105 protein-coding genes and 1 tRNA gene (2 of these 106 running past the window's edge) are annotated in these 111,953 nt (G+C 68.7%); 49 read left to right on the top strand and 57 right to left on the bottom strand.

What is annotated here, in order from left to right; all coding sequences use genetic code 11:
• The 8 genes from CK951_RS12485 to CK951_RS12450 all read left to right on the top strand — a co-directional run.
• A protein-coding gene (locus CK951_RS12485) for an aminotransferase class V-fold PLP-dependent enzyme (protein WP_096786460.1) crosses the window boundary here: on the top strand, window positions 1–809 show its 3' portion. It extends 421 nt beyond the left edge of the window; 809 of the gene's 1,230 nt are visible here — the last part of the coding sequence; its start codon lies off the left edge, out of view; its stop codon occupies window positions 807–809.
• 231 nt (window positions 810–1,040) lie between these two features.
• Entirely contained in the window at window positions 1,041–2,453 is a 1,413-nt protein-coding gene (locus tag CK951_RS12480) for a deoxyribodipyrimidine photo-lyase (RefSeq protein WP_096786459.1), read from the top strand.
• Between the two features lie 25 nt (window positions 2,454–2,478).
• Window positions 2,479–3,690 (top strand): cyclopropane-fatty-acyl-phospholipid synthase family protein, encoded by a 1,212-nt coding sequence (locus CK951_RS12475; RefSeq protein ID WP_096786458.1) that lies wholly within the window; start codon window positions 2,479–2,481, stop codon window positions 3,688–3,690.
• Between the two features lie 25 nt (window positions 3,691–3,715).
• Entirely contained in the window at window positions 3,716–4,156 is a 441-nt protein-coding gene (locus CK951_RS12470) for a TrgA family protein (protein ID WP_096786457.1), read from the top strand.
• Entirely contained in the window at window positions 4,132–5,253 is a 1,122-nt protein-coding gene (locus tag CK951_RS12465; protein ID WP_096786456.1) for an NUDIX domain-containing protein, read from the top strand. Before CK951_RS12470 ends, CK951_RS12465 begins: the two co-directional genes overlap by 25 nt.
• An 81-nt stretch (window positions 5,254–5,334) precedes the next feature.
• Window positions 5,335–6,369, top strand: a complete 1,035-nt coding sequence (locus CK951_RS12460; protein WP_096786455.1) for a cysteine synthase A — start codon at window positions 5,335–5,337, stop codon at window positions 6,367–6,369.
• A gap of 4 nt (window positions 6,370–6,373) precedes the next feature.
• Window positions 6,374–8,890, top strand: a complete 2,517-nt coding sequence (locus CK951_RS12455) for a DUF3772 domain-containing protein (RefSeq protein ID WP_096786454.1) — start codon at window positions 6,374–6,376, stop codon at window positions 8,888–8,890.
• Window positions 8,890–9,612, top strand: coding sequence for an alanyl-tRNA editing protein (locus CK951_RS12450; RefSeq protein ID WP_096786453.1), 723 nt, complete (start codon window positions 8,890–8,892; stop codon window positions 9,610–9,612). Before CK951_RS12455 ends, CK951_RS12450 begins: the two co-directional genes overlap by 1 nt.
• Here CK951_RS12450 and CK951_RS12445 read toward each other — a convergent pair.
• The 12 genes from CK951_RS12445 to CK951_RS12390 form a co-directional block, all read right to left on the bottom strand.
• Complete coding sequence (locus CK951_RS12445; RefSeq protein ID WP_096786452.1) at window positions 9,587–10,342, bottom strand: glycosyltransferase; 756 nt, start codon at window positions 10,340–10,342, stop codon at window positions 9,587–9,589. The genes CK951_RS12450 and CK951_RS12445 overlap by 26 nt on opposite strands.
• On the bottom strand, window positions 10,339–10,893 hold the full coding sequence (locus tag CK951_RS12440; protein WP_096786451.1) for a DedA family protein: 555 nt from the start codon (window positions 10,891–10,893) through the stop codon (window positions 10,339–10,341). The genes CK951_RS12445 and CK951_RS12440 overlap by 4 nt, the downstream gene beginning before the upstream one ends.
• Complete coding sequence (locus tag CK951_RS12435) at window positions 10,890–11,981, bottom strand: ceramide glucosyltransferase (RefSeq protein ID WP_096787253.1); 1,092 nt, start codon at window positions 11,979–11,981, stop codon at window positions 10,890–10,892. The genes CK951_RS12440 and CK951_RS12435 overlap by 4 nt, the downstream gene beginning before the upstream one ends.
• A complete protein-coding gene (locus CK951_RS12430) occupies window positions 11,981–12,787 on the bottom strand; it encodes a UDP-2,3-diacylglucosamine diphosphatase (protein WP_096786450.1) in 807 nt (268 codons plus the stop codon). The genes CK951_RS12435 and CK951_RS12430 overlap by 1 nt, the downstream gene beginning before the upstream one ends.
• Before the next feature lie 108 nt (window positions 12,788–12,895).
• Window positions 12,896–14,185 carry a hypothetical protein gene (locus CK951_RS12425; RefSeq protein WP_096786449.1) on the bottom strand — a complete coding sequence of 430 codons (1,290 nt, stop codon included), beginning with the start codon at window positions 14,183–14,185 and terminating at the stop codon, window positions 12,896–12,898.
• A gap of 2 nt (window positions 14,186–14,187) precedes the next feature.
• Window positions 14,188–15,516: a histidinol dehydrogenase gene (gene hisD / locus CK951_RS12420; RefSeq protein ID WP_096786448.1), complete on the bottom strand. Its 1,329-nt coding sequence runs from the start codon at window positions 15,514–15,516 to the stop codon at window positions 14,188–14,190.
• Window positions 15,517–15,525: 9 nt separating this feature from the next.
• Window positions 15,526–16,323, bottom strand: a complete 798-nt coding sequence (locus CK951_RS12415; protein WP_096786447.1) for an ABC transporter permease — start codon at window positions 16,321–16,323, stop codon at window positions 15,526–15,528.
• Window positions 16,320–17,255 (bottom strand): ABC transporter permease, encoded by a 936-nt coding sequence (locus CK951_RS12410; RefSeq protein ID WP_096786446.1) that lies wholly within the window; start codon window positions 17,253–17,255, stop codon window positions 16,320–16,322. The genes CK951_RS12415 and CK951_RS12410 overlap by 4 nt, the downstream gene beginning before the upstream one ends.
• A 222-nt stretch (window positions 17,256–17,477) precedes the next feature.
• Window positions 17,478–18,575: a PotD/PotF family extracellular solute-binding protein gene (locus CK951_RS12405; RefSeq protein ID WP_096786445.1), complete on the bottom strand. Its 1,098-nt coding sequence runs from the start codon at window positions 18,573–18,575 to the stop codon at window positions 17,478–17,480.
• 19 nt (window positions 18,576–18,594) lie between these two features.
• Window positions 18,595–19,728, bottom strand: a complete 1,134-nt coding sequence (locus tag CK951_RS12400; RefSeq protein WP_096786444.1) for an ABC transporter ATP-binding protein — start codon at window positions 19,726–19,728, stop codon at window positions 18,595–18,597.
• A gap of 74 nt (window positions 19,729–19,802) precedes the next feature.
• Window positions 19,803–20,582, bottom strand: coding sequence for an SDR family NAD(P)-dependent oxidoreductase (locus CK951_RS12395; protein ID WP_232520619.1), 780 nt, complete (start codon window positions 20,580–20,582; stop codon window positions 19,803–19,805).
• Window positions 20,583–20,675: 93 nt separating this feature from the next.
• Entirely contained in the window at window positions 20,676–21,383 is a 708-nt protein-coding gene (locus tag CK951_RS12390) for a phosphatase PAP2 family protein (protein ID WP_096786443.1), read from the bottom strand.
• A 347-nt stretch (window positions 21,384–21,730) separates the two neighbouring features.
• Here CK951_RS12390 and dusA point away from each other — a divergent pair, with 347 nt between their 5' ends.
• Together dusA and CK951_RS12380 are read left to right on the top strand one after the other, a co-directional pair.
• Window positions 21,731–22,672: a tRNA dihydrouridine(20/20a) synthase DusA gene (gene dusA / locus CK951_RS12385; protein WP_096787251.1), complete on the top strand. Its 942-nt coding sequence runs from the start codon at window positions 21,731–21,733 to the stop codon at window positions 22,670–22,672.
• 58 nt (window positions 22,673–22,730) lie between these two features.
• Window positions 22,731–23,549, top strand: a complete 819-nt coding sequence (locus CK951_RS12380; protein WP_096786442.1) for a sulfite exporter TauE/SafE family protein — start codon at window positions 22,731–22,733, stop codon at window positions 23,547–23,549.
• 111 nt (window positions 23,550–23,660) lie between these two features.
• Here the strand turns inward: CK951_RS12380 and CK951_RS12375 are convergent, their stop codons facing one another.
• From CK951_RS12375 to pyrC, 3 genes are all read right to left on the bottom strand, one after another.
• Window positions 23,661–25,151, bottom strand: coding sequence for a replicative DNA helicase (locus CK951_RS12375; RefSeq protein ID WP_096786441.1), 1,491 nt, complete (start codon window positions 25,149–25,151; stop codon window positions 23,661–23,663).
• Window positions 25,152–25,411: 260 nt separating this feature from the next.
• A complete protein-coding gene (locus CK951_RS12370) occupies window positions 25,412–26,110 on the bottom strand; it encodes an orotate phosphoribosyltransferase (RefSeq protein WP_096786440.1) in 699 nt (232 codons plus the stop codon).
• A gap of 86 nt (window positions 26,111–26,196) precedes the next feature.
• Window positions 26,197–27,237: a dihydroorotase gene (gene pyrC / locus CK951_RS12365; RefSeq protein WP_096786439.1), complete on the bottom strand. Its 1,041-nt coding sequence runs from the start codon at window positions 27,235–27,237 to the stop codon at window positions 26,197–26,199.
• A 95-nt stretch (window positions 27,238–27,332) separates the two neighbouring features.
• On the opposite strand from pyrC, the gene CK951_RS12360 reads away from it, so the two are divergent.
• Window positions 27,333–27,839 (top strand): HD domain-containing protein, encoded by a 507-nt coding sequence (locus CK951_RS12360; protein WP_096786438.1) that lies wholly within the window; start codon window positions 27,333–27,335, stop codon window positions 27,837–27,839.
• Here CK951_RS12360 and CK951_RS12355 read toward each other — a convergent pair.
• A complete protein-coding gene (locus CK951_RS12355) occupies window positions 27,824–28,768 on the bottom strand; it encodes a phosphoadenosine phosphosulfate reductase (protein ID WP_096786437.1) in 945 nt (314 codons plus the stop codon). The genes CK951_RS12360 and CK951_RS12355 overlap by 16 nt on opposite strands.
• A gap of 209 nt (window positions 28,769–28,977) precedes the next feature.
• Between CK951_RS12355 and CK951_RS12350 the strand changes: the two genes are divergently transcribed.
• The 6 genes from CK951_RS12350 (at window position 28,978) to CK951_RS12325 (ending at window position 36,026) form a co-directional block, all read left to right on the top strand.
• Window positions 28,978–29,892 carry a MoxR family ATPase gene (locus CK951_RS12350; protein WP_096786436.1) on the top strand — a complete coding sequence of 305 codons (915 nt, stop codon included), beginning with the start codon at window positions 28,978–28,980 and terminating at the stop codon, window positions 29,890–29,892.
• A 34-nt stretch (window positions 29,893–29,926) separates the two neighbouring features.
• Entirely contained in the window at window positions 29,927–31,138 is a 1,212-nt protein-coding gene (locus CK951_RS12345; protein ID WP_096786435.1) for a VWA domain-containing protein, read from the top strand.
• A 140-nt stretch (window positions 31,139–31,278) separates the two neighbouring features.
• Window positions 31,279–31,707, top strand: coding sequence for a hypothetical protein (locus tag CK951_RS12340; protein WP_096786434.1), 429 nt, complete (start codon window positions 31,279–31,281; stop codon window positions 31,705–31,707).
• A gap of 181 nt (window positions 31,708–31,888) precedes the next feature.
• On the top strand, window positions 31,889–33,961 hold the full coding sequence (locus CK951_RS12335; protein ID WP_096786433.1) for an OmpA family protein: 2,073 nt from the start codon (window positions 31,889–31,891) through the stop codon (window positions 33,959–33,961).
• An 89-nt stretch (window positions 33,962–34,050) separates the two neighbouring features.
• On the top strand, window positions 34,051–35,022 hold the full coding sequence (locus CK951_RS12330) for an XdhC family protein (RefSeq protein ID WP_096786432.1): 972 nt from the start codon (window positions 34,051–34,053) through the stop codon (window positions 35,020–35,022).
• Complete coding sequence (locus CK951_RS12325; RefSeq protein WP_096786431.1) at window positions 35,022–36,026, top strand: molybdopterin-binding protein; 1,005 nt, start codon at window positions 35,022–35,024, stop codon at window positions 36,024–36,026. Before CK951_RS12330 ends, CK951_RS12325 begins: the two co-directional genes overlap by 1 nt.
• A gap of 111 nt (window positions 36,027–36,137) precedes the next feature.
• On the opposite strand, the gene infC is transcribed toward CK951_RS12325, so the two are convergent.
• Window positions 36,138–36,683, bottom strand: coding sequence for a translation initiation factor IF-3 (gene infC, locus CK951_RS12320; RefSeq protein ID WP_096786430.1), 546 nt, complete (start codon window positions 36,681–36,683; stop codon window positions 36,138–36,140).
• A 166-nt stretch (window positions 36,684–36,849) separates the two neighbouring features.
• On the opposite strand from infC, the gene CK951_RS12315 reads away from it, so the two are divergent.
• Window positions 36,850–37,461, top strand: a complete 612-nt coding sequence (locus CK951_RS12315) for a hypothetical protein (RefSeq protein WP_096786429.1) — start codon at window positions 36,850–36,852, stop codon at window positions 37,459–37,461.
• A 142-nt stretch (window positions 37,462–37,603) separates the two neighbouring features.
• On the opposite strand, the gene CK951_RS12310 is transcribed toward CK951_RS12315, so the two are convergent.
• The 6 genes from CK951_RS12310 to cobA all read right to left on the bottom strand — a co-directional run bounded on the left by CK951_RS12310 (window position 37,604) and on the right by cobA (window position 42,383).
• Window positions 37,604–38,410 carry a ferredoxin--NADP reductase gene (locus CK951_RS12310; protein WP_096786428.1) on the bottom strand — a complete coding sequence of 269 codons (807 nt, stop codon included), beginning with the start codon at window positions 38,408–38,410 and terminating at the stop codon, window positions 37,604–37,606.
• A 62-nt stretch (window positions 38,411–38,472) separates the two neighbouring features.
• A complete protein-coding gene (locus CK951_RS12305) occupies window positions 38,473–38,880 on the bottom strand; it encodes a DUF934 domain-containing protein (protein WP_096786427.1) in 408 nt (135 codons plus the stop codon).
• Window positions 38,877–39,632: a phosphoadenylyl-sulfate reductase gene (locus CK951_RS12300; protein WP_096786426.1), complete on the bottom strand. Its 756-nt coding sequence runs from the start codon at window positions 39,630–39,632 to the stop codon at window positions 38,877–38,879. Before CK951_RS12300 ends, CK951_RS12305 begins: the two co-directional genes overlap by 4 nt.
• Entirely contained in the window at window positions 39,622–41,292 is a 1,671-nt protein-coding gene (locus CK951_RS12295; RefSeq protein WP_096786425.1) for a nitrite/sulfite reductase, read from the bottom strand. Before CK951_RS12295 ends, CK951_RS12300 begins: the two co-directional genes overlap by 11 nt.
• Before the next feature lie 24 nt (window positions 41,293–41,316).
• Window positions 41,317–41,622, bottom strand: coding sequence for a DUF2849 domain-containing protein (locus CK951_RS12290; protein WP_096786424.1), 306 nt, complete (start codon window positions 41,620–41,622; stop codon window positions 41,317–41,319).
• Window positions 41,619–42,383 carry a uroporphyrinogen-III C-methyltransferase gene (gene cobA / locus CK951_RS12285; RefSeq protein ID WP_096786423.1) on the bottom strand — a complete coding sequence of 255 codons (765 nt, stop codon included), beginning with the start codon at window positions 42,381–42,383 and terminating at the stop codon, window positions 41,619–41,621. Before cobA ends, CK951_RS12290 begins: the two co-directional genes overlap by 4 nt.
• 142 nt (window positions 42,384–42,525) lie before the next feature.
• On the opposite strand from cobA, the gene CK951_RS12280 reads away from it, so the two are divergent.
• A complete protein-coding gene (locus CK951_RS12280) occupies window positions 42,526–42,987 on the top strand; it encodes an Lrp/AsnC family transcriptional regulator (RefSeq protein WP_096786422.1) in 462 nt (153 codons plus the stop codon).
• A 10-nt stretch (window positions 42,988–42,997) separates the two neighbouring features.
• Here the strand turns inward: CK951_RS12280 and CK951_RS12275 are convergent, their stop codons facing one another.
• The 5 genes from CK951_RS12275 to ssb all read right to left on the bottom strand — a co-directional run bounded on the left by CK951_RS12275 (window position 42,998) and on the right by ssb (window position 46,745).
• The gene (locus CK951_RS12275) at window positions 42,998–44,173 is read right to left on the bottom strand and encodes a cytochrome P450 (RefSeq protein WP_096786421.1); all 1,176 of its coding nucleotides are present in this window, start codon (window positions 44,171–44,173) and stop codon (window positions 42,998–43,000) included.
• Between the two features lie 177 nt (window positions 44,174–44,350).
• On the bottom strand, window positions 44,351–45,088 hold the full coding sequence (tpiA, locus tag CK951_RS12270; protein WP_096786420.1) for a triose-phosphate isomerase: 738 nt from the start codon (window positions 45,086–45,088) through the stop codon (window positions 44,351–44,353).
• A gap of 63 nt (window positions 45,089–45,151) precedes the next feature.
• Window positions 45,152–45,508 carry an iron-sulfur cluster assembly accessory protein gene (locus CK951_RS12265; protein WP_096786419.1) on the bottom strand — a complete coding sequence of 119 codons (357 nt, stop codon included), beginning with the start codon at window positions 45,506–45,508 and terminating at the stop codon, window positions 45,152–45,154.
• A 55-nt stretch (window positions 45,509–45,563) separates the two neighbouring features.
• A complete protein-coding gene (locus CK951_RS12260) occupies window positions 45,564–45,926 on the bottom strand; it encodes an SUF system Fe-S cluster assembly protein (protein WP_096786418.1) in 363 nt (120 codons plus the stop codon).
• A 303-nt stretch (window positions 45,927–46,229) separates the two neighbouring features.
• A complete protein-coding gene (gene ssb, locus CK951_RS12255; protein WP_096786417.1) occupies window positions 46,230–46,745 on the bottom strand; it encodes a single-stranded DNA-binding protein in 516 nt (171 codons plus the stop codon).
• A 205-nt stretch (window positions 46,746–46,950) separates the two neighbouring features.
• Here ssb and CK951_RS12250 point away from each other — a divergent pair, with 205 nt between their 5' ends.
• Window positions 46,951–47,565 (top strand): lytic transglycosylase domain-containing protein, encoded by a 615-nt coding sequence (locus CK951_RS12250; RefSeq protein WP_096786416.1) that lies wholly within the window; start codon window positions 46,951–46,953, stop codon window positions 47,563–47,565.
• 43 nt (window positions 47,566–47,608) lie between these two features.
• Here the strand turns inward: CK951_RS12250 and serS are convergent, their stop codons facing one another.
• Window positions 47,609–48,901: a serine--tRNA ligase gene (serS, locus tag CK951_RS12245; protein ID WP_096786415.1), complete on the bottom strand. Its 1,293-nt coding sequence runs from the start codon at window positions 48,899–48,901 to the stop codon at window positions 47,609–47,611.
• Window positions 48,902–48,967: 66 nt separating this feature from the next.
• Window positions 48,968–49,525 (bottom strand): superoxide dismutase family protein, encoded by a 558-nt coding sequence (locus CK951_RS12240; RefSeq protein WP_096786414.1) that lies wholly within the window; start codon window positions 49,523–49,525, stop codon window positions 48,968–48,970.
• Window positions 49,526–49,740: 215 nt separating this feature from the next.
• Between CK951_RS12240 and yajC the strand changes: the two genes are divergently transcribed.
• From yajC to CK951_RS12195, 9 genes are read left to right on the top strand one after another with little or no spacing between them, the layout of a single operon-like run.
• Entirely contained in the window at window positions 49,741–50,070 is a 330-nt protein-coding gene (gene yajC, locus CK951_RS12235; protein WP_096786413.1) for a preprotein translocase subunit YajC, read from the top strand.
• Window positions 50,071–50,088: 18 nt separating this feature from the next.
• Entirely contained in the window at window positions 50,089–51,753 is a 1,665-nt protein-coding gene (gene secD / locus CK951_RS12230; RefSeq protein WP_096786412.1) for a protein translocase subunit SecD, read from the top strand.
• A gap of 10 nt (window positions 51,754–51,763) precedes the next feature.
• Complete coding sequence (gene secF / locus CK951_RS12225; RefSeq protein ID WP_096786411.1) at window positions 51,764–52,738, top strand: protein translocase subunit SecF; 975 nt, start codon at window positions 51,764–51,766, stop codon at window positions 52,736–52,738.
• Between the two features lie 51 nt (window positions 52,739–52,789).
• Entirely contained in the window at window positions 52,790–53,143 is a 354-nt protein-coding gene (locus CK951_RS12220; protein WP_096786410.1) for an Mth938-like domain-containing protein, read from the top strand.
• A 37-nt stretch (window positions 53,144–53,180) separates the two neighbouring features.
• On the top strand, window positions 53,181–53,813 hold the full coding sequence (gene ccmA, locus CK951_RS12215) for a heme ABC exporter ATP-binding protein CcmA (RefSeq protein ID WP_096786409.1): 633 nt from the start codon (window positions 53,181–53,183) through the stop codon (window positions 53,811–53,813).
• Entirely contained in the window at window positions 53,810–54,466 is a 657-nt protein-coding gene (gene ccmB, locus CK951_RS12210) for a heme exporter protein CcmB (RefSeq protein ID WP_096786408.1), read from the top strand. The genes ccmA and ccmB overlap by 4 nt, the downstream gene beginning before the upstream one ends.
• A 47-nt stretch (window positions 54,467–54,513) precedes the next feature.
• On the top strand, window positions 54,514–55,242 hold the full coding sequence (locus CK951_RS12205) for a heme ABC transporter permease (RefSeq protein WP_096786407.1): 729 nt from the start codon (window positions 54,514–54,516) through the stop codon (window positions 55,240–55,242).
• A complete protein-coding gene (gene ccmD / locus CK951_RS12200) occupies window positions 55,239–55,400 on the top strand; it encodes a heme exporter protein CcmD (protein ID WP_096786406.1) in 162 nt (53 codons plus the stop codon). Before CK951_RS12205 ends, ccmD begins: the two co-directional genes overlap by 4 nt.
• Complete coding sequence (locus tag CK951_RS12195; protein WP_096786405.1) at window positions 55,393–55,929, top strand: DsbE family thiol:disulfide interchange protein; 537 nt, start codon at window positions 55,393–55,395, stop codon at window positions 55,927–55,929. Before ccmD ends, CK951_RS12195 begins: the two co-directional genes overlap by 8 nt.
• Before the next feature lie 2 nt (window positions 55,930–55,931).
• On the opposite strand, the gene CK951_RS12190 is transcribed toward CK951_RS12195, so the two are convergent.
• Both CK951_RS12190 and acnA read right to left on the bottom strand, forming a co-directional pair.
• On the bottom strand, window positions 55,932–56,267 hold the full coding sequence (locus tag CK951_RS12190; RefSeq protein WP_096786404.1) for a TM2 domain-containing protein: 336 nt from the start codon (window positions 56,265–56,267) through the stop codon (window positions 55,932–55,934).
• Window positions 56,268–56,405: 138 nt separating this feature from the next.
• Window positions 56,406–59,090, bottom strand: coding sequence for an aconitate hydratase AcnA (acnA, locus tag CK951_RS12185; RefSeq protein ID WP_096786403.1), 2,685 nt, complete (start codon window positions 59,088–59,090; stop codon window positions 56,406–56,408).
• Window positions 59,091–59,311: 221 nt separating this feature from the next.
• Here acnA and CK951_RS12180 point away from each other — a divergent pair, with 221 nt between their 5' ends.
• Window positions 59,312–60,019 carry a thioredoxin family protein gene (locus CK951_RS12180; protein WP_096786402.1) on the top strand — a complete coding sequence of 236 codons (708 nt, stop codon included), beginning with the start codon at window positions 59,312–59,314 and terminating at the stop codon, window positions 60,017–60,019.
• Here CK951_RS12180 and CK951_RS12175 read toward each other — a convergent pair.
• Window positions 60,016–61,083: a hypothetical protein gene (locus CK951_RS12175; RefSeq protein ID WP_096786401.1), complete on the bottom strand. Its 1,068-nt coding sequence runs from the start codon at window positions 61,081–61,083 to the stop codon at window positions 60,016–60,018. The genes CK951_RS12180 and CK951_RS12175 overlap by 4 nt on opposite strands.
• Window positions 61,080–62,123, bottom strand: coding sequence for a tryptophan--tRNA ligase (trpS, locus tag CK951_RS12170; RefSeq protein WP_096786400.1), 1,044 nt, complete (start codon window positions 62,121–62,123; stop codon window positions 61,080–61,082). The genes CK951_RS12175 and trpS overlap by 4 nt, the downstream gene beginning before the upstream one ends.
• Window positions 62,124–62,213: 90 nt before the next feature.
• Between trpS and CK951_RS12165 the strand changes: the two genes are divergently transcribed.
• A complete protein-coding gene (locus CK951_RS12165; RefSeq protein WP_096787250.1) occupies window positions 62,214–62,900 on the top strand; it encodes a rhomboid family intramembrane serine protease in 687 nt (228 codons plus the stop codon).
• 3 nt (window positions 62,901–62,903) lie between these two features.
• Here the strand turns inward: CK951_RS12165 and murJ are convergent, their stop codons facing one another.
• From murJ to CK951_RS12150, 3 genes are read right to left on the bottom strand one after another with little or no spacing between them, the layout of a single operon-like run.
• Window positions 62,904–64,445, bottom strand: coding sequence for a murein biosynthesis integral membrane protein MurJ (murJ, locus tag CK951_RS12160; RefSeq protein ID WP_096786399.1), 1,542 nt, complete (start codon window positions 64,443–64,445; stop codon window positions 62,904–62,906).
• Window positions 64,442–67,237 (bottom strand): [protein-PII] uridylyltransferase, encoded by a 2,796-nt coding sequence (locus CK951_RS12155; RefSeq protein ID WP_096787249.1) that lies wholly within the window; start codon window positions 67,235–67,237, stop codon window positions 64,442–64,444. Before CK951_RS12155 ends, murJ begins: the two co-directional genes overlap by 4 nt.
• Window positions 67,221–68,396 carry a penicillin-binding protein activator gene (locus tag CK951_RS12150; protein ID WP_096786398.1) on the bottom strand — a complete coding sequence of 392 codons (1,176 nt, stop codon included), beginning with the start codon at window positions 68,394–68,396 and terminating at the stop codon, window positions 67,221–67,223. The genes CK951_RS12155 and CK951_RS12150 overlap by 17 nt, the downstream gene beginning before the upstream one ends.
• 84 nt (window positions 68,397–68,480) lie before the next feature.
• On the opposite strand from CK951_RS12150, the gene rsmI reads away from it, so the two are divergent.
• The 3 genes from rsmI to gshB are packed head-to-tail and all read left to right on the top strand — an operon-like array spanning window position 68,481 to window position 70,727.
• Window positions 68,481–69,368, top strand: coding sequence for a 16S rRNA (cytidine(1402)-2'-O)-methyltransferase (rsmI, locus tag CK951_RS12145; protein WP_096786397.1), 888 nt, complete (start codon window positions 68,481–68,483; stop codon window positions 69,366–69,368).
• On the top strand, window positions 69,365–69,718 hold the full coding sequence (locus tag CK951_RS12140; RefSeq protein ID WP_096786396.1) for a YraN family protein: 354 nt from the start codon (window positions 69,365–69,367) through the stop codon (window positions 69,716–69,718). The genes rsmI and CK951_RS12140 overlap by 4 nt, the downstream gene beginning before the upstream one ends.
• A 58-nt stretch (window positions 69,719–69,776) precedes the next feature.
• Window positions 69,777–70,727 (top strand): glutathione synthase, encoded by a 951-nt coding sequence (gene gshB, locus CK951_RS12135; RefSeq protein WP_198402349.1) that lies wholly within the window; start codon window positions 69,777–69,779, stop codon window positions 70,725–70,727.
• Between the two features lie 14 nt (window positions 70,728–70,741).
• Here the strand turns inward: gshB and CK951_RS12130 are convergent, their stop codons facing one another.
• Entirely contained in the window at window positions 70,742–72,286 is a 1,545-nt protein-coding gene (locus CK951_RS12130) for a YifB family Mg chelatase-like AAA ATPase (RefSeq protein ID WP_096786394.1), read from the bottom strand.
• Between the two features lie 239 nt (window positions 72,287–72,525).
• Here CK951_RS12130 and CK951_RS12125 point away from each other — a divergent pair.
• Together CK951_RS12125 and CK951_RS12120 are read left to right on the top strand one after the other, a co-directional pair.
• A tRNA-Ser gene (locus tag CK951_RS12125) sits at window positions 72,526–72,613 on the top strand.
• A 699-nt stretch (window positions 72,614–73,312) separates the two neighbouring features.
• Window positions 73,313–74,701, top strand: coding sequence for an AAA family ATPase (locus tag CK951_RS12120; RefSeq protein WP_157764553.1), 1,389 nt, complete (start codon window positions 73,313–73,315; stop codon window positions 74,699–74,701).
• 667 nt (window positions 74,702–75,368) lie between these two features.
• Here CK951_RS12120 and CK951_RS12115 read toward each other — a convergent pair.
• From CK951_RS12115 to CK951_RS12090, 8 genes are all read right to left on the bottom strand, one after another.
• Complete coding sequence (locus tag CK951_RS12115) at window positions 75,369–75,935, bottom strand: recombinase family protein (protein WP_096786392.1); 567 nt, start codon at window positions 75,933–75,935, stop codon at window positions 75,369–75,371.
• A 587-nt stretch (window positions 75,936–76,522) separates the two neighbouring features.
• Window positions 76,523–77,047 carry a hypothetical protein gene (locus CK951_RS21035; protein ID WP_157764551.1) on the bottom strand — a complete coding sequence of 175 codons (525 nt, stop codon included), beginning with the start codon at window positions 77,045–77,047 and terminating at the stop codon, window positions 76,523–76,525.
• A gap of 53 nt (window positions 77,048–77,100) precedes the next feature.
• Complete coding sequence (locus CK951_RS21030; protein WP_157764550.1) at window positions 77,101–77,472, bottom strand: hypothetical protein; 372 nt, start codon at window positions 77,470–77,472, stop codon at window positions 77,101–77,103.
• A gap of 378 nt (window positions 77,473–77,850) precedes the next feature.
• The gene (locus tag CK951_RS12110; protein WP_157764549.1) at window positions 77,851–79,143 is read right to left on the bottom strand and encodes a tyrosine-type recombinase/integrase; all 1,293 of its coding nucleotides are present in this window, start codon (window positions 79,141–79,143) and stop codon (window positions 77,851–77,853) included.
• Window positions 79,144–79,483: 340 nt separating this feature from the next.
• Window positions 79,484–81,814, bottom strand: a complete 2,331-nt coding sequence (locus tag CK951_RS12105) for a DNA/RNA non-specific endonuclease (RefSeq protein WP_096786390.1) — start codon at window positions 81,812–81,814, stop codon at window positions 79,484–79,486.
• Window positions 81,811–83,100, bottom strand: a complete 1,290-nt coding sequence (locus CK951_RS12100; RefSeq protein ID WP_096786389.1) for a hypothetical protein — start codon at window positions 83,098–83,100, stop codon at window positions 81,811–81,813. Before CK951_RS12100 ends, CK951_RS12105 begins: the two co-directional genes overlap by 4 nt.
• A gap of 3 nt (window positions 83,101–83,103) precedes the next feature.
• Window positions 83,104–84,210, bottom strand: coding sequence for a serine protease (locus tag CK951_RS12095; RefSeq protein WP_096786388.1), 1,107 nt, complete (start codon window positions 84,208–84,210; stop codon window positions 83,104–83,106).
• Window positions 84,210–85,430: a serine protease gene (locus CK951_RS12090; RefSeq protein WP_096786387.1), complete on the bottom strand. Its 1,221-nt coding sequence runs from the start codon at window positions 85,428–85,430 to the stop codon at window positions 84,210–84,212. The genes CK951_RS12095 and CK951_RS12090 overlap by 1 nt, the downstream gene beginning before the upstream one ends.
• A gap of 329 nt (window positions 85,431–85,759) precedes the next feature.
• Between CK951_RS12090 and CK951_RS12085 the strand changes: the two genes are divergently transcribed.
• Together CK951_RS12085 and CK951_RS12080 are read left to right on the top strand one after the other, a co-directional pair.
• Window positions 85,760–87,733: a hypothetical protein gene (locus CK951_RS12085; protein WP_096786386.1), complete on the top strand. Its 1,974-nt coding sequence runs from the start codon at window positions 85,760–85,762 to the stop codon at window positions 87,731–87,733.
• Window positions 87,733–89,157, top strand: a complete 1,425-nt coding sequence (locus CK951_RS12080) for a hypothetical protein (protein WP_096786385.1) — start codon at window positions 87,733–87,735, stop codon at window positions 89,155–89,157. The genes CK951_RS12085 and CK951_RS12080 overlap by 1 nt, the downstream gene beginning before the upstream one ends.
• A 68-nt stretch (window positions 89,158–89,225) precedes the next feature.
• On the opposite strand, the gene efp is transcribed toward CK951_RS12080, so the two are convergent.
• Entirely contained in the window at window positions 89,226–89,792 is a 567-nt protein-coding gene (gene efp / locus CK951_RS12075) for an elongation factor P (RefSeq protein ID WP_096786384.1), read from the bottom strand.
• 91 nt (window positions 89,793–89,883) lie between these two features.
• Between efp and epmA the strand changes: the two genes are divergently transcribed.
• Window positions 89,884–90,921 (top strand): EF-P lysine aminoacylase EpmA, encoded by a 1,038-nt coding sequence (gene epmA, locus CK951_RS12070; RefSeq protein ID WP_096786383.1) that lies wholly within the window; start codon window positions 89,884–89,886, stop codon window positions 90,919–90,921.
• A 4-nt stretch (window positions 90,922–90,925) separates the two neighbouring features.
• On the opposite strand, the gene CK951_RS21915 is transcribed toward epmA, so the two are convergent.
• Window positions 90,926–92,419, bottom strand: a complete 1,494-nt coding sequence (locus CK951_RS21915; protein ID WP_269770436.1) for an alpha/beta hydrolase — start codon at window positions 92,417–92,419, stop codon at window positions 90,926–90,928.
• A 57-nt stretch (window positions 92,420–92,476) separates the two neighbouring features.
• Window positions 92,477–93,151 (bottom strand): iron-sulfur cluster repair di-iron protein, encoded by a 675-nt coding sequence (gene ric / locus CK951_RS12060; RefSeq protein ID WP_096786382.1) that lies wholly within the window; start codon window positions 93,149–93,151, stop codon window positions 92,477–92,479.
• 152 nt (window positions 93,152–93,303) lie between these two features.
• Between ric and CK951_RS12055 the strand changes: the two genes are divergently transcribed.
• On the top strand, window positions 93,304–93,948 hold the full coding sequence (locus CK951_RS12055; RefSeq protein WP_096786381.1) for an L-fuculose-phosphate aldolase: 645 nt from the start codon (window positions 93,304–93,306) through the stop codon (window positions 93,946–93,948).
• Window positions 93,949–94,095: 147 nt separating this feature from the next.
• Here CK951_RS12055 and CK951_RS12050 read toward each other — a convergent pair whose 3' ends face one another.
• From CK951_RS12050 to CK951_RS12030, 5 genes are all read right to left on the bottom strand, one after another.
• Window positions 94,096–94,692, bottom strand: a complete 597-nt coding sequence (locus CK951_RS12050; RefSeq protein ID WP_096786380.1) for a cytochrome b/b6 domain-containing protein — start codon at window positions 94,690–94,692, stop codon at window positions 94,096–94,098.
• A 3-nt stretch (window positions 94,693–94,695) separates the two neighbouring features.
• Window positions 94,696–95,145, bottom strand: coding sequence for a cytochrome c (locus tag CK951_RS12045; RefSeq protein ID WP_096786379.1), 450 nt, complete (start codon window positions 95,143–95,145; stop codon window positions 94,696–94,698).
• A gap of 210 nt (window positions 95,146–95,355) precedes the next feature.
• Window positions 95,356–96,906: a phosphatidylserine/phosphatidylglycerophosphate/cardiolipin synthase family protein gene (locus CK951_RS12040; protein ID WP_096786378.1), complete on the bottom strand. Its 1,551-nt coding sequence runs from the start codon at window positions 96,904–96,906 to the stop codon at window positions 95,356–95,358.
• Window positions 96,903–97,628, bottom strand: coding sequence for an endonuclease/exonuclease/phosphatase family protein (locus CK951_RS12035; RefSeq protein WP_096786377.1), 726 nt, complete (start codon window positions 97,626–97,628; stop codon window positions 96,903–96,905). Before CK951_RS12035 ends, CK951_RS12040 begins: the two co-directional genes overlap by 4 nt.
• A gap of 162 nt (window positions 97,629–97,790) precedes the next feature.
• Window positions 97,791–98,123: a phasin family protein gene (locus CK951_RS12030; protein WP_096786376.1), complete on the bottom strand. Its 333-nt coding sequence runs from the start codon at window positions 98,121–98,123 to the stop codon at window positions 97,791–97,793.
• Between the two features lie 171 nt (window positions 98,124–98,294).
• On the opposite strand from CK951_RS12030, the gene CK951_RS12025 reads away from it, so the two are divergent.
• Window positions 98,295–99,812 carry an AAA family ATPase gene (locus CK951_RS12025; protein ID WP_096786375.1) on the top strand — a complete coding sequence of 506 codons (1,518 nt, stop codon included), beginning with the start codon at window positions 98,295–98,297 and terminating at the stop codon, window positions 99,810–99,812.
• A 199-nt stretch (window positions 99,813–100,011) separates the two neighbouring features.
• The gene (lhgO, locus tag CK951_RS12020) at window positions 100,012–101,202 is read left to right on the top strand and encodes an L-2-hydroxyglutarate oxidase (protein ID WP_198402348.1); all 1,191 of its coding nucleotides are present in this window, start codon (window positions 100,012–100,014) and stop codon (window positions 101,200–101,202) included.
• A gap of 49 nt (window positions 101,203–101,251) precedes the next feature.
• Here the strand turns inward: lhgO and CK951_RS12015 are convergent, their stop codons facing one another.
• Together CK951_RS12015 and CK951_RS12010 are read right to left on the bottom strand one after the other, a co-directional pair.
• Window positions 101,252–101,812 carry a UbiX family flavin prenyltransferase gene (locus CK951_RS12015; protein WP_096786373.1) on the bottom strand — a complete coding sequence of 187 codons (561 nt, stop codon included), beginning with the start codon at window positions 101,810–101,812 and terminating at the stop codon, window positions 101,252–101,254.
• Window positions 101,809–103,302, bottom strand: coding sequence for a UbiD family decarboxylase (locus CK951_RS12010; protein WP_096786372.1), 1,494 nt, complete (start codon window positions 103,300–103,302; stop codon window positions 101,809–101,811). The genes CK951_RS12015 and CK951_RS12010 overlap by 4 nt, the downstream gene beginning before the upstream one ends.
• 122 nt (window positions 103,303–103,424) lie before the next feature.
• On the opposite strand from CK951_RS12010, the gene CK951_RS12005 reads away from it, so the two are divergent.
• The 7 genes from CK951_RS12005 (at window position 103,425) to CK951_RS21405 (ending at window position 111,554) form a co-directional block, all read left to right on the top strand.
• Entirely contained in the window at window positions 103,425–103,949 is a 525-nt protein-coding gene (locus CK951_RS12005) for an SCP2 domain-containing protein (RefSeq protein ID WP_096786371.1), read from the top strand.
• Window positions 103,949–104,929 carry a peptidase U32 family protein gene (locus CK951_RS12000; RefSeq protein WP_096786370.1) on the top strand — a complete coding sequence of 327 codons (981 nt, stop codon included), beginning with the start codon at window positions 103,949–103,951 and terminating at the stop codon, window positions 104,927–104,929. Before CK951_RS12005 ends, CK951_RS12000 begins: the two co-directional genes overlap by 1 nt.
• Window positions 104,930–104,933: 4 nt before the next feature.
• On the top strand, window positions 104,934–105,830 hold the full coding sequence (locus tag CK951_RS11995) for a U32 family peptidase (protein WP_096786369.1): 897 nt from the start codon (window positions 104,934–104,936) through the stop codon (window positions 105,828–105,830).
• A gap of 130 nt (window positions 105,831–105,960) precedes the next feature.
• Window positions 105,961–106,848, top strand: coding sequence for a cation diffusion facilitator family transporter (locus CK951_RS11990; RefSeq protein WP_096786368.1), 888 nt, complete (start codon window positions 105,961–105,963; stop codon window positions 106,846–106,848).
• A 102-nt stretch (window positions 106,849–106,950) separates the two neighbouring features.
• Window positions 106,951–107,916 (top strand): efflux RND transporter periplasmic adaptor subunit, encoded by a 966-nt coding sequence (locus CK951_RS11985; protein ID WP_096786367.1) that lies wholly within the window; start codon window positions 106,951–106,953, stop codon window positions 107,914–107,916.
• The gene (locus CK951_RS11980) at window positions 107,909–111,103 is read left to right on the top strand and encodes an efflux RND transporter permease subunit (protein WP_096786366.1); all 3,195 of its coding nucleotides are present in this window, start codon (window positions 107,909–107,911) and stop codon (window positions 111,101–111,103) included. The genes CK951_RS11985 and CK951_RS11980 overlap by 8 nt, the downstream gene beginning before the upstream one ends.
• A gap of 289 nt (window positions 111,104–111,392) precedes the next feature.
• Window positions 111,393–111,554, top strand: a complete 162-nt coding sequence (locus CK951_RS21405; RefSeq protein ID WP_096786365.1) for a hypothetical protein — start codon at window positions 111,393–111,395, stop codon at window positions 111,552–111,554.
• Here the strand turns inward: CK951_RS21405 and CK951_RS11970 are convergent.
• Window positions 111,542–111,953 carry the 3' portion of a DUF475 domain-containing protein gene (locus CK951_RS11970; protein ID WP_096787247.1) on the bottom strand. 677 nt of this gene lie beyond the right edge of the window, so the window shows 412 of its 1,089 coding nt (coding positions 678–1,089); the start codon falls outside the window, past its right edge — the gene reads right to left on this strand; it ends in the stop codon at window positions 111,542–111,544. The two genes, CK951_RS21405 and CK951_RS11970, sit on opposite strands and share 13 nt — an antisense overlap.

Genomic DNA, 111,953 nt, shown 5'->3' with positions numbered 1-111,953 from the left:
AGATCGACCCCGAGACCGGCCATCTTGATCCCGCGGGGCTGAAACCGCTGCTTGAGGATGGCCGGGTGCGGCTCGTCTGCTTCCCGCATTGCTCGAACGTCGTGGCCGAGATCAACCCGGTGGCCGAGATCTGCGCCACGGTGCGCGCCGCAGGCGCCTTTTCCTGTGTCGACGGCGTGAGCTATGCGCCGCACGGGCTGCCCGACATGGCCGCGCTGGGAGCGGACGTCTATCTCTTCTCGGCCTACAAGACCTATGGCCCGCATCAGGGCATCATGCTGATGCGCCGGGAACTGGGCGAGCTGTTGCCCGAGCAGGGCCACTGGTTCAACGCCGGCACGCTCTACAAGCGGTTCACGCCCGCCGGCCCGGATCACGCGCAGGTCGCAGCCTGTGCCGGGATCGCGGACTACATCGACGAACTTCACGCCCATCACGCCCGGACCGAGGCGACGCCGGCGGAACGCGCGCGCGAGGTTCACCGGCTGATGCGCGAGCACGAGATCCGGCTGCTGCGTCCGCTGCTCGACCAGCTGGCCTCGCGCAACGACATCCGTCTGATCGGTCCGCGGCAGGCCGAACGGCGCGCGCCCACCGTGGCCATCGCGCTCGACCGGCCCGTGGCGCCGGTCGCGGCCGCGCTGGCGGCGCAGGGGATCATGGCAAGCTCGGGCGACTTCTACGCGGTCCGCCCGCTCGAGGCGATGGGCGTGGATCTTGCGCAGGGTGTGCTGCGGGTGAGTTTCGTGCACTACACCTCGGAGGCCGAGATCGCCCAGCTGATGCTCGCGCTGGACGAGGTGCTCTGACCCCGGCCGCCGCTTTGCCGAAGGGCCCCGCGCACCCTTCCGCGGGCGCGGTCCGCAGTGCGAGGACCCGCCGGGCGACCGGGCGCCCCGGACGGGCGGCGTGACGTGACGCCGGGCGATGCGGAGCCGGACGACGCAAGGCCCGGTTGCGCGGGGCCGATGGCGCGCCGCGGAGTGATCCGGCCCGGCGTGCCGCGCGTAGGACGTTGCAAAGAGGGACAGAAGGACAAGATGGCCGAGGCCCCGCTCATCCTGTGGTTCAGGCGCGACCTGCGGCTGACGGACAACCAGATGCTTGCCGCTGCGGCCTCCACGGGGCGACCGCTCGTCCCGGTCTTCATCCTCGATCCCGAGACCGAGGCGCTGGGTGCCGCACCGAAGTGGCGGCTCGGTCTTGGCATCGAGGCCTTCGCCCGGACGCTGGAGCGGCACGGCAGCCGTCTGATCCTGCGCCGCGGGCCGGCGCTTCAGGTGCTCGAGGCGCTGGTGGCCGAAACCGGCGCCGCCGCCGTGCACTGGTCGCGGCTCTGCGAGCGGTCCTGGCGCGCGCGGGATGCCGCGGTCAAGGCGGGGCTGAAGGGCCGCGGGACGGAGGCGGTCAGCCATCCCGGCCACACCCTGCACGAGCCCTGGGAGATCGCGACCGGGCAGGGCGCCTTCTACAAGGTCTATACGCCGTTCTGGAAGGCCGTGAAGGCGCGGGAGGGGGTCGCGCCGCTGCCCGCGCCCGCTCGGCTTGCGGCACCTGCGGCTTGGCCCGCCTCGGACCGGCTGGACGACTGGCGCCTTGGCGCCGCGATGAACCGGGGGGCAGCGGTGGTGGCGCGCCACGTCCGGGTCGGCGAGGCCGCGGCCGCGGAGCGGCTGGCCGAGTTCATCGGGAACCGGATCGACCGCTACGCCGCCTGTCGCGACCAGCCGGCCGTTCCCGTCACCTCGGGCCTTTCCGAGAACCTGACCTATGGCGAGATCTCGGCGCGGACCGTCTGGCACGCCGGCCTCCGGGCGCTGGACGAGGGCCGCTTGGGCGCCGAGAAGTTCCTGCAGGAGCTGGTCTGGCGCGAGTTCGCCTGGCACCTGCTTTATCACACGCCCGAGATCGCCAGCCGGAACTGGCGCCCGGACTGGGACGCCTTCCCCTGGCGCAAGGACAACCCGGATGCCGAGCGCTGGCGCCGCGGCATGACGGGCGAGCCCTTCGTCGATGCCTCCATGCGCGAGATGTTCGTGACGGGCACCATGCACAACCGCGCGCGGCTGATCGCCGGCAGCTACCTGACCAAGCACCTGATGACCGACTGGCGGGTCGGGCAGGCCTGGTTCGAGGACTGCCTGATCGACTGGGATCCGGCCTCGAACGCGCTGGGCTGGCAATGGGTGGCGGGATCGGGACCCGATGCCGCGCCCTATTTCCGCATCTTCAACCCCGCGACGCAGGCCGAGAAGTTCGACGCAGGCGGCGCCTATCGCGAAGGCTTCGTGGCGGAACTGGCCCGACGGCCCGGCGCGCGGGCGCTTTCCTTCTTCGAGGCCGTGCCGCGACGCTGGGGACTGGCGCCCGATCAGTGCTATCCTGATGCGGTCATCCCGCTGGCGGAGGGGCGAGAGCGCGCACTGGCCGCCTATGGACAACGCAGCAGGTGAACAGTCACCCGATGGAAGGACAGGAATGACGCCTCTGACCACGACGCGCGGGCAGCACGACCTGCCGCGCTACTTCCCGCAGGTTTTCGAGGTCATGCAGAGCCTCCGCCACGGCCGGCTCGACTTCGTGCTGGACGACGGCCGGCGCTTCCGCATCGAGGGCGCAGGCCCCGGTCCGGTGGCCGAACTCGACATCCACGATTCCGACATCTTCGCCCGGCTGATCCGCGAGGGCGACCTCGGCTTCTGCGAGGCCTATCTGGACGGGGCCTGGTCCACGCCGGACCTGCAGGCCTTCATGGACCTGCTTCACGCCGACAACGACGATGTCTACGACGGCTTTCCCGGCATGGGTCTGCTGCGGGCCTTCGAGAACATCCGTCACTGGCTGCGCGGCAACTCAAAGCGTCAGGCGAGGAAGAACATCGCCGCGCATTACGACCTTGGCAACGAGTTCTATTCGCTCTGGCTGGACGAAAGCATGACCTATTCCTCGGCCCTGTTCCGCACCGGGCAGGAAAGCCTCGAGGAGGCGCAGCGCGCGAAATATGCAAGCCTCGTGGACCGGATGGGGGCGAAGCCGGGCGATCACGTGCTGGAAATCGGCTGCGGCTGGGGCGGCTTTGCCGAATATGCCGCGAAGGAGCGCGGCCTGCGCGTGACCGGCCTGACGATCAGCCAGGCGCAGCACGACTACGCGGTGGAGCGGATCGCCCGCGCGGGCCTGTCGGACCGGGTCGAGATCCGGCTGCAGGACTATCGCGACGAGCGTGGCACCTATGACGGGATCGCCTCGATCGAGATGTTCGAGGCGGTGGGCGAGAAATACTGGCCGATCTACTTCCAGACCCTGCGCGAGCGGCTGAAGCCCGAGGCCCGCGCCACGCTGCAGATCATCACCGTGCAGGACAAGCGGTGGGAGGTCTATCGCCGCGGCGTGGACTTCATCCAGAAATACATCTTCCCCGGCGGAATGCTGCCCTCGCCCAGCGTGCTGCGGGCCGAGATCGGCAGGGGCGGATTGCGGGTCGTGGACTCGGTCGAATTCGGCCAGAGCTATTCCATGACGCTCCGCCGCTGGCACGAGACCTTCAACGAACGCTGGGACCAGGTGGCCGCGCTGGGCTTCGACGAGCGGTTCCGCCGCATGTGGAACTTCTACCTGACCTCTTGCGCGGGCTCGTTCGACGGCCGAAACTGCGACGTGACGCAGATCACGGTAACGCGGGCCGCCTGAAGCGGCCCCCTGGGGCAGGACAGGCATGCCGACCGCCGCAAAACTGTTTGCCGCGCTGGCCTTCGCCGCGCTGGGCTACATCGGGGCCATGCTCTTCGTGGACCGCCTGCCCGAGGGCACACCCGCCGGCCTGTTCGGCCCCGGCGGCGCCGCGATCGGGCTGGTCTGCGGCTGGATGATCAGCGGGGCGATGGCGGGGCGGGGCTATGTCGCCTCGATGACCACCGGGGTGCGCACGGCGGCGACCATCGTCTTCTTCGCGCTGCTGGCCTATTCCCTCTATGTGATGGTCATCCGGGCGCTGCGGATGCTCTACCACGGCCCGATGGAGGCGATCCTCGGGGTGTTCCAGCTGATGCTGGACCATGGCAGGCTGCTCGTCACGCCCGAGATCCTCGCGACGCTGGTGGTGGGCGGCATGATCGGCGGAAGTGCCGCCGAATGGGCCGGGCGGCGCTGGAAGTGAGCGGCGAGGGTCCTGTCTTCCTGTGCGGGCCGCTGGCGCATGGCGCGCTGCAGGCGGCCATCTTCGGGCGCGGCATCGCCGGACAGCCGGCGCGTCTCGACGGTCACGCGCTGACCGGCGCCGGTCCCTTCGCCGCGCTGTCCCCCGAGGCGGACGGCAGCGTGGAGGGAGTGCTTGTCGATCTCGACGGGGATTCCGCCGCGCGGCTCGACTATCACCGCGAGGTGGCGGGTCTCGTCCGGCTTCCGGTCGAGGTCGGGGGCCAGTCGGTGCAGGCGCTGCTGGCCGCCGGATCCGGTGCCGGCCCGTGGTGCGCCGCGGAGTGGGAGGCGGTCTGGGCGCCCATCGTCACGGCGACTGCCGTCGATGTGCTGGCTCTCTGGCCCGAGGTGCCGGCCGGGGCCGCCCGCGCCCGCTACCGGCTGATGCTGGTGCAGGGCGCAAGCCGGGTGCGCGCCGCCGAACCGGCCCCCGCCGAGGTGCGGCGCCGCTGCTGGCCCGGCGACATCGCGATCGAGCGGCGCAGGCAGGTCTATGCCAATTTCTTCGCGGTCGAGGAATACGATCTGGCCTTCCGCCGCTTCGGCGGGGCGATGAGCCCGACGGTCAACCGCGCCGTCTTCATCTCGGGCGATGCGGTGACGGTCGTGCCCTACGATCCCGCCCGTGACCGGGTCCTGCTGGTCGAGCAGTTCCGCCCCGGCCCCTTCGGGCGCGGCGACCGCGAGCCCTGGCTGCTTGAGCCGATCGCCGGCCGCATCGACCCCGGCGAAACGCCCGAGGCCACGGCCCGGCGCGAGGCGGTGGAGGAGGCGGGCCTGACGCTCGGCGCGCTCGAGAAGGTCGCGGGCTACTATCCGACGCCGGCGGCCAAGGCGGAATTCCTTTACTCCTACGTCGCGCTTGCCGACCTGCCCGACGGGGTCGAGGGCGTCTTCGGCGTCGAGGGCGAGGCCGAGGACATCCGCGGCCACCTGATCCCCTTCGACCGGCTGATGGATCTGGTGCGGACCGGCGAGATCTGCAACGGGCCGCTGGTTCTGACGGCGCTCTGGCTGGAGCGGGAACGGCCGCGGCTGCGCGCTGAAAGCCGCTGACAGGACGGGCCGGGGCGGGGGCGGGCGCTTGAGTTCCGCACCCCGCGATCCTACACAGGGGGCCTCAGCAAAGGACACCTGATGCGTATTCACCGTGACCTTGCCGACACGATCGGCAACACCCCCCTGATCCGTCTGCGCAAGGCGTCGGAGCTGACCGGCTGCGAGATCCTCGGCAAGTGCGAGTTCCTGAATCCCGGCCAGTCGGTGAAGGACCGGGCCGCGCTCTACATCATCCGCGACGCGGTGGAGAAGGGGCTGCTGCAACCCGGCGGGACGATCGTCGAAGGCACCGCGGGCAACACGGGCATCGGCCTTGCGCTGGTCGGCGCCTCGATGGGCTTCCGCACGGTGATCGTGATCCCCGAGACGCAGAGCCAGGAAAAGAAGGACATGCTGCGGCTGGCCGGCGCCCAGCTGGTGCAGGTTCCGGCCGCGCCCTATCGCAACCCGAACAATTACGTCCGCTATTCCGGCCGTCTGGCCGAGCTTCTGGCGAAGACCGAGCCGAATGGCGCGATCTGGGCCAACCAGTTCGACAATGTGGCGAACCGGCAGGCCCATCTGGAGACCACCGGCCCCGAGATCTGGGAGCAGACCGACGGCAAGGTGGACGGCTTCATCTGCGCCGTGGGCTCCGGCGGGACCATCGCGGGCGTCGCCATGGCGCTGCAACCCCGGGGCGTGAAGATCGGTCTCGCCGATCCCGAGGGCGCCTCGCTGCATGCCTTCTTCACCGAAGGCACGCTCGACGCGCCCGGAAGCTCGATCACCGAAGGGATCGGGCAGGGCCGCATCACCGCCAACCTCGAGGGCTTCCGGCCCGACTTCAGCTATCGCATTCCCGATGCCGAGGCGCTGCCGATCATCTTCGACCTCGTGCAGGAAGAAGGTCTCTGCCTCGGTGGCTCGTCCGGCGTGAACATCGCCGGCGCGATCCGCATGGCGCGCGAGATGGGTCCGGGCCACCGGATCGTCACCGTGCTCTGCGACTATGGCAACCGATACCAGTCCAAGCTCTTCAATCCCTACTTCCTGAGGGACAAGGGCCTGCCCGTCCCGCAATGGCTCGACGAGGCGCCCCCGGCCATCCCTCCGGTGTTCGAGGATCTCTGACCCCATGCATCCCCTGCGACTGACGCGGCTTCTGCTGCTCTGGCTCGCCCTTGCCTGCGCATCGGCGCAGGGGTGGGCACCCGCTCCCGCCTTGGCCCAGGCTGCGCTGGGCCCGGCCGCGACCGCCGACGAACTCGCGCCTCCGGACTACAAGGAGTGGGAGAAGACCGCCACCCGCGCCGAGAAGCAGATCGCCGACCGCGAGACGGAAAGCGCCGACCACGAGACCATGCGCGGCTATCTGGTCCAGTGGCGCGACACCTTCCTGCGCGCCCAGGGCATCAATGCCAGCCGCATCGCCTCGGCCCGGGGCCAGATCGACGCGCTGGGACCCGCACCTGCCGAGGGCGCGACCGAGCCCGCCGACATCGCCGAGCGCCGCAAGGACCTGAACGACCAGCTGGCCGAACTGCGCGTCCCCGTCGTCTCGGCCGAGGAGGCTTATCAGCGCGCCGACGGCCTGATCCGCGAGATCGACCGCGTGCTGCGGGAACGGCAGACGCAGGAGTTGCTCCGCGTCTGGCCGATGCCGCTCAACCCGGCGAACTGGCCCGAGGCGGCGGGTGCCCTGACCGACGTCACGCTGACGATCTGGACCGAGGGCACCGAGCGCTGGGGTTCCGAGCGGGCACAGGCGACGGCCCGCGACAACCTGCCGGCCATCCTTGCCCTGTTGGCGGTGGGCCTGCTGCTGATCGCCCGCGGGCGGTCGCTGATGGAGCAGCTGACCCAACGCCTGCAGGATCAGGCCTCGGCCCGCGGGCGCAAGGTCTGGTCGCTGCTCGTCTCGCTCGGCCAGATCGCCCTGCCGGTGGCCGGCGTCATGGCCGTGAGCCACGCGGTCAGGCTGTCGGGCATGGCCGGCCCGCGCACCGCCGAGATCGTCGAGGTGCTGCCTGCGATCGGCTTCATCCTCTATGTCGCGGGCTGGCTGGCCGGGCGGGTGTTTCCCAAGGCCTGCCACCAGTATGCGCCGCTGAACCTTTCCTCCGAGCGGCGGCGCGAGGGCCGCTTCCATGCCGCGATGTTCGGCGTCGTGATCGCCATCGACGCGCTGCGGATCACCGCCCTGCCTCCCGCCCGGGTGGGCGAGACGGCCAGTTCGGTCTTCGCCTTCCCCACGATCGTGCTGGCGGGTCTGCTGCTTTTCCGCATCGGCCAGCTGATGCTTGCCAGCGTGCGCAACGACACCAGCGCGGACGAGCCCACCACCTATCGCAACAGCCTGATCGGCCTTCTGGGCCGCGGCGCCATCCTGATCGGCGTCATCGGCCCGCTGCTCGGCGCGCTCGGCTACATCGCCGCCGCGACGGCACTGGTCTATCCGGCCGGGGTGACGCTCGGTCTCGTCGGCGTGCTCTTCGTGCTGCAGACGCTGGTGGGCGACCTCTACGGTCTCGCGACGCGCAACGAGGACGGCGGGCGCGACGCGCTCCTGCCGGTGCTGATCGGCTTCCTGCTTGCCATCGCCATGGTGCCGCTGCTGGCGCTGGTCTGGGGCGCGCGCGTCGCCGACCTGACCGAGATCTGGGCGCGCTTCCGCGAGGGCTACACCATCGGCTCCACCCGGATCTCGCCCACGAGCTTCCTGCTGCTCGCGGTGGTCTTCGCCGTGGGCTACGGCGTCACGCGGCTGTTCCAGGGGGCGCTGAAAAGTTCAATCCTGCCCAAGACCCGGCTCGACCAGGGCGGGCGCAACGCCGTGGTCTCGGGCGTCGGCTACCTCGGGATCATTCTCGCCGCGCTCGTCGCCGTGAACACCGCGGGCCTCGACCTCTCGAACCTCGCCATCGTCGCCGGTGCGCTGTCGGTCGGCATCGGTTTCGGCCTGCAGACCATCGTGGGCAACTTCGTCTCGGGCATCATCCTGCTGATCGAGCGCCCGGTGTCTGAGGGCGACTGGATCGAGGTCGGCGGCGTGCAGGGCACGGTGAAGTCGATCTCGGTCCGCTCGACCCGGATCCAGACCTTCGACCGCACCGACGTGATCGTGCCGAACCAGGACCTCGTGGCCGGACAGGTGACGAACTGGACGCGCTACAACATGACGGGGCGGCTGATCGTGCCGATCGGCGTGGCCTATGGCAGCGACACCCGCAAGGTCGAGCGCATCCTGCGCGAGATCGCCGAGGCGCAGCCGCTCGCCATCCTGAACCCGCCGCCGACGATCCTGTTCATGGGCTTCACCCAGGAGGTGCTGAGCTTCGAGATCCGCGTGATCCTGCGCGACGTGAACTTCTCGCTTTCCGTGCGATCCGAGATCAACCACATGATCGCCAAGCGCTTCGCCGAGGAAGGCATCGGCCTGCCGCACATGCCGCGCGAGATCTGGCCGCAGGAGCCAGCGTCCGACACGCTCGATGCGGTGGAAATTGCCGCCCTGCTCGAGGCCCCGGCGGGGCGTGCCGCCCAGAAGGACGAGGTGCCGAAGGGCACCAGCGCCGTCCATCCCGACGAAGGGGAGGACGCCGAGGGCGACGAGGGCGATGGCGCCGCCGAAGGCACGGGGAGCAGCCGCTGATGACCGACGCGATCTTCCGCACCGATCCCTACCTGCGCGAGGCCGAGGCCACCGTCATCGGCCACACCGCCGAGGGCGGCATCCTCGTCGACCGCTCGATCTTCTATCCCACCGGCGGCGGGCAGCCCGGCGACAGCGGCGTGTTGGTCTGGGACGGCGGCCGGCTTCCCATTGCCACCACCACCAAGGCGGAGGCCGGCCGGATCGCGCTGGTGCCCGCCGAGGCGCAGGCGATGCCGCCCGTGGGCGCGACGGTCCGGCAGGTGCTGGACTGGGAGCGGCGCTATCGGCACATGCGGGTGCACACCGCGCTGCACCTGCTGTCCGTGGTGATCCCGCTGCCGGTGACCGGCGGCCAGATCGGCCCCGAGCGTGGGCGGCTCGATTTCGACATGCCGGAGCCACCGGCGGATGTGCCGGCGCTGGAAGAGCGGCTGAACGCGCTGATCGAGCGTGACCTGGCGGTGACCGAGGACTGGATCACCGACGAGGAGCTTCTGGCCGACCCCTCGATCGTCAAGACCATGTCGGTCATGCCGCCGACGGGGCAGGGCCGGGTGCGGCTGGTCCGCATCGGCGAAGGCGCGGGTCAGGTCGATCTTCAGCCTTGTGGCGGCACCCATGTCGCCCGGACCGGCGAGATCGGCCGGGTCGAGATCGGAAGGATCGAGAAGAAGGGCCGGCAGAACCGCCGCGTCACCATCGCCCTCGCCACCGGCTGAGGGCGGCCACCCCGGCGGCCGGGACCGCCGGATCGCGCCGCGCGCGGTCGCGCAGCCGCCGGTTGCGCAGGGTCGCGATCTGGCGCAGCGCCTCGGCCGGCGAGATGGTGCGGAAGATGTCGGCCAGCATCGCGGCATCGGCGCGCGCACCCGCCACCAGCCCGCGCTTGTGCGCCTTGGCCGGACTTGCCACGCCGGGCCAGTCGATGATCGCCACCCGCGCGCCTTCGGCCATCCAGATCCGGTTCAGGAAGACCTCCAGCCCGAAGCGTGGCAACGCGCACAGGTCCCCGACCCGCGCAGCCAGCTGCGCCCGCGGCAGGACCCGCTCGCCCGAGATGTAGTCGAGGCCGATCAGCCGCCACGCAAGGGGCGCGTTCCCGCGCAGGCTGATCGCCACGTCGGCCTCGCCGCGCAGGACCGGCCGAAGCAGCTGGTCGAGCGCCGCGGCATCCAGCCCCGTCAGGTCCGCGTCGAGCATCAGCAGCAGGTCGCAGCGCAGCGCCGCGACCCCCGCCGCCACCGCGGCCGTCTTGCCGCCGTTGCGCGGCATCGCGATCACCCGCGCGCCGTGCCGCTGGGCGGTGTCGACCGTCGCGTCGGAGGAGCCGTCGTCCACCACCAGCACCTCGTCGATCAGCGGATGACCGATCACGGCGCGCAGCACGCCGCCGATGCGGGCGGCCTCGTTGAAGGCCGGGATCAGGCAGCCGACCGTGGGGCGGGTCATGGGCAGCGGCTCCGGCGCAGGGCCAGCCCGCCGATCAGCGCCACCACCACGAGACCGACCGAGACCGGCAGGATCCAGCCTCCGATCCGGTCGTAGCTCTCGCCCGTCCACCAGCCGAGGGCGATGAAGGCGAGGCTCTTGGGCACCGTGGCGACCAGGTTGCACAGCATGAACCAGGCGAAGGGCACCCGGGCCGCCCCGGATGAGAACAGCACCGCCGCGCCGGCGGCATGGGTCAGCTTCGCGCCGATCAGCAGCCGACCCGAGTTCCGGTTGAGCTGCCCGGACAGGTCCGCCACGCGCGCCTCGTCCAGCCGGAGGAGCCTTGCGATGCGGTGGCCGCCGGCGCGCCCGGCCGCGTAAAGGATCGCATCCCCCGCCAGATCCGCCGCGACGACGGTCGCCAGCACCGCCCGGATGTCGAGGATCGACTGCTGCGCGAGCCAGGCGGCGATGATGGTGATGATCGGCCCCTCGATCAGCGCAAGTGGCGCGACAAGCGCGATGCCATGCGCCGCCACCAGCGAAAGCGCGGTGCCGGGTTCGATCATCCGGCGGGCTCCTCGACCGTCGGCGCCATTGCCGTGCCGCGCCATTCGAAGCCCTGCCGGGCGAAGGTCGCAAGCCAGAGCACCGGCAGCATCAGGTCGCGCAGCACCCAGGCGGCAAGGTCGCGCTTCGCCCGCGGCCAGCCCATCGCACGGCAGAGTGCCCATTCCCCGCCATACCACAGCGCAAGGAAGGGCAGGATCAGCAGCGGCGCCGACAGCGCCAGCGCCAGAAGCGGGATGGCCGGCGACAGCAGCGGCTCGAGCGCGAAGAGGGCGGGGAAGCCCTGCCGGCGGATGCGCGACCAGCGCAGCTGGCGGCCCCAGACCTCGCGCAGGCGGCGGCGTCCGATCGGCTGCACGAAGGGCCGCGGCACCAGCCGCACCGCGCGGCCCTCCTCGCGCACGATGCGCGTCGCCGCGACATCCTCGGCCAGTTCGCGGCCGAGCGCGGCCAGACCGCCCTGCCGGTCCAGAAGGTCGCGGTCGAGGAACATCGTCTTGCCCTGCGCGAAGCCCAGCCCGCAGCGGGCCGCGGCCAGTTGCCAGCGGCCCTGCAGGCCGTTCAGGAAGGCGGCCTCCACCGCGCCCCAGAGCCCCTCGGCCCGGTCCCCGGCAGGGGGCGAGGACACCATCGCCGTGCCCGGTGTCCAGCCGTCCACCAGCTGGCGCAGGTAGTCGCGCGGAAGCATGAGGTTCGCATCGGCGATCGCCACCAGCCGCGCCTCGGTCGCGGCCCAGCCCTTGGCAAGATTGTTGAGCTTGGGATTGGCCGTGATCGGGTCGTTGCCGACCAGCAGGCGCGCCCGCGCCCCCGGATGCAGATCGATCAGCTCCCTCACCACCGCGGCCACGGGATCGTCCTCGCGCGCGACGCAGAAGACGATCTCGTAATCGGGATAGTCGAGCCCGAAGCTCGATCCCAGCGTCTCGCGGTCGAAGCCGTCCAGCCCGCAGACGGGGCGGAGCAGGCAGATGAACGGCGCGTCGGGCCGGCGAGGCGGGCGGCGCCTGCCGTGCGAGACGGCAAGGGCCGCCGCGGAAAGGTGAAGCGCGAGAAGCGAGAAGGCGGTGAGCGAGAGTGCGGACATCATGCCTCGGCCGGCAGGGGGAAGGCGCGGGCGAAACCGGCGGAGGGCTCGGGTGCCGGAACACCCTGGAGCAGGCTCAGCCGGCCCGAGGCATCCTCGGCCAGCGCGGTGAAGCTGTCGACCCAGTCGCCGCAGTTGGCATAGACGAGGCCGTGGTTCTCGTGCAGGGCGGCCTTGTGGAAATGGCCGCAGATCACGCCGTCGCAGCCGGCGCGGCGGGCGCGCGCGACAAGGCGCACCTCGTAGGCGGTGCCGAAGGCCATAACGGCATCGACGCCGGACAGCAGCGCCTCGATCAGGCTGCGCCGTTCGGGCTGTACGGTCCGGCGCAGGCGCTTCAGGCGCTCGTCCAGCCGGCGCAGCATCCAGTCGAGCCGGCTGCCGATCCGCGTCATGACGTGCCAGCGCAGCACCCGCGGATCGCAGGCGTCGCCATGCATCACCAGGTATCGCCGGCCATCGGCGGCCTCGTGCACGATCTCCTCCGCCACGACGATGCGCCGGAACGGCGTGCCGAGATGGATCCGCATCGCCGCGTCGTGGTTGCCGGTGAGGTAGTGCAGCCGCGAGCCCTCCTGCACGCGGCGCAGGAGCAGCGCGAGGATCTCGTCGTGCACGGGCGTCCAGTGCGGGAAGGGCGGGTGCCAGAGGTCGAGGATGTCGCCGACGAGGTAGATGTCCGCGGCAGTGTTGGCGCGCAGGAAGCCGAGGATCCGCTCGGCCCGGCACCCGCGCGACCCGAGGTGCAGGTCGGACAGGAACAGGCTGCGGTGGCGGCGGGGCGGCGGCAGGAGGGTCATGTCCATGGGCGCGTCCTTCGTCTGGGCTGGCAGGTCTGGGACCGTCGCCCGCGCTATGCCATAGCGACGATACCGTTTTGTGACCATCTGTTGCCGGTTGTGCAACGATCGACGTCAAGGGTGGATGCGGTCGAAGAACTCCGTGAGCCGATCCTTGCCGGTCAGCGGCCGGCTGCCTGCCATGACCGCCGCCATGAGCCCGAGTGCCGAGGATTCAGGCGAATGCGGGCCGCTATCGGGCGCTTGGGCGGGATCGGCGCGCAGGCTCATCACCAGCGTCGGGCAGAGGAAGAGCGCGAGGCGCAGCACCTCCTCCCAGTCCTGCGGCAGCAGGTCGCGGGCCTTCAGATGCGCGAGCCATGGGGCCCAGAAGCGGCGCGCCTTCACCTCCAGCAGGCCCTCGCGCAGGATGCCCGGCTGCCAGTCGCTCTGGAGCCAGAGGATGCCGTCCTCGAGGCGAGCGGTGACGCGGTAGCGGCCCGCGATCTCCTCGGGGTCGTAGAGCCAGAGCGGATGGGCGAGGATGTTGTGGAAGGTGGGCTTCACCTCTGCCAGAAGCGACGGCACATGGCTGCCCGCGAAGGCCGGGTCGAACAGGACGAGCCGGTCGGCTTCCGCCCCTTGTTCGCACCAGACGTTGGCATTGTGCGCGTCTCCGTGGGCGGTGATCCCGCCCGCATCCGCCAGACGCCCGGGGACAAGCCGGGCATGGGCGGCATCGAACAGTTCCGCGAGTGTGCGATGATAAAGCTGGCCGTTGATCGCGATGCGCGAGTGACCCAGCATCTCCCATGGCAGGCTGAGACCGGGCAGGCCGAAGGTCTTGCCGATGTAGAACGAGGCGAGCCGGCCGCCGGGATAGTGGCGGCTTCCGGGGTCCACCAGCCGCTCGTGGAACAGCCGGTGGATCGGTTCGGCCTGCGACTGGGCGGGCGTGATCGGGTGCAGCGTCGCCTGCGCCACGGCCATCAGCCGGTCGTTCAGCTCGGCCTCGGCGGCAAGCGCGCGGGCGATGCCGGCGGGATCTGGCGCAAGGTCGAGCCCGCGCAGGAGGTCCGAGAAGCGCGGGTCCGACCGGCGGCGGTAGATCAGGATCTGCTCGCCCGGCATCTGCGAGACGAGCATCGGCCGGTCGACCGGCAGGCCCGCCTCGGCCAGCAGGTCGGCCCGGTAATATTCGCCCCGCATGGCTTCCTCGCCTTCCTCCTGGTGGAACTTGAAGAAGCAGGGGCCGCGGTCGCTCTCGAAGAAGCCGTTGAGCGAGTTCAGCGAGTAGCGGTCAAGGTTGATGGCGAGGTCGCGCACCGCGAGCCCGAAGAGGTCGTGGATGAGCGCAGCCAGCATCGCCTCGGCCGCTTGCCGGTCATGGCGGGCGGTGGCCCGGATCTCGGCGGTGCGCGACATGGTCAGGGCCGCTTCAGGTAGGCGTCGCGCATCGGGCCGACGGCGTTGGCGTGGGACGAGAAGCCTTCGTAATCCGCCAGCGCCCGCGCGACCTTGGCCAGCTCCGGATAGGCGGGCGCGGTCACGTAGCCCACGGAACTCCTCCGCAGGAAATCGTGGACCGAGAGCGGCCCCCAGGTTCGCGCCCCGCGCGAGGTGGGCAGGACCGCGTTCGGCCCGAGGCAGAAGTTCGCGATGGTGATGGGCGTGTGCGGCCCCATCAGCACCTCGGCGGCTTCCGTGATCCGGCCCAGATGCTCGAAGGGCTTCTCGGAGAGGATCTGCAGGTGCTCGGGCGCGTAGTCGTTGACGAAGGCGTGGCTTTCCTCGACCGAGGGCGTGAGCAGGATGCCGCCCGCGCGCCCGCAAAGCACGGCCTGCGAGAATTCCACCCGCTGCGGCGTCATCGCCGCCCAGTGCCCGGGGAGCGCCGCCAGCGCCTCCTCGGCCACGCGCCGCGAATGGGTGACGAGCCAGGCGGAACTGTCCGGCCCGTGCTCGGCCTCGATCAGCAGGTCGAGCGCTGCGAGGCCGCCGTGCACCGTCTCGTCGGCGAGGATGATCGACTCGGACGGACCGGCGGGCAGGCCGGGGTCGATCACGCCCGCCAGAAGCCGCTTCGCCGCCACGACCCAGGGGCTGCCGGGCCCAACGATCTTCAGCGCGGGGGCGACCGTCTCGGTGCCGTAGGCGGCGGCCGCCACCGCCTGCGCGCCTCCAACCTTGTAGACCGTCCCGACCCCCGCGAGCCGCGCGGCCACCAACGTAGCCGCATCCACCTTCCCGTCCGGCGCGGGCGGCGTGAAGATCGCGAGTTGCGGCACCTTCGCCACCACCGCCGGGACCGAGGTCATCATCGTGACCGACGGGAACGACCCCTTGCCGCGCGGGACATAGAGCGCGACCGACCGGATCGGTGTGAAGCGGTCGCCTGCGAAGGCGCCGGGGCGGATCTCCTTCAGCCACATCGGCTCGGGCGTCTGCTCCTCGTGGAAGGCGCGGATGTTGGCGATGGCGAAGCGGATCGCCTCGACGATCTCCGGCTCGACCAGCGTGAAGGCCTCGTCGAACTCGGCCTCGGTGACCTTCAGCCCCTCGCGCGTCAGGCCCTCGGCCCGGTCAAGCTCGCGCCCGAAGCGGACGAGCGCCGCGTCGCCTTCGGTGCGGACGGCCTCGAGGATCGGTGCCACCTTCTCGAGGAACATCGACAGGTCCGTCTCGGACCGGCGCAGAAGCGCCGCGCGACCCGTGGCATCGAGATCGGCGAGAACCTGGAAATTGACCTGGACCATGGGGCTACCTCACTTGGACTTCAGGAAGATCTCGAGCCCCACCAGCCGGTCGAGAAGCGCGATGGCCGCGCCCGCGATCACGATGAAGACGACCGAGACGGCGGCGAGATCGGGGGTGATGATCGAGCGGATCGAGTTGTAGATCAGCACCGGCAGGGTGACGGTGCGCGCGTCGGTCAGCAGGAGGCTCACGAGGAACTCGTTCATCGCGAGGATGAACATGAGAAGCGAGCCGGTGATGACGCCGGGCATGACGGCGGGCAGCGTCACGTGCAGGAAGGTCTGCATCCGGCCCGCGCCGCAGTTGGCCGCCGCATGTTCAAGGTCGGGGTCGAGCAGCGTGGCGCTGGACGAGACCGACCAGACAAGGAAGGGCAGGTTGATGACCGCGCAGGCCACCCCCACCGGCCAGAGGCTGCCCAGCACCCCCCATTCGCCGAAGACCAGCATGAGCCCGATGCCCGAGCCGATCAGCGGCACGGTGAAGGGCAAGAGCAGATAGACCTGAAGCGCATTGGCAAACCTCAGGCGGTAGCGCGAGAGAGCGATGCCCGCCAGCGTGCCCACCGGCAGCGCCACCAGCGTGCAGACCGTGGCCACCACGAGCGAGCGCCCGAAGGCCTGCCTCAGGTCGCGGGCCAGCGCGATCTTCTGGTACCACTTGAGCGAGAAGCCCTCGGGCGGGAAGGCGAGCATGTTGCCCGAGGTGACCGAGGCGCCGAGGACGACGACGGTCGGGGCCGAGAGGATCAGGATCGAGATCCAGACGAGGCTCCAGATCATCAGGCGCTGGCCGGGGCTGGTCATTTCCGCGCCCCCATGGCGAGCGTCCCCGCGCCGAACAGGCCCAGCACCAGCGCCACGATCGCCGAGCCCGCCGCCACCAGCATCAGCGCCAGCGCCGAGCCGAGGCCCTGATCGGCGGTGCGGAAGAACTGGTCGTAGATCGCATTCGCGATGAAGTCCTGCGAGCCGCCTCCGAGCATCGCAGGCGTGGCGAAGTCGGTCAGCGCGAGCGTCATCGTCACCAGCCCCGCGCCGATCAGCCCCGGCCGCGCCATAGGCAAGACCACATGCCAGATCGCGCGGCCCCATGAGGCGCCGAGCGAGCGCGCCGCGGTTTCGGTCTCGGCCGGGATGGCCGTCAGCGCAGGCGCAAGCATCAGGACCGCGAAGGGCAGCAGATACTGCACCAGCCCGAAGACCACGGCGGGGAAGTTGAACAGCAGCCGTTGCGGCGCGATGCCGACGAGCCCCAGCGCCTCGTTCACCATGCCGCCGTTGCCGAGGATGATCAGCCAGCCATAGGCCCGCACCACCTGCCCGATGAAGAAGGGCAGGAACAGCACCACCAGCAGCGCCTTGCGCAGCGCCGCGCTCGGCACGCGCACCAGCGCATAGGCATAGGGGAAGGCGAGGAGCAGCGTCAGTGCCGTGGCGAGCGACGCGCCGAGGACAGACCGGCCGAAAACTCGCCAGTAGGTGGCCGAACCAAGCGCGGTCTCGTAATTCGTCAGGCTCAGATGTTCAGACGGCAGGAACGTCGCCCGGTCGAGCGTGCGAAGCGAGCCGTCGGCGATCTGGAAAAGCCCCAGCACCAGAAGCCCGACCAGAAGGATTGCGGGCGCGATCATCAGCCAGCCGGTGAAGCGCGAGAGGCTCCTCGGCCAGAGCAGGTCGGCCGCCCGTTCCAGCGCATCCATCAGGCGCCAGCGCAGCGGGTATCGGAAGGAGGACATGGCGGTCTCGTTCTGGCGGAGGAGGTCGGGCGACGGTGCGGCGGTTGATGGCACGGCGAGGCCGTCGCCGCGGTTGGATGAACGGCGCCGGCGGCGCCGTCCCGGATCGATGGCTGCGGCGGCATCCTCCGACGCTGCGAGGTCGGTCGCGGCCCCGAGGTTGACAGCCGGCAACCGTCGCGACTGCGCCGCGCGACCCAAGGGCTGCGCGGCGCCTGCGCCTTACCCCTGCATGATCTCCTTGAACTTCGCGAACCAGTCGCTCTCGTTCTCGACCTGCACCTGTGACGAGATCCGGATCAGATGCTCGAAATCCTCCGGTCTTGTCGGATAGGAGGGATCGCCCACCAGATCGGCGGGCGGCGTCAGGCCCGGCACCACGCCCGGCAGCCCAAGACCGTCCAGCCAGACCTGCTGCGCCTCGGGCGTGATGGCGAAGTTGATGTATTGCTTGGCCCAGTAAAGCTCGTTCTCGGGCAGGCCCTTCGGGATCCAGAGCCCGTCGGTGTCGAACTTGCAGCCCTCCTCGGGCACCGTCCAGGCGATGTCCACGCCGTTCTTCTTCGCCTCGCGCGCGTTGGTCGAGATGGTGCAGGCAAGGTCGATCTCGCCGTTCTGGAACCAGGCGGTGAAGTCCGGATCCTCGCCCAGCAGCGGCTGTTGCTCCTTCACCTGGGCGATGAAGTCCCAGGCGGGCTGCATGTTGGCGGGGATGTCCTCGAGCTTGCCGCCGCCCGCGACCTGCGACGGGAAGTGGAAGCCGATCCCGTCGTTGTAGAGCGCGATCCGGCCCTTGAACTTCGGGTCGAGCATCACCTTCCACGACTTCGGCGGGCCGTCCGGGAAGACTTCGGGGCGATAGGCCAGCACATAGACATAGCCGTAGGTGTTCACGATCGGATAGCCGTCGAGGCCCACCGGCTTCGCAAGGTCGGTCGTATTCTTGAGGTTCGGGAGGTCGGACAGGTCCTCGGTCACGCCGCGCAGCGCCGACTTGGTGGCGTTGGTCGTGGTGTCCCAGTTGATGTGGATCGGCGGCACGCGGCCCTGCGCGACGGCGGCCCAGACCTTCGGCTGGATCTCGTTGTCCTCGGTCAGGTCGTGGCGCACGGCGATGCCGGTGGCCTTGGTGAAGGGATCGGAGACGCCCGCCTTCAGCGCCTCGACCCAGCTTCCGCCCCAGGCTCGGACGATGATCTCGGCCGGCTTCTCGGGTTCCTGCGCCCAGAGCCTGCCGGCGGGCAGCGATCCGAGCAGGGCGGCCGAGCCCGCCGCAGCGGTGCCGCGGAGCAGTCCGCGGCGCGTGACTTTGTGGATCATGATCCTTCTCCTTGCTGGGTCATCGTCCTTCCCGGCCATCCTGCCGGTTGAAGATCAGAAGATCGCGGGCCTTCCAGCCGAGCTTCACCTCGGCCCCGCTTTCGAACAGCGCATAATCCTCCGGGTCGTGGTGATAGACCTGAAGCGAGACCCCGAGGCTTTCGACAGCGACGATGTAGAGCAGCCGCTCGCCCTCGAAGATCGTGTCGCGGACGGTGCCGTCCAGCACGGTCTCGCACGGTCCGAGCGCGTGTGCGTCGGCGGCGATGCGGATCTGCTCGGCCCGGATCGCGCCGCGCGCGGGTGCGCCATCCGGCACCGGACCCGCCGGCGTCCCGGCAAGCGACAGGCCCGCCACCTCGAGGCCGCCGGGCCCGCGGCGGCCGTCGAGGAAGCTCGACACGCCGATGAAGTTCGCCACGAAGGGATTGGCAGGCGCCCGATACATCTCGACGGGCCGGGCGTGCTGCTGGATCTCGCCATGCTCCATCACGATGATCTCGTCCGAGACCACCAGCGCCTCGCGCTGGTCGTGGGTGACGTTGATCGTGGTGACGCCCAGTTCCTTCTGGATGCGGCGGAACTCCAGCTGCATCTCCTCGCGCAGCTTGCGGTCGAGGGCTGCGAGCGGCTCGTCCAGTAGCAGCAGCTCCGGCTCGAACACCAGGGCGCGCGCGATCGCCACGCGCTGCTGCTGGCCCCCCGAGAGTTCGTGGATGCGGCGCGTCCCGAGGCCGCCGAGCCGCACGAGGTCCAGGTAACGCTCGACCTTGCCGGGGATGCTGCGCGGATCGTGCCGGCGCATCTTCAGCGGGAAGGCCACGTTCTCGGCGGCCGTCATGTGCGGAAACAGCGCGAGCTTCTGGAACACCATGCCGATCGAGCGCCGGTGCGGCGCGACGGCGGTGACCGCGTGGCCATTGATGCGGATCTCGCCCCGCGTCGGCGTCTGGAAGCCCGCGATGATGCGCAGGAGCGTCGTCTTGCCCGAGCCGGAGGGACCCAGGATGGTCAGGAACCGGCCGGGGGCGAGCGAGAAGCTGGCCCCCCGCACCGCCAGCGGGCCGGCGCCGAAGTCCATGTCCACGTCCCGGATCAGCACCGCAGGCTCTGGCGAGGCCGGGGCGCGACGGGGGCCGGGCTGGGCGGTCATCTCGGGCGGTCTCCTGTCTCGAGGCTCTCAGCTTCTTGCACCCGTTCGCAGCCCTGCGGCAAGGGGAAGCGGCCTCAGATCGCGGCGAGATAGCCACCGTCGATGCCGAGGCACTGGCCGGTGACATAGGCGGAGGCATCCGAGGCGAGGAATATGGCGGCGCCGACCAGATCCTCGGCCCGGCCGAACCGGCCCTGCGGGATCTTGCCCAGCATGGCCCGGCCCCAGTCCTTGTCGCGATAGAACACCTCGGTCATGGCGGTGCGGAAATAGCCGGGGGCGATGGCGTTCACCCGCACGCCGCGCGGCCCCCATTCCGTCGCCAGCGCCCGCGTCATGCCGAGCAGGCCGCTCTTGGACGAGCCATAGGGCACGGCGGTGGGCACGCCCACGAAGGAGGTGAGCGAGCAGAGGTTGATGATCGAGCCCGCGCCACGGTCGAGCATCCCCCGCGCCGCGGCCTGCGTGACGAAGAAGGCGCCGCGCAGGTTGGTATCGACGATCCGGTCCCAAAGCTCGGGTGTCACGGAGTCGGAGGGGCAGACCTCCTCGATGCCCGCATTGTTCACGAGGATGTCGAGGTGCCCCGCCCCGTCCAGCGCAGCGGCGATCCCCTCGACCCGCGACTGGTCGAGCGCAAGGCACTCGACCGTGCGCCCGAGGTCGCGCACCCGCGCGGCGGTCTCGTCCAGCGCGGCTGCGGTGCGCGCGGTCAGCACCAGATCGGCCCCCGCGCCGGCAAGGCCAAGCGCGATGGCCTGGCCGAGGCCGCGACTTGCCCCGGTGACCAGCGCCCGTCTGCCGTCCAGCGCGAAGAGACGCGAGAGATCCGACGAGCCGGTCATCCGCGACATGCCTTCCGGTTTCCGTTCATCCCGTCCCATCCTCCGCGCTGCGGCCCCCAGCAGGCTAGCCCGGCCACGGGGGCGCCGTGAAGCGCTTTCGGCTCAGGTAAGGGCTGCGGCCAGATCGCGGAGCAGGTCGCGCACCGGGCCGAACATCAGGGCGACCTGCCATGTGGTGAAGAAGACCAGCGGATAGAACAGCCCGCCATGGCTGAGCGCGAAATCGGCGACGGCCTTGCGCTCGAACTGACGGCCGAGCGCAGGCACGAGCAGAAGGCTCATCGCCACGCCGATTGCCGCCCCCACCGCGATGTCCAGCGTGTAGTGCAGCCCGAAATAGACGCGGGGCAGGCAGATGATGAAGATCGCATGCGCCAGCGCCACCGTGCCGATTGCCCGATGGGCAAGGAACATTCCCGTGGCCAGCGCGAAATACAGCACGGCGTGGTCGCTGGGCATGGAACTCCAGCCGTCGAGGGTCTGGCTGGTCAGGCCGTCGTGCAACAGGAAGCCAAGCTCCGGATCGTGGATCGGGCGCGGCCGGTAGGGAAGCGTGACCGCCAGCGCGCGTCCGACGAAGACCGCCAGCACCGCGACCAGCAGCGTCGCCAGCAGGCGCGCGCGAACACGGGCGCGGTCGTGGTGGGTTGCGAACCAGAGGCCCCAGAACAGCATCATCGAGAAGGCGCCCTTGAAGACGCTGTTTCGCTCGACGATGTGCAGCAGCGCGTCCAGCGTCGGCATCCTGCCCACGAAGCGGTTGACGGACAGGGAGGCGTGCAGGTCAAAGGATGTCAAAAGGTCCATCATTATCCGTATCCGGTGAAAGGGCTCCAAGAAGGGCCTGCCGTCACAAATTCGTCAAGATATTTTCTTTTTCCTGCAAGCCCATGGACGAGCCGCGGGCCGTCTCTCCACTGCGCCCCCTCGGAGCCCGAGGCCGGGGGACAGCCACGCATCGGACCTCGGGCGCCGTGGCGGTGTGGAACAGCGACGCGACTGCTGCTACAAGGCGCGGCGATCCCGCGACGCATGAGGCGCCGCCGTGGGGCCGCCATGCCAGCAAGCCGGAGGGCACAGAGGTGAACACGTCGGATCGATCCGGAAGCCCCCGTCACGACACGGTGCGCGCCGCGGCACGTCTGTCGGTCGCGCCAATGATGGACTGGACGGACCGGCACTGCCGCTACTTCCACCGCCTCATGACCCGGCGGACGATGCTTTACACCGAGATGGTGACGGCGCCGGCCGTGATCCATGGCGCGCGGGACCGGCTGCTGGGCTACTCCGGGGCCGAGCACCCGGTCGCGTTGCAGCTTGGCGGCTCGGACCCGGCCGAACTGGCGCAGGCGGTCCGGCTGGCCGCGCCCTTCGGCTATGACGAGATCAACCTCAACGTCGGATGTCCCTCGGATCGGGTGCAGTCGGGCTGCTTCGGCGCCGTGCTGATGGAACGCCCGCGTCTGGTCGCCGACTGCGTGGCCGCGATGATCGCGGAAAGCCCGGTGCCCGTCACCGTCAAGTGCCGCATCGGCGTGGATCACCAGGTTCCCGAAGAGGTGCTGCCCGCCTTCATCGAGACCGTCGCCGGTGCCGGTGTCCGGCATTTCGTCATCCACGCCCGCAAGGCATGGCTGCAGGGCCTCAGCCCGCGCGAGAACCGCGAGGTGCCGCCGCTCGACTATCCGCTCGTCCTGGCCATGAAGCGCCGCTTCCCCGAACTGGTCATCTGCCTGAACGGCGGCGTCTCGACGCTGTCGCAGGCCCGGGCGCTGCTCGACGCGGGCCTCGACGGCGTGATGATCGGCCGGGCGGCCTACAACGAGCCCGAGCTTCTGCTCGAGGCCGACCGACTCTGGGGCGAGGAGCCTCCGCGCAGCCTCGACGAGGTTCTGGCCGACATGCGGCCCTACATCGCGGAACATCTGGCCGGCGGCGGGCGGCTGCACCAGATCACGCGCCACATGCTCGGCCTGTTCGCCGGCCGCCCCGGCGCGCGCGGCTGGCGTCGGCTGCTGTCCGAAGGCGCCTCGCGGCCCGGGGCAGGGCTCGACCTCTACGACCGCGCGCTCGACGAAGTGCGGGCGCGCGCCGCCTGATCTCTGGCGCTTCGGACATCGGCAGGCTATGGCGGGGCGCTGAACGAAAGGCCCGGTCATGCCCGAACTGTCGATCCTGCTGCCGATGCTCGCCCTGCTGCTCGCCATCGGGGCCTTCGCCGGCGTCATTGCCGGCCTTCTCGGCGTGGGCGGCGGGCTGATCCTCGTGCCAGCCTATTACTACGCCTTCGAGGTGCTGGGCTACGAGAGTCCGGCGCTGATGCGGGTCTGCCTCGCGACCTCGCTCGCCACCATCATCGTGACCTCGCTGCGCTCGGTCCATGCCCATCACGGCAAGAGCGCGGTGGATCTCGGGATCCTGCGCGGCTGGGGTCTCTGGATCGCCCTCGGCGCGGTGGCGGGCGTCCTCGTCGCGTCCAGCCTGCGCTCGACGGTGCTGCAGGCGATCTTCGGCGGCGTCGGCGTGCTGGTCGGGCTCTACATGGCCTTCGGCCGCGCCAACTGGCGGCTGGGCGAGGCGATGCCGGACGGGCCGAAGCGCGCGGCCATCGGCGGGTCGGTCGGCTTCCTGTCGGTCCTGATGGGAATCGGCGGCGGCACCTTCGGCGTGCCGCTGATGAGCCTCTACAGCGTGCCGATCCATCGCGCGGTCGCCACGGCGGCGGGCTTCGGCGTCATCATCGCCCTGCCGTCGGCGGCGATCTTCCTGCTGACGCCGGTCGATGTCGCGCCCCCCTGGACGGTCGGAGCGGTCAACCTGCCGGCCTTCGCGGTCACCATCGCGATGACGCTGATCACCGCGCCGCTTGGCGTGCGCCTCGCCCACGCCATGGACCCGGGCCCGCTGAAGCGCGTATTTGCCGTCTTCATCATGATCGTGGCGCTGAACATGCTGCGCAAGGCCGCCGGCTACTGACGCTTTCCGTCCGGCCGACGCCGCATCGACCTTGGCGGGCGTCAACTGTCGGGCCTTCCGCGGCAGCGCCGGGGGCGGGGGCTCGATGCCCCCGGCGCCGGCACCTCCGCCTCAGTAGCTCTCGATGCCCTGCTGCCAGGGCCGGACCAGATTTCCGAACCGCGTGAAGCGGCCCTCGAAGCTCAGCTCGACCGAGCCGATCGGCCCGTGGCGCTGCTTGCCGATGATCACCTCGGCCTTGCCGTGCACCTGTTCCATGATGGCCTGCCACTGAGCCATCTTCTCCATCTCGTGGTCGCCCGGCTTCTCGCGCTCGCGGTAGTATTCCTCGCGGAACACGAACATCACCACGTCGGCGTCCTGCTCGATCGAGCCCGACTCGCGCAGGTCGGAAAGCTGCGGCCGCTTGTCGTCCCGGCTTTCGACCGAACGCGACAGCTGCGACAGCGCCACCACGGGGATGTTCAGCTCCTTCGCGATGGCCTTCAGGCCTTGCGTGATCTCCGAGACTTCCTGCACCCGGTTGTCCCGCGATCCGCCCGAGCCCTTCAGCAGCTGCAGGTAGTCCACCATCAGCACGTCGAGGCCATGCGTCCGCTTCAGCCGCCGCGCCCGCGCCGCGACCTGGCTGATCGGCAGCGCCGGCGTGTCGTCGATGTAGAGCGGGCAGGCCTCCAGCGCCTTCGCGGCCTCGACGAAACGGCGGAACTCGGCCTCGGTCATGTCGCCCCGGCGGATCTGCTCCGAGGGCACCTCGGCCGCTTCCGACAGGATCCGCGCGGCCAGCTGCTCGGCGCTCATCTCGAGGCTGAAGAAGCCAACGACGCCGCCCTCGACCGAGCCTTCCGACCCGTCGGGCAGCCGGCCGCGCCGGTAGGCCTTGGCGATGTTGAAGGCGATGTTGGTGGCCAGCGAGGTCTTCCCCATCGAGGGCCGCCCCGCAAGGATCAGCAGGTCCGAGGGATGCAGTCCCCCGAGCTTCTTGTCCAGATCGGCAAGCCCGGTCGAGATGCCGGCAAGCCCGCCGTCGCGCTGATAGGCGGCGTTGGCCACGTTCACCGCATCCGTCACCGCCTTCAGGAAGCTCTGGAAGCCGCGCTCGGCATGGCCCTGCTCGCCCAGACGGTAAAGCTTCTGCTCGGCTTCGACGATCTGCTCCTTCGGCTCGGAGGTCACATCGACCCGCGCGGCCTTGGCGGCGATGTCGCGGCCCAGCCCGATCAACTCGCGCCGCACGGCAAGGTCATAGATCATCTGGGCGTAGTCGCGCGCGGCAAAGGCCGAGATCGCGGCGCCCGCGAGGCGGACCAGATAGGCCGGGCCGCCCAGTTCCTTCAGCCCCGCGTCCTCTTCCAGAAACGCCTTCAGCGTCACCGGCGAGGCGAGCGCGTTCTTCTGGATCCGCGCCGCGGCGATCTCGAAGATGCGCTGGTGCACCGGATCGAAGAAATGCTCGGCCCGGATCACCGAGGCGATGCGGTCGAAGATGTCGTTGTTGGTCAGGATCGCGCCCAGCAACTGCTGCTCGGCCTCGATGTTGTGCGGAAGCGCTTCCGGGGTCTTCTCCGGCTGAGGTTCGCGAAGTGCCCTGACCTCGTTCATTCGGTTCTGCCCTCTCTGCTCTCGTTCGACGGGCGCCATCTTTTTCGGGCGCCCTTGGTGCGGTGCAACGTCATACTCCCAAACGGCAGGACGGGGCAGGGGGTATAGCTCCGGGGATCGTGCCGCCTGAAGCCTGTGGACAGGCTGTGGATCGTTTCGACGCCCGGAAAGGCTACCACATCTGGCGGGCCGCGCAGCCGCAAATCGCAGCCTGTGGCGATTCTGCCGGCGGCGGCCCCCGGTTTTCCCCAGGTCGGGCTTCAGCGCTTTGGATGAGCGTCGGCCGGTTTCCGCGCGTCCTGCCAGTCGCGGGGATTGGACAGGAAGCTCTCGACCTCGGCCAGCGTCGCATCGTCGAAGGTGCCGGAGGCGCGCGCCTCGGCCAGCACGTCCCACCAGGTGCAGAGGTGGTGCAGCGTGACGCCATGCGCCTCAAGCCGGCCGATCGTTTCGGGGAAGATGCCGTAGTAGAAGATCACGGCCGTATGGGCGCAGGTCGCGCCCGTCTCGCGGATCGCATCGACAAAGGAAAGCTTCGAGCCGCCGTCGGTGGTCAGGTCCTCGACCAGCAGCACGCGCTGGCCTTCGGTCATCACGCCCTCGATGCGGGCGTTGCGGCCATAGCCCTTCGGCTTCTTGCGCACATAGGTCATCGGCAGCGCCAGCCGCTCGGCGATCATCGCCGAGAAGGGGATGCCTGCGGTCTCGCCGCCCGCCACGTTGTCGAAGGCTTCGAAGCCCGCGTCGCGCAGCACCGTCATCGCCATGAAATCCATCAGCGTCGAGCGGATGCGCGGATACGAGATCAGCTTGCGGCAGTCGATGTAGGTGGGCGAGGGCAGGCCCGAGGCCAGCGTGAACGGCTCGCGCGGGCGGAAGTGCACCGCCTGGATCTCGAGCAGCATCCGCGCCGTCAGGCGGGCGATCTCCTCGCGCGGCGGAAAGGAAGTGGGGATCATGGGGATCGTCCTCTGGTCAGGGGCGTCCATTGCCCGTTGGGGCAGGTCGCGGCAAGGCGGATTGCCCGGACGGGCGGTGGCGGGCCTCAGGTCTCGACATGCCAGAGCAGCGGGAAACCCGGGTCGAACAGGGTGACGGGACCGGCCCCGGTCAGGATCTTCGCCGGCAGCGCGAGCGGCTCGCCCTTGCGCAGGGTGATGCGCTCCTCGTTGGCGGGCAGGCCGTAGAACCGCGGCCCGTGCAGCGAGACGAAGCCCTCCAGCCGGTCAAGCGCGCCTTCCTCCTCGAACACATGGGCGAGGATGGACATCGTGTTCGTCGCGGTGAAGCAGCCGGCGCAGCCGCAGGCGGCCTCCTTGGTGCTGTCCACATGCGGCGCGGAATCGGTGCCGAGGAAGAAGCAGCCCTCGCCGGAGGTGGCGGCCTTGCGCAGCGCGAGCCTGTGCGTTTCGCGCTTCGCGACCGGCAGGCAGTAGTAATGCGGACGGATGCCGCCGGCGAGGATGTGGTTGCGGTTGATGATCAGGTGGTGGGTGGTCAGCGTGCCGGCAATGCCTGGCCCGCCGCCGCGCACGTAGTCCAGCCCCTCGGCCGTCGTCACATGTTCCAGCACCACCCGCAGCCCGGGCGTCGCCTGCCGGATCGGGTCCAGCACCCGGTCGAGGAACACCGCCTCGCGGTCGAAGATGTCCACCGCCGGGTCCGTCACCTCGCCGTGGACGCAAAGGGGCAGACCGATCTCGGCCATCGTTTCCAGCACGCCGCGCACGCGGTCGAAGTCGCGCACCCCTGAGGCCGAGTTCGTCGTGGCGCCGGCCGGGTAGAGCTTGACCGCCTTGACCAGCCCCGAGGCCGCGGCGGCCCGGACATCGGCCGGGTCCGTGGTTTCGGTGAGGTAGAGGGTCATCAGCGGCTCGAACCGCGCGCCTTCCGGCAGCGCGGCCAGGATGCGCTCGCAGTAGGCCGCGGCCTGCGCGCCCGTCACCACCGGCGGCACGAGGTTCGGCATCACGATGGCGCGGGCGAAATGGCGCGCGCTTTCCGGCAGGACGCCCTCGAGCATCGCGCCGTCGCGTAGGTGGAGGTGCCAGTCGTCGGGGCGGCGGAGGGTCAGGCTCTGGGTCATGCCAGCCGCCTACTGCATCGGCCCGCGCATTTCCAGTGAGTCGCTGCCCGGGAACGCGAGGCGTTGCCACACGTTGCGGCGGAAGGAGGATCCCGATGCAAAGACTGCTGGAAGCCTGCGCCTTCGCCGCCCGCCTGCATGCCGGGGCGCGGCAGAAGGGCCACGAGGGCCACCCCTACATCAACCACGTCATCGACGTGGCGCTGCGCGCCTCGCTGAGCGGGGCGGCGGACGAGACGCTGGTGATCGCGGCGCTCTTGCATGACACGGTCGAGAAGGCCGGTGCGACGCCCGAGCAGATTGCCGCGCTCTTCGGCCAGGATGTCGCCCGGCTGGTCGCGGAGGTCACCGATCCCTCGGAAAGCGACAGCCTGTCTCCCGCCGCCTGCCGGCTGCGTCTTGCGGACAAGGCGGCCAATCTCGCGGCGCTCACCTCCAGCCCGCCCGGCGAATGGGACCGCGAGGCGCTGGCGGCCTATTTGCACAAGGCCGAGCGGGTGGCCGCGGCCTGCCGCGCGGTCGATCCCGTCCTGTCCCGCGGCTTCGACGAGGCGGCAGAGACCGCCCGGGCGGCGCTGGCCCGGTCTCAGCCCCGGCCCTGACTGAGCCGCCTGTGCAGGTCCAGAAGCCGCTCGCGCAACTCGGCCGCGTCGAACGTCCGCTCGGCGGTGTTGAGCACCTTGCGCGCCCGCCGCGGTCTGCCGGCGTTCAGCGCCAGATGGTGCACCACATAGTCGATGTCGTCGCGTCGCGCCCGCCACAGCCGCGCCACCCGTCCCGGACCGAGCGTCCCCCGGGCCCCCGCCGCGATCAGGGGCCCGACGAGGCCCATGCGCAACAGGGCCGCTTCCAGCGGTGATCCGACGTTGCGCAGGCGTTGCAGGTGCACATGCGGCCCGCGGAACAGGGCGGCATGCATCGCGTCCAGCGGCTCGGCCGGATCAAAAAGCAGGAAGACCTCGCCCGTGCCCTCGACCATGTCCGGCGCATAGCCGTAGCGGTCGGTGAAATCGAGCCGCCGCAGCGTCCGATGCCGGGGGTCCCATCCCGCGACGGCCGGTTCGAGCGTGGCGCGAGGTGTGACCGCGATCACTGTCGCCGCCGGCGCCGTGGGCGAGAAGGCGCAGGCGGCATAGCCGCCCATCCCCGCGCCATAGAACACGATACGGTCGAAATCCTCGAAGAAGGCGTCGTCCACCAGCCGGTCGAAGTAGCGGTGGACGGCCGCATCGCGATACCACGTCTCGCCATCCGCAATCAGGCAGAGATGCGACCAGCCTTCGGCCCGCGCCACGCAATCGCCCAGCGGCAACTGCCCCGGTCCCTGCGCGCGGATCGCCTCCAGCGTCTCGAAGCTGACCACGAGGATCGGGCCGTCGTCGCGGAAGAAGGCCCAGTGCCGGGGTCCGAGGCTCTGGAAATAGCCGACCTCGTCGCCGATGCGGTCGACCAGCTCCAGCCAGCTTCCACGGTCCGTGGCGGACGAGGCGTCGCGAAGCAGGCGCGGATCGGGAGACAGGTCGGATGTCATTTCTCGGAGGCTCGGATCTTCGTGCCACTGGGGAAACTTCCGTCTGCCCGAGCGGGGTGGCCAGTTGATGCGGTCAATGCGGCAAAAGCGTGACAAATGTTGTGGGGGCATCCGAGGGCCCGCCCGACCTTGGTCGCAGACCGGCCGCGGCCCGCTTGACCGCCGCGGCCCGCCTCGGTCAACCTCGGCCCGCAACCCGGAGACCTGCCTTGTCCCACCTTCTGCCCGCCTCGATCGACGCCACCGCCGAGCTTCTTGCCGGGCAGGGCTATGTCAGCAACCGCGCGCTGGCGACGGTGACCTTCCTCGCCCTGAAGCTGGGCCGCCCGCTGTTCCTTGAAGGCGAGGCCGGCACCGGCAAGACCGAGATCGCCAAGGCGCTGGCGGCGGCGCTGGGGCGGCGGCTGATCCGGCTGCAGTGCTATGAGGGGCTGGATGCGGCCTCGGCGGTGGCCGACTGGAACTTCGCCGCCCAGATGATCGCGATCCGTGCCGCCGAAGCCTCGGGCGGCGCCGACCGCGACGCGCTGAAGGCCGAGCTTTTCACCGAGGACTACCTGATCGAACGGCCGCTCTTGCAGGCGATGCGCCCGCAGGACGGCGGCCCCCCGGTGCTGCTGATCGACGAGCTGGACCGCACCGACGAGCCCTTCGAGGCCTTCCTGCTGGAGGCCCTGTCGGACTTTCAGGTGACGATCCCCGAGCTGGGCACGATCCGCGCGCCGGAGCCGCCGATCGTGATCCTGACCTCGAACCGCACCCGTGAGGTGCATGACGCGCTGAAGCGGCGCTGCCTTTATCACTGGGTCGATTACCCGAGTTTCGAGCGTGAATACGCCATCCTCGCCGCCCGCGCCCCCGAGGCGCAGGAGGCGCTCAGCCGCGAGATCGTGGCCTTCGTCCAGCGCCTGCGCCGCGAGGACCTGTTCAAGAAGCCGGGCGTCGCCGAGACGATCGACTGGGCGAAGTGCCTGCTCGCGCTCGACGTGATCCAGCTTTCGCCCGAGGTGATCGCCGACACGCTGGGCGCGCTGCTGAAGTATCAGGACGACATCCAGAAGGTTCAGGGATCGGAAGCCCGGCGCCTGCTGGACGAGGCCCGGCGCGACTTTGCCCCGGTCTGAGGGCCGGCCGGCCCGGCGCCGGAAGGGCTGAGCCATGGAGACGCTTGCTTCCCCCGAGGGACGTCTGGGGCAGAACATCCTGTGGTTCGCCCGCGCGCTGCGCAAGGCGGGGCTGCCGATCGGCTCGGGCCGGGTGATCGACGCGATCCGCGCCGTCGAGGCCGCGGGCTTCACCTCGCGCGAGGATTTCTACTGGACGCTCCACGCCTGCTTCGTCTCGCGCCCCGAACACCGGGCCGTCTTCGCGCAGGTCTTCCGGCTCTACTGGCGCGATCCGCAGTTCCTCGAGCACATGATGAGCCTGCTGCTGCCGCAGTTGCGCGGCCTGCAGGAGGACCGGCCACCGGAGCCCGCCGAGAAGCGCGCCGCCGAGGCGTTGCTCGACGGGGCCGCCCGCCCCGAGCAGCGCGAGGAGGCGGGCGAGGAAAGCCTGATCGAGATCGATGCGGCCGAGACCGTCTCGGAGGAGGAGCGGCTGAAGCGGCTCGACTTCGAGCAGATGTCCACCTCCGAGATCGAGGCGGCCAAGCGGATGCTGTCGCGGCTCACGCTGCCGGTGCCGCCCATCGCCTCGCGGCGGGTGGTGGCGGCGGTCTCGGGCAGCCGGCCCGACCTGCGCCGCACCCTGCGGCTTGCGCTGCGGCAGGGCGGAGAGGTCGCCGCCATTGCCCGCCGGCGGCCGACCGAACGTTGGCCGAACCTCGTCGTGCTCTGCGACATCTCGGGGTCGATGTCGCGCTATTCGCGGCTTGTCCTGCATTTCGTTCACGCGGTGGCGAACCGGAAGGGGCAGGGCTGGGCGCGGGTCCATGCCTTCACCTTCGGCACGCGGCTGACCGACATCACCCGCCACTTGCGGACGCGCGACGTGGATGCCGCGCTGGCCGCCGCCGGGGCCGAGGCGCAGGACTGGTCGGGGGGCACGCGGATCGGCGAGTGCCTGCACGTCTTCAACCGCGACTGGTCGCGCCGGGTGCTGGGGCAGGGCGCCGTGGTGCTGCTGATCACCGACGGACTTGACCGGGGTGCGCCCGAGGCGCTCGCGCGCGAGATGGAGCGGCTGCATCTTTCCACGAGGCGGCTGATCTGGCTCAATCCGCTGCTGCGCTGGGACGGCTTCGCGCCCCGGGCGGCCGGCATCCGGGCGATGCTGCCCCATGTCGACAGCCTCCGGGCGGCCCATTCGGTGGCATCGCTCGACGCCCTCGCAGAGGCCCTTTCCCGGCCCGAGGGCCGCCGCCGCTGATTCGGAGCCTGCCCCGGGTTTCACACAGGTTTTATCGCGGCATCGCCGTGGCCGCGGGAACGCTTCGCGCCCCAGCCTGTTGTCGCGCCATGCCGATCCGGAGCCCGCGGGCCGGGATCAATGACGTGAAAGGACAGACGATGAGCCACAGACTGCTCCAGACCACCGCCGCCCTGACGCTTGGCCTGATGGCGCTGCACCCCGTCGCGGCGGTCGCCCAGACCTCGACCGCCGACTGCGTTCCCAGCGCGACCGTGACCTGCCCTCCGGGCTCGACCGCGCCTGCGGTGCCGGGCGCCGAAACCCCCGCCGGCACCGACGACTCGACGGCGGCCCCGCCGGTCGATCCGACCTCGGAAGCGGGCGGCGCGGCGGGCGCGCCTGCGGCCGAGCCGCAGGTGCCGGGGGCCGAGACCCCGGATGGTGCGGACGACTCGGCCGCCAGCCCGCCGGTCGATCCGGGCTCGCAGGCCGGCGGCCTTGCGACCGAGGGCGCCGCTCCGATGGTTCCGGGTGCCGAGCAGCCGGACGGCACGGACGACAGCCAGGGCGGCGTTCCGCCGCAGTAATCCCCGATCTGACAACATGTTGCTGCCGCCGCCCCCTCCGGGCGGCGGTTTTTTTCATTCCACCGGCAAAGCTCTGCCGGCGTGCGTCCCCGCGGGAACGTTCCGCATGCGTCGCCCGTTCTTCTGATGCAAGATCGGCCCGTTCCCGGTGATCAGGGTCACGAACGAAAGGAATTTTCCGATGAAGAGTCGGCTATTGACCACGACGGCCGCACTGTCGGTGGCGCTCTCCGCGATCCAGCCGCTTCCATTGAGCGCGCAGGACGGTCAACGGGCGAACTGCACGTCCGAGAACCCCGAGGACTGCCCGCCGCGAAAGCGCGGCGAGCAGCGGTCGGGCGAGGGCGCCGGCCAGCAGGAGCGCCGCAACCGCCAGCCTGACGCGGCGCGCCAGCAGCAGGAGGATCGCCCCGCCGGGCAGCAGCGTCAGCAGCGCGCAAACCAGCCGGACGAGCGGCCGGACGCCCGCCCCGCCGGTCGCGCCACCGATGCCGAGCGCCCCGAGCGCGAGCAGCGCAAGCAGCGTGCCGCACCGCAGGACGATACCCCCGCGGCGCGACCGGCCCGTCCGGCAGCCGAGGCCGAGCGACCGGCTGACGGCGAAAGGTCCGGGCAACCGCGCCGCGCCGCGCCTGAGGGCGGCGCCGGCGGGGAGGCGGGGCGGCCCGCCGACCGCGAGCGCGAGCAGCGTCGGGCCGCGCCGGACCGCGAGGAGGAGCCGGGCGCAGCCGACCGGACGCGCAGCCGCGAGAACCAGCGCGAGGCCGAGCCCCGGGATGGCGGCGAGGCGCCGCGCGCTGACGGCCAGCGCTCCCGTCAGGGCGACGACGGACCCGATGGCGATGAACTCCGCCGGATGCTGGAGGAGGAGGACGCGGGACGGGGCGCCCCGCGCGAGGGTGATCGCCCTGTCCGCAGCACGGACGAGAATGACAGCCCCGTCGTCGGCACCGACCGTGCCCCGCGCGACCGGGCGCGCCCGGACACCGAGCGCAACAATCCGGTGGCAAACGATGCCGAACGCCCCCGGCGCGGGGACGGCCGCGATGCGGACGCCGAGCGCAGGACGCGGGACGGCGACCGGGCGACCCGCGATGCCGGGCGCGCCGAGGAGGAGCGCAGGCCAAGTCGCGAGGAGGCCCGCCGTTCGCTTTCCCGCGCGCTGGACGATCCTGACAGGAGCACCGCGGCTGCGGCCGCCTCGGCCGGGAACGCCCGCGAGGCGGCAGAGGACGCCCGCCGCTCGGCCCGTCGCGCCGAACGCATCACCGAGGAGGACTTCCGCTCGAGCCGGGAGGACTTCGCGACCCGCGCCACGGATTGGCGGGCCGGCGAGGATGACGACGACGATGACGACGATGGTGGCCTGAGCAACTTCGAGAAGTTCGGCCTGCTCGCCCTGGGCGGTCTCGCCGTGGGGGCGCTGCTCAACAACCGCGACGAGGTCGTGTCGAACAGCGGCGACCGGGTGGTCGTGCAGCGCGCCGATGGAACCTATGCCGTGCTGAAGGACGATGACACCCTGCTGCGGCGACCGGGATCGGAGGTCATCACCGAAAGCTATGCCGATGGCTCCACCCGATCGGTCGTGACGCGCGAGGACGGCACGCAGATCGTGACGATCCGCGATGCCGCCGGCCGCGTGCTGCGCCGCTCGGCCGTGGACCGATACGGGCAGGAGGTGCTGCTGATCGACGACCTCGCCCCGGTCGAGCAGATCGACTTCTCGCGCCTGCCGGAACCCGCGCCGGTCTACAACTTCACCGAGACCCGCGACAAGGCAGCCCTGCGCGAGGCGCTGGAACAGATGCGGGGCCGGGATCTGGACCGGACCTACAGCCTGCGCCAGATCCGGGACTACCGCGAGGTCCGCGCACTTGCGCCGGCCATCGACGTCGATCAGATCACCTTCGACAGCGGCTCGGCGGCCATCGTGCCGGAAGAGGCCGAGAAGCTTGCCATGCTGGGCCAGACGATCTCGGACATGATCGCCGAGCGCCCCGAGGAGGTGTTCCTGATCGAGGGGCACACCGACGCGGTGGGCTCGGCTGCGTCCAACCTGACGCTTTCGGACCGCCGGGCCGAGTCCGTGGCCCTCGCGCTGACGGAATACTATGACGTGCCGCCCGAGAACCTCGTGGTGCAGGGCTATGGCGAGGAGGACCTGCGGGTCGATACGGAAGGGCCGGACCAGCGCAACCGACGGGTCGCGGTCCGGCTGATCACGCCGCTGCTGCAGACGGCGGCGAACTGACCGCCGACGCCGCCATGCCACCTTTTGGCAGTGGCGGCGTCGCTCGCCCCCGGCGCATGATCCCCCGGCGCGGCGCAGGGAGGACCATCGTGACCGGCCATGACAGCATCCCCGAGATCGCCCTCGGCTGGCATCGCGCCGGCCGGGGGGCCGTCCTTGCCACGGTGGTCGAGACATGGGGCTCGGCCCCCCGCCCGGCCGGAAGCCAGCTTGCGGTGTCCGGCGACGGCGAGATCATGGGGTCGGTCTCGGGCGGCTGCGTCGAGGGGGCTGTGATGGCCGAGGCGGCCGAGGCGCTGCAGGACGGCCGGTCGCGTCTTCTGACCTTCGGCGTGTCGGATGACCAGGCGTTTGCGGTGGGTCTGGCCTGCGGCGGCACCATCCGCGTGATGGTGGAGCCGGTCGGCGCCGCCCTTTCCGAGGCGATGCTGGCCGATCTGGTGGACACCCGTGCCGCGCGCCGCCCGACGGCGCTGATGGTGCGGACCGACACGTGGCAGCACCGTCTTGCCGGCCCGGAGGAGCCCGCCGTGGCGGCCCGGCTGCGGGCGGACCGGTCTGGGCTGGAGGAGGACGGCTGGTTTGTCGGCGTGCACAACCCGCCCCTGCGGCTGATCGTGGTCGGCGCGGTGCACATCGCGCAGCCGCTGCTGGCGATGGCGCGGATCGCGGGCTACGAGCCGACCCTGATCGACCCGCGCAGCGCCTTCGGCTCGGCCGCGCGGTTTCCGGGCGAGACGATCCTCGACGACTGGCCCGACGAGGCGATGGCGCGCCTCGCGCCTGATGCGCGGACGGCGGTGGTCACCCTGACCCATGACCCGAAGCTCGATGATCCGGCGATCCTTGCCACCTTCGCCACGAAGGCCTTTTACCTCGGCTGCCTCGGCTCTCCCCGCACGCATGCCAAGCGGCTAGACCGCCTGCGCGCCGCGGGGGTCGCCGAGGACCAGATCGCCCGGATCCATGCGCCGGTCGGCCTCGACATCGGCGCGAAAAGCCCTGCCGAGATCGCGATTGCCATCCTCGCCCAGATCACCGACCGGCTGAGGCGCGGCTGATGCGCTTCGGACCCGTTCCGCTGGCCGAGGCCGAGGGCGCGATCCTCGCCCATTCGCTCGTCCTTCCCGGGGGGCGGCTGCGCAAGGGGCTGGTGCTGGACCCGGCGACGCTGGCGCGACTGGCCGCCGCGGGCGTGGCCGAGGTCATCGTGGCGCGGCCTGATCCCGCCGACGTGGCCGAGGACGAGGCGGCGGCGCGCCTCGCCCGGGCGCTGGTTCCGGACGGGGCGGCCGCCGGCCTCAGCTGCTCGGCTGCCTTCACCGGCCGGGTGAACCTCAATGCAGCCGCTCCGGGCCTCGTCGCGCTGGAGGCGGACCGGATCCATGCGCTGAACCGGATCGATCCCGCCATCACCCTGGCCACGCTCGCGCCCCTCACGCGGGTGGAGCCGGGCATGCTGGTCGGCACGGTCAAGATCATCTCCTATGCCGTCGACGGCAGGTCGCTGGCGGCGGCCGAGGATGCGGCGCGCGCGGCCATCCGCATCCTTCCCGTCCTGCGCAGGACCGCGGGGCTTCTGCTGACCGAGGTGCCGGGACAGGAGGAGAAGCTGACCGCCAAGGGCCGCCGCTCGGTCGAGGGCCGGCTGGCGGCTCTGGGCATGGCGCTCGCCGGCTGCGAGGTGACGGCGCACGAGCCCGCCGCCATGGCCGGCGCGCTGGACCGGCTGCCGGGCGAGATGCTGCTGATCCTGACGGGCTCCGCCACCTCGGATCTGCACGACACCGCGCCCGAGGCGCTGCGCCGCGCCGGCGGGACCGTCGCGCGGTTCGGCATGCCGGTGGACCCGGGCAACCTGCTGTTTCATGGCATGCTGGGCGCGCGCCCGGTGATCGGCCTGCCGGGCTGCGCCCGCTCGCCCGCGCTCAACGGGGCGGATTGGGTGCTGGAACGTCTGGCCTGCGGCCTGCCGCTCACCGATGCCGACATCGCCGCGATGGGGGTGGGTGGCCTGCTGAAGGAGATCCCGACCCGGCCGCAGCCGCGCGAGCGGCGCTTCTGAGAGATCCGCGGGATGATCGCGGCGATCCCGCGGGTTCAAAACGGACGCGCGGTCCCCAGACGAAAAAGGGAGCCTCGCGGGCTCCCCTCTGATCCGCGCGGGCGGCGGGCGTCACTTCGGCCCGATCATCATCACCATCTGCCGGCCTTCCAGCTTCGGCATGGACTCCACCTTGCCGGCCTCGGCCTCGGCGACCTGGGCCGCCACGCGGTTGAGAAGTTCCAGGCCAAGCTCCTGGTGGGCCATCTCGCGGCCGCGGAACCGCAGGGTGACCTTCACCTTGTCGCCTTCGCTCAGGAACTTCAGCACCGAGCGCATCTTCACGTCGAAGTCATGGGTATCGGTCCCGGGACGGAACTTGATCTCCTTGATCTCGATGATGTGCTGCTTCTTGCGGGCCTCGGCCTCGCGCTTCTGCTGCTCGTACTTGAACTTGCCGAAGTCCATGATCTTGCAGACCGGCGGTTCCGCGTTCGGCGAGATCTCCACGAGGTCGAGCCCGGCCTCTTCCGCCATCATCATGGCGCGCGACGGCGTGACGATGCCGATGTTCTCGCCGCCAGCCCCGATCAGTCGGATCTCGGGGCAGCGGATGCGCTCGTTCACGCGGGGGCCCGTGTCGCGTTGCGGCGGGGCGTTGTGAGGTCTGCGGGCTATGGTGGCGTTCCTTGTGTCGTTGGCAAATGTGGGCGCAAAGTAGTGTTTGTGGCGTCACCTTTCAACCGGATTCGGGGCGCGCACAAGTCGCCGGTCCACGGAACGCCCTGCGACATGGCGGCGTTTCCTCCCGCAGAACAGGCGCCTTCCGCCTGAGGGAGAGGACATGGGCAGGATCGTCATCATCGTCGGACTCGCACTGCTGCTGGTGGCGGGTCTCGGCTGGTATCGCTTCGGCTTCCTTCCGGGGGAGGAGGCGACCGAGGCCGCGCGCTCGGCCGAAGGCGAGGCCGAAGCCGCCGCCGAGGAGGCGCGGCGGGCCGCGGCCGCGGCCGGGACCGAGGCGTCCGAAGCGGCGCGCGCGACCGAGGATGCCGCCGCTGCCGCCGCCGCCGATGCCGCCGCCGCCGCGGATGCCGCCACCGAGGCTGCATCCGACGCCGCGGCCGCCGCTGCCGCCGCTGCCGCCGAGGCGGGCCGTGTCGCGACGGGTGCGGCCTCCGAGGCCGCCGACTCGGCCCTTGCGGCCGCGCGCGAGGCGGCCGCCGCGGCCACCCTGGCCGCACGCGACGCGGCGCAGGCGGCCGGGGAGTTGCTGCCCGAGGATCTTCTCAGGGTGGAAACCTTCGACCGCGCGCGGGTCGACGCGATGATCGACGGCTCAAGCCTCGACGAGGCGACGCGCCAGCGGCTGAAGGATACGCTGGACGCGGCCGCCGCGACGCCGGAACTGCTCGGCCCGGCGCTGGAAACGGTGCGCACCGCGCTCGGGATCTGACGGGCATGGCCGCCGTGGGTGGGGGACGTGGCGCGCTGCCGGTCCTCGGGCGTCGCATTTCGCGCCCCAAGTGCTTGGGAGCCTGCAAAGCGAAAGCGCCGCGCGGAGGGACCGCGCGGCGCTTCTGCAGGATCGGGCGGTCTCAGATGCCGTCGCCGACGAAGGCTTTCTCCACCACGTATTCCAGCGGCTCGGAGTTGGCACCCTCGCGCAGGCCGAAGCTCTCCAGCACGTTCTTCACGTCGATGTTGAACTGGAGCGAGCCGCAGACCATGGCGCGGTCCTCGGCCGTGTTCATCTGCGGGATGCCGAGGTCGGAGAACACCTTGCCCGAGGTCAGGTTGTCGGTGATCCGGCCCATCCGGTCCGACGCCTCGCGCGTCGTCGTGGGATAGTAGAGCAGCTTGTCGCCCACCATCTCGCCGATCAGCGGGTCATCCTTCAGGCTCTCGACCAGCTGACGGCCGTATTCGAGTTCCGACTTCTCGCGGCAGGTGTGCATCATGATGACCTGCTCGTAGCGCTCATAGGTTTCCGGGTCGCGCATCAGCGAGGCGAAGGGCGCGATGCCCGTGCCGGTGGCCAGGAACCAGATCCGCTTGCCGGGCAGCAGCGCGTCAAGCACCAGCGTGCCCACCGGCTTCGGGCGCAGGATGATCTGGTCGCCCGGCTGGATGTGCTGGAGGCGCGAGGTCAGCGGCCCGTCCGGCACCTTGATCGAGTAGAACTCCAGCTCCTCGTCCCAGTTCGGCGAGGCAATGGAATAGGCGCGCATGATCGGCTTGCCGCGCTCGTCGAGAAGCCCGATCATCACGAACTCGCCCGAACGGAAGCGCAGCGACTGCGGCCGCGTCACGCGGAAGGAAAACAGGCGGTCCGTCCAATGCTGCACCGAGGTGACGGTCTGCGCATCGGGCATGGTCTTCACAATGGCGGCGTTCTGGTTCATGGCACGGTCCCCTTGGTCCGCTCTTTCAGTAAATCTTCGCACCCTGCGAAGAAAGGCCGGAATCAGCCCTTAAGCTGCGACTGATAGTCATGGTTTTGCCAGCCGGCCCGGAACAGCCACTGATCCTCGGGCTGGCGGGCGGCCAGATCGTCGGGGATCTCGACCTCGTCGAAGCCCACCCGCCGCGCCATGGCATACTGGTCCGCAAGAAGCGGGCCGGCTGCGCGCAGGCGGCCGGCATAGCCCATGCGGCGCAGCCGGCGCGCCAGGGTGAAGCCGCGCCCGTCGCCGAAGGCGGGGAAGGCGATGCGGATGAGGCGCAGCCCGGCAAGCCGGTTGCCCAGCCTTGCGGGGTCATCGGTATTGGCGAGGTCGGCGGCCTCATGGCGATCCTCGAGCGCGTCGAGCGGCGCGATCTCGGCCGTCCAGTCGTCGGCGCGGAAGCCCTCGTCGGTGACGATGACGCTCATGCCGCGTCCTCCTTGTTCACGGGACCGCGGACGGCCTTGCCGTTGATGAAATGGATGCCGCATTCCGTCTTGGCGCTGCCGCGCCAGCGTCCCGCGCGCGGGTCCTCGCCCTCGGCCACCGGCGAGGTGCAGGGTTCGCAGCCGATCGACGGATAGCCCTTGGCGACCAGCGGGTGCCGCGGCAGGTTGTTGTTGACGATGTACTCTTCCAGATCCTCGCGGCCCCAGTGTGCCAGCGGATTCACCTTGATCCGCCGCTCGTCCTCGGCCTCGAAGAACTCGACGGCAGCCCGCGTCCCGCTCTGATAACGCTTGCGGCCGGTGATCCAGCCGTCGAAATGCCGGAGCGCCCGCTCCAGCGGCTCGACCTTGCGGACCGCGCAGCAGGCATCGGTGTTGTACTGGTTCAGCGTGCCGTCCGGATCCTCGAACGAGATCCGCGGCTGGGTGGCGCGGATCGTGCGGATGTCGCCCAGGTGAAGCGTATCGGCCAGCTGGCGCTGATAGTCGAGCGTCTCCTGGAAGAGCATCCGCGTGTCGATGAAGATCACCGGCGTCTCGGGCGCGATGACCGAGACGAGGTGCAACAGCACCACCGATTCCGCCCCGAAGGAGGAGACGAGGGCCACCCGGCCCAGGTCCGCATCCTTCAGCGCATGTTCGAGAACCGCCGTCGCACCGTGGTGCTTGTAGCGGGCGTTGAGCGCGGCGACCCGGTCGGTCACCGAGCCCTGGGGAACCTCACGCAGCATCCTTCGTGCCTTCCGCATCATAGAGAGCGGCCTTGAACGGTCCGTGCCCGACCCGCCGCAGCGTCTCGAGGAAGGTTTCCGCAGGCTCGCTTCGCACTTCGAGGTAGGCACGCACGATCCGCTCGATCGCGGGCACGATCTCGTCATAGGCAAAGCCCGGGCCGGTCTTCTCGCCGATCGCCGCCGTCTCGGTGTGGTCACCGCCCAGCGTGATCTGGTAGTTCTCCACCCCGGCGCGGTCGAGGCCGAGGATGCCGATGTGCCCGACATGGTGGTGGCCGCAGGCGTTGATGCAGCCCGAGATCTTCAGCTTCAGCGGGCCGATCTCATGCTCCAGCTTCAGGTCCTCGAAGCGGGTCGCGATCTCCTGCGCCACCGGGATCGAGCGGGCGGTGGCCAGCGCGCAATAGTCCATCCCCGGGCAGGCGATGATGTCGGAAATCAGGCCGACGTTCGCCGTTGCAAGGCCGGCGCGCGACAGCGCGGCATGGATCGCCGGCAGGTCCGACTTGTGGACATGCGGCAGGATCACGTTCTGCTCGTGGCTGATGCGGATCTCGTCATGGCCATGGGTCTCGGCCAGATCCGCGATCAGGCGCATCTGCTCGGCCGTCGCATCGCCCGGGGTCGCGCCATGCGCCTTCAGGCTGATCGTCACGATGGCATACCCCTCGGCGCGGTGCGGCGCGAGGTTGGTATCGGCCCAGGCGCGGAACACCGGGTCGGCCTTGTAGAACGCGTCGAAGGCGTCGGTGGGCGCCACGCGGAAGGCGGGGGGCGCGAAGGCCCGCTCGATCTCGGCCAGAAGAGCCTGGTCGGTGCCGGCGAATTCGGCGCGCGTTTCCTCGAAGCGCTCCTCGACCAGCCGGGCGATCTCGTCGCGCCCTGTCTCGTGGACAAGGATCTTGATCCGCGCCTTGAACTTGTTGTCGCGCCGGCCAAGCTCGTTGTAGATGCTCAGGATCGCCTCGACGTAAGGAAGAAGGTCCGCCTTCGGCAGGAACTCCCGCACGACATGGCCGATCATCGGCGTCCGGCCAAGACCGCCGCCCACGATCACCTCGAAGCCGGGCTCGCCCGCCTCGTTGCGGACCATGCGCAGGCCGATGTCATGCGCCTTCGTCACCGCCCGGTCGTTCGGCGAGCCGGTGATGGCGATCTTGAACTTGCGCGGCAGGAACTGGAACTCCGGATGGTCGGTCGACCACTGGCGGAGCAGCTCGGCCACCGGGCGCGGATCCTCGATCTCGTCGGCGGCGGCGCCGGCGAAATGGTCCGCGGTCACGTTGCGGACGCAGTTGCCCGAAGTCTGGATGGCGTGCATCTCGACATCGGCCAGCGCCGAGAGGATCTCGGGCACGTCCTGCAGTTTCGGCCAGTTGAACTGGATGTTCTGCCGCGTGGTGAAGTGGCCGTAGCCCTTGTCCCAGCGCTCGGCGATCATGGCAAGCTGGCGCATCTTGCGGCTGTCGAGCGTGCCGTAGGGGATCGCCACGCGCAGCATGTAGGCGTGTAGCTGCAGGTAAAGGCCGTTCATCAGGCGGAGCGGGCGGAACTCGTCCTCGGTCAGCGAGCCGTCGATGCGGCGCGCGACCTGCTGGCTGAACTGCGCGACACGGGTGCGCACGAAGGCTTCGTCGAAGTCGTTGTAGCGATACATGGCTGCCTCTTCGGAATGACGGCGTCAGCGCGCCGCCACCTCCTGCTTGCCGTGACGGTAGTTCGAGGGGCCGCGCGTGCGGAACACCTCGCGAAAGTGGATCGGTTCGGGCCCGTTGGCGCCCGGGCGCGCATCCGCCAGATAGGCGCCGACCACCACGCCCTTCTGCGCGGTGGCGAAGATCAGGCGCAGCTGGCCGTGCGCCTCGTCCTCGATCAGCTCGGCCTCGTGATGGTGGCGGGTCCAGCGGTCGTCGGCGGTCAGGTAAACCACGTCGCCTTCCAGCAGCGCGTTTGCGGTGACGACCTTCGGGATGAACGGGCGGCTCATGCGGTGGCTTCCTTCAGCAGGGGCAGGGCCGCCGCGGCGCGGCGAGGCGCAAGCCCGTAAAGCACGATAGCCGGGCCGGTGAGTCCGGCAACGGCATCGGCGAGGGTGACGAGCGTGGCCGCAACAATCCGCTCATCGGCGCGGCTGGCGTTCTCGACCACGGTGACGGGGGTCTCGGGGCTGGCGCCGTGCATCATCAGGCGGCCCTGGATGAAGCGGGCGGATTTCTTGCCCATGTAGATCGCGGCCACTTCGCCCGCGCGGGCAAGGCCGCGCCAGTCCTGCTCGGCAAAGCCCGCCATGTCATGGCCGGTGACGATCCGCAGGGCGGCGTTGCGGCCCCGCTTCGTCAGGCTCTGCCCGATGGTCGCCGCGGCTGCGGCGGCGGTGGTCAGCCCCGGCACGATGCGCCATGGGATGCCGGCCACGTCCAGCGCCTCGATCTCCTCGTCCAGCCGGCCGAAGATGCCGCTGTCGCCCGATTTCAGCCGGATCACGCGCTTGCCGGCGCCAGCATGGCCCACGATCATCGCGTTGATCGCCGACTGCGGGGTGGAGGGGCCGAAGCCTTCCTTGCCCGCCTCGATACGGGTGGCCGAGGGCGGGATCAGCTCGAGGATCTCGGGCCCGACCAGCCGGTCGTGGATAACGACCTCGGCCTGCGTCAGCGCCCGGCAGGCGCCCATGGTCAGATGATCGATCGAGCCGGGGCCGGCGCCGACGAAGACAACCTGTCCGAGGGCTTTGCGCGCGTCAGTCATTCCTGTCATCCACTGCTGAGGTTTCGTCCCGCAATGTAGGACAATTTCCCCGTCTTTCGCCATAGCCCCTTGCAGATAAGGAAGAATGTTCCCTATGGTGCGCCGGGTGGAACGGGGTTCCGCTGAAGGGGGAGTTGCGCGGATGGCGGTCCGGCTGGACGAGATGGACAGGAAAATCCTTGCCGAACTGCAGGAGGATGCCAGCCAGTCGCTGGACGAGATCGCCCGCAAGGTCGGCTCGTCGAAGACGCCGGTCTGGAATCGCATCCGCCGGATGCGCGAGGCCGGCGTGATCCTGAAGCAGACGGCGCTGCTCGACGCCGAGGCGCTGGGGCTCGAGGCCTGCTTCTTCGTGCTGATCCGCACCTCGGAACACGAGGCCGAATGGCAGCGCAAGTTCCTGAAGGCGCTGCGCGAACGGCCCGAGGTGCTCGAGGCGCACCGGCTGGCTGGCGACATCGACTACATCCTCAAGGTGCGCGTGGCCAATGCGCGGGCCTATGACACCTTCTATCAGGCGCTGATATCGGAGGTGCGTATCTACAATGTGACGGCGCTGCTCTCCATGGAGGAGATCAAGGCCACCACCACACTGCCGGTCTGAATGCCGGGCCTCAGCGCGAGACGGGCAGCGCCTCCAGTCCGCGGAAATGCCAGGTGTTGGCATAGCGCAGCCGGCCGGACAGCCGCAGGCCGGGCAGGCGGCGGAACAGGATCGGCAGCGCGGTGACCAGTTCCAGCCGCGCGAGCGGCGCGCCGAGGCAGAAGTGGATGCCCGCACCGAAGGCCATGTGCGGCTTTTCCGGCCGGTTCCAGAGGAAGCGGTCGGGCTTTTCCCAGGGCCCCGGGTCGCGATTGGCCGCGGCGAGGAGCAGCGCCACCTCGGTCCCGCGCCGGAAGGTGTGGCCCATCACCTCGGCATCCTCATAGGCGGTGCGCCGGAACAGGTGCAGCGGAGGGTCGAAGCGCAGCAGTTCCTCGATCGTGCGGACGACGTTGGGTGGCGCCAGCGCCTCGAGAGGGGCCTGCTGAATCAGTAGCGTCGCCACCGCATTGCCGATGGCGTGGACCGCCGCTTCGTGGCCCGCGTTCAGAATCAGGATGCAGGTCGCGATGATCTCGTCGGTGGACAGTTGCTGGCCATCGGCCTCGGCGGCGATCAGGTGGCTCAGCAGGTCATCGGCCGGCCGGCTCCGGCGGGCGTCGATGTAGAGCCGCAGGAACTCGGCGAAGACCGCGGCGGCGGCGGCGGCGCGCTCCTCGGTTGCGCGGGTGCGCCCGGCCTGGTACATGGCGACCATGGCCGAGGACCAGCGCAGCACCTCGGGGGCCAGCGCCTCGGGAATGCCGATCAGGCGCGAGATCAGCGTGATCGGCAGGCGCTGGCAGAAGGTCGGCAGCAGGTCGAACGTGCCTTCGGGCAGGTCATCGATCAGGCGATCCGCCAACGCCGCGATCTCCGGCTGCATCGAGCCGATCCGGCGCGAGGTGAAGGCGCGCAGCACGAGGTTGCGCAGCCGCGTGTGGCGTGGCGGCTCCAGCTCCAGCATGGAATGCGCCTCGATCTCGTAGAACGGGACGAGGTGGTCGGGGACCGGAGCGGGGGCCAGCGGCTCGCGGCCGAAGCGGCGATCGCGCAGGATGGCGTTCACCGCCGCATGCGAGGCTGTGCAGACCAGTCCCGGCTCCTCCCAGAAGAAGAACGGGCCGCCCGCCCGCGCCTGCCGGTAGAACCGGTAGGGATTGCGGACGAAGTGGCGATCCACGGGAGACTGGGACAGGCGTTGCATGGGCGCAGGCGGGCTGTGGGTCAAGCGGCGTCCCCCGGATCCGACGCGGGACGGCGCCCGGTCCCACGATGGCCGCGGCGCGCCGTCCTGTCCAGTTCGCGCCGCCCGGACCCAGCGCTTTCCGGGGCGACGCAGGCAGCAGATCCCCGCGCGGCGGTTCTCCCACGCCTCGGGGCGTCAGGCCCCGGACAGGGCCGCGACGATGGGGCCGAAGTCGGCGGATTTCAGGCTTGCCCCGCCCACCAGCGCCCCATCCACATTCGCCACTGCGAAGATCTCGGCCGCGTTCGAGGGCTTGACCGAACCGCCGTAGAGCAGCCGGAAACCGGCAGCATCCGCGAAGCGGTCCGCGAGCCGCGCCCGCAGGAAGGCGTGGACTTCGGCGATCTCGGCCGTGGTGGGGGTGCGCCCGGTGCCGATGGCCCACACAGGCTCATAGGCGATGACGGTATTGCCGGCGGTGGCGCCATCCGGCACCGACCCGGAAAGCTGCGCGCCGATCACGTCGAGCGTGCGGCCGGCATCCCGCTGCGCCTCGGTCTCGCCCACGCAGACGATCGCGACGAGGCCCGCGGCATGGGCGGCTTCGGCCTTCATCCGCACCAGCGAGTCGCTTTCGCCATGATCGGCCCGGCGCTCGGAATGGCCGAGGATGACATGGCTTGCCCCGGCATCGACCAGCATTGCGGCCGAGATGTCGCCGGTATGGGGGCCCGAGACCTTGGGGTGGCAGTCCTGCCCGCCCACCATCAGGTCCGAGGTGGCATGAGCGGCCATGCGGGCGATCAGCGTCGCGGGCGGGCAGATCAGGACCTCGCATTTCGGTGCGGGATGCGCCGCCATGAGCGCGTCGATCTCGGCCAGGTCGGCCTCGGTCCCGTTCATCTTCCAGTTGCCCGCGGCGAGCTTGCGCATGTCGATCCCCTGTCCTTTTCGGTCGGGGAACTTGTTACGTGATCCGCGCGGGCTGGGGAAGCCTCAGGCGTCCGCCTCGCGGAAGCGAATCGACTCGCCGCAGCCGCAGGCATCGACCACGTTCGGGTTGCGGAACTTGAAGCCCGACTCGACGAGGCTGGTCTGATAGTCGATCTCGGTGCCGAACAGGAACATCTGCGCCATGGGCGCGATCATCACCCGCGCCCCGTCCTGCTCCACCGTCTCGTCCATCGGATCGATCTGCGACACGTAGTCCATGGTGTATTCCATGCCGGCGCAGCCGCCCTTCTTCACGCCGATGCGAAGCCCCTTGGAGCCCTGCTTCTGCATGAGTCGCGCGATCTGCCGCGCGGCGGCGGGGGTGAGGGTGACGGCCTGCTTGCCCGGAATGGAGAACATGGATTCCTCTCGCTCTAGCAGCGGATATGGGGGGCGGAGGAGCGCCGCTCAAGCCTCACATGAAGCCGAGTTCGAGCCGCGCCTCGTCGGACATCATGTCCATGCCCCAGGGCGGATCGAAGGTCATCCCGACATTGACCGACTTCACGCCGGGCACGGGTTCGACGGCATCCGCGACCCAGAGCGGCATCTCGCCCGCCACGGGGCAGCCGGGTGCGGTCAGCGTCATCAGGATCTCGACGTCGTTCTCGGGCGAGATGTCGATCGTGTAGATCAGCCCCAGGTCGAAGATGTTGACCGGGATCTCCGGGTCGAAGACCGTCCGGCAGGCTTCCACGATGCTCTCGTAGAGCGGGTGGTCGGTGCTCGACGGCTTGATGAGGGGGGCGCCCTCGATCATGTCCTGCTGGTGGCTCATGAGACTCTCGCGCGTTTTGTTGACTGATTATATAGGGAATGCGGAGGCTCAGGTCCAGTGCGATCGGTTCCAGCCTTCGACCGGTTGTCGACAGGGCGCTGGCAACGCCGGCGGGCAGGTTTCGCCCGCCCGGGCGGTGCCTGAAGGCCATGATGATCCTCGCTTTTCGCAAGGGGGCAAGGTGAGCAGGCCGGAACCGGTTGTGCACCGGCGGGATGGTCCTCCCCCGGATGCGGAAAGCCCTTCACCGCGCGGGCGGTGAAGGGCTTCTTCGTTCGCAGTCCTCGCTCGGCGGCCCGCGCCTCAGAACGGGATCTCGTCATCCAGATCCGAGCGGCGTCCCCCGGTCGGGGCTCCCGACGAGGCGCCTCCGCGGGCGCTTCCGCCGCCATAGCTGTCGTAGCTGTCATAGCCGCCGCGATCCTCGTAGCCGCCGCCCGCGCCGCCGCCGCTGCCCGCACCCTCGCCGCGACCGCCGAGCATGGTCAGCGAGCTGCGGAACGGCCGAAGCACGATCTCGGTCGAGTAGCGGTCCTGCCCCGACTGGTCCTGCCACTTCCGGGTTTCCAGCTGCCCCTCGATATAGACGGTCGAGCCCTTGCGCAGATACTGCTCGGCCACGCGGGCGAGGTTCTCGTCGAAGATTGCGACCGAGTGCCATTCGGTGCGTTCCTTGCGCTCTCCGCTGGCCTTGTCGCGCCACTGTTCCGAGGTGGCGATGCGCAGGTTCACCACCTTGCCGCCGTTCTGGAAGCTCCGCACCTCGGGGTCGCGCCCGAGGTTGCCGATGATGATGACCTTGTTGACCGAGCCCGCCATGCTTCCTCCGATTCCTTGCGTTCCGGGCAGTCTGGCCCGGCGTGGTTAAGCAAATGCCTATACCGGCCGGGCCGGACCCGCAACGCCGGAGCCCCGCGAGAGGCGTCGGCGGGGGCGGGTTGCAGCCCGAGGTTGTGTTCAAATGTGTGGCGAAGCGCGCGCAAATCCGTATAGTTCCCGACCGGGACAGATGAAGGTTGATTTGATGCGACGATTGATCGGTGCATTGGGCGCGGCGGTCGTGGGTCTCGGTCTGGCCGCCACCCCGGCCGAGGTTTCTGCCGAGGGAACGAAGCTGTCACGGTCGACGATGAACCGCGCCGGCGTGTTCAAGTCGCAGGCAAAACTGCTCGATGGACGGCTTTCGCAGCAATATTCGGGCTCCGTCCGGCTGAGGCCGAAGGTCGAGGCGATCCCGGCGGCGCTGCCCTCGGCGCGCTACTCGGGCCGCTACAAGGGCGAATATCTCGAGGTGGCCAAGGCCGCGGCGCGCCAGCACGGGGTGCCCGAGCAGCTGTTCCTGCGGCTGGTGCAGCAGGAATCAGGCTGGAACCCGGGTGCGGTCTCGGTCAAGGGGGCGACGGGCCTTGCCCAGCTGATGCCCGGAACGGCGCAATTCCTGCGCGTGAACATCAATGATCCGAAGCAGAACCTCGAAGGCGGGGCGCGCTACCTGAAGATGATGTTCACCAAGTTCGGCACCTGGCAGCTGGCGCTTGCCGCCTACAATGCCGGTCCGCTGGCGGTCGAGAAGCATTCCGGCATCCCGCCCTATGCCGAGACCCAGAACTACGTGAAGGCGATCTGGGGCAACGGCTGAGCGGCGCGCCATCGCGTCATCGGGGGCCTCGCGGCCCCCTTGTTCATTCCAGCCTGCCGTCGGCGCTGATGCGGCGCTTGCCGCCCAGATAGGGGTGCAGCACCTCCGGCAGGTCGACCGAGCCGTCCTCCTGCTGGCCGTTCTCCAGCACCGCGATCAGGCAGCGGCCCACGGCCAGACCCGAACCGTTCAGCGTGTGGACGAACTCGGGCTTGCCGCCCGCGGCGGGGCGGAAACGGGCGTTCATCCGCCGCGCCTGGAAGTCGCCGCAGACCGAGACCGAGCTGATCTCGCGATAGGTGTTCTGGCCGGGCAGCCAGACCTCGAGGTCGTGGGTCCTGGTCGCGCCGAAGCCCATGTCGCCGGTGCAGAGCACGATGGTCCGGTAGGGCAGGCCCAGCTTTTCAAGGATCGCCTCGGCGCAGCGGGTCATCCGCTCGTGCTCGGCCAGGGAGGTGTCGGGCGTGGTGATCGAGACCATCTCGACCTTCTCGAACTGGTGCTGGCGCAGCATGCCCGAGGTGTCCTTGCCCGCACTGCCCGCCTCCGAGCGGAAGCACTGGGTATGCGCGGTCATGCGGATCGGAAGCTGCGCCTCGTCGAGGATCTCGCCCGCGACCGTGTTGGTCAGGGTCACCTCGGCGGTCGGGATCAGCCACCAGCCGTTGGTGGTCTGATAGCTGTCCTCGGCGAACTTCGGGAGTTGCCCGGTGCCGAACATCGCCTCGTCCTTCACGAGGACGGGGGTCCAGGTCTCGGTCAGGCCGTGCTCGGTCACATGGGTGTCGAGCATGAACTGCGCGAGCGCGCGGTGGACGCGGATCACCGCGCCCTTCAGCATGACGAACCGGCTGCCCGAGAGCTTCGCCGCCGTGGCGAAATCCATGCCGGGCTTCACGCCCGCAATCTCGAAATGCTCAAGGGGCTTGAAGGAGAAGTTGCGAGGCGCGCCCCAGCGGCGCAGCTCGACGTTGTCGGCCTCGTCGGCGCCTTCGGGCACGTCGGCAAGCGGCAGGTTCGGAATCGCGATCAGCATGTCGCGCAGGCGGGCGTCCTCGGCCGCGGCCTCTTCGTTGAGGCGCGCGACCTCGGCCTTCTTCTCGGCGACGAGGGCGCGCAGACGCTCGAACTCTGCCTCGTCGCCGCGGGCCTTGGCGGCGCCGACTTCCTTCGACGCACGGTTCTGCTCGGCCTGCGCCGTCTCGGCCGCCAGGATCTTCGACCGCCGCGCCTCGTCGATGGCGAGGATCTCGCCCGAGAGCGCCGACAGCCCGCGCCGGGTCAGGGCGGCGTCGAAGGCTTCGGGGGTCTCGCGGATGGCGCGGATGTCGTGCATGGGATCACCTTGGCTTGAGGATCAGGCTTCTAATGCCCGATCCCGCCGGTCAGGTGAACCGCAAACTTATTCGATGACGGCGCAGGCGATCCGGTCTCCGGACTTGCCAGAGGGCTGGCTTTCGTAGTCGTCCGGCCCGGCGTGCAGGACGAGCGCGCGGCCGGTCAGGTCCGAGGCGTTCTCGCCCGAAAGCTGGACGAAGGTGTTGAAGACCTGCGCGCGCAGGATGCCGTCCGCACCGACATGCTGGTTCGGCATGTCCCCGGCATGGGGCCCGTCCTCGACCATCAGGCCGTGCTGCGTCTGCGAGATGTCGAAGTGGCCGCCCGCGGATTCGAAGCCGCCAGCCGGGTCGCATTCGCCGTTCTGGTGGATGTGGAAGCCCAGCCAGCTGTCGGCGGGCAGGCCCTGAAGGTCGAGCGTGATCAGGACGCCGTGGGGCAGGGGCGCGATGCGCGCGGTGCCGATCGCGGTTCCGCCGGTGTCGATGAAGGTCGCGGTCCGCTCGGCGAAGCCCGCTGCCGCGCCTTGGGTCTGTTGACTCTGCGTCTCCTGCGCCGCGAGGGGCAGGGCCGTGGCGGCCAGGATCTGCGCCGCAAGCGCCGGGGCGATCATCCGTGTCATGGGTCTCCTCCTTGAACGAGCCGGGGTGGCCCTGCCGACCCAACGGACGCGGCCAAGGTGGTGTTCCGCGCCCCCGCACGGATGCCGGGCCTTGGATCGCGGCGGGTCGCGCATATATGGCCGGCCATGGCTTGCTTGCCATCGCGGCACCCCGCGGCTAGGGTGCGCCCCGCCAAAGTCCGGGCCAGATCCCGTGTGAACCCAAGAGGACGTCCATGTTCGTGACCCCCGCCTTCGCCCAGGCCGCCGCCCCCGGCGGCGCTGCCGGCGCCTTCACCAGTTTCGTGCCGCTTATCCTGATCTTCGTGATCATGTATTTCCTGCTGATCCGTCCGCAGCAGAAAAAGCTGAAGGAACACAAGGCCATGGTCGATGCGCTGCGTCGCGGCGACCAGGTGCTGACGGGGGGCGGGATCGTCGGCAAGGTCGTCAAGGTGCACGAGGACGGCATCGTCGACGTCGAGATCGCGGATGGCGTGAAGGTCCGCGTGATGAAGTCCACCATCGTTCAGGTCATGTCCAAGACCGAACCCGCTGCCGCCTGATCCCGGGGTCCGGTCCAGATGTTTTACATCCCGCTGTGGAAGCGTGTGCTGATCTGGGGCATCTGTGCCCTGGCGATCCTCTACGCTTCGCCGAACTTCTTCTACAGCCGCGTCGAAAGCCGCAACGACGCGGTCGCCGCCATCGAGAAGGCCGGGGGCACTGCCACCCCCGAGCAGCAGGCGGCGGCGGGACTCTGGCCGGACTGGCTGCCCTCCAGCATCGTGAACCTGGGGCTTGACCTGCGCGGCGGGGCGCATCTCCTGGCCGAAGTCCAGGTCGAGGATGTCTACGTCGCGCGCATGGATGCGATGTGGCCCGACGTTCGCGACGCCTTGCGCGGGCTGCGCGACGAGGTCGGCTCCATCCGCCGCCAGCCGGCGCCTCCGGGCGTGCTGCGCGTCGCGCTCTCGCGCGCCGAGGGGATGCCCGCGGCGGTCGAGGCGGTGCGCAAGCTCGCCCAGCCGATCATCTCGTTCTCCGGCATGGGCCAGACCGACATCGAGGTCGCGGGTGACGGAGAGGTGCTGACGGTGCAGCTGACCGACGCCCAGCGGGCGGCCCTGGACAGCCACACCGTGCAGCAGAGCCTCGAGATCATCCGCCGCCGCGTCGACGAGGTCGGCACGCGCGAGCCGACGATCCAGCGCCAGGGCGAGGACCGCATCCTGATCCAGGTTCCGGGCATCGGCTCGGCGGCGGAACTCAAGTCGCTGATCGGCACCACGGCCAAGCTGACCTTCCACCCGGTTCTCGGCCGCACCGCGGATGCCGGGGCCGATGCCGGCGGCAACCTGCTGCTGCCCTCGGCGGACGAGCAGGGCATCTTCTACATCATCGAGCGGGCGCCGGTGGTCAGCGGCGAGGATCTTGTCGATGCGCAGCCCTCGTTCGACCAGAACAACCGTCCCGCGGTCAGCTTCCGCTTCGATCCCGCCGGCGCACGCGCCTTCGGCGACTATACCGCCGAGAACATCGGCAAGCCCTTCGCCATCGTGCTGGACGAGGAGGTGATCTCGGCCCCCGTCATCCAGGCGCACATTGCGGGCGGCTCGGGCATCATCACCGGCAACTTCAGCGTCGAGGAATCGACCGAACTGGCCGTCCTGCTGCGCGCGGGCGCGCTGCCGGCCGAGATGACCTTCCTCGAGGAACGCACCGTCGGCCCCGAACTGGGGCAGGATTCGATCGACGCAGGCCGCACCGCCTCGATCGTCGGCATGATCGCCGTCGTGTTCTTCATGATCGCAAGCTACGGCTGGTTCGGCGTGATGGCCAACGTCGCGCTGGCCATCAACGTGATGGGGATCCTTGCCATCCTGTCGCTGATCGGCGCGACGCTGACCCTTCCGGGCATCGCCGGCATCGTCCTGACCATGGGCATGGCGGTGGACGCGAACGTGCTGATCTACGAGCGCATCCGCGAGGAACTGCGGCAGGGCAAGCAGCCGGGCCGGGCGATCGAGCTGGGCTTCGAGAAGGCGCTGTCGGCCATCGTGGACGCGAACGTGACCACCTTCCTCGTGGCCGTGATCATGTTCGCGGTCGGATCGGGCACGGTGCGCGGCTTTGCCGTGACGCTTGCCATCGGGATCATGACCTCGGTCTTCACCGCCGTCTACGTGACGCGCGTCATCGTCGCCACCTGGTTCGCCTGGCGGCGGCCGCGCACCATCACCGTGTGAGGAGCCGCGAATGGCCTTCCGTCTGAAACTCTGCCCCGCAAAGACCAACATCGACTTCTTCGCGGCCGCGCCGGTCACCTTTGGCGCCTCGGTGGTCGCGATGATCGCCTCGGTGATCATCTGGGCGGTGATGGGCCTGAACTTCGGCATCGACTTCCGGGGCGGCACCACGATCCGGACCGAGTCCACGCAGGTCGTCGACGTGGCGACCTACCGCGAGGCGCTGCAGGGCATGAACCTCGGCGACATCTCGATCACCGAGGTCTTCGACCCGGGCTTCCGCGCCGACCAGCACGTCGCGATGATCCGGATCGGCGCGCAGGACGAGACACAGTCGATCACGCCGGAGCAGATCGCCAGTGTCGAGGCCGCGCTGAAGACGGTGGACCCGGCGATCACCTTCCCTTCGGTCGAGTCGGTCGGTCCCAAGGTCTCGGCCGAACTGATCTGGTCGGCCATCCTCGCCGTTGCGGCCGGCTGCGTCGGCATCGGCATCTATATCTGGTTGCGGTTCGAATGGCAGTTCGCGCTCGGATCGGTCGCGGCGCTGTTCCACGACGTGCTGGTGACGATCGGCATCTTTTCGCTGTTCCAGATCAAGTTCGACCTGACCACCATCGCGGCGCTGCTGACGATCCTCGGCTATTCGATCAACGACACGGTGGTGGTGTTCGACCGGCTGCGCGAGAACCTCGTGAAATACAAGACGATGCCGCTGCGCGACGTGATGAACCTGTCGGTGAACGAGACGCTGTCGCGCACGCTGATGACCGTGATGACCACGTTGATCGCGCTGGTCTCGCTGCTGATCTTCGGTGGCGACGTGATCCGCGGCTTCATCTTCGCGATCACCTTCGGCGTGCTGATCGGCACCTATTCGTCGATCTACATGGCGAAGAACATCGTTCTCTACCTGGGCGTGGATCGCGGCGGGCCGAAGAAGGACAACCGCGCGGGCACGCAGTTCGCCAAGGCCGACGCCTGATCTCCCTGGAAGGGGCCGGAACCTCCGGCCCCCAACAAGGTTCCTTTCGCCATGCGACTGACCGAGATCACCTATGACACCGCCCAGCCCGTCGAGGGCTATGGCCCCGGCTTCTTCCGCATCGGAGGACAGGTCCTTGATGGCGCCTGCCTGATCTCGCCTTGGGGCGCCGGCGGCTGGGGCGGCCTTGCGGATACGGCCACGCTGCTGGCGCTGGTGGACCGGATCGACGTGCTGCTGGTCGGCATGGGGGCCGAGGCGGCCCATGTGCCGCCGCAGTTCCGCGCGACGCTGGAGGGGGCGGGGATCGGGGTCGAGGTCATGGCCTCGCCCGCCGCCTGCCGGACCTACAACGTGCTGATATCGGAGGGTCGGCGCATCGCGGTGGCCCTGCTGCCGGTCTGACCTTCCGCCGCCGGAAAAGATGCGTTAGGGCAGGGCGATGGACCTGAGCGTCACCGACCTTGCCTGCGCCCGCGGCGGCGTGACCGTGCTGGAGCGCGTGAGCTTCCGCCTGCGCGCCGGCGGGGCGCTGATCCTGCGCGGGCCGAACGGCATCGGCAAGACCACCCTGTTGCGCACCATCGCCGGCCTGCAGCCTGCCGTCGCCGGCGAGATCTCGATGCCGGCCGAGACGGTGGCCTATGCCGCCCATGCCGACGGGCTGAAGGGGACGCTGACCGTGGCCGAGAACCTTGCCTTCTGGTCGGCGATCTACGGCACGGACAAGCCTGCCCTGGCGATGGAGCGGATGAACCTGTCCGCGCTCGCCGACCGGCAGGCGCAGAACCTGAGCGCCGGGCAGAAGCGCCGGCTGGGCCTTGCACGGCTGCTGGTGACCGGGCGGCCGCTCTGGGTGCTGGACGAGCCGACGGTGTCGCTCGACGTGGCCTCGGTCGCGCTGTTCGGCGACGTGGTGCGCGCGCATCTGGCCGAGGGCGGTTCGGCGTTGATGGCCACGCACATCCACCTCGGGCTGGACGAGGCCGAGGTGCTGGACCTTTCGCCCTTCCGGGCCGAGGTGCCGGTGCACGGGGCAGCGCAGGACGATCCCTTTGCCGGGGTGACGGCATGATCGCGCTGCTGTCCCGCGACCTGCGGCTGGCCCTGCGCGCAGGCGGCGGCTTCGGACTGGGCCTTGCCTTCTTCCTGCTGGTCGCCGTGCTGGTGCCGCTGGGCGTGGGGCCCGAGCCCGCGACGCTGGCGAAGATCGCCCCCGGCATCCTCTGGGTGGGAGCGCTGCTGGCGAGCCTGCTGTCGCTGGACCGGATCTTCGCGCTGGATTACGAGGACGGCTCGCTCGACCTGCTGGCCACGGCGCCGATCCCGCTGGAGGGCGTGGTGGCGGTGAAGGCCGCGGCGCACTGGATCGTGACCGGCCTGCCGCTGACGCTGGTCTCGCCGCTTCTCGCGCTGCTCCTGAACCTGCCGCCCCAGGGCTATCCGCTGCTGCTGGCCTCGCTTGCGCTCGGCACCCCGGCGCTGTCGGTGATCGGCACCTTCGGTGCGGCGCTGACGGTGGGGCTGAAGCGCGGCGGGCTGCTGCTCAGCCTGCTGGTGCTGCCGCTTTACGTGCCGACGCTGGTCTTCGGGGCCGAGGTGGTGCGGCGCGGGGCCGAGGGGATGGCGGTTTCGACGCCGCTCCTGCTGCTTGCGGGGATTACCGCCGGCGTCGCCGCCCTGCTTCCTTTCGCCTCAGCGGCCGCTGTCAGGATCAATCTGCGGTGACGAATGGCCCGCTTGAATCCGGCGAAGGAAGCGCCTAGCTGACGGACATGTCGATCTGGGAATACGCCAACCCTAAGAAGTTCATGGAGACCTCTGCCGTTGCCCTGCCATGGGTGACAGCGGGGACCGTGCTCTGTCTTGTCACGGGCCTTGTCTGGGGCTTCTTCTTCACGCCGGACGACTACAAGCAGGGATCGACAGTCAAGATCATCTACCTGCACGTGCCCTCGGCGCTGATGGCGATCAACGCCTGGCTGATGATGCTGGTGGCCTCGCTGATCTGGCTGGTGCGACGACACCACGTCTCGGCGCTGGCGGCCAAGGCTGCGGGGCCGGTCGGCCTGACCTTCACGCTGGTGGCGCTGGTCACCGGTGCGGTCTGGGGCCAGCCGATGTGGGGCACGTGGTGGGCCTGGGATCCGCGGCTGACCGCCTTCCTGATCCTCGCGCTGTTCTACCTCGGCTATATCGCGCTCTGGCAGGCGATCGAGAACCCGGATACCGCGGCGGACCTGACCTCGGTCCTCTGCATCGTGGGTTCGGTCTTCGCCGTTCTCAGCCGCTATGCGGTGAACTTCTGGAACCAGGGCCTGCATCAGGGCGCCTCGCTCAGCCTCGACAAGGAGGAGAACGTGGCCGACGTGTTCTACCTGCCGCTTCTCGTCTCGATCGGCGGCTTCGTGCTGCTGTTCCTGACGCTCGTGCTGCTGCGCACCCGGACCGAGATCCGCCTGCGCCGGATGCAGGCGCTGCTCGCGCGGGAGCGGATGGCATGATGCCGGACCTCGGGAAATACGCCTTCTCGGTGCTGACCGCCTATGGCGCCTCGACGGGGCTGCTCCTCGGGCTGGTGCTGCTGACGCTGTGGCGCGGGGCGCGGGTGCGGCGCATGTTGCGCGATGTCGAACAGAGGCAGGGGCGGGTGGATGGCTAAGGCGCTGATGTTCGTTCCGCCGGTGCTGTTCGCGGGGCTCGCCGTGATGTTCTTCGTGGGCATGCAGCGCGAGAACCCGGACGAGCTGCCCTCGGCGCTGGCTGGCAAGCCTGCGCCTGCGGTGCGCGTGACACCGCTGGGCGAAGGGCAGCCCTTCTCCGACGCCACTCTGCGCGAACCGGGGGTGAAGCTGGTGAACTACTGGGCAAGCTGGTGCGCGCCCTGCCGGGCCGAGGCGCCCTCGCTGGAGAAGCTGGCGGCCGAAGGCGTGGCGATCCACGGCGTGAACTACAAGGACAAGCCCGGCAACGCGCTGGCCTTCCTCGACGAGGTGGGCAATCCCTACCGGCTGATGGGCGCCGACGAGAGCGGGCGCATGGCGCTGGACTGGGGCGTCTACGGTGTGCCCGAGACCTATGTCATCGACGGCGAGGGCCGGATCGTGCTGCGCTTTGCAGGCCCGGTGACCGAGCGGACGCTGGAGGACACGATCCGCCCGGCGATGGCAAGGGCCGCTGCGGCCCGGTAGGGTCAACCGGCCGTGGCCATGGCCGCGAGTTCGTCCGAGATCCTCACACGCGCGTCGCGGGTCAGCGACTCGATCATGCCGGGGATCAGGAAGGCGTCCACCAGCACCCAGATGCCGACGATGACCAGCAGGATCAGCCCGACGTAGATCACCGACGTCAGGAGGCCCAGGACGGTCAGGGCGATCATGCCCACGGCCGAGCCGGTGCGGCCAAGATAGAACCTGTGCCCGCCAAGGCCGCCGGTAAAGAACCAGAGGAGATAGGCGACGAGCGTCGATTTCTTGTCGTTCGCCAGCCGTTGCTCCACGAGCATCTGTTGCTGAACCGTCAGTGCCATGTCTGGAAGGTCCCGATACCGTTATACTTGACGCCCTTGTCCCCGTGGAATGAGGCGAGGGGGTGGTGGATCCGGTCCGGAAAGATGAAGACCCCGGAAAGTCTTCCGGGGTCTTGCAGTGTCGTCGTGTTCGTCCGATCAGGCCGAGGCGAGGTCGCGCAGCACGTAGTGCAGCACGCCGCCGTGCTCGACATATTCGATCTCGATCTCGGTATCGATCCGGCACTTCAGCTGGATCGTCTTCACCGTGCCGTCCCCGTAGGTGATCGTGCAGGGCACCAGCGAGAGCGGCTTCAGGTCGCCGTCCAGCCCCTCGATGGTCACCGTCTCGTCACCCTTCAGGCCAAGCGACTTGCGGGTCTGGCCTTCGGTGAACTCGAACGGGATCACCCCCATGCCGACGAGGTTCGAGCGGTGGATACGCTCGAAGCTTTCCGCAATCACCGCCTTGACGCCCAGAAGCGCCGTGCCCTTGGCCGCCCAGTCGCGGCTGGAGCCCGCGCCGTATTCGATGCCGCCGAAGATCACCAGCGGCGTCCCCGCCGCCTGATAGGCCATCGAGGCATCGTAGATCGAGGTCTGCTGGCCATCCGGCCCGAGCGTGTAGCCGCCCTCGACCCCGTCCAGCATCTCGTTCCTGATGCGGATGTTGGCAAAGGTGCCGCGCATCATCACCTCGTGGTTGCCGCGGCGGGCACCGTAGGAGTTGAACTCGCGCGGGGTCACGCCACGCTCCACCAGATACTTCCCGGCCGGCGTCGTGTCCTTGAACGAACCCGCTGGCGAGATGTGGTCGGTGGTGATCATGTCGCCCAGCAGCGCCAGCACCCGCGCGCCGGTGATGTTGGTGATTACCCCCGGCTCCTTCGACATGTTCTGGAAGTAGGGCGGGTTCTGGATGTAGGTCGAGCTCGCCGGCCAGTCGTAGGTCTCCGAGTCCGTGGTCTCGACCCCCTGCCACTTCGCATCGCCCTTGAAGACGTCGGCGTATTTCTTCTGGAAGGCCTCGCGCGTCACGCAGCGGTCGACCAGTTCCGTGATCTCGGCGTTGGTCGGCCAGACGTCCTTGAGATAGACCGGGCCGTTGGCGCCCATGCCCAGCGGCTCGGAGGTCAGGTCGATGTTCATGTCACCCGCCAGCGCGTAGGCCACCACCAGCGGCGGCGAGGCGAGGTAGTTCGCCCGCACGTCCGGGCTGATCCGCCCTTCGAAGTTCCGGTTGCCCGACAGCACCGCGGCGGCCACCAGGTCGCCCTCGGCGATTGCCGCCGAGATTTCCGGCTGCAGCGGCCCCGAGTTGCCGATACAGGTGGTGCAGCCATAGCCCACGAGGTTGAAGCCGATGGCGTCCAGATCCTCCTGCAGACCGGCGGCTTCCAGATACTCGCTGACGACCTGCGACCCGGGGGCGAGCGAGGTCTTCACCCAGGGCTTGCGGGTCAGGCCGAGCGCGCGGGCCTTGCGCGCCACGAGGCCGGCGCCGATCAGCACATAGGGGTTCGAGGTGTTGGTGCAGGAGGTGATCGAGGCGATCACCACCTTGCCCGAGGACATGGTGTAGTCCTCGCCCTTCACCGGCACGTCCTTGCCCAGCGGGCGCTTGAAGGACGCCTCCATCTCCTTCGCGAAGGAGGCTTTCGCGTCGGTCAGCGGCAGGTAGTCCTGCGGGCGCTTCGGGCCCGAGATGGCCGGCACGATCTCGCCCATGTCGAGGTGGAGCGTGTCGGTGTAGATCGGCGCGTAGCCGTCGTCGCGCCACATGCCGTTGGCCTTGGCATAGGCCTCGACCAGCGCGATGCGCGCCTCGTCACGGCCCGTCTGGCGCAGGTAGCGCAGGGTTTCGCCGTCGATCGGGAAGAAGCCGCAGGTTGCGCCATATTCAGGGGCCATGTTGGCGATGGTGGCGCGGTCGGCGAGCGGCAGGTGGTCCAGCCCCTCGCCGTAGAATTCGACGAACTTGCCCACCACGCCCTTCTTGCGCAGCATCTGCACGACCTTCAGCACGAGGTCGGTGGCCGTCGTGCCCTCGACCATCTGGCCGGTCAGCCTGAAGCCCACGACCTCCGGGATCAGCATCGAGACCGGCTGGCCGAGCATCGCGGCCTCGGCCTCGATCCCGCCCACGCCCCAGCCAAGGACGGCGAGGCCATTCACCATCGTGGTGTGCGAATCAGTGCCGACGAGCGTATCGGGATAGGCGACCTCGGCCCCGTCCTGATCGCGATCGGTCCAGACGGTCTGGGCGAGGTACTCCAGGTTCACCTGGTGGCAGATGCCGGTGCCCGGCGGGACCACGCGGAAGTTGTTGAACGCCTTCTGCCCCCATTTGAGGAAGGTGTAGCGTTCCATGTTCCGCTCATACTCGCGGTCCACGTTCATCTGGAAGGCGCGCGGGTTGCCGAACTCGTCGATCATCACGCTGTGGTCGATGACCAGATCGACCGGGTTCAGCGGGTTGATCTTCTGCGCGTCGCCGCCGAGCCCGAGGATGCCGTCGCGCATCGCGGCAAGGTCCACCACCGCCGGGACGCCGGTGAAGTCCTGCATCAGCACGCGGGCGGGGCGATAGGCGATCTCGCGCGGGTTGCGGCCGCCCTGCGCGCCCCATTCCGAGAACGCACGGATGTCGTCGACCGTCACGGTCTTGCCGTCCTCGAACCGCAGCATGTTCTCCAGCACGACCTTCAGCGCGGCGGGCAGGCGGGCGAACTGGCCGAGACCTGCTTCCTCCGCGGCCGGGATCGAGTAGTAGGCGTAGCTCGCGCCGCCGACGCTGAGGGTCTTGCGGGTCTTCTGGCTATCGTGTCCGACGGTGACGGTCATGCGGTCCTCCTGGCGCCGTGGCGAGGGTTGGGCTAATGCTCCGCGCGCGTTGTGCCCCACCGGTGCAGGCCGCGCAAGGGAGATGGCACTTATGTATGCCATTGTATGCCGAAAATCCAGAGCCTTCCTGCGGCTTTTTTGCCGCGTTGCCTCGCAAAACCTTGATTGGAACGGGCGCGGGAGGCAGGGCTAGAACGGAGGGCGGAGAACGGGGAGACCTCATGCAGATGCGACTGACGCTTGGCGCCGCTTGCGCCCTCATGCTGGGGCTTGCAGGCAACGCACAGGCACAGTCGCACCCGGGCGTGGTGGTGGAGCTTTATACCTCGCAGGGCTGCTCGTCCTGCCCGCCGGCGGACGAGTTCCTCGCGGCGCTGGCCGCCGACCCCCGCGTCATCCCGCTCGCGCTGCATGTGGACTACTGGGATTACATCGGCTGGAAGGACCAGTTCGCCGATCCGCGCTATACCGAACGGCAGAAGGCCTATGCCCGCGCCGTGGGCAGCCGCACGATCTATACCCCGCAGATGATCGTCGGCGGCGTGGACCGGGTCGAGGGCCATGCGCCCGAGGAAGTCGCGGCGCTGATCCTGAAGCATCTTCAGGCGGCCGAACGCGTCGGGCTCTGGCTGGAACGCGAGGGCGACGTGTTGCGCATCCAGGCCGAGGCCGATCCGCCGCTGGACGCGGCGGTGCGGGTGCAACTGGTCCGCTACCGGCCGGAAGAGACGGTGGACATCGAACATGGCGAGAATGCCGGGCGCACCGTCACCTATCGCAACATCGTGACCTCGTGGCAGGTGCTGGGTGAGTGGGGCGGGCAGGCGCCGCTGTCGCTCGAGGCGCCGGCGGCGGGCGACGAGCCGGTGGCGGTGATCCTGCAGCACGACGGCCCCGGCCCGATTCTCGCCGCGGCCAGCCTGCGCTAGGCCGGCCCGGCCAGCCGCCGCACCAGCCGCAGGCCGACCGACTGCGCGACGGCGCACAGCAGCGCGGTGGCCGAGGCGAGAAGGGCTGCGAGGCTCGCCATCAGCTGCCGCGTCGTCGCGGACCATCGAAGGGTCGTGCGCAGCAGGCGCGTCTTGCCCAGCATCTCGGCCCGCGCCACGGTGCGCGGTCCCAGCGCCTCGGCCGCCGCGGCAAGGCCGCGCGCATCGGCCGCACCGTCGATGTGGCGCAGCAGGTGCAGCGTCTGGGCCGGCGACAGGGTCGCGCCGATCCGGCCCAGACCCTCCGCCACCTCGCCGAGCGGCCTCAGCGCCTCGGGATGCACGAGGCGCGCCACGTCCTCGGCCGAGCGCGCCGCGGGCAGCCGGGCCCAGTCCACCGCCGTTGCGGCCGTGCGCGTGACGAGCCGTGCCAGCGGCGGCGAGAGAAGCTTCATCCGGTGCGCCAGCCGCAGCGTCCCGGTGCCGAGCTTCACCGTCCCGGAACTGCCGCCCGAGGCCAGCAGCACCGCCGTGGCGCCGAGACCCGCGGCGGAGAGGAGAAGATCCACCTGGTCCACCTCGGCGCCCGTCAGCAGCGCCTGACCGGCGCGCGCAAGGCCCGCCACGTCGCCCGCCGGGGTCAGCACCATCGGCGCCTGACAGAACAGCTCCGCCGAAAGGGCGCAGTCGGCGGGCTGCCATGCGCAGCGCAGGCAGCCCGCCGCCTGCTCCAACAGGCCCTTGTCGCGCGCGGCGACAAGCCGTGCCACCAGATCCGGGGGGAGGGGGACGCCACGATCGGCCGCCAGCGTTTCCAGCGCGTGAAGGGCCACGGCATTCGGTGGCGACTCGGCAAGGCGCGCCTCGATCCGCGCCAGCACCGCCTCGGGCGTGGCATGCAGGCTCATCAGGCGGTCCGAGGCGGCGACGATCTCGTCGGCCGCCGCCTCGGTGAAGGGTGCCAGCGCGGGATCGCGGGCGATCCGCGCGGCCGTCAGCAGGGTCGCCACCAGCGAGGCCAGGAGCGCGAGGCTCAGGGCAGCGCGGGCGGCGCGCCGGATCATCTGCGGCGCGATCGGATCATGCCGACGATGTCATAGACCTCCTCGAGGATCGGCCGCGCCACGGCATCCGCACGGTCGGAGCCGTCGGCAAGGATGCGGTCGATCTCGGTCGGGTCCTGCATCAGCCGGTTCATCTCGGCGGTGATAGGCGACAGGACCGACACGGCGAGATCGGCGAGCTTCGGCTTGAAGGTGCCGAACTGCGCGCCGGCGAAGTCGGTCACCACCGCCTCGGGGCTGGTGCCGGCCAGCGCGGCATAGATGTTCACGAGGTTCCGCGCCTCGGGCCGTTCCTTCAGCCCGTCGAGCGTCTCGGGCAGCGGCTCGGGGTCGGTCTTGGCCTTGCGGATCTTCTGCGCGATGGCATCGGCGTCGTCGGTCAGGTTGATCCGGCTCTGGTCCGAGGGGTCGGACTTGGACATCTTCCTCGTGCCGTCCCGCAAGGACATCACGCGGGTCGCCGCGCCCTCGATCACCGGCTCGGTGACCGGGAAGAAGTTGACGCCATAGTCGTTGTTGAACTTCTGCGCGATGTCGCGGGTCAGCTCGATGTGCTGCTTCTGGTCCTCGCCCACCGGGACATGCGTGGCCTTGTAGGCGAGGATGTCCGCCGCCATCAGCGCCGGATAGGCGAAGAGGCCGAGCGAGGCGTTCTCGGAGTTCTTGCCGGCCTTGTCCTTCCACTGCGTCATGCGGCCCATCCAGCCCATGCGCGCCACGCAGTTGAAGATCCAGGCCAGTTCGGCATGGGCCGAGACCTGGCTCTGGTTGAAAAGGATCGACCGCACCGGATCGACGCCCGCTGCCATGAAGGCGGCCGCGGCCTCGCGGGTCTGCTGGCGCAAGCGCTCGGGGTCCTGCCAGACGGTGATGGCGTGCATGTCCACGAGGCAGTAGATCGTCTCGACCCCGTCCTTCTGCATCTCGGCAAAGCGCTTCAGCGCGCCGAGATAGTTGCCGAGCGTCAAGCCGCCGGAGGGCTGGATGCCGGAGAAGATCCGCGTGGGGAAGACCTGAGGCGTTTGGACCGGCTCGGTCATGGTTGGCTCCGTCTGGTAAAAGGGTGGGTTTCGCCTTATCCCCCGGGGCAGGGGGCGTCAATGTGACGGCCCGTGCGCGACGAGGTCCTCATGCGTGACGATTTCAATGCATCGCCGATCAACCCCTTGCCGACGGTGGTGTGGTTCCTGGCCCTGCCGATCATCGCGATGGAGGCGGTGATCGCGCTTGGCCAGAGCGGCCTTGCCGGCGGTCCCGGCGCCGAGGGCTGGCGGCTCGATGCCTGGCAACGCTTCGCCTTCTCGCCCGAGCTGATGCGCGCGATGATCGAGACCGGCACCTATCCCTGGCAGGGGATGATCCGGCTGGTCAGCTATCCCTTGGTGCATGCCAGCTTCCTGCAGGCGCTGATGGCGGTGGTGATCCTTCTCGCGCTGGGCAAGATGGTGGCCGAGGTGTTCCGCGCCTGGGCTGTGCTGGCGGTCTTCCTCGGCTCGGCCATCGTGGGGGCGCTGGTCTATACCGCGCTGCCGATGGCCAAGGTGCCGCTGATCGGCGCCTTCCCGGCCGTCTATGGCCTGATCGGCGCCTTCACCTTCCTGCTGTGGGTCAACCTCGCCGCCAAGGGGGCGAACCAGTATCGCGCCTTCACGCTGATCGGGATGCTGCTCGGCATCCAGCTGGTCTTCGGGCTGCTGTTCGGCAGCGGCTACGAATGGGTGGCCGAGGTGGCGGGCTTCGCGACCGGGTTCCTTCTGTCCTTCGCGGTCAGCCCCGGCGGCTGGGCGCGGGTGATCTCGAAGATGCGGCGGCGCTGAGGCTCAGCCCCGCCGCCTGAGGGCGCGCAGGTCCGACAGCCGGAAGGCCCCGATCAGCGCGCCCGAGCCGAAGTAGCCCACGATCCCCAGCGCCACCAGCGCGGCCAGGCCTGGATAGCGCCAGCCGGACTGCTCCAGCAGCGGCCCGAGCGCGAGGTTCCCGGCGAAGAGCAGCCCGCCCATGATCGCCGAAGCCAGCACGATCCGCGGCACTCGCTCCCGGAACCGCTCGTCCAGCCGCGAGGCGGTCCCCATCCCGCGCGAGCCGTGCCAGAGCTGCCAGACCATCACCCAGCCCGAGACGGTGGTGGCCAGCGCAGCCGCGAGAAAGCCCATCACCGGCATCAGTCCGACCGCGAAGACGAGGTTCACCAGCATCGACAGGACGGCATAGTAGAACGGCCGCCGGGTGTCCTCGCGGGCGTAGAACAGCGGCTGCAGCACCTTGTGCAGCACGAAGGCCGGCAGGCCCACGCCATAGGCGGCAAGCGCGAGCGCCGTGTTCCAGGCATCCTCGGCCCCGAAGGCGCCGCGCTGGAACAGCACCGTGGTCAGCGGCAGCGCGATCACCACCAGCGCCACCGCGGCGGGCAGCGTCAGCATCAGCGCGAATTCGGCCCCGCGGTTGAACGAGGCGCGGCTGCCGGCCTCGTCCCCCGCCCGCAGCCGGCGCGACAGGTCGGGCAGCAGGACCGTGCCGATGGCGATGCCGACCACCCCCAGCGGCAATTGGTAGAGCCGGTCGGCATAGGAGAGCCAGGCGACGGCGCCTTCGGTGAAGCTTGCCACCTGACGACCCACCAGCAGGTTCACCTGCACGACGCCGCCCGCCAGCACGGCAGGGGCGGCGATGATCGCCAGCCGCTTCAGCTCGGGCGTCATCCGCGGCAGATGCGGCCAGAGCGTGAAGCCCGCGCGGCTGGCCGAGATCCAGGTGAACAGGAACTGTGCCACCCCCGTCACGGGCACGGTCCAGGCGAGCGTATAGCCCATGTCCCAGCCGAGCCGATCGGCCAGCAGCATGGCGGCGATGAACATGAGGTTCATCAGCACCGGAACGAAGCTGGCCTCCGTGAACCGTCCGAAGGCGTTCAGCACGCCCGAAAGCAGCGCCACCAGCGAGATGAACAGGATGTAGGAGAAGGCGATCCGGCCGAAATCGACCGCCAGGTCGAAGCGCGCGTCGCCGGCAAAGCCCGAGGCCATCGCCAGCACCAGCCACGGCATCAGAAGCGTGCCCAGAAGCGTGAAGGCCACCAGCACCCCCGCGAGGCCCGAGAAGGCATCGCGGGCAAAGCCCTTGGCATCCTCGCCGCCTTCCAGCTTCTTGGCGAACATCGGCACGAAGGCCATGTTGAAGGCGCCCTCGGCGAAGAAGCGGCGGAACATGTTGGGCAGCGAGAAGGCGATCAGGAAGGCCTCGGCCACCGGGCCCGCGCCCAGATAGGCCGCCATCATGATGTCGCGCGCAAATCCCGCGCCGCGGCTGAGCAATGTCCAGCCGCCGACGGTGAGGAAACCCTTGGCCAGCGAGATCGGCTTCACCGCGACGCCCGCTCCGCGCCCTCGAGGATCGCCTGGCGAAGCTTCTTCTCCAGCGTCTCCTGCCGCGTCTTCTGGTAGAGTTTCAGGCCGAACATGTCCTTGACGTAGAAGGTGTCCACCACCTGCGCGCCATAGGTCGCGATCACGGCCGAGGCGATGTAGATGTTGTTCGCCGCCAGAGTCCGCGTCAGGTCATAGAGCAGGCCGGGCCGGTCGCGGGTATCGACCTCGACGATCGTGTAGATGTCCGAGCCGTCGTTATCGAAGGAGATATGGGTGGGGAAGCGGAACTGGCTTTCGCGCTTCTTCACCTTGTCGCGGTCCGCCAACGCGTCGCGCGCCACGACCTCGCCCTTCAGGGTCTTGTCGATCATCGCCGACAGGCGGGGCAGGCGGCTGATCTCGTAGGGGCTGCCCTCGGCGTCCTGGATCCAGAACACCGCCGTGGCATAGCCGTCCTTCGTCGTATAAGTGCGCGCATCGACCACGTTGGCGCCGACCAGCGCCAGCGCCCCGGCGAGCCGCGAGAAGATGCCCGGATGGTCGGCCAGCGCAAAGCAGGCGCGGGTGGCATCGCGGTCGGGATCGGGATCGAGGTCGATGCGGATCTCGTCCTCGCCCAAGCCCCGCAGCATCCGCGCAAAGACCGCATGGGTGCCATTCGACAGCGCCTGCCAGTAGGGGGCGTAGTGGCGCGCCATCTCGCTGCGCAGGTCCCTGGGGTCCCATTCCTCCAGCAGTTCGCGCAGCGCGCGCTTGGCCTCGTCCTCGCGGTTCTCGCGGTTGAGGCTTTCCATCCCGGCTTCCAGCGCCGTCACCGTGTCGCGGTAAAGCTTGCGGATCAGCTGGGCCTTCCAGTTGTTCCACGTGCCCGGCCCCACGCCGCGGATGTCGCAGACCGTCAGCACCGTCAGCAGGTCGAGCCGCTTCTTCGACTTCACCGCCTTGGCGAAGTCGCGCAGGGTGCGCGGATCGCCGATGTCGCGCTTCTGCGCCATGTCGGACATCAGCAGGTGATAGCGCACCAGCCATTCCACCGTCTCGCATTCGTCGGGGTTCAGGCCGAAGCGCGGCGCGAGGCGGCGGGCGATCTGCGCGCCGAGGATCGCGTGATCCTCGGGCCGGCCCTTGCCGATGTCATGCAGGAGCAGCGCGACATAGAGCACACGGCGGTTCACGCCGCCTTCGGTCAGGATGCCGTGCGAGACCGGCAGCTCCTCGTCCAGCTCGCCGCGCTCGATCTGCGCCAGCGTCGAGATGCACTGGATGGTGTGCTCGTCCACCGTGTAGTGGTGGTAGACGTTGAACTGCATCATCGCGACGATGCGCTCGAACTCGGGGATGAAGGCCCCCAGAACGCCCAGCTCGTTCATGCGGCGCAGCGCGCGTTCCGGGTTGCCGTGCTTCAAGAGCAGGTCGAGGAAGATCCGGTTCGCCTCGCGGTCGTTCTGCATCTCCTCGTCGAAAAGGTGCAGGTTCGCCGCGATCACGCGCATGGCGGACGGGTGGATCAGCAGGCCGGTCCGCAGCGCCTCCTCGAAGATGCGCAGCAGGTTCAGCTTGTCGGCCAGGAAGGCCTTGGAGTCCGAGACGTCGATACGCCCGTTCAGCAGCCGGTAGCCGGGCTTCAGCCGCTTCTTGCGGCGGAAGAAGCCCATCAGCTTCGGCTCGCTTTTCGCGTGGCGCGCCTCGAGCTGTGCGAGGAAGACGCGGGTCAGCTCTCCCACGCGGGTGGCGTGGCGGAAGTAGTCCTGCATGAAGATCTCGACGCCGCGCCGGCCGCGCGTGTCCGAATAGCCCATCCGGGCCGCCACCTCGACCTGCATGTCGAAGGTCAGCTGGTCGGTGGCGCGTCCGGTGATGTAGTGCAGGTGGCAGCGCACCGCCCAGAGGAAGCTTTCCGCCCGCTCGAAGGTCTCGAACTCCTCGCGGGTCAGCAGGCCCGCTGCCACCAGCCCTGCGGGCGAGGCGACGCGGTTGAGATACTTGCCGATCCAGTAGAGCGTCTGCAGGTCGCGCAGCCCGCCCTTGCCCTCCTTCACATTGGGCTCGAGCACGTAGCGCTGCCCGCCCTGCCGCTTGTGACGCTGGGCGCGCTCTTCCAGCTTCACGTCGATGAACTCGGCCCCGGTGCCGCGGAACAGCTCGGTCCAGAGCTTCTCGTCCAGCTCGGTGGCCAGCGGCTGATGGCCGGCAAGGAAACGGTGTTCCAGAAGAGCTGTGCGCACGGTGATGTCCTCGCGCGACATGCGCACGCAGTCCTTCACGGTCCGGCTTGCGTGGCCGACCTTCAGCCGAAGGTCCCAGAGCATGTAGAGCATGCTCTCGATCACCATCTCGGCCCAGGGCGTGATCTTCCACGGCGTGAGGAACAGCAGGTCCACGTCGGAGTGCGGCGCCATCTCTGCCCGGCCGTAGCCTCCGACCGCAATCACCGCAATGCGCTCGGCCTCGGTGGGCGTGGGCAGCGGATGCAGCCGCTCGCAGGCGACGCGGAGCGCGGTGGTGACGAGGCCGTCGGTCAGCACGGCCTGCGACCGGATCAGGCCGCGGGCCTCGCGCGGGCGCGCCTCGAAGGCCTCGGACAGGGCGCGGTTGCCCGCGGCCTTCGCCTCGGCCATGTGGCGGACGGCGATGGCGCGGGCGGCCTTCGGATCGTTCGCGGGGCTTGCGTCGATCTCGGCCAGGATGGCGCGGACGAGCGCCTCCGGGTCGATGATGCGGAAACGGGGCAGGATCAGCCCCTGGAGAAGCGGATCCTGCAAGGCGCCGGTCTCAGAAGCCGGCGCCACCGAAGCTTCGCGGCGCGGGGTCAATCACTACCACCTGGTTGTTGCGGATCTGCGCGACGGCCAATCCGCGTTCGTTCCCGCCGTCGCTCAGCAGCCGGAATATGCCGTTCACGCCGACGAATCCAGAGCCCTGCGTTAGGGCCCGCCCGCTGAGGGCGTCCGCCGGCCCGCGCTTGAGCAACGCCCCCACCGCGGCGACGCCATCATAGGCCAGCCCCGAGATCGGATGCGGAGCCTCGCCATAGGCGGCGCGGTAGCGCTGGTCATACTGGCCATAGACGCCGGGATCGGGCAGCGCGAACCAGCCGCCCTGCACGCCGGGCAGCGACAGCGTGGCCGATGGGATGTCCCAGCGGGTCAGGCCGATGAACCGGGCGGTGTCGGCAGGCAGGCCGTTCTCGCGCAGAAGCTGGGTCACCAGCGGCAGGGCGCCCGCGGTGTCGGCGGTCAGGAACAGCGCCTGGGCATTGGTTGCCTGCGCGCGCTCGACGATGCCCGGTGTGGCCGAGACGATGCCGTTCTGCGAGAATTCGTAGTCCGCCGTGGCCACCACCGAGCCGCCCGCCCGCGCCACGCCGCGCTCGATCGCGGCGCGGCCGCTCTGGCCGGCGGCCGTGCGGTCATGCACCACCATGATCCGGCCCGATCCCTGTCCGACCGCGAAGCGCGACAGACGGTCCGCGGTGTTCTGGAAGGTCGGCCCGAGGACGAAGACGTTGCCGCCGGCGATGTCGGTGTTGTTCGAGAAGCTGAGGACGTTGACCCCGCGCGACGCGACGGCCAGGCCGGCCGCATTGGCTTCCTGCGCGAAGACCGGGCCGAGGATGATCTTCGCACCCTCGTCCACCGCCTGCGTCGCCATCGAGGCGGCCCGCGAGGGCTGGCCGGCCGTGTTGTAGACCCTGAGGTCGATCCGCACATTGCCCAGATCGGCGACGGCCAGCCGGGCGGCGTTCTGAAGACTGCGCGCGATCAGCTCGTCGCTGGCCTGGCCCGAGCCTCCGGGCACCAGCAGGGCCACCGGAACCGGCTGCGACCGGTCGATCGGGGGACCGCCCTGGGTCATGCCGACGGGCTCGCAGGCGGCGACCGCCAGTGCCGCGAGTGCGATCACGGCGCGGCCCACCGACTTGCGGGCGCGGCTGAGAACGGACAACATGCTGGCTCCTCATCCCGTTGCTGTGCCTGGACCGGAGCGTAAGCGGTCCCACCCGGGATGGCAACTTTGGAAGGAGAGCGCCCCATGTCGATCGGCGAAGCCGAGCCGGAACCGGTCGCGACGGGCGCGAGGCCGCTGGCGCCGGGACTGCATTTCGTGGCGACGCCGATCGGCGCGGCCCGCGACATCACGCTCCGGGCGCTCGACATCCTGCGGGCGGCGGACGTGCTGGCGGCCGAGGACACCCGCACCCTGCGGCACCTGATGGAAATCCACGGCATCCCCCTGGGCGGTCGGCCGACGGTGGCCTACCACGACCACAACGGCGAGGCGGTGCGCCCCCGGCTGCTCCGCGCGCTGCGGGACGGCAAGGCGGTTGCCTATGCGTCGGAAGCCGGCACGCCGCTGGTCGCCGATCCCGGCTATCAGCTTGCCCGGGCGGCGATCGAGGCGGGCCATCCGGTGCTGGCCGCGCCCGGACCCTCGGCCGTGCTGGCGGCGCTCACGGTCTCGGGCCTGCCGACCGACCGCTTTCTCTTCGCGGGCTTCGCCCCCGCCACGGCCTCCGCGCGGCAGAAGTTCCTGATGGAACTGGCGGCGGTGCCCGCCACGCTCGTGCTCTACGAGTCGCCCAAGCGCGTTAGCCGAACATTAGATGATCTGGTGCAGTGTCTGGGCAACCGGGAGGCCGCGGTCTGCCGGGAACTGACAAAGCGATTCGAGGAGGTGACGCGCGGTCCGCTTGCCGATCTTGCCGCCGCCTTCCGGGACCGCGCCGTGAAGGGAGAGATCGTGATTGTCGTTGACCGGGCCGCGCCCGTGCAGGCCGAGGCCCGCGACGTCGAGGCGGCGCTGGCCGAGGCGCTGGGGACGATGTCGGTGAAGGAAGCGGCTGCGGCGGTGGCCGGCCGGTTCGGGCTGCCGCGACGGGACGTGTATCAGGCCGCGCTGCGGCTGGCGGAGGACGAATGAGCGGAGAAGTCTCCCATCTGGCGGGCCACTCGGCCGAAGACGCCGTGGCCCGCCTTTATGACCGGTCGGGCCGACCGATCGCCGCGCGGCGCTGGCGTGGTGCCTCGGGCGAGATCGACCTGATCGCCCGCGAGGGCGCCGAGGTCATCTTCATCGAGGTGAAGAAGAGCCGGAGCCACGCCGCCGCGGCCTCCCGCCTGTCGCGCCGCCAGATGGACCGCATCTATGGCGCGGCGTCGGAGTTCCTTGCGGGAGAGCCGCGCGGGCAGCTCACCGCCAGCCGGTTCGACGTGGCGCTGGTCGATGCGCTGGGCCGGGTGGAGATCATCGAGAACGCTTTCGCCGCCTGATCCGGTTGCAACGGTTCAAGCGCTGCGCCATCAAGGGCCGAACCGGCAGGAGATGCGCATGAGCCTAAAAGTCGCCCTTCAGATGGACCCGATCGCCTCGGTCAACATCGACGCGGACAGCACCTTCCGCATCGCCCTGGAGGCGCAGGCCCGCGGGCATCGGCTATTCTGCTACACGCCGGATCACCTGGCCTATGACGACGGGCAGGTGACGGCACGCGGCCACTGGATCGAGCTTCGCCGCGAATACGGCAACCATGTCAGCTTCGGCGAGGAGACCGAGGTGAATCTCGGCCATTTCGACGTGGTCTGGCTGCGGCAGGATCCGCCCTTCGACATGGGCTACATCACCACCACCCACATCCTCGAGTTGATCATGCCCGGGACGCTGGTGGTGAACGACCCGTTCTGGGTGCGCAACTCGCCCGAGAAGCTCCTGGTGCTGCGCTTTCCCGACCTCATCCCGCCGACGACGATCGCCCGCGATCTTGCCACGATCCGCGCCTTCAAGGCCCGCCACGGCGACATCATCCTGAAGCCGCTCTATGGCAATGGCGGCGCCGGGGTGTTCCGGCTGGATCCCAACGACCGAAACCTGTCCTCGCTGCACGAACTGTTCACCTCGATGAGCCGCGAGCCGCTGATCGCGCAGCAGTTCCTGCCGGCGGTCGAGCGGGGCGACAAGCGGATCATCCTCGTCGACGGAGAGCCGATCGGGGCGATCAACCGCGTTCCGCAGTCCGGCGAGACGCGCTCGAACATGCATGCTGGCGGACGGCCGGAGAAGATCGGCCTCACCGACCGCGACCGCGAGATCTGCGCGGTCATCGGCCCGGTGTTGCGCGAGAAGGGGCAGATCTTCGTCGGCATCGATGTGATCGGCGACTATCTGACCGAGATCAACGTGACCTCTCCCACCGGCCTGCAGGAACTCGAACGGTTCGACGGCACCAACGGCGCCGCGCGGATCTGGGAGGTGATCGAGGCGAAACGGCTGGCCTCCGGGTAGCGTGTCGCGAGGCGTCAGCTCGATGCGAGCCGGTTATCCTGTTTCAGCGGCTGCGCGAAGGCGAGGCGATAGCTGACCGCTTCGGCGACATGCGGATAGCGGACCGGCCCGGAGCCGTCGAGATCGGCGATTGTGCGCGCCACGCGGAGGATCCGGTGATAGGCGCGCGCGGATAGGCCGAAGCGGCCGGCCACCCGTCCTAGCAGCGCGCGGCCTTCCTCGTCCGGCGCAGCCACCTCTTCGAGCAGGTCGCCATCGGCTTCCGCGTTCTCGCGCACTCCGGGGTGGCCGCCGTAGCGCCGGGTCTGGATCCCGCGTGCAACGGCGACCCGCGCGGCGACGGTGGCTGAGCTCTCTCCGCCCTTGGGAAGGCTTCCGTCCATCCATTCCACCGGCGGCACCTCGATCCTCAGGTCGAAGCGGTCCATCAGGGGTCCCGAGATCCGGCCGAGGTAATCCTCACCGCAGGAGGGGGCGCGGCTGCAGGCCCGCGACGCATCGGCCAGATAGCCGCAGCGGCAGGGATTGGCGGCCGCGACGAGCAGGAAGCGGCACGGGTAGCGGTAACGCGCATCTGCCCGCGGCACCATGATCTCGCCGCTCTCGAGCGGCTGGCGCAACGTGTCGAGGACGCGCGGCGGAAACTCGGGCAGTTCGTCGAGGAAGAGCACGCCGTTGTGGGCCAGGCTCACCTCGCCCGGTCGGGCGCTTCTCCCGCCACCCACGATCGAGGCCGGCGAGGCGGTGTGATGCGGATCGCGGAACGGCCGCAACCGGCTGATGCCGCCTTCGGTCAGGAGCCCGGCGATGGAATGGATCATCGAGGTTTCCAGCGCCTCGGCCGGCAGCAGCGGGGGAAGGAGCCCGGGCATGCACTTGGCCAGCATCGACTTGCCCGATCCGGGCGTGCCGACCAGCAGCATGTGATGGCGCCCCGCGGCCGCGATCTCGAGCGCGCGCTTGGCGCGTTCCTGTCCGCGCACCTCGGCGAGGTCGGGCATGCGTCCCCGGGAGATCGAGACTTCCCCCGCCTCGGCCGGAGCGATCGGCGTCTGCCCGGCGAAATGGCGCACGACCTCGTCGAGCGTGCCGGCAGCGAGGACCTGGGTCGCGCCGACCCATGCCGCCTCGGCACCGCAAGCCCGCGGGCAGAGCAGGGCACGGTCCTGCTCTGCCGCAGCCATCGCTGCAGGCAGCGCGCCGAGCACCGGCACGAGGCGCCCGTCGAGCGAGAGTTCACCGATGGCCAGGGTGTGTTCCACCTCGTCCTTCGGAATGATCTCCAGCGCGGCCAGAAGCGCCAGCGCGATCGCCAGGTCGAAGTGCGACCCCTCCTTCGGCAGGTCGGCAGGCGACAGGTTCACCGTTATCCGCCGCGAGGGCAATGCGATCGACATGGCGGCAAGGGCCGTGCGGACCCGCTCGCGTGCCTCGGACACCGCCTTGTCGGGCAGGCCAACGATGGCGAATGCCGGCAGGCCTGCGGAGACGGCGCATTGCACCTCGACGCTGCGCGGATCGACGCCTTCGAAGGCAACGGTGAATGCTCTTGCGATCATGATGGTCCCCGTTCCCCTCCTGCCTAGGGCGAATTGGTTGACCAACCGTTAAGACCAGGCTGGGCCGGTATGGCTGTCTGCAGGGGGTGTGTGTTCCCGGTCATGCGTGCTCCGCCGCCATCGCCTTCCGCTGTGACCGAGGCAGCGCGAGAAATCTCATTGTGCAGGCATTATGTTGCGGCTAGGTCTGCAGCACGGATAATACCGGCGCCCCCGAGACCCGAGCGGGGGCAGCATCTGGAAGCGTGGCCGAGTGGTTGAAGGCACTGGTCTTGAAAACCAGCGATCCGCAAGGGTTCGTGGGTTCGAATCCCACCGCTTCCGCCATCACATAGGAGACGGAGATTTGCTCGACATTTCAGCAAGTTAGGATAGGCAGAGAATATTCACCCACACACGCGTCCCACACACGTTGCCACCACACGGCCCTTTCGGTCGGCGAAGGCGACCAGTCATAACGACTGACTCGGGCGGGTGTCGCAGTGAGATGGCGGTCGCACCTCTTGGCCGCGCAGGAGGGCAGCGGTGGGCCCTTGCAGAACCCCGTGGAAGGTGTTCGTGCACGCAGAGGGGCATGAGTAGTATCATCTTGATAAGCGACAAGCTTTGGTTAGCGCTTGTATTACCATTTATGCCGCCTAACGTTGCAGCAGGCTACTCGGTTAATATAGCGATCTGTGTCTCTAGAGTGTCCCATGCATTTTCTGTCGGGCAGTAACGCAACAGATTTAGACAGGTTCAGGCAGGAATTGGCGATGCTGCGCTACGCCCTGTTGTCAGTATTTCTGATCTCCCGGTCGCATCTAAAGAACAGGGTTCCAAAAAGGTAAGCGCGAGCTGTTGCCCGGTATTTACCGCTGTTCCTAACTCTGGATCCACTTCACCTGGATTTCTACTTAAGGAAGCATGTGCCAATATGGTCTGACTGACATTGCAGAGGACTCAGAGGAAAACCAACAATTTGGCTTCCTGCGGCAATGCTCAGGCTTGACAGGCACCAAGCGAGTCGGGTGTAACATAGCCTGCATGAACGACGACGCGCGTTCGGAAGGCTTAGCCGGGGTGGGGGCGTTGATTACCAGAATCGAAATAGATGGTTTTAAAACGTTCCAAGGTTTTTCAGCCAACCTTCGCCCGTTCATGGCGGTAATCGGCGCAAATGCCACGGGGAAATCTAATCTTTTTGATGCGCTGAAATTCCTATCTCGGTTAGCTCAGACCGACGTGCGTCAGGCGATGCAGGATCTTAGAGGGGAGCCTGAAGAGCTTTTCCGACAAACTGCGGCCGGTCTTCAAAGAACAATGCGTTTCGCAATCGAAGCCCTAATACCGAAACAAGGCGTCGATGACTTCGGAGCTAAGTACGAAACGCCCTCGCAGCGCCTTCGATACGAAATATGCATCGAACTGAGGGACAAATCTCAGGGAATTTTTGTTTCCCAGGAGGATTGTCGAATTATCAAGGCGGAGGACGATACTTTAACCTTCAGGCCCGATTACAAGATCAGTCGCTCCAGCAGGAAGAGACCATTTTTAGAGACTGAAAGGGATGCCGATGGCTGCCCGCGAGCGTTCCTGATACGACAGGATGGATTGGCAGAAAGCGGCACATCGAAGCGGGGAACACCCCTGCAACTTCCTGCAGCGGAAGCGTCAAGAAGTGCGCTGTCAACTATCGCGACTGCTGAGTTCCGGCATCTTTACGCGCTCAAGAAGCTGATTACAAATACTCGATTCCTCGAAATCAATCCTATTGCCGCTCGGAAGTCAAATGACAGGTACGAGGACAAAAGACTAAGAAGCGATGCCTCAAATCTCGCCGCTAGTCTTTCTGAGATACAAAGAAGATCTTCTACCACGTCAAGACCCACGGGAGCAATATCAGACATCTCATCCGATCTGGCATTACTGATCCCTCAAGTTCGCTTAGTTCGTATGACTGACGAAGACAAGTCGCGGGAGTATGCATTTGAGGTGGAACTTCGGGATGGCACTATATTCAGCTCACGGGTAATAAGCGACGGAACTATCCGGCTCCTCGCGCTGCTTACGGTCCTGAATGATCCCGATCGCGAGGGAATTCTTTGCTTTGAGGAGCCGGAGAATGGTGTGCATGAGGGGCGGATACCGGAGCTAATCGACTTGCTGAAGCAATCAACTAGAGCTTCTGATTCAATCGGCGATTATTTTCAGGTTCTAATAAATACACACTCTCCCGCTGTTATGAAGTCCCTTGATGCCGAGGATGTATTGTTTGCGGATATGGTGCTTAGTCGAAGTATTGAAGGTGAACATTCCGAAATCCGGACGCGGATGAGGACAATCGCGCCAATGAGGTCGCTTTTCGATAATGAACATCATCTTTGTCCGGAGAAGGTCGAAGAGATCCTCAGAAAGAAATCCGGCGGTGTATGATGTACTTATCTTGGGCGGCGTTTTACGAGGGCGTAACCGATTCAGCTTATTTCAATGTTTTGCTTCCGAGGGTAATAGATAACCTACTATCCGCGGAGGGGGTAAGACCGTATGACGTTGCGGTGCAACCCTCAACTGAGTTCGGCGTGTCAGATAGGGACTTCCAGAGGGTCGCAGCCGGTATATGCTCGCGGAAGGACGAGTTTCATTTGCTCTTCATCCACGCCGACGCAGGTGGTCGAGCGCTCCGAGAGGGAATTGCAAACAGATGTGAGGCTCTCGCCCAACTTGCCGCTGACATCTGCCAGTTTCAAATCGAGCGAGCCATCTATCTCAAGCCGATGAGGGAGCTAGAGGCTTGGGCACTTTCTGATCCCGCTGCCATCTTGTCCGCATTTGGTCTCAGCAGCTTTTCCGCCAGGACACTGCAAATACTTCCTGCAAATCCACGGCACTTGGAGCAAGTGCAGGATCCGAAAGAGACGTTGAGTGAAATCGCGCGACAGGAGGGCCTGCGAAAGTACAATCACTCCAGCATCTTGGTTAGAATTGCTCAAGAGCAAAGCATTCAGAGCCTAAGGCGGATTCCATCGTTTCAAGCCTCTGAGGGCCTTCTAAGATCCGCACTCGCTCATGCTGGTTGCTTGCGGAGGCCGTGACCGAACTCTTATTTCGCTTGGTGATTCGTGTGCACTGAGAGCATTCGGTAGATTGAACGCTCGGAAATATTCAGTTTCATCGCCACTTCCCTTTTAGTCATGCCGGATCCAAGCAGCTCGACCGCTTGTAGGGCCTTAATGCCACAAGTCGGCTTCCGTCCTTTGTATTTACCCTCCGCCTTCGCCTTGGCAATCCCCTCTCTCTGCCGCTCCAGCATCATCTCCCGTTCGAACTGAGCCACAGCCCCAAGGACGTTCAGCATGAGCTTCCCTGTGGCATTGCCGGTGTCTAACCCAAGGTCCAACACCCTCAGCCCCACCTTCTTGGCCTCAAGAGCGTCAACGATCTCCCCAAGGTGCCTCACCGAACGGGCCAGACGATCCAGCTTCGTGACGATCAGCGTGTCTCCTTCCCGAACATAGTCCATAGCGGCCTTGAGAGCCTCCCTGACGCCCACTGAACTCGTTTGTTCCTCCCATATGCGCTCGCAGCCAACGGCCTTCAGCGCCTCTCTCTGAGCCTCCAGTCCAGCGACCTGTTCGAGCGTCGAAGTCCGAGCGTATCCAACCAGCATGTTACCACCTCTGCCAATGAAGTCTAAGAGGTGGCGTCCCGAGTCTGCCAAAACTCGAAACACCACTCCATTGTCAGGCGATCCCGTCACTGTGGCACCCTGACACATGGGCTTGCCCTATTGGCAGAGGCGGCATCAGGAATGGCGAGGGCAGGCCCCGAGGCCGACACCCTCAGAGACTCACGGAGAGCTTCACTGGCGGGCGGTAGCGTCGCGGGCACACAATGCAGCCGACATGAGCCAACGAGTCTCAGCGACTCTCTCCGTGGCGCTACGAGGCAAGCGGAAGGCAAGCTGAGGACCGGATTTGATCTCGGAGCCAGAAGGGGGTGGGGGTCTGAGATTGAGACTTCAAAAAAATGGGGGTTTATTATTGTTCTTATTGTTCTTGTCGAGCAACGTTCCTGCTGCATCACAAATGATTCCATCATCAGGACGTCAACAGAAGGCCCCTTTAGGTATCAGCGTGGCAAATGATCTATGGTGACGACGCTTTGGCTCATCACAGGCCAATCCACTCGTCGGCATGACCATGTGACGGCCTGAAGGCGGCAGCCTATGTTATATATGGTGACGACGTTTTGCTTCTAGATTGAGTCTATGAAGGCCTCGCGCACCTCTACACTGCAATCTGGTGGGCCCGATACTTTCCCATAGATGACGTCCCTTAGCTCCGCCTTCCAAGCCAGCTTACAGAACACGGAGGCGATTTGGCTTGCCGTCAGGTAGGCGGCAGGGCAGTTGCGGTGAAACAGCCCCCTCATGTTGTAATCTGGGCAAAGCAGGAACTTATTCATGAGCAAGGCTCTCAACTTCCCGCTGCCCAATCTTGCCGCCTCAATCATTGCGGCGACATAATCAAAGCGTTCGCATGGTGGTCGAGTATAAACATCCTCCGCAATTCTTCTGTTCGTGTCGAAGAGTAATTCGTTCTCCCTTCGCTTAGTTGACGACATCAGGGAGTTCCTTGGGTTCTCCTTTCTGTCGCGTTTCTGATAGGCATTCTTCCGGCAGGCGTCGGAGCAGAACTTCTGGTTCCTCCTTCGCTTTTCAAACTCTGCCGAACAATGACCGCATACTGCCTTTTCTTTTTCTTGGACTTCTTCGTTCATAGGATTAAGGGGCGCGGCCAGTTTCCTGACCGAGCCTTTTGATGTTGCCTTTCTTATTCGGTGACGACGTTGCCTAGGGCAGCTTTACGCTCTCGATAGCGTTGGCGAAGAACCGTCGGATGCGTATATGGCAACTCAGAGAAGCTGCGTACCCCCATGACCTCCAGAATGTCGGCATCCTCTTTGCCAATGTGGGTCCGGTAGACCCAACGGCTGTTTGAGCGGAACGGAGAATCAAGCTCAGCGAGTTCTGGCAAGTTCTGTTGGATATACTGTCCGCGCAGTTTGGTGCTTGGGAAAGACTTCTTAAGTTCGTCCATCACGGCGCCGATGGAGATGACATCGTTGATGTCTTTTACGGTCCTCGCCTTGCGTTCGATTTTCTTTGCAGCGTCACGAGCGACTTGCTGAATTTCAATATTCATTGTTTTACCTTCATTTTAGGAGGTGGATAGGTTTTCCGATCCCGAGACCGCATCGGCAGACGCCGGCTCCCATCAGCTGCGGAAGCACTGGGCCATTTCACGAGTTATCCATGAGGATTCGGGACACGCGACCGAAGGAAGGACCTTTGCGGTTTCTTCCTCTATGTCAGGCTCTTTACGGTTACACTCAATTCACGTCACCGCACGGCCTCCAGCGCGTTGGCTGAAGGCACGTAGGTCTCGGCAATGGAGTGAACTGTTAGCTGCACATTCGGGCGAACAAACGCTGCCCTTTTGGAGGCACAGCATGAAGGACGGATTTGCCCTTCTAAGTAAGGCCGTTTACGGCTACATTTCCGTCACCGTCGCCTCGATGGCCTACCTTTGACGAAGTCTAATGCAGCCTGTTCTGTCGGGCATCACGCTGATGGGGTAGTCGATCAACTCGATAGCGGCTTGCCTGACTTCCAAGCTGGTGCCGCCCGAATAGAGGCCAAAGGTGATGTTTGGCTTTTCGTGACCAAGGATGTCTGCGGCGACGTTCTCTGCAACTCCAGCGTTCTCCAGCTTTGTTGCGACCGTCTTCCGTATGCTATGGAATACATACTGGACGCCGAAGCCAAGCGTCTCCTTGAGTCTGCCAAACCGCTTACCTATGGCGTTCGACTTGTCCCCGTACTTGTTAAGCGTCAGGTCACTCATGATGAAGCCATCTGTGCTGGTTGCCTTGAGGCTGTCCAAGACCGGCTTCAGCTTCGGATGAATAGGCACATCACGCCATCCGGCTTCGCTCTTTGCATCCTCGATCACAATGTGCTGGCTATGGACGTTCCCGGTCCTCAGTGAGCAAAGCTCCTCGATCCGACACCCGGTCCACATTGCGAGCCAGATCAATTGAACAAGCTGTGTATCGCCTTTGTCAGCGGCAGCCCTCAGGATGCCGACCACCTCATCCGCCGTAAAGGGACGCCGCTTCTCAGCCACGGCAGCTTTCGAGACCTTGGCCTTCTTCGGCACGGCCTTGATGAAGGGGTCTACCTCGTCGGAGATTGAGCCAGAGGCTTGCAGGTAGTGCCAATAGGTGCGGCAGGCAGAGATGATCCTGCGCACGGTGTTGGTCTTCAGCCCCCCTTCGGTTTCAAGCGTATGCACCCACCTCTGCACCCCCTGCTTCGTGATCTGGTGGGTGAACGGAAAGACCTGGGCCAGTCGCTTCACGTCCGACCGCTTCATGTCCTTGGACTTCGGTTCGTTGTCGAGGGTGGCAAGCCAGTCTTCGACCTTCGAGTCGGTCACGACGCTTTCGCTGGTGGCGACCTTGAAGAAGTCGGAGGCCAGCTTCCCGTCCTTGTAGCTGATGTCCTCGGCCTTGTCGGCGATGAGCATGAGAGCTTCCGGCCGCTGCTCGGGCTTCAAGTCCCGGTACTCGGCACCCCAGCTTGCCGCTGTCTTCATCAACTCCTCGACCGGGGCACGGCTTCCAGTCCTTGCCGCTTCGATCTCAGCCTTCCAACCAGCGACCACGGGAAGCACCAGACGCTCAGCTTCGGTGAGGCTCTCGGTCTTGAGGCTCTGGACGAAGCGAGGCTTCCCGATCTTGTCGCGTAACCCCTTCGGCACGTCTAAAACAGCGTACCAACGACGACGACGCTTTTCGAGGTATTTCGGCATTTCCACACACGTTTACCACACACGTTGCGCCATAAAATCACTTATTCCCAAGGACTTCAAGGGGTTGTCGTGGGGTGGCGTAGTATCCCACCGCTTCCGCCACTGCCCGGCCTGAACCTTTGGTTCGTGCATCCGTCACTCCGCCAGAAGATACCGGCGGCAGTCTTCATGGGCGGGGAGCGGCGGACCGCGCGCGAAGACTGCTCCTGACCGACGTGATGGATTTGCCGGGGCGCGTGGGGCGTGCGCTGGAGATGCCAAGGCGACGGTCCGCCGCTCGCCTCGCCCGGGGCGTTTCATACCCGGCGGCGCGGCCTCGGCCGGTCGCTGCACGGGGCGGTCACTGGGCGCTTCCGATCCAGATCTCGAGGGTGCCCGGGCGAATCCGCCCGTTCGGTGTGGCCCGGATGCCGGACCGGCCAGCCGCTTCGAGATCGGCCGCCAGCAGCAGGGCCGCGGCGGCGTCGGCCTCCAGCCCGGGGTTGAAGCGCACCTCGTTCAGGGACTGCGCCGCCGTCACCCGCTCCTCTTCCGGCACGGTCCAGCCGAGATTGCGCAGGGCCGCGGCGAAACCCCGGGCACGTTCGCGCGTCATACCGGCGAATTGCAGGTAGGCCGTCTGGCTCTGGGTCACATCGAGATCCAGCTGGGGCACGAGCATCCCGAGCAGTGCCTCGGCCTCTCCGGCCGGCTCGGCCCCGGGCGCGCGTAGCATGGTTACCTTGCGCCGCGCGTCGGCCTTCATCCCGACCCAGTCGGTGCGGTTCCAGCTCGCGGGCGGCACCTCGTTCAGGACCGTCAGCAGGTTGACCTGCCCCCCGGGTGACAGCTCGGTCATCCGGCCGAGCATGCCGAGCAGCGCCCGGACGACCTTCGCCTGTTCGGACTCGCGCAGGGTCTCGCGTCCGCCGACCACGTTGCCGAGCCTCTCGATCAGCGCAGCCTGCGCCGGGGATGGCGGCTGGTCGAGTTCGCCCACCCCGCGGGCCAGCTGGTCGCCCTCGGTCGGGCTGCCGATGTTGCTGTTGCGATCCGCGTTGACCAGCGCTTCCGGGAAGATGAGGCCGGTGGCCAGACCGATGCCCTGGATCTTGAAGATGAATTGCGACTTCTGGAGGCGGTCGATGTCGGCACGGTTGGGGATCAGGAAGCCCTCGGCCACGAGAGGCTGCTCCTGTCCAAAAGGTACCCCCAAGGCGTCGCGCAGCGAGACGGCCACCAGCCAGAGTGCCGAGGGCACGTCCGGATCGTCGTCCTTGAATACCGGGCCAGTGAAGAAGGTCACGCGCGACGCCAAGCTGTTGTGCGCGTCGCGGATCCACGCGACCTGATCTGACCAGGCCTTGGCGGTGTCCGGATGCACCGGGGCCTTGTTGAGATGGATCTGCACCGACTGGTCGGCGAGACGTGCAGCGCGGATCGGGCCTTCCTCCAGCAGCGGACCCCAGGTGATGTAGTCGCGCGGGACATAGTCGGCCGGCACGAGGCCGCCGGCGAAGCGGTCGGGGTTCGGTCGCAACTCGGGCGGCAGGCGGGGGTCCGGCTCGATCGGCGTCTCGGTGGCGGGCAGGACGCGCCGCTGCATCCGGTCCAGGTTGATCGCCGCATAGAATGGTGCGCGTCGCGCCCGGTCGAAGACGAAGCTGAAGTTGAGATAGGGCACGGGCGCCCCGTCCTGGTAGCCATCGGCGAGCAGGGCGGGCCCCAGTCGGGGCAGCGGCAGGGTGCGGCCGAGGAAGTCCGGGTCGTAGCCGTTCAGATCCTCGCCGAAGACCGAGCCCTTGACGGCCGGAGCGTAGGCTTCGACCGCCGCCGCCACGTCCGGCGCCAGTGCCGCACGATCCAGCCGGCCATCCGCAAGGCGGACCGCGAGCACGGCCAGCACCTCGCTGCGCACCGACTCTGGCACCTGTCTCAGCGCCAGACGGTCGGCGATCACCATGTCGGCCAGTGCGGTGACCGCGTCGTCCAGCCGCCGCTGCCGCTGTTCCAAGTCGAGCGTCTGCTCATTCGCAAGCCTGCGCGCGTCGTCGCGGCCCGACCTTGCTATTGCTTTCAGGCTCACGGCGTCGTCGGCCTCGCGGTACGCGACCACGGCCACCGCCAGCGAGGCAAGCACGGCGAGGGTCAGGCCCATGGCGATCCGCTTGCGCCTGAGGGCGCGCCGCGCGTCGCGCCGCTCCTCGACAAGGCTCGCCGCGATGAGGTCGGCAATCTCGGGATCGCGGCTGAACTTCTCTGCCGAGCGCAGGGCCTTGCCGCTGATCAGGTAGCCCTTGGCGCGGGTGTCGCGCCACTGCCGGGCCTGTGCGGCAAGCCGGATGTATTCCCGCGAACTGCGGTCCTCCAGCAGGTCGCCGGCGGCGTCGCCCTCGGACCCGGGGACGAAGGGGGCAAGCCCCTCGGTCTCGTGATGGCCGTCGAAACCGCGCGCGACATCGAGCAGGTCCGCCGACCAGTAGTCGAGAACGCGCTGCGCCTTGCGGCGGTCCTCGGGGTCCGCGAGCACCGCCCCCGTCCTGCGAACCCGGTCGAGGAAGGCCGCGACCTCGGCGCTGTCGAGCGGCTGGCCGTCGCGGGCGAGCCGTTCGTGCTGGCGCTGCATCATGCCGAGATGCGCGGTCTGCAGGTCGAGCACATTGTCGAAGCGGTCGGCGTCCTGCGATCTCATGGCCCAAGCTCCGCAAGGATCCGGTGCAGCGGAAGGCTGATCCTGAGCAGCGCGGAGCAGTCGCCCTTCAGCTTGGAATCGACGGTGAGGAAGCGGATCTGCGCCTCGCCCCGGAAGGCGGCATAGATCGCCTCGAAGGCGGGGTCGGCCTTCTCGCGCGCCAGCGCGTCGTCCACATCCTCGACATAGGACAGGATGCGCCGGGCCCAGACCGCACCGGGGTCGCGCGCGGCGAGTTCCTGCACCATGGCCTTCAGCTCGATCCAGATCGAGGCGAATTCCTCGATCAGGTCGGTGCCGCCCCGCTCGAACAGCTGGTCCAGCTCTGCGATGCGCAGGTCGGCCTCCTGCCACTCGCGATGCTCGACCACCTCGGAGCGGATGGTCGGAATGATCAGCCGGAGCGAGCCGAGCGCCGTGCGGATCAGGTCGCCCGCGCCGGTGCCCGCCACATCCTCGAGCGTGCGAGCGAGGTCGTCGAGCGGCAGCGCGCTCGCGGTGGCGAAGATCAGGCTGTTCAGCCGCAGCGGCGTGTTCTGGATGATCCAGCGGATCTGGCGCAGCGCCGAGCGCGCGGCCACAGGGTTCGAGGCGTCGATCGCATCCTGCATCTGCGCCGCGGCCGCATCGAGCGCGTCGATCCAGAGCGTCTCGGTGGCCCGCGGGATCGGCGCCACGGGAAGCTGCTCGACGGCGTTGCGGGCGATCACGCAGGCGCTGCGCAACTGGTTGCAGTAGACGCGCAGTTCCGCCGCCTGCCGCGGATCCGAGGGCAGGTTGCGCGCGGCCTCGTTCAGCGCGCGGAACTGCTTTATCTGGATCTGGTGCAGGCATTCGTGCAGCGACTTGTAGGCGTCGAGGCTGTCCACCGTGTCGGCGATCATCGTCAGCCGCTCGCGGGACTGGTTCAGCCGGTCGCGCACCCCCGCCTCGTTCATGCGCGACTGAACGGCGCCGAGGCCGGTGATCACCGCCTCCATCTGCCGCCCCGTGGTCGGCAGCACCGCGCGCGCCGCGGGGCAGGCGCGGTCGACCAGAGCGCCGAAGGAGGCAGCCTGCGGCCGGCGCGCCAGCATGTCGGCCAGCACCAGACGCTCGACATCCTGCCGGCTGACGGCTTCCAGCAGGGCGAAGGCGCGCTGCCGGCCGGTCAGATGCTCGGGCACCCATTCCTCGAACAGGCCGCGTCCGGTGCTTCGCAGCATGATCCGCTTGAGGTCGTCGGTGGTGAAGAGCTGTGCGACCTCGTCGCTCAGGGGCTCGATCAGGTCGGGGGGAAGCGCCATGGCTCAGCCCCCCAGCAGCGCGCCGTGCCCGGCCGCGACGATCGCGGCCCGGATCCGGTCGAGCGGCACGCCCTGGTTGAAGCGCGCCGCGCCCCAGGTCGGATCGCCGTAGTGATGCAGCAGCGCCGGGTCCCAGTCCATCGTGAAGACCGGAGAGCCGGACGAGCCGTTCTCGGTATTCGTGCGGTAGCGCATCCGCGTGCCGTTGCCGTTCGGCCCGATCACCGACTGGGTGTCGAGCGCCAGCTTCATCGGCGCGCCGTCGGGATGCTGGACGATCAGCAGCGGCGCGTCGACCGCCAGCGCCACGGCCGCTGCGGGCAGCGCAAGCCACCCCCGTTCGGCGCCGGCCGGCTCAGCCAGCCGCAGCAGGGCGAAATCGAGCTGCCCCGGCTCGGGCAGCGGTTGGTCGGGATGGTCGGTCACCTCGGCCGGACCATAGGCGGCATGGCAGGCCAGCGGATCGGCGGCCAGTGCCACCACCCGTCCGGCCTCGCGGGTGCCATCGGCCCGCATAACGTAGTCGAAGCGGCATTGCGCGGCGGGAAGGACGCCCGCCGCTTCCGCCTTCTCGACCACGTGCCAGTTCGTCAGCACCGCAGATGGCCCGACGAGGAAGGCGGTTCCCGCCGCCCTCCGCTCGATCTCGATCCGGCAGACCCGGCGCCGGATGGCGGCCAGCCGGTCGATCCAGATCGCGAGGTCCAGCTTGGCGAGGTGCGGCCGCACGTTCTTCTGCAGGCCCGGCGCGAAGGCGTCGTCGGGCAGGCCCGGCATCGGCACGCCGCCGACCTGCGGCGCAAGCCCGATCTCGCCGTGCGGCAGCGGCACCAGCGCCTCGGGGCAGGCCACGGCGAGCAGGGCGCGGAGCTCCTCGCTGCGGGGGCGTCGCGCGCGCATCTCGGCCAGCACGCGCGACGCAAGGCCCTGCCGGTCAAGCTCGGTCAGCAGCGCGAAGAGCGTCCGCCGCACCGTAAGCCCCGGCGGAACCCAGGCCTCGTAAAGCCCGTCGCCCGTCGCGGTCAGCATCAGCATCTCAAGGTCGGACAGCGTGAAGAGCCGGCTCAGGGTCGTGCTCAGGGGCTCGATCTGGCGTGCGTCGAGGGGCATCAGAACACGCGCCGCTGCACGCCCTCGGACGCGCACAGATCGGCGAGGCTCGCGTGGCGCAGCCCCGGCAGGCCCGGCTCGTCAAGGACGCTGCCCAGGACATGCGCCCAGTTCGTCCGGTCGCTGCCCCAGTTTCCGCCATAGTGGATGCCGGTCACGAAGGGCAGGCTGTCGATCCCCATCACCAGCGAGCCGGAATTGCCGCCAAGGGTCGTCGCGTCGTGGTTCATGGTCCGCGCGCCAAGGCCGGTGGGCGTCACCTCGCCGGGGGCCAGCCGCTTGAAGCCCCAGAGCTTTTCGAACAGCAGCCGCAGGACCCTGTCGGTCTCGGAGACGGAACCGAGCGAGGCCGGGTCAGGCCGGGCCGGATAGCCCGCCACGAAGACCTGCGTCTGGGGCAGGGCAAGCCGCTGGCCCTCGCCCAGGGCCAGCGGCTTGCGGTCCGCGGGCGCCGGCGCGCCCAATCGGAACACCGCGATGTCGAGGCAGTCATGGTCGATCCCCACCGGCGGGATGGGCTTCGCGCCGCAGAACACGAGGTCGGTCAGCGGCTGGCTGTCGGCGCTTTCGCGGCCGTTGAACTCGTGGCCGAAGTCGATGCGGGGTGCAAGGTCGTGCCGGATCACCGGGGCGCCGTCGGCAGGGAAGCTGACGAAGACCTGCGCCACGTGCCGGTTGGTGGCGACAAGGTCGGGCGCCACCAGCCAGCCGGTTCCCGCATAGGGCATCAGCGGATGGGTGATGTCGATCCGCGCGACGGCCTTCAGCGCGGTCCGCAGATCGGCGTCGCGCAGCGGGTCGGCAAGCAGGTCGACCCAGATGCCCGGCGGGCTGGTGTCGAACACCGGCGCATCCTCGCGCACCAGGAAGGCGGGCCGCGAGCCGTCCGTGTGCACCACGACTTCCAGCGCCGCGGCGACCTCGGCCAGCGGTGCGGCGGTCTCCTCGCGCCGGCCGGCGATCAGCTCCAGCCCCTCGCGCCCGGTCTGAAGCATGCGCCGGGCCAGATCCTCCAGCTCGTGATCGCCGCCCAGCTCGTGCTCGATGTAGCCCCGCAGCGTCGCCTCGGAGCGTTCGATCCGCTCGGAGATGCCGGCGGGCGACAGGTCGGCGCCGTCGCGCGCGCCTTCGGCCGATTCAAGCACCGCCCTGCCGTCTCCCAGCCGCGGCATCACGCGCGCGGCGAGAAGATCGATCGTCGCCCTGTCGTGCCTTTCCATCGGCGCCCCTCCTGCCGAAAAAGGCGCGGAAGCGGCCGCCCCGCCGGAGCATGCCCACCGCAAATCACTTGATGAATTATCGCCGCCTCGAAATGGTCTGCGGCGGCAGTTTCGGGAATCAATCGGACGTCTTTTCGCTCGAATTGACGATACAGGCGAAGCGCCGATCTGAACAGTCACCCGATGGTTGAGCCTGTCTCTTGCGGAATATTGACGCGGGGGGCTGATTCGCACACCATGCTTGCGGCAGGACCATTCCGCCGCCTTCGTTTCCACCTTGCCGGATTGATCATTTCAAGCGCCTTCGGCGCCTTCAGGACATTGGTGTCATGGACTACGGTTCCGACGTCGCGGCACCGTCCGCGGATGACCTGTTCGAGATGCTGGGCTATCGCGAGGACCCTGCTGGTCCGGGGACCGGTGCGGTCGAGGCGACGCCCCTGGACATTCCCTGGACCGACGCCATCTCGGCCCGGGCGCGCGAGTTCATCGTGCGCTGGGAGACCGGCGGGCGCGCCTTCTACGAGCAGGTGATCAAGGCCCGCCCGGTCTGGCCCGAGTTCGCCTCGGGCATCACCATCGGCTGCGGCTACGACCTTGGCTATCACACCGCTGACGAGTTCCGTGCCGACTGGGAAGGCCGCATCCCGGGTGCTGCCATCGAGCGGCTGGCGCCGGTCATCGGCTTCCGCACCGACGAGCCGAACCGCCCGGCCAAGGTCGCCCACGCCAAGGCGCTGGTGCGGGCGCTGTCCGACATCACGGTGCCGTGGGAGGTGGCGCTGCGCCAGTTCGACGACGGCAAGATGCCCAAGCTCGTGTCGCAGCTCTTCCGTTCGCTCGACCATCTCGACCGGCTGCATCCGCATGCGCGCGGCGCCTTGCTGAGCCTTGTCTTCAACCGCGGATCGGGAGGGTTTTCCTCGTCCAGGGACCGCTTCCGCGAGATGCGCGAGATCGCCCGGCTGATGTCCTCGGGCCGGCGGCAGGACATCGAGCGCATCCCCGGGCTGCTGCGCGAGATGACGCGGATCTGGGGCGACACCTCCAGCCTGTCGCGCCGCCGCCGCGAGGAGGCCGAGCTGTTCGAGGCCGGCCTGGCCGAGGAGCGCCTGACCGAAGGCGTGGCGGCCTTGCGGCACGAGGCGCAACCCGAGGCCGCGGCCCGGCCGATGGCCGAGCAGCACGAAGACGTGCCCGAACAGAGCGATACCGAGGACCTGCGCGAGGAGCTGCCGCTGACCGAGGCGGCCGGACCCGGTGTCGACGATGTCCGCTGGAACCCGAACGACGATGACCATCCCGATTACCGCCACCTCTCGCGCCATGCCCCCGGCGAAAGCTTCGACCTTCTGCCCGAGGATCTGGAGGCGCTGATCCGCTTCAACGCCTTCCTGACCCGTCCGGGCCTGCTGGTCTTCGCGTTGCGTGGCGCGCGGATCGCGGGGGCCGACAAGCGCGAGGACGTGCGCGCGCTGACGCTGGTGGACCAGCGGCCCGACCACCGCGACTACCGCTGCGTGATCGGCGTGCTCGACCGCGAGGCACGCCGGATCTGGGCCTATCGCGCCTCGACGGTGCCCGAGGCGAAGGCGCTGGTCACCGGCTTCCAGAAGGCCAAGCAGGGCGTGTTCGAGGGCAACATGCTGCCCACCGGCTGCTACACCTACACCGTCGGCATCCATCGCGCGGGCACCAGCGGCGAGATCCGCGGCGTGCTGCGGCTGGCCACGACCTCGACCGGCGCCTCCGAGGTCATCGCGCTGCGCAGCATCGACGACGTGACCTACGACCGGCGCGACTTCTGGCACCGCTGCGCGCCGGCGGACAACATCCATCCGGGGCGGAGGCGGGAGGGATTCTCGTCGCTCGGCTGCCTGACCCTGCCCGGCGACTATGACCGGCAGAGCCGCACCCATTCCGGTCTCTGGGCGGACTTCCGCGTCGCGCTGGGCATGGGGCGGACCTTCGCGGCCTCGGACGACGGGCGGCAGTTCAGCACCGTCGTGCTGACCGGCGCGGATGCGGCGCTGGTGGCGCGCCTGCGACAGGGCGGAGAGCTGGAGCGGCCCGAGATCGCGCGCCTGCTCATGCGGCTGCGCTTCGGCTCCACGGGTCCCGCAGTGGCGAGATTGCAGGAGCAGCTGGGCCTCGAGCCCGACCGGCAGCGCCTGATCGGACCTGTCACCCGAGCGGCCCTGATCGCGCTGCAGCAGCGCCGGCTCGGCTGGGCCGATGGCATCCTGTCGCCCGAAATGGAGGCCGAACTCGGCCTTAGGATCTTCGACCAGGGAGGAGAGTGATGGAACGGATCGACCGCGCCCGGCTCGAGGCGATGCTGATGGATCCCGACGTTCCGGATGCGGCGATCCGGCCCTATCTTCAGCTCGATCCGCTGGAGACATCGGCCTTCGAGCCGGCCGTGGTGCCCAACACGGCCCGCGTCGCCTTCGCCGCGACCGAGGCCGCCATGGCGCTGAGCTCGCTCAACGGCATCGCGCGCTGGCGCCGCCAGCAGCGCTACGCCCGAAAGATCCGCGGCTGGACGGGGCTGAAGGTGGTGGCCGAGGGCGACAGCTGGTTCCAGTATCCCTTCCTGATCGACGACGTGATCGACCATCTCTTCGATCGCTGGGCGATCTACTGCGTCAGCGCCGCGGGCGACCTTCTGCAGGACATGGCCCGGCAGGAGGAGGTGACGGTGGCGGTCCTGTCCGAGAAGCCGGACGTGCTGCTGCTCAGCGGCGGCGGCAACGACGTGCTGGGCGGCGGCGCGCTGCAGAAATACCTGCTGCGCCACGATCCGGCCCTCGATGCCGCCGGTCACGTCGGCCCCGCCTTCGACGGCATCCTGAACGGCACCATCGCGATCTATGCCGACCTGATCGAACGCTCGCTGGCCGCCGGGGCGAAGCGGGTGGTCTGCCACAGCTACGACTATGTCATCGCGACCGGCGGCCGCTGGCTGGGCCGGCCGATGCTGGCGCAGGGCATCACCGATCCGCATCTGCAACGCGAGATCCTGAAGGTGCTGATCGACCGGTTCCACGAGGCGCTGGTCGGGATGGCGGCCGGTTTCGGCACCCGCGTGAGCATCGCCGACTGCCGCGGCCGCGTCCCCGACAGCGCCTGGTTCGACGAGCTTCACCCCACCTCGCAGGGCTTCGCCTTCCCGGCGCGGGTCATCCTTGGCGCGGTGGAGGGCATGACGGAATCCGTCTTCCTCGCCATGCCCGAGATGCCGGTGACGGAACGCCCGCTGCCGGCGGGCGAGCCGGAGGCCGCGGGCCAGCTGCTCGACGCCGACGAGGAGGCGCTGATCGAGGAGATCGGCCGCCGGCAGGCCGTGCTGGAGATCACGCCCGAGGCGCGGGACACGCTGGCACTGGACCTGCCGGTGGCGGGCACGGAGGCCGTGCGCCTGCCGTTCCGCGAACTGGGCCAGACCGTCGTGGCGCGGCTGGAACGCGAGCTTTACACCCTTGTCTGCACGCAGGAGGGCGCACCCGAGCGCGAGACGCTCCGCGCCTCGCTGAGCCTGCCGCAATCGGGTCTGGTGGGCGTGCTGACGACGGCGCTGATCGGGCTGGGGTGTCCGCCGTTCCTTGCGCCGCTCGTCGCGGCCGTCATCGTCAAGCGCGGCATCGCCCCGGTCTGGGAGGAGACCTGCCGCCTCTGGGCGGACCGGCTGGACCAGCCGGCCGAACCCGCCCCGGTCGGCGGCTGAGCGTCGCGCGCAGGGCAGGCCGCGGCCATCACGGCAGCGGCACCCCCCGGTCGCGGATGGCGCGAAGGTCAGTCCTTCGCGCGCTCGACGTAGCTCAGGTCTTCGGTGTTGATCACGATGCGCGTCCCGGCCGAGATATGCGGCGGCACCATCACGCGCAGCCCGTTCGTGCACATCGCGGGCTTGTAGGAGGACGAGGCGGTCTGCCCCTTCACCACCGGCTCGGTTTCGGTGATCTCGACCGTCACCTTCTGCGGGAACTCGATCGAGATCGCCACGTCGTTGTGGGTCTGCAGATAGACGCGCATCCCTTCCGTCAGGAACACCTTTCCGTCGCCGACCACGTCGGGCGAGACCACGACCTGATCGTAGGATTCCGGCTCCATGAAGTGATAGCCCTCGCCGTCCTCGTAGAGGTAGTCGTACTCGCGCTCGTCCACCGTGGCGCGCTCGACCTGCTCGGTGGTCTTCCAGCGTTCCGACACCTTGGTCCCGTCCGAGATCCGGCGCATGTCGACCTGGGTCACCGGGGTGCCCTTGCCGGGGTGGAAGTTCTGGGCGGTCAGGACGACATAGAGCCGGCCGTCGATGTCGACGACATTGCCCTTGCGAAGGCTCGAGGCGATGACTTTCAAAGGTCTCTTCCTTGTCAGCGGAGGGGGCGCGGCGTAGAACGCACCGCATTGGCCGTGCGCCTACCCCATCCTCGCCGGAATTTCCAGACGAATGTCCGCTTCCTCCTGGTGGCAGCCCCACCGCCATGCCGACCGCCGCCCGCTGCTTCTGGCCCGCAACCGTATCCAGTCCGCGATCCGCGGCTGGCTGGCCGTGCAGGGTTTCACCGAGGTCGATCCGGCCGCGCTGCAGGTTTCCCCCGGCAACGAGGCGCATCTGCACGGATTCGAGACCGCGGCCATCGGAAATGACGGGCTTGCGCGGCGGATGTATCTGCACACCTCGCCCGAATTCGCCATGAAGAAGCTGCTGGCGGCAGGCGAGACGCGGATCGCGGCCTTCGCCCATGTCTGGCGCAACCGCGAACGCGGCGCGCTGCATTCGCCCGAGTTCACCATGCTGGAATGGTATCGCGTGGGCGAGCCCTACGAGGTGCTGATGGAGGATTGCGCGGCCTTCCTGCGGCTGGCGGCCGAGGCCGCGGGCGCCACGACCCTGCGCTTCCGCGACCGCACCTGCGACCCGTTTGCGGAGCCCGAGCGGCTCTCGGTCGCCGAGGCATTCCTGCGCCACGCGGGGATCGATCTGCTGGCCACGCTCGACGCCTCAGGCGAGCCGGATGCCGCGGCCCTGCGTGCCGCGATGGCGGCCGCGGGCCTCAAGGCGGGCGAGGGGGACACATGGTCCGACATGCTCAGCCGCGTGCTGGTCGAGAAGGTCGAGCCGCATCTGGGCCACGGCCGGCCAACGATCCTTGACCGCTATCCGGCCGCCGAGGCGGCGCTGGCCCGTCGTGCGCCGGATGACGCGCGGGTGGCGGAACGGTTCGAGCTTTATGCCTGCGGGGTCGAGCTTGCCAACGGTTTCGGCGAACTGACCGACCCGGCCGAGCAGCGCCGCCGGTTTCAGGCCGAGATGGCCGAGAAGGCCCGCGTCTATGGCGAAAGCTATCCGCTCGACGAGGATTTCCTTGCGGCGCTGGCGATCATGCCGCCCGCCAGCGGCATCGCGATGGGCTTCGACCGGCTGGTGATGCTGGCCACCGGCGCGCCGCGCATTGATGATGTGATCTGGGCGCCGGTGCCCTGACGGCTCAATAGACCAGTGTCGAGGAGGCGCCGAAGAGTGGCGTCGAGGCCGCGATCGACCAGGCCAGCACGATCCCCAGCCCCGCGCCCACCGTGGCTGGGCCGGTGCGCCCGCCGATCCAGCGCCCCATCAGGCCGAAGACCAGCAGGAACAGCAGGAATACCGGCGCCACGGTGAAGGACAGGCCCAGCCGCTCCGGTTCCGCCGCCATGGCTCCGCCAAGGGTGAGGATCGGCACCAGCGCGAGCAGCGCCCGCCGCCAGAGCCGCGCGTCCTGCGCCAGATGGGCATGGGCCAGCATGAAGGGCAGGGTTCCCGCCGCCAGCAGCGCCGTCAGGGCGATGCGCGGGCCGGTCGGAAGGAAGGCCGCCGCATAGCGGTCCATCGCCAGCGCGAAGGCAAGGCTCGCCGCCAGCAGCGCCCCAAGCGCCGGCCAGTCGATCCGCAGCTCCAGCCCGCGATAATGCGCAAGCAGCGCAAGCTGCACCGCGCCCCAGACGCCGAAGAACAGCGCGATCCGGCCGAAGCCCGCGAAGCCCAGGACCGAGCCCCCGAACTGCAGCGCCGCCATCGCCGCGGGCAGGGCCGGCAGGAGCAAGAGGACAAGGAAGAACCGCCAGCCCACCTCGGGCGCGGGTCGGCGCCGGTCGGGCAGCAGCCCCGCCACGGGCCAGGTCAGCGCCACCAGCGCGCCGAGAAGCAGCAGGATCCATGGGCCCGTCGCAGCCACCGGCGCGGCGCCGGGGGCCAGCCAGTCGCGCAGCTCGCGCAAGGTGGCGGGACTCCAGAGCACGCCGGCATGGCCGACCCAGGGCGAGACCGCGGCGCGGCGCTCCACGGCTCCGGCGCGCACCGTCTCTCCCTCGGCAGCAGCGGGGGCGACCTGATGGACCATCTCCAGCGCCACCTCGCGCAGGCCGCCCTCGCGCTGGCCCGAGAGGATCAGCAGCTTCGCAGGAGTTTCGGGCGTGACCTGCCGGGAATAGGCCGAGATCAGCGCGACCGGGCCAATCGCCCTGCGGTCGCGCGCGGCGCGCACGAGGATGTCGGTGGCCATCGAATGTCCGACCAGCGCGGCCGGACCCCGCACGCCGGGCAGCGCCTCGGCGGCCTCGATCACCTGAAGCGTCTGGCGCATCAGCTGGACGGTCGTGCCGCTCGATCCGCGCTCGTTCGGGAAGGCGTCGGGCGACATCGGCAGCCGGCTGCGGCCCTGGCCGTGGAAGTCAAAGGACACCACCGCCATGCCCGCGCGCGCAAGGCTGAGCGAGATCGCCTCCATCATCTGACGCGAGCCGCCGAACCCATGCGCCACGACCGCCAGCGGCGCCTCGAGGCTGCCTGCGGGCCGGTAGAGCGTCGCCGGCGTGTCGCCGACCGGGAAGGGGGTCCGTTCGATGCCCGAGCGCGCGCGCTCCAGCATCGCCACCGACAGGATCACCGCCGCAAGGGCGAGGACGGCCGCGGCAAGCCGGACGGAACGGGTGGAAACGGACACGGGAGAACCTCCGGGAAGGGACGATCCCGAAGGTTCTCCATGCCCCTCACCGCAAGGTCAAGCCGCTGCTGGGCGCTCGAACCGCGGGAAGAGGACCTCGTTCTCCAGATGCATGTGCGCGACCAGATCCTCGGCGAACTTGCGCACGCCTGCGTAAAGCGCGTGCCACGAGCGGCAGGCGCCCTCGGGCGGGGTGAAGCCGCGGGTGATGTGCTCCAGCCGCTTCAGCTGGTCGGCGTGGCTTGCGTGCTCGTCGCGCATCACGGCGATGGGGTGGACGATCATCGGGTTCCCGCCCATCCGCATCATCGGAAAGAGGATCTCCTCCTCCTTCGCCATGTGGTCTTCCATCTCGTAGCGCATCGAGTCGAGCAGTTCCGTCAGGCCCAGCGGCGCCTCGTCATGCTCGCCATGCACCGCCTCGACCTTCTCGGCGAGCGGGATGAGGTCGGACAGCTCCCTCCGGTGCGTTTCGTGGTAGCGCGTCAGGATGTGGTCGATGATCGCGGCGGTCTCCTGCGGCGCCTCGGCTCCGGCGGCGGCAGCAAGGGCCTGAAGTTCGGCCAGCAGCGCCTGCGCCGACAGCCCGTGCTTCGCAGCCGCCTCGGCAAGGCTGAGCCCGCCGCCGCAGCAGAAGCTGATCCCGTGGCGCCGGAACAACCCGGCGGCGCCGGGAAGCCCGGCCGCGATCTCGCCGACTTCGCTGTCGAGGGTGAGGGAGATGTCTGTCATGGCGGCTCCTTCCGGATCTGGTGTCGCCTTCTGCTACCGCCGTGGCCGGGGGCGAACGTTGCGCCAGCGCACAGAAGCGATGCGACGCCCGGCGGATTTGACGCCGGGGCGCGTCCCGCCTATTCCGGCGCCAGAAGAACGGGAGAGGCAGGATGCAGGCGGACGAGCTGGCGAAACGCAAGGCGATCATTGACGCCTGTCTCGAGATGAACCGCTCGGGGCTGAACCAGGGCACCTCGGGCAATATCTCGGTCCGGCACGGCGAGGGGCTGCTGATCACGCCGACCGCCATGGCCTATGGCTCGCTTGAGCCCGAGGACATCGTGTATCTGGCGATGGACGGCACGGCGACCGGACGGCACAAGCCGTCGAGCGAGTGGCGCTTTCACCGCGACATCCTTGCCGCGCGACCCGAGACGAATGCGGTCGTCCATGCCCATCCGCTGGCCTGCACGACGCTTGCCATCCTGAACCGGCCGATCCCAGCGGTGCATTACATGATCGCGGCGGCGGGCGGCCCGACGGTGCGCGTGGCGCCCTATGCGATCTATGGCTCCGAGGAGCTGTCGCAGCATGCCGTTGCGGCGCTGGAGGGGCGCTTTGCCTGCCTGCTGGAGCATCACGGGATGATCGCCATCGGCCCCACGCTTGCCCGCACCATGTGGATCGCCGAGGAGGTCGAGACGCTGGCGAAGCAGTATCTGGGCTGCCTGCAACTGGGAGAGGTCCGGCTGCTGTCGGACGAGCAGATCGCCGCCGTGGTGGAGAAGTTCGCGGGCTACGGCCTGCGCGCCTGAGCCGTCCGTCGCCCGTGTCGGGATGATCGCGCGGGGCCTGCAGGCCGGGGGCGCAGCGCCCGTCGGACAGGTGGTGCGCGGCACGGCTGGCAAGGGGGGCAGGCGCCCGGACCCTCGGCCCGGGCGTCTGGCTCCCGTTGACGGCGCTCAGGTGCGCCGCACGGTCTTGAGGCCGGTCAGCATCGGGCGCACCAGATCCTCGCCCTTCCAGAGCTTGTAGAAGGCGATGGCCGCCAGATGCAGCGCGACGAGGCCGAGGATGACGCTGCCCATGACCTCGTGCACCAGAAGCGCCTTGCGCGAGACCCAGGCCGGCACCGAGGCCGCCAGCGGGCCGACGTTCACGAAATCCTCGGGGTCGGCGACCAGCCCCGACAGGGCCTGAAGCGCCAGCGCCAGAAGCACTGCCACGATGAAGAGGCCGCCCAGCGGGTTGTGCCCGCGCCAGTAGGAGGGCTTGCGCCGCCAGGCCTCGGCCGCATAGGCGAGGATCTCGCGCGGGCGGTAGACGAAGCTCGAGAAGCGGGCGGGCCGGGGACCGACCAGCGCCCAGATCAGGCGGAAGGCAAGCAGCCCGATCACCGCGTAGCCGGCATAGAAATGCAGCGTCATCACGTCCGGGCCGAACTCTCCGAGTCCCCAGGCGAGGATCACGGCGGCAGCCAGTGCCCAGTGGAAGACCCGGAGTGCCGGGTCCCAGATGCGGACGGTCTCGATGGCGGAGCGGGTGTCCGGGCTGCTCATGGCTCAGTCCTTCGCGCGGAAGTCGTCGTGGCAGCCCTTGCAGGTGCCGCCGACCTTGCCGACCGCGGCGGCAAGCTCTTTCTGACCGGCACCGGCCGCGGGCTCCAGCGCGGCGATGGCTTCGAAGAAGGCCATGCCCTTGCCCTTGTAGGCCTCCGTGTCGGTCCAGATCGCCGCCTTGGCGCGGGTGCCCTTCACGTCATCGGCCGAGGTGCCGGGGGCGTAGAGGTCCGAGGGGTCGTATTTCGTCAGCGCGACGAGGTCGGCCGCATGGGCCTTGGCGGCATCGGCGTCATAGGGCATCTCGCCCTTGGCCATGGCGGCCAGCGGGCCGAACTCGATCGCGACGAGCGAGAAATACCCCTTGCGGGCCTCGACGACATGTTCGGCATCGGCAGCCATCGCAACGACGGGAAGGGCGGCCACCAGGGTGGACAGCAGAACTCGTTTCATCTGGTTTTCCTTGCTACAGGCCCGCAACGGGCAGGCGATCGTCACACGGTGACTCCCCTGAAATCCGTCGCGCCAGGGTGCCGTTTCAACTGCGGCAGCTTGCCGCACACGGGGAATGTGGCGCTGAAATTGCTTCCAGATCAACGGTTAGACGTCAAATTTCGACATTTGAATATTTCGTGGCGGCTGCGTCGGGTGACGGAAACGCCGTCAGAGATAGCTCTGGATCGGCAGGTGCCCGACCACCCACGAAACCGCGCGCAGCACCACGGGCGAGTCCGGCTCGAACCGCGCGACCCCGTTTTCGCCGCCACGGATGACGGACCAGCGCAGCCGCCCGCGCTCCAGCGACAGGCAGTGCGCCTGATCGGGCGCGCATTGCCGATCGAACATCGTGGAGAGTTCGGCGAAGACGTCGGGCTCCTCGAACAGCACCCCCAGTTCCGTGTTCATGAAGGCCGAGCGCAGGTCGAAGTTCAGCGATCCCACCACCGCCTGCCGGCCGTCGATCAGGAAGACCTTGGTGTGAAGCAGGTCGCGCCGCCCCGTGGCGCGCGGCAAGGGCCCGAACTCGAAGAGCCGCGCCCCCGCCTTCAGCAGCGGCAGCCGGTAATGGCGATAGGCGCCATGGACGAGCACCATGTCGGTGACCGACAGCGCGTTCGTCAGGATCGAGAGCCGCAAGCCCATGCGCGCGATGCCGGTCAGCAGGTCGCAGCCATCGTTGCCCGGCACGAAATAGGGCGTGACAAGGCGCACCTCCTCCTTCGCCTCGCGGAGCAGTGCCGTGATCGCCTCGCCCATCCAGGGACCGGAGCGATGGCCGAGCGCCTTGTCGGGAGGATCGGCCAGCAGGGTCACGCGGTCGGTCCAGCGCAGCCGCGAGGTCAGAAGCTGCGCCGGATCTCGCCCCTGCAGCGTGCGGGCCAGGAAGGATCGCGCGTGGGGCGAGCGGTTGTGCCGCGCCATCCGGCGGCGGAACGCATGCACGTTGACCTTGAACTCGGGCCAGAGCGTCAGGATGGGCAGGGCGAGGCCAAGGTTCCAGTAGCTGTCGAACAGGCCCTCGACCTCGGCCACCACCGGCCCGGTCAGCATCACATCGGCATCCCGCGACATCGCAAGGCCGCTTTCCTCGGCGTCGTAATAGGTGTCTCCGATGTTGCGGCCGCCGAGGATGGCCAGCCGCCCGTCGGCGATCCAGGCCTTGTTGTGCATGCGGCGGTTGAAGCGTGACAGCCCCAGCAGCATCTCGAGCGAGCGCCGGGCGACATGGCCGCGGTTGCGGGTCGGGTTGAACAGGCGAACCTCGACGTTCGGGTGCTGGTTCAGCGCCAGGAAGGCGCGGTCGAAGCCCTGCACGTTCACGTCGTCCAGCAGCAGCCGCACCCGCACGCCGCGGCTGGCGGCTTCCAGAAGCTCCTCGATCAGCAGCCAGCCGGTCAGGTCGGTGCGCCAGATATAATACATCAGGTCGAGCGAGCGCCCTGCCATCCGTGCCGAATGCGCGCGGGCGGCATAGGCGTCAGGGTTGTCGATCAGCGCGAGGATGCCCGACTTGCCGGGATTGCCCGCCTCGAGCGGCGCGAACAGCGCGTCGAGCGGCGTGAGCGGCCCGGTTTTCGGCAGCGCCATGGTTACGGGCCCACGCGCCTTGCGCGCGAAGCGCCGCCACGAGCGCCAGGTCAGCGTCGAGAGCGCCGCCACGGCGGCAGCGGCGAGCATCACCCAGAAGAGCGCGCCCAGCCAGCCCTCGATCATGATGCGGCCGCGATCCGGGCCGGCAGGCGCAGCCGGGCCTTGATCGGCAGGTGGTCCGAGGCCCGCCGCGCCAGCGGGGTGTCATGGGTCACGACGTCGTGCAGTTCGCCATGCTTGCAGGTCATCAGTCGGTCCAGCGCCAGGATCGGAAACCGCGAGGGGTAGCTTCTGACCACTGCCGCACCGGTGAAGTGGCGCGCGAGGTGGTTCATTGCCGCGCCCGAGGTGCCGCGCCATTCGTTCAGGTCGCCCATGAGCAGCGTGGGGAGCGGATCGCTCGCCTCGATCCGTTCGAGCAGGTGGCGGGTCTGCGCCGCGCGCGATCCGGGCAGCAGCCCGAGATGGGCGGCGATCACCCGGATCGACCGGCCGCGCATCGCAAGGTCGATCATCAGCGCCCCGCGCGGCTCGAAGCCGGGAAGCACGATCTTCTGGACCTGCTCCACCGCCGCGTCGCGGACGAGCAGCAGGTTGCCGTGCCAGCCATGCGCCCGGCCGCGGCCCTCGACCTTGACGGCCTCGAGCCCGGTCTCGCGTCGCAGCATGTCGAGGTCGAGAAGGCCCGCCCGGTCGCCGAAGCGCCGGTCGGCCTCCTGCAGGGCTACGATGTCGGCGTCGAGTTCGGCGATCACGGTGGCGGTTCGCAGAAGATCCCGGCGCCTGTCGGTGCCGATCCCCTTGTGGATGTTGTAGGAGGCGACGGTGATTTCGGCAGCAGGCATCGGGGTCTCGCGGCAGTTTCGTCAACCGGACAGATGGGAACGCCATGGCCGATGGAAAAGCCCCGGAGCCGCGAGCGGTTCCGCCGCCCGGCGACAGAACTGCCCCTTCCTGCCCCGCGGGGCAGGGCGCCGCCCGCCCCGGGGGCGGGCCGCGGGAGGGCCTCACAAGGTTCTGATCGCGAACGACCGGTCGAGTGTCTCCGTCCAGATCCCGGTGAGGCGCCCGGCCTCCTCGGTGTACTGGTCGATCGCCCTCTGCCACCAATGCGCCCGCAGATGCGCAAGCTCGGCGAAGTTGCGGCACTGAAGCATCTGCTGCTGGGTCTTGACGGTCTCGCAGACGCGATCGGCCGCGAACTGCATCATCTCGTTGGTCAGCCGGTTCCACAAATCGAAGGCTACGGCCGGGCCGGCCTGAAAGGCCGTCGCCGTCTGGCGAAGGTCTGCGGTGGCAGGAGCGGAGCCGGTGGTGTCAGGTCTCTTCGAGAACGTCATCTTGAGACTCCTTCTGAGCGATGCGCCTTCCCGTCAGGGGTGAGCGGCCTCGCGCCAAGAAACTTTCCACGGGCACCCGCTCGCGTCAATGACCCGGGTCAAGGCGGCGGGGGGACGCGTTGACATCCTGACCGCAGCGGTCACGCTCGGCGCAGGGAAAGGCAGGCCAGCATGCAGGACCAGAGCGAGACGGTGCGCTTCCTTGCCGATCCGGCAACGCATGGCGGGGTGCCGGTCGAGGTGGTGGAAACCCACGGCGCGCTGGTCTTCCTGGTGGGCGATGCGGCCTACAAGATCAAGCGGGCGGTCCGCTACGACTACATGGATCTCTCGACGCTCGACCGGCGCCATGCGATGCTTGCGCGCGAACTGGAACTCAACCGGCCGGCCGCGCCGCGGATCTACCGCGACCTGCTGGCCGTCACCCGCGACGGAGGCGGTCTTGCGCTGGGCGGCCCGGGCGAGCCGGTGGAATGGGTGCTGCGGATGTGGCGCTTCCCGACGGCTGACGAACTTCTCGCCGTGGCCGAGCGCGGCGCGCTGGACGACAGGCTGGCCGCCCGACTGGGGCACCGATTGCAGGCCTATCACCGCGCGGCGCCCCGGCGCGACGCGGACGGGACGCGCCTGATCGCCGACATCCTCGACGAGTTGGCGCGGGTCTTTGCGGACATGACAGAAGCTCTGGGAGCCGAGCGGATCGCGCGGTTCCAGACGGACGCGCGGACAGCCCTGGACCGGCTTGCACCGCTTCTTAGCGCACGCAGCGCATCGGGACATGTCCGGCGCGGCCATGGCGACCTGCACCTGAGGAACCTGGTCCTGATCGACGGCGAGCCCGTGCCTTTCGACGCGCTGGAGTTCGACGAGACGCTCGGCACCTGCGACGTGCTCTACGACCTGGCTTTCCTGCTGATGGACCTGGACCACCGCGGCCTGCGCCGCGCGGCGAACGTCGCACTGGGGGCGTGGCTTCTGGACGCGGATGGCGCCGAGGATGCAGGACTGGCCGCGCTGCCGCTGTTTCTCGCGGTGCGGGCTGCCATCCGGGCGATGGTGCTGGTGCAGACCGATGTCGCGCGCGGCACCCCCCGCGCGTCAGAGGGCGAGGCACGCCGCTTCCTCGACGAGGCCTGCGGCGCGCTCAGCCTCCGGCCTCCGAAGCTGGTCGCCGTGGGTGGCGTCTCCGGTACCGGGAAGACGGCGCTTGCGGCGGCGCTGGCCCCTTGGCTCGGGCAGGCACCCGGCGCCATTCACCTGCGCAGCGATCTTGAACGCAAGGCGATGTCGGGCGTGGGCGAGACGCAACGGCTGCCCGGGGCGGATTATGCCGCCGCGCGCCGGACCGCGGTCTACCGGCGAATGATGGGCAGGGCCAGGACGATCCTCTCGGCCGGCTGGCCGGTCGTGCTGGATGCGACCTTCCTCGATCGAGGGAACCGGCGGGCGGCGGCCGATCTGGCCGCCGGGCTCGGGCTGTCCTTCCACGGGCTCTGGCTTGCGGCGCCCGCCGAGGTTCTCGTCGCGCGGGTGTCGGCCCGGCAGGGGGACGCCTCGGATGCCGATGCCGAGGTGGTGAAAGCGCAGCTTGCGCGGCATCCCGAGGCCGGCGACTGGACCGCGCTCGACGCGGAGCGACCGCTCGATCAGGTCGAGACGGCGGCCCGCTCGGCGCTCGGCCTGTGTTGAGGGTCGCGGCGATTCGCCGGCAGGACGCCGTCGCCCTAGCGTGGCCTCGGCCGCGCACCGCAACTGCCAGAGCGGCCTGCGCTGCACGTCCCTGCCAGGCGGCTGGACCGGAATCCTGACCGTGGCGCGGCCCCTTCGGGGTTGTGTCGGAGGTCCGATCTGCGCTGATATGGCGGCCACGTCATTCCGGAGACCCTCATTGATTACCAGCGATTTTGTCATCATCGGCGGCGGCATCGTCGGGCTTGCCTCCGCCCTCAGGCTTCAGACCCTTCATCCCGGCGCGAGCATCCTCGTCCTCGAGAAGGAAGCGGCTGTCGCGCAACACCAGTCGGGGAGGAACTCGGGCGTGATCCACGCCGGCGTCTACTATGCCCCCGGCAGCCACAAGGCGCGCTTTTGCGCCAAGGGCGTCGCCTCGACCCGCGCGTTCTGCGACGAGCATGCCATCCCCTACCGCATCTGCGGCAAGCTGATCGTGGCGACCGATCCATCGGAACTTGAACGCATGGCGACGCTCGAGTCCCGGGCGCGGGCGAACGGCATCGTCATCGAGCGGCTCTCGGGTGAGGAGGCGCGCCGGCTGGAGCCGAACATCAAGGCGGTGGCGGCGCTCCTGTCGCCCACTACAGGCATCGTCGATTACGGCCTCGTGGCCGCGCGCATGGCCGAGCTGTTCCGCGACCGCGGTGGGCAGATCCGCCTGGGAGCGGAGGTGCTGGGCGGCTTGGAAAGCGAGGCGGGCGTCACCCTGCGCACCACCGGCGGAGACATCTCAGCCGGGAAGGCCGTGTTCTGCGGCGGTCTTCACGCCGACCGGCTGGCGCGGGCCTTCGGCGCCAGCCTCGATTTCCGCATCGTGCCGTTCCGGGGCGAGTATTTCGCGATCAGGAACCAGCCCGACGATCTGGTGCAGCACCTGATCTACCCGGTGCCCGATCCGTCGCGGCCGTTCCTCGGCGTCCATCTCACGCGCAAGATGAACGGCGGCTTCACCGTCGGCCCGAACGCGGTGCTGGCCCTGAAGCGCGAGGGCTACCGCCACGGCGACGTCTCGCTGAAGGACATGGGCGACAGCCTGTCCTACCCGGGCTTCTGGAAGCTGATGCGTCGGAACGCCGGTGCCGCGGTCGAGGAGCTTTCGGCCTCGCTGGTCCGCTCGCTCTACCTGCGCAAGGTGCACAAGTATTGCGACCGGATCCGGCAGCAGGATCTGGCGCCCTATCGCGCCGGGGTGAGGGCTCAGGCGGTGGGCGCGGACGGGCGGATGATCGACGACTTCGTCTTCGTCCGCACGCGCCACGCGCTTCATGTCTGCAACGCGCCCTCGCCGGCGGCGACCTCTTGCCTGCCGATTGCCGAGCATATCGTGGACGAGCTGATGACCTGACATGCCTTGCCCGGCTGCCGCATGGGTCGCGGCAGCCGGGCGCTTCGGGTCAGCCCTCGCCCCAGGCCTGTGCCTGCGGACGGCCGAGGCCCATGAGGTCCACAGCGCGGGCGGCGATCTGCTCGACGATGGCCTCGACGCTCTCGGGCTTCAGGTAGAAGGCGGGGACCGGCGGGGCGACGATGGCGCCCATCTCGGTCACCGCCGTCATGTTCCGCAGGTGCGCCAGCGTCAGCGGGCTTTCCCGCGTCAGCAGCACCAGCCGGCGCCGCTCCTTCAGCTGGACCGAGGCGGCGCGCGTCAGCAGGTTGTCGTCCAGCCCGTGCGCGATGGCCGCCAGCGAGCGCATCGAGCAGGGCGCGACGATCATCCCCGCCACGGGAAACGAGCCCGAGGCGATGGCGGCGCCCACGTTCATGATGCCATGGACGCGGGTGGCGAGGCTGCGGAGCGCCTCAGGGGCGTCGGGGCCGATCTCCTCGACCAGCGTGCGCTCGCCCGCCTTGCTGATGACGAGGTCGATCTCGGCGCCGAGCCGCGCCAGATGCCGCGCGACGGCTGGGGCCAGCGCCGCACCCGACGCCCCCGAGACGCCCAGAACCACCCTCACGACTTGATCCTCAGCTTCGCGAGCAGCTTGTCGGCGAAGGCCTCGGCCTCGGGCGACTGCGCCATGACCTCGCCCCATTCGCGATGCGTCTCGGGGCCGATCTTGTTCGTCGCGTCGATGCCGATCTTGCCCGCGAGCCCCGGCTCGGGCGAGGCGAAGTCGAGGTAATCCATCGGCGTCTTGTCGAGGATCATCACGTCGCGCGAGGGGTCCATGCGGGTGGCCAGCGCCCAGGCGACGTCGTCCCAGTCGCGGGGGTTGATGTCGCCGTCCACCACGATCACCATCTTGGTGTAGGAGAACTGCGCGAGCATCCCCCAGAGCGCCAGCATCACTCGCCGCCCCTGTCCGGGATAGCGCTTGTCGATGGCCACGATCGCGATGCGGTAGGAGCAGGCGGCCGGTGGCAGGTAGAGGTCCTTCACCTCGGGGATCTGCTGGCGGAAGACCGGCATGGCGAGGTCGTTGAACACCTCGCCGATGACGGAGGGCTCGTCGGGCGGACGCCCGGTGTGAGTGGTAAGGTAAAGCGGGTCGCGGCGATGGGTGATCGCCGAGACGCGCATCACCGGGAAATCCTCGACCGAGTTGTAATAGCCGGTGTGGTCGCCGAACGGCCCCTCGGGCGACATGTCGCCGGGATGCACCCAGCCCTCGATCACGATCTCGGCGTTCGCCGGCACCATCAGCGGCACGGTGCGCCCCTGAACCAGCGGCGTCCGAGCCCCGCGCAGCACGCCCGAGAAGGTCAGTTCCGACACCGGCTCGGGCAAGGGGAGCGCCGCCGACAGCAGCAGCGCCGGGTCGCAGCCGAGCGCGAGCGCCACCGGCATCGGCTGACCCGCGCGCATCCATGTCCGGTAGTGACCCGCCCCGCCGCGATGGGCGAGCCAGCGCATGATCAGGCGATCCCGCCCGATCACCTGCGCGCGGTAGACGCCGGCGTTGTAGGTCAGCGTGTCCTCGGCGTTGGTCCCGTGCGGGCGGGTCAGCACCACGGGCCATGTCACCAGCGGCCCGGCATCGCCCGGCCAGCAGGTCGGCACAGGGATCATGCCCAGATCGACCGCCTGGCCCTCGTGCACCACCTCCTGCACCTCGGCCGAACGCACGTGCTTGGCCCGCGTGTTCAGCGCAGCCTGAAGCTGCGGCCAGCGCGAGAGCGCGTCGCGCATGCCCGCCACCGGGGCCGGGGCGCGCAGCGCCGCAAGGAAGGCGCCAAGATCCGGGATCTGCTCGAGCGAAAGCCCCAGCCCCGCCGCCACCCGCTCGCGCGTGCCGAAAAGGTTCGCCACCAGCGGCATCGTGGCCGAGGTGTCGCGCAGCTTCTCGAACCGCAGGACCGGCCCGCCGCCGCGCAGCACCTTCGAGGCCACGGCTGTGGTTTCATGCCGCAGCGAGACGGCCTCGCCGATCCGGGCAAGGTCGCCCTTCCGGGCGCACCAGTCGAGAAAAGCCCGGAGATCCGGGAAGATGGGCAGGCTGCGCATGAAACCTCACTGTCTGGGCTCGCGGCGTAGCAGCGCGAGCCGGACAGTTGCTTGACTTACATCAATATGGGACTGCGGCATGGATGTTAGGGGAACGCCGATCCGATCGGAACAGGTGTGCCATGACCAGTCTGCCCACGCTCGCCCCGCCGCTTTCGCGGCTGGTGGGGCTTTTGCCGAAGCCGCCGGCCTCGGTCGCGCTGACGCTGCTTGCCCGCCGCATCGCCGCGCGCCACCCTGAAATCATCAGCCGCCTCGGCACTCACGTCAACGCGAGCTTTGCGCTCGATCCGACCGATCTGCCGGTGGTGATGATTCTCACCCTGCCCGCGGGCGAGCCGCGCATCCGGCTGCAGAAGGATGCCTCGGGCGCCGACTGCCGCATCTCGGGCAACCTGTCGGCGCTGCTAGCGCTGGTGCATGGCGCAGTGGACGGCGACGCGCTGTTCTTCTCGCGCGATCTGGTGATCGCGGGCGACACCGCCGCCGCGCTGGCACTGCGCAACGCGATCGACAATGCGGAACTCGACCTGCTGGAGGAAATCCAGCATGTTGCGCCGCCGCTCGGCCGGGCGCTCGCCCCGATCGCTGCAGCCATTGAACGTCAAACCGGCGTGGCCCTGCGCCGCGCCTCCGGAGTCTACTGATGGAACTCGTCTGCCCCGCCGGCACCCCTGCCGCGCTGCGCGCCGCCGTGGAAGCCGGCGCCCACACCATCTATTGCGGCTTTGCCGATGAGACCAATGCGCGGAACTTTCCCGGGCTGAACTTCTCGCGGCAGGAACTGGCCGATGGCGTGGCCTTCGCCCACAAGCACGGCTCGCATGTGCTGGTGGCGATCAATACCTTCCCGCGGGCGGGGGACGAGGGGCTGTGGCACCGCGCGGTGGCCGATGCCGAGAAGGCCGGGGCGGATGCGGTGATCCTCGCTGACATCGGCCTGCTGGCTTACGCCGCGAAGCATCATCCGAACCTGCGCCGGCACCTGTCCGTGCAGGCCGCCGCGGCGAACCCGGACGTGATCAACTTCTACGCCCGCGAATTCGGCGTGAAGCGCGTGGTGTTGCCGCGCGTCCTGACCGTCGCCGAGATCGCCGCGATCAACAAGGAGATCCCCGGCGTCGAGACCGAGGTCTTCGTCTTCGGCGGGCTCTGCGTCATGGCAGAGGGGCGCTGCTCGCTCTCGTCCTACGCCACCGGCAAGTCGCCCAACATGAACGGCGTCTGCTCGCCCGCCACGCAGGTGGAATATGTCGAGGAGGGCGACCAGCTGGCCGCGCGCCTTGGCGATTTCACCATCCACCGGGTCGGCAAGGACCAGCCCGCGCCCTATCCGACCCTTTGCAAGGGCTGCTTCACCTCGGGCGACCAGACCGGCCACATCTTCGAGGATGCGGTGAGCCTCAACGCGCAGGACATCCTGCCGCAACTGAAGAAGGCCGGAGTGACGGCGCTGAAGATCGAGGGGCGGCAGCGCTCGCGGTCCTACGTCGCGCAGGTGGTGCGCAGCTTCCGTGCCGCCGTCGATGCGCTGGACAAGGGCCTACCGATGCCGCAGGGCGCGCTGGCCGCGCTGTCGGAAGGGCAGGCGACCACCACGGGCGCCTATGCCAAGACCTGGAGGTAAGGCGATGGATCTTACAATCGGACCGAACCTCTTCTTCTGGGAAGCCGAGCGCGTGCGCGACTTCTACGCGAAGATCGCCGACGAAACTCCGGTAGCCCGCGTCGTGGTGGGCGAGGTCGTCTGCTCGAAGCGCCTGCCGTTCTGGCAGGGCGAGATCCCGATTGCCGTCGACCGGCTGAAGGCCGCCGGCAAGGAGGTCTGGATCTCGTCGCTCGCCCTCGTGACGCTGAAGCGCGAGCGGCAGCTGACCGAGGAGCTGATCGACGCCGGCGCCGGCATCGAGATCGCCGATCTGACCGCGCTGGCCTATCTGCCGGCCGGTGCGCCCTTCTCGGTCAGCCCGCTGATCAACGTCTACAACGTGGGGACGGTCGACTGGCTCGCCTCGCGCGGGGCAAAGCGGATCTGCCTGCCGAACGAGCTGCCGCTCGAATCGGTCGCGGTGCTGGCCAAGGCGGGCGCCGAGCGTGGCGTCGCGGTGGAGGTCTGGGGCTTCGGCCGCCAGCCGCTCGCCATCTCGGGCCGCTGCTATCACGCGCGCCTGCACGACCGGATCAAGGACAGCTGCCAGTTCATCTGCAACGCCGACCCGGACGGCCGCGAGGTCGATACGCTGGATGGTGAGCAGTTCCTCGCGGTGAACGGCGTGCAGACGCTCTCCTGCGCGACCTCCTTCGCGGGGCGCGAGATTCCGGGGCTGCTCGCTGCGGGCGTGTCCTCGCTGCGCCTCTCGCCCCATACCGGCGACATGGTCGCGCTGACGCGCGCCTTCGATGCCGCGGTGAAGGCCGGAGCCTGCTCCGAGGAACTGGAGGCCGCTGCGAAGGCGGTGGCTCCGGGGGGGCAACTCGCCAACGGCTACCTGCACGCGCGCGCCGGCGCCGAATGGGTCGACGCCTGAGACTGCGAGACATTCTCAATTCGAATCAGGCGCTTGCCTGATCCGTGCGAATCCTGATAGAGCGGCCGCCTTCGCAGGGCGGCCGCCGGTCATTCCAGCCCTTGCCCGTTGACGCCCCCGGAGCAGGCCAATGTCGCAGACCGTGAAACTTGCCGTGGGCAGCCTTGTCGTGGGCCTTCTCGTGCTGGCGCTCAAGACGCTGGCCTGGGCGATGACCGGCTCGATCGCGCTTCTGTCGGATGCGATGGAGAGCACGGTGAACGTGGTCGCGGCGATCGTCGCGCTGATCGCGGTGCGGGTGGCGGCGATCCCCGCCGATGCCAATCACCCCTACGGCCACCACAAGGCCGAGTTCCTGAGCGCGGTCCTGGAAGGCGCCATGATCATCGTGGCGGCGCTGCTGATCCTGCGCGAGGCGACGCTGGGCTTCCTCGATCCCCGGCCTCTGGTCGCGCCGGTCGAGGGCCTGCTGGTCAACGGGGCCGCCAGTGTCGTGAACGCGGTCTGGTGCTGGGTGCTGATCACCCGGGGCCGCAAGCTGCGCTCGCCCGCGCTGGTGGCTGACGGACGGCACCTGCTGTCGGACGTCGTGTCGTCGGTGGGCGTGACCATCGGCGTGCTGGCGGCGATCTCCAGCGGCTGGCTGTGGCTCGACCCGGCGCTGGCGGCGCTGGTGGCGGTGAACGTGCTCTGGTCGGGGTGGAGGGTCATGTCGTCCTCGGTCAGTGGGCTGATGGACGAGTCGGTTTCCGACGACGTGCTGGCGCGGGTGCGCGAGGTGATCTCGCTCGAGGCGGTGGGTGCGGTGGAGGCGCACGACCTGCGCACCCGCCACGCCGGGCGGGTGACCTTCATCGACTTCCACCTCGTCGTCACCGGCGCGACCACGGTGGCCGCCGCCCACGACATCTGCGACCGGATCGAGGCCGCGCTGCACCGCGAGGTGCCGGATAGCCGGATCTCGATCCATGTCGAACCGGAGCACAAGGCAAAGCACAACGGCATCGTCGTGCTTTGAGAAGATCCTGACGCCGGGCAGGCTTGATCGGGCGGGCTTCTGCATATATTCGTGTAAGCGAATGTGATCCGGCCGCCCGCGGCCCCGCACCGGACCCTTGCCATGACCCGCCTCATCCTTGCGGCCCTGCTGGTGCTTCTGCCCCTGCACGCGCTTGCCGAGCCCCTCGCGTATTCGACGGTGACCGACTGGAAGGCGGTCTATGGCCGCATCGAGGCGCGCGACCGCATCCCCGCGCGCTCGCGGCTCGGCGGCACGCTGGTCTCGCTTGCGGTGACCGAGGGCGACCGCGTGACGGCGGGACAGGTGCTGGCCGAGGTGGTGGACGAGAAGATCGGCTTTCAGCTGGCCGCCGTCGATGCCGAGGCCGAGGCGCTGAAGGCGGAACTCGACAACGCCCGGACCGAACTGAAGCGGGTCGAGGATCTGCTGGCCCGCGGTGTTTCCACCACGCAGCAGTCCGACGCGCTGCGCACGCAGGTTCAGGTTCTGACCGGCCGGATCGCCGCCAACCGCGCGGAACGGCAGGTTCTGGAGCAGCAATCGGCCGAGGGTCGGGTGCTGGCGCCGATCGCGGGCCGGGTGCTCGACGTGCCGGTCGCGGCAGGCGCCGTGGTGCTGTCGGGCGAGGAGGTCGCCACCATCGGCGGCGGCGGCTTCTTCCTGCGCCTTGCCGTGCCCGAGCGGCATGCCGCCTTCCTGAAAGAGGGTGATCCCATCGGCATCGAGGGCGCCGGAGGCGGCATGACGGGCAAGCTGGCCCGGATCTATCCGCTGATCGAGAACGGCCGGGTGATCGCAGATGTCGACGTGCCGGGCCTGTCCGATGCCTTTGTCGATGCGCGCCTGCTGGTGCGCCTGCCGGTGGGCGAGCGGCAGGCGCTGCTGGTGCCCGCCTCCGCGGTGCGGCAGCGCTCCGGCCTCGACTTCGTGGCCGTCAGGGTAGGGGAGGCCGCGGTCGAGCGGACCGTGATCCTCGGGCCGCGGCACGAGGTCGGGGGCCGGACGATGGTCGAGGTTCTGACCGGGCTCCAGCCCGGCGATGACGTGGTGACGACCGATGAGTGACAGCGCGCCCCGGCTCGGCCTTGCCGGCTGGATCACCCGGTCCTTCATCGGCTCGTCGCTGACGCCGCTGTTCATCCTCGCCGCGCTGGCGGTGGGGCTTCTGGCGCTGGTCTCGCTGCCGCGAGAGGAGGAGCCGCAGATCTCCGTCCCGATGGTCGACATCCATGTCGCGGCACCGGGCCTTCGGGCCGAGGATGCGGTGAAGCTGGTGACAGAGCCGCTCGAGACCATCGTGAAGGCCATCGACGGCGTCGAGCATGTCTATTCCAGCACCGAGGATGACCGGGCGATGGTCACCGCCCGGTTCGAGGTTGGCACCTCCTCGGATGCGGCCGTGCTGCGCGTGCACGACAAGGTGCGCGCCAACATGGACCGCATCCCCGCCGGAATCCCCGAGCCGCTGATCGTGGGCCGCGGCATCGACGATGTGGCGATCCTGTCGCTGACGCTCGTGCCGGCGGCCGAGGGCGTCTCGGCCAACGACCTGACGCGGATCGCGCGCGAGCTGCGCACCGAGGTCGCCAAGGTCGAGAACGTGGGCCTGACCTATCTGGTGGGCGAGACGCCCGAGGCGATCCGCGTTGCCCCCGACCCCGAGAAGCTCGCGCTTTATGGCGTCACGCTGCAGAGCCTTGCGGCGAAGGTCGGCGGCGCCAATGCGGCGCAGGATGCGGGACTGCTGCGGCAGGACGGCGGGCAGGTCGCGCTGATCGCGGGGCGCACGCTGACGACGCCGGCCGACATCGCGAACCTTCTGCTGACCACCCGCGACGGCCGGCCGGTCTATGTCGGCGACGTGGCGACGGTCGGGATCGTCACAGACACGGCCGAGGCGCTGGTGGCGCATGTCACCCGCGCCGAGGACGGCAGCCTCATCCGCACGCCGGCGGTGACGTTGGCCATCGCCAAGCGAGCCGGGGCGAATGCGGTCGTGGTGGGCGAGGCCGTCCTGCACCGGATCGAGGCGCTGAAGGGCAGCCTGATCCCGGACAGCGTCTCGGTCACCGTCACCCGTGACTATGGCGAGACGGCGAACGAGAAGGCGAACGAGCTGCTGTTCCACCTCGGGCTGGCCACGGTCTCGATCATCGCGCTGGTGTGGCTCGCCATCGGCTGGCGCGAGGCGATGGTGGTGGCCATCGTCATCCCGGTCACCATCCTGCTGACGCTCGCCGCCGCCTGGATGATGGGCTACACGCTGAACCGGGTGTCGCTGTTCGCGCTGATCTTTTCCATCGGGATCCTCGTGGACGATGCCATCGTGGTGATCGAGAACATCGCCCGGCACTGGGGACTGGACCGGGCAAAGCCCCGCGCGCAGGCGGCGATCGAGGCGGTGGCCGAGGTCGGCAACCCGACCATCGTGGCCACGCTGACGGTCGTTGCGGCGCTGCTGCCGATGCTCGCGGTCTCGGGGCTGATGGGGCCCTACATGAGCCCGATCCCGGCCAATGCCTCGGCCGCGATGATCTTTTCCTTCTTCGTCGCGGTCATCATCACGCCCTGGCTGATGCTGAAGATCGCCGGCCGTGCGCCGGTGCATGGCGAGGATCATGCGACGCCCGGCGGCCGGCTGGGTCGGCTCTACACCGCCGTAGCGCGGCCGATCCTGAAGACGAAGGGGCGCGCGCTTGGCTTCCTGCTGGCGACGGTGGTGGTGTCCTTCGGTTCCATGAGCCTGCTTTACACCCAGCACGTGACGGTGAAGCTGCTGCCCTTCGACAACAAGTCGGAACTGGCCGTGGTGATCGACCTGCCGGAAGGATCCTCGGTCGAGGCGACGGACCGCGTGGCGCAGGATGCCGCGCGGGCCGTGCTGGAGCTGCCCGAGGTTGCCTCTGTCCAGACCCATGCCGGCACGGCGGCGCCGTTCAACTTCAACGGGCTCGTGCGGCACTACTACCTGCGCGGTCGCCCGCATGAGGGTGACCTGCATGTCAACCTGCTGCCGGGCGACGCCCGCGACCGCGAGAGCCACGAGATCGCGCTGGAGATCCGCCAGCGCCTTGCCGCGCTGCCGGTGCCCGAAGGCACGGTGCTGAAGACGGTCGAGCCGCCCCCCGGCCCGCCGGTGATCGCGACGCTGCTGGCCGAGGTCTATGGCCCCACGCCCGAGGCGCGGCGCGAGGCAGCGGCCCGGATCCGCGAGGCGTTCGAGGACGTGCCGTTCATCGTCGATGTCGACGACAGCTTCGGCACGCCGCCCGCCCGACTGCGCGCCACGATCCAGCCGGACGATCTGGAGTTCTTCTCGGTTCAGGAATCCGACGTGTTCGACACGATCCGGCTGCTGAACGGCGAGAGCGTGGTGGGCTACTCCCACCGCGGCGAGGGACGCCATCCCGTGCCGATCCTGCTCGCCCGCCCCAAGGGCGACCGGGTGCTGGACGAGCGATTCCTCTCGACGCCGATCCCGGCCGACCTGCTGCCCGGCGCGCGCGGGGTGGTGGAGCTGGGTGACGTGGTGCGGGTGACCGAGGAACGGGCCTCCTGGCCGATCTTCCGCCACAACGGCCGCGCCGCCGAGATGGTGACGGCCGAACTTGCCGGCGACTTCGAGGCGCCGCTTTACGGCATGCTCGCGGTGGCCGACCGGCTCGAGGCGATGGACTGGCCCGAGGGGACGAAGCCCGTCATCGCCCTGCACGGCCAGCCCGAGGACGAGTCGAGGCCCGTGCTGCTCTGGGATGGCGAGTGGGAGGTCACCTGGGTCACCTTCCGCGACATGGGCGGGGCCTTCGGCGTGGCACTGCTGGGGATCTATATCCTCGTGGTCGCGCAGTTCGGCAGCTTCCGCCTGCCGCTGGTGGTGCTGACCCCGGTGCCGCTGACCTTCCTCGGCATCATGGCGGGGCACTGGATGTTCGGGGCGCCGTTCTCGGCCACCTCGATGATCGGCTTCATCGCGCTGGCGGGAATCATCGTGCGCAACTCGATCCTGCTGGTGGATTTCATCCGCCATGCCGATCCGACGGGGCGCGAGCCGCTGGACATCCTGATCGAGGCCGGGGCCATCCGCTTCAAGCCGATCCTGCTGACGGCGCTGGCCGCGATGATCGGGGCCGCGGTGATCCTCGCCGACCCGATCTTCCAGGGCCTCGCGATCTCGCTCCTGTTCGGATTGATGAGTTCGACGCTGCTGACGGTGCTGGTGATCCCGGCGATCTACCGCGTCTTCCGCACCTGACCTTTTTCCGATGGTCAGCGACGCGCGGCGGATGCGCGCGTCGCCCTTGGCTCCCCTGAGACCGGGCGCGACGTCGCCCGTTCCCTCTTCCGCGACTCGGGCGTCGGGTCGCTCCTTCGCTCCCTTGAGATCGGGCGCCGCTTCGACCTGCCGCTTCACGGCTGTCCGCGACGCGGGGGCGACCCTGGGACCAGGCGTCGCACCAGCGTCCGGAATTGATGCTCGTCAAGGAGAGCTGTTCGCAACGCGATCAGATTTTGGGCAGGTAAAACAGCAGAACGAGCAAATCATGACTGCCCTGACCACCACCGCCGTCCGGAGCCTGATCGGCCTGATGGGTGGCATGCGCGCCGCCGACCGTGCGCCGGCGCCATGGATGCGGTATCGCACCAGCGAGGACGAGCTTGAGCGGCTGCGCCTCGCGGAAGGTCACGTGACCTACAGGTTCTGAGGAACCGCCCCCGCGGGCATGCTGTCGGGGTTGCGCCGGTTCCAGCGAATGGACGACCAGAGCGAGATCCCGATCAGCCCCGCGCCGCCGAGGCCGGTGATCACCTCGGGGATATGCGTCAGCGTCTGCACATACATGATCACCGAGAGGATCAGGATGGCGTAGAACGCGCCGTGCTCCAGATAGCGGTATTGCGCCAGCGTGCCGCGTTCGACCAGCATGATGGTCATCGAGCGGACATACATCGCGCCGATACCGAGGCCGATGGCGATGATGAACAGGTTCTGCGTCAGGGCGAAGGCGCCGATCACGCCGTCGAACGAGAAGGACGCATCCAGCACCTCGAGGTAGAGGAACGCGCCGAAGCCGCCCTTGGCCGCCGCATCCAGCATCTGCTGC

The sequence above is a fragment of the Rhodobacter sp. CZR27 genome (assembly GCF_002407205.1).
GTDB lineage: Bacteria > Pseudomonadota > Alphaproteobacteria > Rhodobacterales > Rhodobacteraceae > Cereibacter_A.
Note: the sequence above shows the minus strand (reverse complement) of the source record. Positions and strands in the feature narration are given on the sequence as shown.

Excerpts from the sequence above, each read along its gene's own strand:
- CK951_RS12480 (WP_096786459.1), top strand. The coding sequence starts at position 1,041 with ATGGCCGAGGCCCCGCTCATCCTGTGGTTCAGGCGCGACCTGCGGCTG.
- CK951_RS12475 (WP_096786458.1), top strand. The coding sequence starts at position 2,479 with ATGACGCCTCTGACCACGACGCGCGGGCAGCACGACCTGCCGCGCTAC.
- CK951_RS12470 (WP_096786457.1), top strand. The coding sequence starts at position 3,716 with ATGCCGACCGCCGCAAAACTGTTTGCCGCGCTGGCCTTCGCCGCGCTG.
- CK951_RS12465 (WP_096786456.1), top strand. The coding sequence starts at position 4,132 with ATGGGCCGGGCGGCGCTGGAAGTGAGCGGCGAGGGTCCTGTCTTCCTG.
- CK951_RS12460 (WP_096786455.1), top strand. The coding sequence starts at position 5,335 with ATGCGTATTCACCGTGACCTTGCCGACACGATCGGCAACACCCCCCTG.
- CK951_RS12455 (WP_096786454.1), top strand. The coding sequence starts at position 6,374 with ATGCATCCCCTGCGACTGACGCGGCTTCTGCTGCTCTGGCTCGCCCTT.
- CK951_RS12450 (WP_096786453.1), top strand. The coding sequence starts at position 8,890 with ATGACCGACGCGATCTTCCGCACCGATCCCTACCTGCGCGAGGCCGAG.
- CK951_RS12445 (WP_096786452.1), bottom strand. The coding sequence starts at position 10,342 with ATGACCCGCCCCACGGTCGGCTGCCTGATCCCGGCCTTCAACGAGGCC.
- CK951_RS12440 (WP_096786451.1), bottom strand. The coding sequence starts at position 10,893 with ATGATCGAACCCGGCACCGCGCTTTCGCTGGTGGCGGCGCATGGCATC.
- CK951_RS12435 (WP_096787253.1), bottom strand. The coding sequence starts at position 11,981 with ATGTCCGCACTCTCGCTCACCGCCTTCTCGCTTCTCGCGCTTCACCTT.
- CK951_RS12430 (WP_096786450.1), bottom strand. The coding sequence starts at position 12,787 with ATGGACATGACCCTCCTGCCGCCGCCCCGCCGCCACCGCAGCCTGTTC.
- CK951_RS12425 (WP_096786449.1), bottom strand. The coding sequence starts at position 14,185 with ATGTCGCGCACCGCCGAGATCCGGGCCACCGCCCGCCATGACCGGCAA.
- hisD (WP_096786448.1), bottom strand. The coding sequence starts at position 15,516 with ATGGTCCAGGTCAATTTCCAGGTTCTCGCCGATCTCGATGCCACGGGT.
- CK951_RS12415 (WP_096786447.1), bottom strand. The coding sequence starts at position 16,323 with ATGACCAGCCCCGGCCAGCGCCTGATGATCTGGAGCCTCGTCTGGATC.
- CK951_RS12410 (WP_096786446.1), bottom strand. The coding sequence starts at position 17,255 with ATGTCCTCCTTCCGATACCCGCTGCGCTGGCGCCTGATGGATGCGCTG.
- CK951_RS12405 (WP_096786445.1), bottom strand. The coding sequence starts at position 18,575 with ATGATCCACAAAGTCACGCGCCGCGGACTGCTCCGCGGCACCGCTGCG.
- CK951_RS12400 (WP_096786444.1), bottom strand. The coding sequence starts at position 19,728 with ATGACCGCCCAGCCCGGCCCCCGTCGCGCCCCGGCCTCGCCAGAGCCT.
- CK951_RS12395 (WP_232520619.1), bottom strand. The coding sequence starts at position 20,582 with ATGTCGCGGATGACCGGCTCGTCGGATCTCTCGCGTCTCTTCGCGCTG.
- CK951_RS12390 (WP_096786443.1), bottom strand. The coding sequence starts at position 21,383 with ATGATGGACCTTTTGACATCCTTTGACCTGCACGCCTCCCTGTCCGTC.
- dusA (WP_096787251.1), top strand. The coding sequence starts at position 21,731 with ATGATGGACTGGACGGACCGGCACTGCCGCTACTTCCACCGCCTCATG.
- CK951_RS12380 (WP_096786442.1), top strand. The coding sequence starts at position 22,731 with ATGCCCGAACTGTCGATCCTGCTGCCGATGCTCGCCCTGCTGCTCGCC.
- CK951_RS12375 (WP_096786441.1), bottom strand. The coding sequence starts at position 25,151 with ATGAACGAGGTCAGGGCACTTCGCGAACCTCAGCCGGAGAAGACCCCG.
- CK951_RS12370 (WP_096786440.1), bottom strand. The coding sequence starts at position 26,110 with ATGATCCCCACTTCCTTTCCGCCGCGCGAGGAGATCGCCCGCCTGACG.
- pyrC (WP_096786439.1), bottom strand. The coding sequence starts at position 27,237 with ATGACCCAGAGCCTGACCCTCCGCCGCCCCGACGACTGGCACCTCCAC.
- CK951_RS12360 (WP_096786438.1), top strand. The coding sequence starts at position 27,333 with ATGCAAAGACTGCTGGAAGCCTGCGCCTTCGCCGCCCGCCTGCATGCC.
- CK951_RS12355 (WP_096786437.1), bottom strand. The coding sequence starts at position 28,768 with ATGACATCCGACCTGTCTCCCGATCCGCGCCTGCTTCGCGACGCCTCG.
- CK951_RS12345 (WP_096786435.1), top strand. The coding sequence starts at position 29,927 with ATGGAGACGCTTGCTTCCCCCGAGGGACGTCTGGGGCAGAACATCCTG.
- CK951_RS12340 (WP_096786434.1), top strand. The coding sequence starts at position 31,279 with ATGAGCCACAGACTGCTCCAGACCACCGCCGCCCTGACGCTTGGCCTG.
- CK951_RS12335 (WP_096786433.1), top strand. The coding sequence starts at position 31,889 with ATGAAGAGTCGGCTATTGACCACGACGGCCGCACTGTCGGTGGCGCTC.
- CK951_RS12325 (WP_096786431.1), top strand. The coding sequence starts at position 35,022 with ATGCGCTTCGGACCCGTTCCGCTGGCCGAGGCCGAGGGCGCGATCCTC.
- CK951_RS12315 (WP_096786429.1), top strand. The coding sequence starts at position 36,850 with ATGGGCAGGATCGTCATCATCGTCGGACTCGCACTGCTGCTGGTGGCG.
- CK951_RS12310 (WP_096786428.1), bottom strand. The coding sequence starts at position 38,410 with ATGAACCAGAACGCCGCCATTGTGAAGACCATGCCCGATGCGCAGACC.
- CK951_RS12305 (WP_096786427.1), bottom strand. The coding sequence starts at position 38,880 with ATGAGCGTCATCGTCACCGACGAGGGCTTCCGCGCCGACGACTGGACG.
- CK951_RS12300 (WP_096786426.1), bottom strand. The coding sequence starts at position 39,632 with ATGCTGCGTGAGGTTCCCCAGGGCTCGGTGACCGACCGGGTCGCCGCG.
- CK951_RS12295 (WP_096786425.1), bottom strand. The coding sequence starts at position 41,292 with ATGTATCGCTACAACGACTTCGACGAAGCCTTCGTGCGCACCCGTGTC.
- CK951_RS12290 (WP_096786424.1), bottom strand. The coding sequence starts at position 41,622 with ATGAGCCGCCCGTTCATCCCGAAGGTCGTCACCGCAAACGCGCTGCTG.
- cobA (WP_096786423.1), bottom strand. The coding sequence starts at position 42,383 with ATGACTGACGCGCGCAAAGCCCTCGGACAGGTTGTCTTCGTCGGCGCC.
- CK951_RS12280 (WP_096786422.1), top strand. The coding sequence starts at position 42,526 with ATGGCGGTCCGGCTGGACGAGATGGACAGGAAAATCCTTGCCGAACTG.
- CK951_RS12275 (WP_096786421.1), bottom strand. The coding sequence starts at position 44,173 with ATGCAACGCCTGTCCCAGTCTCCCGTGGATCGCCACTTCGTCCGCAAT.
- tpiA (WP_096786420.1), bottom strand. The coding sequence starts at position 45,088 with ATGCGCAAGCTCGCCGCGGGCAACTGGAAGATGAACGGGACCGAGGCC.
- CK951_RS12265 (WP_096786419.1), bottom strand. The coding sequence starts at position 45,508 with ATGTTCTCCATTCCGGGCAAGCAGGCCGTCACCCTCACCCCCGCCGCC.
- CK951_RS12260 (WP_096786418.1), bottom strand. The coding sequence starts at position 45,926 with ATGAGCCACCAGCAGGACATGATCGAGGGCGCCCCCCTCATCAAGCCG.
- ssb (WP_096786417.1), bottom strand. The coding sequence starts at position 46,745 with ATGGCGGGCTCGGTCAACAAGGTCATCATCATCGGCAACCTCGGGCGC.
- CK951_RS12250 (WP_096786416.1), top strand. The coding sequence starts at position 46,951 with ATGCGACGATTGATCGGTGCATTGGGCGCGGCGGTCGTGGGTCTCGGT.
- serS (WP_096786415.1), bottom strand. The coding sequence starts at position 48,901 with ATGCACGACATCCGCGCCATCCGCGAGACCCCCGAAGCCTTCGACGCC.
- CK951_RS12240 (WP_096786414.1), bottom strand. The coding sequence starts at position 49,525 with ATGACACGGATGATCGCCCCGGCGCTTGCGGCGCAGATCCTGGCCGCC.
- yajC (WP_096786413.1), top strand. The coding sequence starts at position 49,741 with ATGTTCGTGACCCCCGCCTTCGCCCAGGCCGCCGCCCCCGGCGGCGCT.
- secD (WP_096786412.1), top strand. The coding sequence starts at position 50,089 with ATGTTTTACATCCCGCTGTGGAAGCGTGTGCTGATCTGGGGCATCTGT.
- secF (WP_096786411.1), top strand. The coding sequence starts at position 51,764 with ATGGCCTTCCGTCTGAAACTCTGCCCCGCAAAGACCAACATCGACTTC.
- CK951_RS12220 (WP_096786410.1), top strand. The coding sequence starts at position 52,790 with ATGCGACTGACCGAGATCACCTATGACACCGCCCAGCCCGTCGAGGGC.
- ccmA (WP_096786409.1), top strand. The coding sequence starts at position 53,181 with ATGGACCTGAGCGTCACCGACCTTGCCTGCGCCCGCGGCGGCGTGACC.
- ccmB (WP_096786408.1), top strand. The coding sequence starts at position 53,810 with ATGATCGCGCTGCTGTCCCGCGACCTGCGGCTGGCCCTGCGCGCAGGC.
- CK951_RS12205 (WP_096786407.1), top strand. The coding sequence starts at position 54,514 with ATGTCGATCTGGGAATACGCCAACCCTAAGAAGTTCATGGAGACCTCT.
- ccmD (WP_096786406.1), top strand. The coding sequence starts at position 55,239 with ATGATGCCGGACCTCGGGAAATACGCCTTCTCGGTGCTGACCGCCTAT.
- CK951_RS12195 (WP_096786405.1), top strand. The coding sequence starts at position 55,393 with ATGGCTAAGGCGCTGATGTTCGTTCCGCCGGTGCTGTTCGCGGGGCTC.
- CK951_RS12190 (WP_096786404.1), bottom strand. The coding sequence starts at position 56,267 with ATGGCACTGACGGTTCAGCAACAGATGCTCGTGGAGCAACGGCTGGCG.
- acnA (WP_096786403.1), bottom strand. The coding sequence starts at position 59,090 with ATGACCGTCACCGTCGGACACGATAGCCAGAAGACCCGCAAGACCCTC.
- CK951_RS12180 (WP_096786402.1), top strand. The coding sequence starts at position 59,312 with ATGCAGATGCGACTGACGCTTGGCGCCGCTTGCGCCCTCATGCTGGGG.
- CK951_RS12175 (WP_096786401.1), bottom strand. The coding sequence starts at position 61,083 with ATGATCCGGCGCGCCGCCCGCGCTGCCCTGAGCCTCGCGCTCCTGGCC.
- trpS (WP_096786400.1), bottom strand. The coding sequence starts at position 62,123 with ATGACCGAGCCGGTCCAAACGCCTCAGGTCTTCCCCACGCGGATCTTC.
- CK951_RS12165 (WP_096787250.1), top strand. The coding sequence starts at position 62,214 with ATGCGTGACGATTTCAATGCATCGCCGATCAACCCCTTGCCGACGGTG.
- CK951_RS12150 (WP_096786398.1), bottom strand. The coding sequence starts at position 68,396 with ATGTTGTCCGTTCTCAGCCGCGCCCGCAAGTCGGTGGGCCGCGCCGTG.
- rsmI (WP_096786397.1), top strand. The coding sequence starts at position 68,481 with ATGTCGATCGGCGAAGCCGAGCCGGAACCGGTCGCGACGGGCGCGAGG.
- CK951_RS12140 (WP_096786396.1), top strand. The coding sequence starts at position 69,365 with ATGAGCGGAGAAGTCTCCCATCTGGCGGGCCACTCGGCCGAAGACGCC.
- gshB (WP_198402349.1), top strand. The coding sequence starts at position 69,777 with ATGAGCCTAAAAGTCGCCCTTCAGATGGACCCGATCGCCTCGGTCAAC.
- CK951_RS12130 (WP_096786394.1), bottom strand. The coding sequence starts at position 72,286 with ATGATCGCAAGAGCATTCACCGTTGCCTTCGAAGGCGTCGATCCGCGC.
- CK951_RS12120 (WP_157764553.1), top strand. The coding sequence starts at position 73,313 with ATGAACGACGACGCGCGTTCGGAAGGCTTAGCCGGGGTGGGGGCGTTG.
- CK951_RS12115 (WP_096786392.1), bottom strand. The coding sequence starts at position 75,935 with ATGCTGGTTGGATACGCTCGGACTTCGACGCTCGAACAGGTCGCTGGA.
- CK951_RS21035 (WP_157764551.1), bottom strand. The coding sequence starts at position 77,047 with ATGAACGAAGAAGTCCAAGAAAAAGAAAAGGCAGTATGCGGTCATTGT.
- CK951_RS21030 (WP_157764550.1), bottom strand. The coding sequence starts at position 77,472 with ATGAATATTGAAATTCAGCAAGTCGCTCGTGACGCTGCAAAGAAAATC.
- CK951_RS12110 (WP_157764549.1), bottom strand. The coding sequence starts at position 79,143 with ATGCCGAAATACCTCGAAAAGCGTCGTCGTCGTTGGTACGCTGTTTTA.
- CK951_RS12105 (WP_096786390.1), bottom strand. The coding sequence starts at position 81,814 with ATGAGATCGCAGGACGCCGACCGCTTCGACAATGTGCTCGACCTGCAG.
- CK951_RS12100 (WP_096786389.1), bottom strand. The coding sequence starts at position 83,100 with ATGGCGCTTCCCCCCGACCTGATCGAGCCCCTGAGCGACGAGGTCGCA.
- CK951_RS12095 (WP_096786388.1), bottom strand. The coding sequence starts at position 84,210 with ATGCCCCTCGACGCACGCCAGATCGAGCCCCTGAGCACGACCCTGAGC.
- CK951_RS12090 (WP_096786387.1), bottom strand. The coding sequence starts at position 85,430 with ATGGAAAGGCACGACAGGGCGACGATCGATCTTCTCGCCGCGCGCGTG.
- CK951_RS12085 (WP_096786386.1), top strand. The coding sequence starts at position 85,760 with ATGGACTACGGTTCCGACGTCGCGGCACCGTCCGCGGATGACCTGTTC.
- CK951_RS12080 (WP_096786385.1), top strand. The coding sequence starts at position 87,733 with ATGGAACGGATCGACCGCGCCCGGCTCGAGGCGATGCTGATGGATCCC.
- epmA (WP_096786383.1), top strand. The coding sequence starts at position 89,884 with ATGTCCGCTTCCTCCTGGTGGCAGCCCCACCGCCATGCCGACCGCCGC.
- ric (WP_096786382.1), bottom strand. The coding sequence starts at position 93,151 with ATGACAGACATCTCCCTCACCCTCGACAGCGAAGTCGGCGAGATCGCG.
- CK951_RS12055 (WP_096786381.1), top strand. The coding sequence starts at position 93,304 with ATGCAGGCGGACGAGCTGGCGAAACGCAAGGCGATCATTGACGCCTGT.
- CK951_RS12050 (WP_096786380.1), bottom strand. The coding sequence starts at position 94,692 with ATGAGCAGCCCGGACACCCGCTCCGCCATCGAGACCGTCCGCATCTGG.
- CK951_RS12045 (WP_096786379.1), bottom strand. The coding sequence starts at position 95,145 with ATGAAACGAGTTCTGCTGTCCACCCTGGTGGCCGCCCTTCCCGTCGTT.
- CK951_RS12040 (WP_096786378.1), bottom strand. The coding sequence starts at position 96,906 with ATGATCGAGGGCTGGCTGGGCGCGCTCTTCTGGGTGATGCTCGCCGCT.
- CK951_RS12035 (WP_096786377.1), bottom strand. The coding sequence starts at position 97,628 with ATGCCTGCTGCCGAAATCACCGTCGCCTCCTACAACATCCACAAGGGG.
- CK951_RS12030 (WP_096786376.1), bottom strand. The coding sequence starts at position 98,123 with ATGACGTTCTCGAAGAGACCTGACACCACCGGCTCCGCTCCTGCCACC.
- CK951_RS12025 (WP_096786375.1), top strand. The coding sequence starts at position 98,295 with ATGCAGGACCAGAGCGAGACGGTGCGCTTCCTTGCCGATCCGGCAACG.
- CK951_RS12010 (WP_096786372.1), bottom strand. The coding sequence starts at position 103,302 with ATGCGCAGCCTGCCCATCTTCCCGGATCTCCGGGCTTTTCTCGACTGG.
- CK951_RS12005 (WP_096786371.1), top strand. The coding sequence starts at position 103,425 with ATGACCAGTCTGCCCACGCTCGCCCCGCCGCTTTCGCGGCTGGTGGGG.
- CK951_RS12000 (WP_096786370.1), top strand. The coding sequence starts at position 103,949 with ATGGAACTCGTCTGCCCCGCCGGCACCCCTGCCGCGCTGCGCGCCGCC.
- CK951_RS11995 (WP_096786369.1), top strand. The coding sequence starts at position 104,934 with ATGGATCTTACAATCGGACCGAACCTCTTCTTCTGGGAAGCCGAGCGC.
- CK951_RS11990 (WP_096786368.1), top strand. The coding sequence starts at position 105,961 with ATGTCGCAGACCGTGAAACTTGCCGTGGGCAGCCTTGTCGTGGGCCTT.
- CK951_RS11985 (WP_096786367.1), top strand. The coding sequence starts at position 106,951 with ATGACCCGCCTCATCCTTGCGGCCCTGCTGGTGCTTCTGCCCCTGCAC.
- CK951_RS11980 (WP_096786366.1), top strand. The coding sequence starts at position 107,909 with ATGAGTGACAGCGCGCCCCGGCTCGGCCTTGCCGGCTGGATCACCCGG.
- CK951_RS21405 (WP_096786365.1), top strand. The coding sequence starts at position 111,393 with ATGACTGCCCTGACCACCACCGCCGTCCGGAGCCTGATCGGCCTGATG.